The 115,343-nt window shown below is 58.3% G+C and carries 86 protein-coding genes, 1 tRNA gene and 2 pseudogenes (1 of these 89 only partly in view); 27 read left to right on the plus strand and 62 right to left on the minus strand.

The genetic code is table 11. The features are described 5' to 3' along the window. The 3 genes from clpB to rluD form a co-directional block, all read right to left on the minus strand. Positions 1 to 1,685, minus strand: the 5' portion of a protein-coding gene (gene clpB, locus BQ9846_RS05025; RefSeq protein ID WP_075879553.1) for an ATP-dependent chaperone ClpB. The gene continues 904 nt to the left of window position 1, outside the view; only the first 1,685 of its 2,589 coding nucleotides appear in the window; the start codon lies at positions 1,683 to 1,685; the stop codon falls past the left edge of the window. Between the two features lie 260 nt (positions 1,686 to 1,945). Continuing rightward, positions 1,946 to 2,701, minus strand: coding sequence for a peptidoglycan editing factor PgeF (gene pgeF, locus BQ9846_RS05030; RefSeq protein WP_075879554.1), 756 nt, complete (start codon positions 2,699 to 2,701; stop codon positions 1,946 to 1,948). Positions 2,702 to 2,720: 19 nt separating this feature from the next. Beyond that, on the minus strand, positions 2,721 to 3,680 hold the full coding sequence (gene rluD / locus BQ9846_RS05035) for a 23S rRNA pseudouridine(1911/1915/1917) synthase RluD (protein ID WP_075879555.1): 960 nt from the start codon (positions 3,678 to 3,680) through the stop codon (positions 2,721 to 2,723). 177 nt (positions 3,681 to 3,857) lie between these two features. Here rluD and BQ9846_RS05040 point away from each other — a divergent pair, with 177 nt between their 5' ends. The 3 genes from BQ9846_RS05040 (at position 3,858) to BQ9846_RS05050 (ending at position 8,810) form a co-directional block, all read left to right on the plus strand. Then, positions 3,858 to 4,664, plus strand: a complete 807-nt coding sequence (locus tag BQ9846_RS05040; protein WP_075879556.1) for an outer membrane protein assembly factor BamD — start codon at positions 3,858 to 3,860, stop codon at positions 4,662 to 4,664. 250 nt (positions 4,665 to 4,914) lie between these two features. Then, positions 4,915 to 6,615 carry a methyl-accepting chemotaxis protein gene (locus BQ9846_RS05045; protein WP_075879557.1) on the plus strand — a complete coding sequence of 567 codons (1,701 nt, stop codon included), beginning with the start codon at positions 4,915 to 4,917 and terminating at the stop codon, positions 6,613 to 6,615. A gap of 35 nt (positions 6,616 to 6,650) precedes the next feature. Further along, positions 6,651 to 8,810 carry a putative bifunctional diguanylate cyclase/phosphodiesterase gene (locus tag BQ9846_RS05050; protein WP_235818918.1) on the plus strand — a complete coding sequence of 720 codons (2,160 nt, stop codon included), beginning with the start codon at positions 6,651 to 6,653 and terminating at the stop codon, positions 8,808 to 8,810. 13 nt (positions 8,811 to 8,823) lie between these two features. On the opposite strand, the gene BQ9846_RS05055 is transcribed toward BQ9846_RS05050, so the two are convergent. Then, the gene (locus tag BQ9846_RS05055; RefSeq protein WP_075879559.1) at positions 8,824 to 10,458 is read right to left on the minus strand and encodes an NAD+ synthase; all 1,635 of its coding nucleotides are present in this window, start codon (positions 10,456 to 10,458) and stop codon (positions 8,824 to 8,826) included. 119 nt (positions 10,459 to 10,577) lie between these two features. Between BQ9846_RS05055 and BQ9846_RS05060 the strand changes: the two genes are divergently transcribed. After that, entirely contained in the window at positions 10,578 to 10,880 is a 303-nt protein-coding gene (locus BQ9846_RS05060; protein ID WP_075879560.1) for a PP0621 family protein, read from the plus strand. 11 nt (positions 10,881 to 10,891) lie between these two features. Here BQ9846_RS05060 and thiO read toward each other — a convergent pair whose 3' ends face one another. After that, positions 10,892 to 11,983 carry a glycine oxidase ThiO gene (gene thiO / locus BQ9846_RS05065; RefSeq protein WP_075879561.1) on the minus strand — a complete coding sequence of 364 codons (1,092 nt, stop codon included), beginning with the start codon at positions 11,981 to 11,983 and terminating at the stop codon, positions 10,892 to 10,894. A gap of 191 nt (positions 11,984 to 12,174) precedes the next feature. Between thiO and BQ9846_RS05070 the strand changes: the two genes are divergently transcribed. Continuing rightward, the gene (locus BQ9846_RS05070) at positions 12,175 to 12,687 is read left to right on the plus strand and encodes a GspH/FimT family pseudopilin (RefSeq protein WP_075879562.1); all 513 of its coding nucleotides are present in this window, start codon (positions 12,175 to 12,177) and stop codon (positions 12,685 to 12,687) included. Between the two features lie 9 nt (positions 12,688 to 12,696). Here BQ9846_RS05070 and trxB read toward each other — a convergent pair whose 3' ends face one another. After that, the gene (gene trxB / locus BQ9846_RS05075) at positions 12,697 to 13,647 is read right to left on the minus strand and encodes a thioredoxin-disulfide reductase (RefSeq protein WP_075879563.1); all 951 of its coding nucleotides are present in this window, start codon (positions 13,645 to 13,647) and stop codon (positions 12,697 to 12,699) included. A 314-nt stretch (positions 13,648 to 13,961) separates the two neighbouring features. On the opposite strand from trxB, the gene acnA reads away from it, so the two are divergent. Next, on the plus strand, positions 13,962 to 16,715 hold the full coding sequence (acnA, locus tag BQ9846_RS05080) for an aconitate hydratase AcnA (protein ID WP_075879564.1): 2,754 nt from the start codon (positions 13,962 to 13,964) through the stop codon (positions 16,713 to 16,715). A gap of 75 nt (positions 16,716 to 16,790) precedes the next feature. Here acnA and BQ9846_RS05085 read toward each other — a convergent pair whose 3' ends face one another. Further along, positions 16,791 to 18,467, minus strand: a complete 1,677-nt coding sequence (locus BQ9846_RS05085; protein WP_075879565.1) for an NAD-dependent malic enzyme — start codon at positions 18,465 to 18,467, stop codon at positions 16,791 to 16,793. A 206-nt stretch (positions 18,468 to 18,673) separates the two neighbouring features. On the opposite strand from BQ9846_RS05085, the gene BQ9846_RS05090 reads away from it, so the two are divergent. The 5 genes from BQ9846_RS05090 (at position 18,674) to BQ9846_RS16460 (ending at position 26,060) form a co-directional block, all read left to right on the plus strand. Beyond that, positions 18,674 to 19,309, plus strand: coding sequence for a Crp/Fnr family transcriptional regulator (locus BQ9846_RS05090; protein WP_075879566.1), 636 nt, complete (start codon positions 18,674 to 18,676; stop codon positions 19,307 to 19,309). Positions 19,310 to 19,416: 107 nt separating this feature from the next. Beyond that, entirely contained in the window at positions 19,417 to 21,048 is a 1,632-nt protein-coding gene (locus BQ9846_RS17145) for an HD domain-containing phosphohydrolase (RefSeq protein WP_075879567.1), read from the plus strand. 40 nt (positions 21,049 to 21,088) lie between these two features. Continuing rightward, a complete protein-coding gene (locus tag BQ9846_RS05100; protein ID WP_075881647.1) occupies positions 21,089 to 21,862 on the plus strand; it encodes a 3',5'-cyclic-nucleotide phosphodiesterase in 774 nt (257 codons plus the stop codon). After that, a complete protein-coding gene (locus BQ9846_RS05105) occupies positions 21,859 to 23,280 on the plus strand; it encodes a hypothetical protein (protein ID WP_144049379.1) in 1,422 nt (473 codons plus the stop codon). The genes BQ9846_RS05100 and BQ9846_RS05105 overlap by 4 nt, the downstream gene beginning before the upstream one ends. An 11-nt stretch (positions 23,281 to 23,291) precedes the next feature. Further along, positions 23,292 to 26,060 carry a FecR family protein gene (locus BQ9846_RS16460; protein WP_144049380.1) on the plus strand — a complete coding sequence of 923 codons (2,769 nt, stop codon included), beginning with the start codon at positions 23,292 to 23,294 and terminating at the stop codon, positions 26,058 to 26,060. A gap of 7 nt (positions 26,061 to 26,067) precedes the next feature. Here BQ9846_RS16460 and BQ9846_RS05125 read toward each other — a convergent pair whose 3' ends face one another. The 18 genes from BQ9846_RS05125 to BQ9846_RS05210 form a co-directional block, all read right to left on the minus strand. Beyond that, positions 26,068 to 28,299: a CHASE2 domain-containing protein gene (locus BQ9846_RS05125; RefSeq protein WP_235818919.1), complete on the minus strand. Its 2,232-nt coding sequence runs from the start codon at positions 28,297 to 28,299 to the stop codon at positions 26,068 to 26,070. Between the two features lie 107 nt (positions 28,300 to 28,406). Then, positions 28,407 to 29,627, minus strand: a complete 1,221-nt coding sequence (locus BQ9846_RS05130; protein ID WP_075879572.1) for a YeeE/YedE family protein — start codon at positions 29,625 to 29,627, stop codon at positions 28,407 to 28,409. 221 nt (positions 29,628 to 29,848) lie between these two features. Further along, positions 29,849 to 30,868, minus strand: coding sequence for a tryptophan--tRNA ligase (locus BQ9846_RS05135; protein ID WP_075879573.1), 1,020 nt, complete (start codon positions 30,866 to 30,868; stop codon positions 29,849 to 29,851). A gap of 72 nt (positions 30,869 to 30,940) precedes the next feature. Continuing rightward, positions 30,941 to 32,068, minus strand: a complete 1,128-nt coding sequence (locus tag BQ9846_RS05140) for a pilus assembly PilX family protein (protein ID WP_075879574.1) — start codon at positions 32,066 to 32,068, stop codon at positions 30,941 to 30,943. 12 nt (positions 32,069 to 32,080) lie between these two features. Beyond that, on the minus strand, positions 32,081 to 32,719 hold the full coding sequence (locus BQ9846_RS05145) for a PilW family protein (protein WP_159437906.1): 639 nt from the start codon (positions 32,717 to 32,719) through the stop codon (positions 32,081 to 32,083). Further along, on the minus strand, positions 32,682 to 33,143 hold the full coding sequence (gene pilV, locus BQ9846_RS05150; RefSeq protein ID WP_075879576.1) for a type IV pilus modification protein PilV: 462 nt from the start codon (positions 33,141 to 33,143) through the stop codon (positions 32,682 to 32,684). The genes BQ9846_RS05145 and pilV overlap by 38 nt, the downstream gene beginning before the upstream one ends. 8 nt (positions 33,144 to 33,151) lie before the next feature. Continuing rightward, complete coding sequence (locus tag BQ9846_RS05155; protein ID WP_075879577.1) at positions 33,152 to 33,595, minus strand: GspH/FimT family pseudopilin; 444 nt, start codon at positions 33,593 to 33,595, stop codon at positions 33,152 to 33,154. 3 nt (positions 33,596 to 33,598) lie between these two features. Next, complete coding sequence (locus BQ9846_RS05160) at positions 33,599 to 34,015, minus strand: type IV pilin protein (protein ID WP_075879578.1); 417 nt, start codon at positions 34,013 to 34,015, stop codon at positions 33,599 to 33,601. 64 nt (positions 34,016 to 34,079) lie between these two features. Next, entirely contained in the window at positions 34,080 to 35,087 is a 1,008-nt protein-coding gene (ispH, locus tag BQ9846_RS05165; RefSeq protein WP_075881649.1) for a 4-hydroxy-3-methylbut-2-enyl diphosphate reductase, read from the minus strand. Positions 35,088 to 35,156: 69 nt separating this feature from the next. Then, the gene (fkpB, locus tag BQ9846_RS05170) at positions 35,157 to 35,603 is read right to left on the minus strand and encodes an FKBP-type peptidyl-prolyl cis-trans isomerase (protein WP_075879579.1); all 447 of its coding nucleotides are present in this window, start codon (positions 35,601 to 35,603) and stop codon (positions 35,157 to 35,159) included. A 21-nt stretch (positions 35,604 to 35,624) separates the two neighbouring features. Beyond that, positions 35,625 to 36,566 carry an Rpn family recombination-promoting nuclease/putative transposase gene (locus BQ9846_RS05175; protein WP_075879580.1) on the minus strand — a complete coding sequence of 314 codons (942 nt, stop codon included), beginning with the start codon at positions 36,564 to 36,566 and terminating at the stop codon, positions 35,625 to 35,627. Further along, positions 36,559 to 37,098, minus strand: a complete 540-nt coding sequence (gene lspA, locus BQ9846_RS05180; protein ID WP_075879581.1) for a signal peptidase II — start codon at positions 37,096 to 37,098, stop codon at positions 36,559 to 36,561. The genes BQ9846_RS05175 and lspA overlap by 8 nt, the downstream gene beginning before the upstream one ends. Next, a complete protein-coding gene (ileS, locus tag BQ9846_RS05185; RefSeq protein ID WP_075879582.1) occupies positions 37,091 to 39,922 on the minus strand; it encodes an isoleucine--tRNA ligase in 2,832 nt (943 codons plus the stop codon). Before ileS ends, lspA begins: the two co-directional genes overlap by 8 nt. 7 nt (positions 39,923 to 39,929) lie before the next feature. Further along, a complete protein-coding gene (ribF, locus tag BQ9846_RS05190) occupies positions 39,930 to 40,994 on the minus strand; it encodes a bifunctional riboflavin kinase/FAD synthetase (RefSeq protein ID WP_075879583.1) in 1,065 nt (354 codons plus the stop codon). A gap of 70 nt (positions 40,995 to 41,064) precedes the next feature. Continuing rightward, positions 41,065 to 42,642 (minus strand): murein biosynthesis integral membrane protein MurJ, encoded by a 1,578-nt coding sequence (gene murJ, locus BQ9846_RS05195; RefSeq protein ID WP_075881650.1) that lies wholly within the window; start codon positions 42,640 to 42,642, stop codon positions 41,065 to 41,067. 48 nt (positions 42,643 to 42,690) lie between these two features. Next, positions 42,691 to 42,957, minus strand: coding sequence for a 30S ribosomal protein S20 (gene rpsT, locus BQ9846_RS05200; RefSeq protein WP_075879584.1), 267 nt, complete (start codon positions 42,955 to 42,957; stop codon positions 42,691 to 42,693). Positions 42,958 to 43,256: 299 nt separating this feature from the next. Then, positions 43,257 to 43,928, minus strand: a complete 672-nt coding sequence (locus BQ9846_RS05205; RefSeq protein WP_075879585.1) for a glutathione S-transferase — start codon at positions 43,926 to 43,928, stop codon at positions 43,257 to 43,259. Between the two features lie 43 nt (positions 43,929 to 43,971). Next, positions 43,972 to 44,193, minus strand: a complete 222-nt coding sequence (locus BQ9846_RS05210) for a DUF2835 domain-containing protein (RefSeq protein WP_075879586.1) — start codon at positions 44,191 to 44,193, stop codon at positions 43,972 to 43,974. A 90-nt stretch (positions 44,194 to 44,283) separates the two neighbouring features. Here BQ9846_RS05210 and BQ9846_RS05215 point away from each other — a divergent pair, with 90 nt between their 5' ends. Next, positions 44,284 to 45,177 carry a putative metalloprotease CJM1_0395 family protein gene (locus BQ9846_RS05215; protein ID WP_083651591.1) on the plus strand — a complete coding sequence of 298 codons (894 nt, stop codon included), beginning with the start codon at positions 44,284 to 44,286 and terminating at the stop codon, positions 45,175 to 45,177. Between the two features lie 86 nt (positions 45,178 to 45,263). Here the strand turns inward: BQ9846_RS05215 and BQ9846_RS17080 are convergent, their stop codons facing one another. From BQ9846_RS17080 to BQ9846_RS05245, 7 genes are all read right to left on the minus strand, one after another. Then, a complete protein-coding gene (locus BQ9846_RS17080) occupies positions 45,264 to 45,662 on the minus strand; it encodes an EAL domain-containing protein (protein ID WP_268874666.1) in 399 nt (132 codons plus the stop codon). Next, a complete protein-coding gene (locus BQ9846_RS05220) occupies positions 45,589 to 46,989 on the minus strand; it encodes a putative bifunctional diguanylate cyclase/phosphodiesterase (protein ID WP_268874667.1) in 1,401 nt (466 codons plus the stop codon). Before BQ9846_RS05220 ends, BQ9846_RS17080 begins: the two co-directional genes overlap by 74 nt. Positions 46,990 to 47,024: 35 nt before the next feature. Beyond that, the gene (locus tag BQ9846_RS05225) at positions 47,025 to 48,356 is read right to left on the minus strand and encodes a sensor domain-containing diguanylate cyclase (RefSeq protein ID WP_083651477.1); all 1,332 of its coding nucleotides are present in this window, start codon (positions 48,354 to 48,356) and stop codon (positions 47,025 to 47,027) included. A 229-nt stretch (positions 48,357 to 48,585) separates the two neighbouring features. Then, a complete protein-coding gene (locus tag BQ9846_RS05230; RefSeq protein WP_075879587.1) occupies positions 48,586 to 50,529 on the minus strand; it encodes a methyl-accepting chemotaxis protein in 1,944 nt (647 codons plus the stop codon). A 132-nt stretch (positions 50,530 to 50,661) separates the two neighbouring features. Next, positions 50,662 to 52,446 (minus strand): bifunctional diguanylate cyclase/phosphodiesterase, encoded by a 1,785-nt coding sequence (locus BQ9846_RS05235; protein WP_144049381.1) that lies wholly within the window; start codon positions 52,444 to 52,446, stop codon positions 50,662 to 50,664. Positions 52,447 to 52,579: 133 nt separating this feature from the next. Continuing rightward, positions 52,580 to 54,622 carry a protein-L-isoaspartate(D-aspartate) O-methyltransferase gene (locus tag BQ9846_RS05240; protein ID WP_075879589.1) on the minus strand — a complete coding sequence of 681 codons (2,043 nt, stop codon included), beginning with the start codon at positions 54,620 to 54,622 and terminating at the stop codon, positions 52,580 to 52,582. Positions 54,623 to 54,721: 99 nt separating this feature from the next. Then, a complete protein-coding gene (locus BQ9846_RS05245; RefSeq protein WP_075879590.1) occupies positions 54,722 to 56,689 on the minus strand; it encodes a metallophosphoesterase family protein in 1,968 nt (655 codons plus the stop codon). Positions 56,690 to 56,846: 157 nt separating this feature from the next. Here BQ9846_RS05245 and BQ9846_RS05250 point away from each other — a divergent pair, with 157 nt between their 5' ends. Continuing rightward, positions 56,847 to 57,848, plus strand: a complete 1,002-nt coding sequence (locus tag BQ9846_RS05250; protein WP_235818920.1) for a DUF1853 family protein — start codon at positions 56,847 to 56,849, stop codon at positions 57,846 to 57,848. A 16-nt stretch (positions 57,849 to 57,864) separates the two neighbouring features. Here the strand turns inward: BQ9846_RS05250 and proB are convergent, their stop codons facing one another. The 4 genes from proB to rplU all read right to left on the minus strand — a co-directional run bounded on the left by proB (position 57,865) and on the right by rplU (position 60,862). Beyond that, positions 57,865 to 58,923: a glutamate 5-kinase gene (gene proB / locus BQ9846_RS05255; RefSeq protein WP_075879591.1), complete on the minus strand. Its 1,059-nt coding sequence runs from the start codon at positions 58,921 to 58,923 to the stop codon at positions 57,865 to 57,867. Next, a complete protein-coding gene (cgtA, locus tag BQ9846_RS05260) occupies positions 58,920 to 60,107 on the minus strand; it encodes an Obg family GTPase CgtA (RefSeq protein ID WP_075879592.1) in 1,188 nt (395 codons plus the stop codon). The genes proB and cgtA overlap by 4 nt, the downstream gene beginning before the upstream one ends. 154 nt (positions 60,108 to 60,261) lie before the next feature. Continuing rightward, complete coding sequence (rpmA, locus tag BQ9846_RS05265; RefSeq protein ID WP_075879593.1) at positions 60,262 to 60,519, minus strand: 50S ribosomal protein L27; 258 nt, start codon at positions 60,517 to 60,519, stop codon at positions 60,262 to 60,264. A 31-nt stretch (positions 60,520 to 60,550) separates the two neighbouring features. Beyond that, the gene (rplU, locus tag BQ9846_RS05270; RefSeq protein ID WP_075879594.1) at positions 60,551 to 60,862 is read right to left on the minus strand and encodes a 50S ribosomal protein L21; all 312 of its coding nucleotides are present in this window, start codon (positions 60,860 to 60,862) and stop codon (positions 60,551 to 60,553) included. A gap of 594 nt (positions 60,863 to 61,456) precedes the next feature. Between rplU and iscB the strand changes: the two genes are divergently transcribed. From iscB to BQ9846_RS05285, 3 genes are all read left to right on the plus strand, one after another. Further along, positions 61,457 to 62,611 carry an RNA-guided endonuclease IscB gene (gene iscB, locus BQ9846_RS05275; protein WP_075879595.1) on the plus strand — a complete coding sequence of 385 codons (1,155 nt, stop codon included), beginning with the start codon at positions 61,457 to 61,459 and terminating at the stop codon, positions 62,609 to 62,611. 43 nt (positions 62,612 to 62,654) lie between these two features. Then, positions 62,655 to 63,659 carry an octaprenyl diphosphate synthase gene (gene ispB / locus BQ9846_RS05280; RefSeq protein ID WP_075879596.1) on the plus strand — a complete coding sequence of 335 codons (1,005 nt, stop codon included), beginning with the start codon at positions 62,655 to 62,657 and terminating at the stop codon, positions 63,657 to 63,659. 107 nt (positions 63,660 to 63,766) lie between these two features. Continuing rightward, positions 63,767 to 63,843 (plus strand) — tRNA-Pro (locus BQ9846_RS05285). Between the two features lie 164 nt (positions 63,844 to 64,007). Here the strand turns inward: BQ9846_RS05285 and BQ9846_RS05290 are convergent. Both BQ9846_RS05290 and BQ9846_RS05295 read right to left on the minus strand, forming a co-directional pair. Next, positions 64,008 to 64,313, minus strand: a complete 306-nt coding sequence (locus BQ9846_RS05290; RefSeq protein ID WP_075879597.1) for a hypothetical protein — start codon at positions 64,311 to 64,313, stop codon at positions 64,008 to 64,010. Between the two features lie 374 nt (positions 64,314 to 64,687). Next, a complete protein-coding gene (locus tag BQ9846_RS05295) occupies positions 64,688 to 64,987 on the minus strand; it encodes a hypothetical protein (protein ID WP_075879598.1) in 300 nt (99 codons plus the stop codon). A 260-nt stretch (positions 64,988 to 65,247) separates the two neighbouring features. On the opposite strand from BQ9846_RS05295, the gene BQ9846_RS05300 reads away from it, so the two are divergent. The 5 genes and pseudogenes from BQ9846_RS05300 (at position 65,248) to BQ9846_RS16935 (ending at position 68,402) form a co-directional block, all read left to right on the plus strand. After that, positions 65,248 to 65,490, plus strand: coding sequence for a helix-turn-helix domain-containing protein (locus tag BQ9846_RS05300; protein ID WP_075879599.1), 243 nt, complete (start codon positions 65,248 to 65,250; stop codon positions 65,488 to 65,490). Between the two features lie 938 nt (positions 65,491 to 66,428). After that, a complete protein-coding gene (locus tag BQ9846_RS05305) occupies positions 66,429 to 66,848 on the plus strand; it encodes a MobC family plasmid mobilization relaxosome protein (RefSeq protein ID WP_075879600.1) in 420 nt (139 codons plus the stop codon). Positions 66,849 to 66,862: 14 nt separating this feature from the next. Next, positions 66,863 to 67,207 (plus strand): annotated as a pseudogene (locus BQ9846_RS17210) (relaxase/mobilization nuclease domain-containing protein); the annotation flags it as partial. Between the two features lie 340 nt (positions 67,208 to 67,547). Then, complete coding sequence (locus tag BQ9846_RS16930) at positions 67,548 to 68,138, plus strand: hypothetical protein (RefSeq protein ID WP_235818921.1); 591 nt, start codon at positions 67,548 to 67,550, stop codon at positions 68,136 to 68,138. Between the two features lie 6 nt (positions 68,139 to 68,144). Next, the gene (locus BQ9846_RS16935) at positions 68,145 to 68,402 is read left to right on the plus strand and encodes a hypothetical protein (RefSeq protein ID WP_235818922.1); all 258 of its coding nucleotides are present in this window, start codon (positions 68,145 to 68,147) and stop codon (positions 68,400 to 68,402) included. Between the two features lie 275 nt (positions 68,403 to 68,677). Here BQ9846_RS16935 and BQ9846_RS05315 read toward each other — a convergent pair whose 3' ends face one another. Together BQ9846_RS05315 and BQ9846_RS05320 are read right to left on the minus strand one after the other, a co-directional pair. Next, positions 68,678 to 69,370 carry an outer membrane beta-barrel protein gene (locus tag BQ9846_RS05315; protein WP_075879602.1) on the minus strand — a complete coding sequence of 231 codons (693 nt, stop codon included), beginning with the start codon at positions 69,368 to 69,370 and terminating at the stop codon, positions 68,678 to 68,680. 23 nt (positions 69,371 to 69,393) lie between these two features. Further along, positions 69,394 to 73,233, minus strand: a complete 3,840-nt coding sequence (locus BQ9846_RS05320; RefSeq protein WP_083651479.1) for a choice-of-anchor U domain-containing protein — start codon at positions 73,231 to 73,233, stop codon at positions 69,394 to 69,396. A gap of 224 nt (positions 73,234 to 73,457) precedes the next feature. Here BQ9846_RS05320 and BQ9846_RS05325 point away from each other — a divergent pair, with 224 nt between their 5' ends. Both BQ9846_RS05325 and BQ9846_RS05330 read left to right on the plus strand, forming a co-directional pair. Then, positions 73,458 to 74,156 (plus strand): response regulator transcription factor, encoded by a 699-nt coding sequence (locus BQ9846_RS05325; RefSeq protein WP_075879604.1) that lies wholly within the window; start codon positions 73,458 to 73,460, stop codon positions 74,154 to 74,156. An 11-nt stretch (positions 74,157 to 74,167) separates the two neighbouring features. Next, positions 74,168 to 76,162, plus strand: coding sequence for a sensor histidine kinase (locus BQ9846_RS05330; protein WP_083651480.1), 1,995 nt, complete (start codon positions 74,168 to 74,170; stop codon positions 76,160 to 76,162). Positions 76,163 to 76,350: 188 nt separating this feature from the next. On the opposite strand, the gene BQ9846_RS05335 is transcribed toward BQ9846_RS05330, so the two are convergent. The 7 genes and pseudogenes from BQ9846_RS05335 to BQ9846_RS05365 form a co-directional block, all read right to left on the minus strand. Beyond that, on the minus strand, positions 76,351 to 77,043 hold the full coding sequence (locus tag BQ9846_RS05335) for a porin family protein (RefSeq protein WP_075879606.1): 693 nt from the start codon (positions 77,041 to 77,043) through the stop codon (positions 76,351 to 76,353). 23 nt (positions 77,044 to 77,066) lie between these two features. Further along, positions 77,067 to 81,854, minus strand: coding sequence for a beta strand repeat-containing protein (locus BQ9846_RS05340; protein ID WP_075879607.1), 4,788 nt, complete (start codon positions 81,852 to 81,854; stop codon positions 77,067 to 77,069). A 108-nt stretch (positions 81,855 to 81,962) separates the two neighbouring features. Further along, positions 81,963 to 82,925: pseudogene (locus BQ9846_RS05345) on the minus strand (IS256 family transposase); the annotation flags it as partial. A gap of 598 nt (positions 82,926 to 83,523) precedes the next feature. Beyond that, positions 83,524 to 85,329, minus strand: coding sequence for an acyl-CoA dehydrogenase C-terminal domain-containing protein (locus BQ9846_RS05350; protein ID WP_075879608.1), 1,806 nt, complete (start codon positions 85,327 to 85,329; stop codon positions 83,524 to 83,526). Between the two features lie 218 nt (positions 85,330 to 85,547). Next, positions 85,548 to 86,315, minus strand: coding sequence for an SDR family NAD(P)-dependent oxidoreductase (locus BQ9846_RS05355; protein ID WP_075879609.1), 768 nt, complete (start codon positions 86,313 to 86,315; stop codon positions 85,548 to 85,550). Between the two features lie 22 nt (positions 86,316 to 86,337). Then, positions 86,338 to 88,002, minus strand: coding sequence for an AMP-binding protein (locus BQ9846_RS05360; protein WP_075879610.1), 1,665 nt, complete (start codon positions 88,000 to 88,002; stop codon positions 86,338 to 86,340). Positions 88,003 to 88,212: 210 nt separating this feature from the next. Further along, positions 88,213 to 88,794, minus strand: a complete 582-nt coding sequence (locus BQ9846_RS05365; RefSeq protein WP_075879611.1) for a TetR/AcrR family transcriptional regulator — start codon at positions 88,792 to 88,794, stop codon at positions 88,213 to 88,215. Between the two features lie 124 nt (positions 88,795 to 88,918). Here BQ9846_RS05365 and BQ9846_RS05370 point away from each other — a divergent pair, with 124 nt between their 5' ends. Together BQ9846_RS05370 and BQ9846_RS05375 are read left to right on the plus strand one after the other, a co-directional pair. Then, the gene (locus tag BQ9846_RS05370; protein ID WP_075879612.1) at positions 88,919 to 90,103 is read left to right on the plus strand and encodes an acetyl-CoA C-acyltransferase; all 1,185 of its coding nucleotides are present in this window, start codon (positions 88,919 to 88,921) and stop codon (positions 90,101 to 90,103) included. Positions 90,104 to 90,169: 66 nt separating this feature from the next. Then, positions 90,170 to 90,985: a universal stress protein gene (locus BQ9846_RS05375; protein ID WP_075879613.1), complete on the plus strand. Its 816-nt coding sequence runs from the start codon at positions 90,170 to 90,172 to the stop codon at positions 90,983 to 90,985. Here BQ9846_RS05375 and BQ9846_RS05380 read toward each other — a convergent pair. Further along, positions 90,982 to 92,715, minus strand: a complete 1,734-nt coding sequence (locus BQ9846_RS05380; RefSeq protein ID WP_075879614.1) for a methyl-accepting chemotaxis protein — start codon at positions 92,713 to 92,715, stop codon at positions 90,982 to 90,984. The two genes, BQ9846_RS05375 and BQ9846_RS05380, sit on opposite strands and share 4 nt — an antisense overlap. A 149-nt stretch (positions 92,716 to 92,864) precedes the next feature. On the opposite strand from BQ9846_RS05380, the gene arsB reads away from it, so the two are divergent. After that, positions 92,865 to 93,938 carry an ACR3 family arsenite efflux transporter gene (gene arsB / locus BQ9846_RS05385; protein ID WP_075879615.1) on the plus strand — a complete coding sequence of 358 codons (1,074 nt, stop codon included), beginning with the start codon at positions 92,865 to 92,867 and terminating at the stop codon, positions 93,936 to 93,938. A gap of 2 nt (positions 93,939 to 93,940) precedes the next feature. Here the strand turns inward: arsB and BQ9846_RS05390 are convergent, their stop codons facing one another. The 8 genes from BQ9846_RS05390 to BQ9846_RS05425 all read right to left on the minus strand — a co-directional run bounded on the left by BQ9846_RS05390 (position 93,941) and on the right by BQ9846_RS05425 (position 104,441). Beyond that, a complete protein-coding gene (locus BQ9846_RS05390; protein WP_075879616.1) occupies positions 93,941 to 96,154 on the minus strand; it encodes a sensor domain-containing protein in 2,214 nt (737 codons plus the stop codon). Between the two features lie 126 nt (positions 96,155 to 96,280). Continuing rightward, the gene (gene arsJ, locus BQ9846_RS05395) at positions 96,281 to 97,489 is read right to left on the minus strand and encodes an organoarsenical effux MFS transporter ArsJ (protein ID WP_075881653.1); all 1,209 of its coding nucleotides are present in this window, start codon (positions 97,487 to 97,489) and stop codon (positions 96,281 to 96,283) included. 4 nt (positions 97,490 to 97,493) lie between these two features. Continuing rightward, on the minus strand, positions 97,494 to 98,510 hold the full coding sequence (locus tag BQ9846_RS05400; RefSeq protein ID WP_075879617.1) for an ArsJ-associated glyceraldehyde-3-phosphate dehydrogenase: 1,017 nt from the start codon (positions 98,508 to 98,510) through the stop codon (positions 97,494 to 97,496). 143 nt (positions 98,511 to 98,653) lie between these two features. Beyond that, complete coding sequence (gene pstB / locus BQ9846_RS05405) at positions 98,654 to 99,493, minus strand: phosphate ABC transporter ATP-binding protein PstB (protein WP_075879618.1); 840 nt, start codon at positions 99,491 to 99,493, stop codon at positions 98,654 to 98,656. 25 nt (positions 99,494 to 99,518) lie between these two features. Next, positions 99,519 to 100,685 carry a phosphate ABC transporter permease PstA gene (pstA, locus tag BQ9846_RS05410; protein WP_075879619.1) on the minus strand — a complete coding sequence of 389 codons (1,167 nt, stop codon included), beginning with the start codon at positions 100,683 to 100,685 and terminating at the stop codon, positions 99,519 to 99,521. A 15-nt stretch (positions 100,686 to 100,700) separates the two neighbouring features. Beyond that, on the minus strand, positions 100,701 to 101,951 hold the full coding sequence (gene pstC, locus BQ9846_RS05415; protein ID WP_075879620.1) for a phosphate ABC transporter permease subunit PstC: 1,251 nt from the start codon (positions 101,949 to 101,951) through the stop codon (positions 100,701 to 100,703). A 169-nt stretch (positions 101,952 to 102,120) separates the two neighbouring features. Continuing rightward, positions 102,121 to 103,134, minus strand: a complete 1,014-nt coding sequence (locus BQ9846_RS05420; RefSeq protein WP_075879621.1) for a substrate-binding domain-containing protein — start codon at positions 103,132 to 103,134, stop codon at positions 102,121 to 102,123. Positions 103,135 to 103,265: 131 nt separating this feature from the next. After that, positions 103,266 to 104,441, minus strand: coding sequence for a Bcr/CflA family multidrug efflux MFS transporter (locus BQ9846_RS05425; RefSeq protein ID WP_075879622.1), 1,176 nt, complete (start codon positions 104,439 to 104,441; stop codon positions 103,266 to 103,268). Between the two features lie 129 nt (positions 104,442 to 104,570). On the opposite strand from BQ9846_RS05425, the gene tal reads away from it, so the two are divergent. After that, entirely contained in the window at positions 104,571 to 105,518 is a 948-nt protein-coding gene (gene tal, locus BQ9846_RS05430) for a transaldolase (protein WP_075879623.1), read from the plus strand. A 59-nt stretch (positions 105,519 to 105,577) separates the two neighbouring features. Here the strand turns inward: tal and BQ9846_RS05435 are convergent, their stop codons facing one another. From BQ9846_RS05435 to BQ9846_RS05460, 6 genes are all read right to left on the minus strand, one after another. Beyond that, positions 105,578 to 106,090, minus strand: coding sequence for an STAS domain-containing protein (locus tag BQ9846_RS05435; protein WP_075879624.1), 513 nt, complete (start codon positions 106,088 to 106,090; stop codon positions 105,578 to 105,580). Next, the gene (locus BQ9846_RS05440; RefSeq protein ID WP_075879625.1) at positions 106,080 to 107,276 is read right to left on the minus strand and encodes a PP2C family protein-serine/threonine phosphatase; all 1,197 of its coding nucleotides are present in this window, start codon (positions 107,274 to 107,276) and stop codon (positions 106,080 to 106,082) included. Before BQ9846_RS05440 ends, BQ9846_RS05435 begins: the two co-directional genes overlap by 11 nt. An 8-nt stretch (positions 107,277 to 107,284) precedes the next feature. Next, a complete protein-coding gene (locus tag BQ9846_RS05445; protein ID WP_075879626.1) occupies positions 107,285 to 108,091 on the minus strand; it encodes an MlaA family lipoprotein in 807 nt (268 codons plus the stop codon). Between the two features lie 34 nt (positions 108,092 to 108,125). Then, positions 108,126 to 109,256: a beta-ketoacyl-ACP synthase III gene (locus BQ9846_RS05450; RefSeq protein WP_075879627.1), complete on the minus strand. Its 1,131-nt coding sequence runs from the start codon at positions 109,254 to 109,256 to the stop codon at positions 108,126 to 108,128. 139 nt (positions 109,257 to 109,395) lie between these two features. After that, positions 109,396 to 113,382 (minus strand): ATP-dependent RNA helicase HrpA, encoded by a 3,987-nt coding sequence (gene hrpA, locus BQ9846_RS05455; protein WP_075879628.1) that lies wholly within the window; start codon positions 113,380 to 113,382, stop codon positions 109,396 to 109,398. A 176-nt stretch (positions 113,383 to 113,558) separates the two neighbouring features. Continuing rightward, positions 113,559 to 115,238 carry an AMP-binding protein gene (locus tag BQ9846_RS05460; protein WP_075879629.1) on the minus strand — a complete coding sequence of 560 codons (1,680 nt, stop codon included), beginning with the start codon at positions 115,236 to 115,238 and terminating at the stop codon, positions 113,559 to 113,561. Positions 115,239 to 115,343 lie beyond the last annotated feature (105 nt).

Consider the following 115,343-nt stretch of genomic DNA (forward strand, 5'->3'; position numbering starts at 1 on the left):
TTATCGCGCTCGCCCTCAAGCATCTTGGAGACGGGAATGCCAGTCCAGCGCGACACCACCTCGGCGATCTCCTCTTCCGTGACGTTCGAGCGCAGTAGGGTGTGCTTGGCGGTATCGGTGTCGGCCTCGTGCTCATTGCTCTCGGCGATCTTGCGCTCAAGCTCGGGAATCACCCCGTACTGCAGCTCCGACATGCGGCCGAGATCGCCCTGGCGGCGGGCCTGCTCAAGATCAACGCGGGCCCGGTCGAGCTCGTCCTTGAACTGGGCCGCACCCTGGATGCTGGCCTTCTCGGCCTTCCAGATCTCGTCAAGATCCGCGTACTCGCGCTCCAGGTCATTGATCTGCGCCTCAAGCGTCTCAAGGCGCTTTTTGGCGGCCTCGTCGGTCTCTTTCTTTAAGTGCTCGCGCTCCATCTTGAGCTGGATCAAGCGCCGCTCAAGACGGTCCATCTCCTCGGGCTTGGAGTCGAGCTCCATGCGGATGCGCGAGGAGGCCTCGTCGATCAGGTCGATGGCCTTGTCGGGCAGCTGACGGTCGGTGATGTAGCGAGTGGAGAGCTTCGCCGCGGCGATAATGGCACCATCGGTGATATCCACGCCGTGGTGTACCTCGTAGCGCTCCTTCAAGCCGCGCAGGATGGCCACCGTATCCTCCTCGGAGGGCTCATCCACCTGCACTTTCTGGAAGCGGCGCTCAAGCGCGGCGTCCTTCTCGATGTACTTGCGGTACTCATCCAGGGTGGTGGCACCGACGCAGTGCAGCTCGCCGCGGGCAAGTGCCGGCTTCAACATGTTGCCCGCGTCCATGGCGCCCTCGGCCTTGCCGGCGCCGACCATGGTGTGCAGCTCATCGATAAACAGGATCACCCGGCCCTCCTCCTGGGCCAGCTCCTTGAGCACCGCCTTCAGGCGCTCCTCAAACTCGCCGCGAAACTTGGCCCCGGCCAGCAGCGCGCCCATGTCGAGCGACAGCACGCGCTTGTTCTTGAGCCCTTCCGGCACTTCGCCATCGACGATGCGCTGGGCGAGCCCCTCGACGATGGCGGTCTTGCCCACGCCGGGCTCACCGATCAGCACCGGGTTGTTCTTTGTCCGGCGCTGCAGCACCTGAATAGCCCGGCGGATCTCGTCGTCGCGCCCGATCACCGGGTCGATCTTGCCGCTGGCGGCGCGCTCGTTGAGATCCAGGGTGTACTTATCCAGGGCCTCGCGCTGCTCTTCGGCGTTGGGGTCGTCCACGCTGGCCCCGCCGCGCACGCTGACGATGGCGTCATCCAGCGCCTTGCGCGTCACCCCGGCCTGCTTGAGCAGTTTGGTCACCGCGTGGCCCGCCTCCAGGGCAGCCAGGAGCACAAGCTCGCTGGCGATGTACTGATCGCCGCGGCTTTGGGCCTCGCGGTCGGTGAGGTTGAAAAGCTTGATCAGATCCCGCGAGGGCTGCACCTCGCCGGTAAACTCGGAGACCTTGGGCAAATCTTCCACGTGGGCCACCAGGCCATCGCGCAGCTTGGCGGGGTCACCGCCGGCCTTCTGTAAAAGTGCCTTGATGCCGGTGTCACGGGCATCGAGCAGCGCCAGCAGCAGGTGGCCGGGCTCAAGCTGATTGTGGCCGTGACCCACCGCCAGGGACTGGGCATCGGCCACGGCATTTTGCAACTTGGCGGTAAATTTATCGAATCGCATAAAACTCTCCTTTTGGGCTGACGGCGCGTTCGGACGCGCCGTTTGGCCCTGTCTCTTGCATCAAATATGGTGCTTGACAGAGAAGATGGTACCGGTTCCATCCACTTTCAAGAGGAGACGTTAAAGAAGGGTGGGCTATCGGCATTAGCGACTCAACGGCACGACACACGATCATCCTGAGCCTATCGAAGGATTCAGAGTGTTGCGCCAATGCTGGCATGCCCTTCGACAAGCTCAGGACGAACGGAAGCCGCGAGAGGCTATTTAAGCCAGATCACACTCGCCATGCGCCCGGTGCGGCCATTATCGCGGCGGTAGGAGTAAAAGCGCGGCTCGCAGGCGGTGCAAAAGTGGCCGCCGCTGACATGGTGAATGCCCAGCGCTTCCAGGCGCAGCCGCGCCAACCGGTAGAGGTCGGCCATCTGATGGCCTAACCGATAAGGGCTGTGGTCGAACGCCTCTTTCGCCTCGGGGTTCATGGCGACAAACGCATCGTACACCTCGGCGCCCACTTCAAACTGCGCGTTGGAGATCGCCGGGCCTAGCCATACCAGCACATCGTCCGGGGGGGTATTGAGCGCCGCGACCGTGGCCTCCAGCACCCCACCCGCCAACCCCCGCCAGCCGGCGTGGGCTACCGCCACTCGGGTGCCGGCACGGTCGCAAAACAGCACCGGCAGGCAGTCGGCCGTCAGTACCACACAGGCGTAGTCACGGCTATCCGCTAGCGCGGCGTCGGCCTCGGGCGGTGTTTTCTGGTAGCGCTGCTGCACGCGAGCACCATGGGTCTGGTTGAGCCATAGCAGAGGGCGTTCGTCGCTTAACTCCTTGTGCAGCTGGCGTCGGCACAAATCGACGTGATCGGGGTTATCGCCCACGTGGTGCGCCGGGTTAAAGGCCGCAAAAGCGCCCTGGCTGGGGCCGGTTTCCCGCGTGGTGACGAAAGCGCCCACGTTGGCCGGAGCGGGCCAGTCAGGCGTGATCAGCGTGGGTCGAAGGTCAATAGCGTCGCTCATAGCAACTCCTTCAGGCGCCTTAGCGCATGGTGGCGTGGTCTTCGCGCAGGTAATCCAGCAGCATCAAGAGATCATCCGGCAGCGGCGCGCGAAACGTCAGGGTTTGCTCGGTTTGCGGATGAATAAAGGAGAGCTTGCGCGCGTGCAGCGCCTGACGCGGGAACTCACGCAGTATCTCTTTTAGCGGCTCGGCCGCCCCGGGCGGCAGTTTCGGCCGCCCACCATAGAGCGGATCGCCAATCAGCGGATAGCGCGCATGCGCCATGTGGACGCGAATCTGGTGAGTGCGGCCGGTTTCCAACTGACAGCGCACGTGGGTGTGGGCGCGAAAACGCTCCACCACGCGAAAATGCGTTACCGCGGGTTTGCCCGAGGCATTCACGGCCTGGCGCTTGCGATCCTTGGGGTGGCGGCCAATCGGCGCATCCACCGTGCCACCCGCCACCGGCGTACCTATCACCACGGCATCATACTGGCGCGACACCGTGCGCGCCTGCAGCTGTTCAACCAGCGCCGTCTGCGCCGGTAGCGTTTTGGCTACCATCATCAGGCCCGTGGTGTCTTTGTCCAAACGGTGGACAATCCCCGCCCGAGGCAGCTGCGCCAGGGCCGGATGGTGGTGCAACAGCGCGTTAAGCAGCGTGCCATCGGGATTGCCCGCGGCAGGGTGAACGACCATGCCGGCGGGCTTGTTGACCACCATGACGGCGTCATCCTCAAACACCACGTCAAGCGGGATCGCCTGCGCTTCAAAGCGCTCCTCTTCTTCAAGCGTGGCGCGAAGGGCCAGCGTCTCGTCGCCGTGGAGCTTGGTTTTAGGTTTCACCCGGGCGCCGTCGACGGTGAGTTCGCCAGCGTTGATCCATGCTTTCAAACGCTCTCGCGAATAGTCGCTGAACAACTCAGCCGCCGCTTGATCTAGGCGGGCACCGGCAAGCACGGCCGGTACCCGCTGCGTGGCTTCAACAGTGCGGGGCATAAAGGTTCCTTTCACATTCTCAGTTTTCGTCGCAGCTTTGGCCCCGCCAGTGTTTAACAACGAGCGCTTTACGCCTGCGTTTTGCGCTGAGGTGATTTATAGTGGGCCAACGACGACTCATTCTAACATGGCCGCTATCGCTTTTCGGCGATTGGCTGGATTGTCACGAGGATCACCATGCGCGTTTTTTCTGCTGCGACCCGTTTTGGCGCACTTGCCTTAAGTTTGGCCCTATTGGCCGGCTGCGCCAGCAACGGTTCAACCGACTCCGCTGATGATAGCGAATACGCCGGTATCGAAGAAAGGGAGCTGTATGAAAGCGCCCGCGCTGCGCTGGACAGCAACCTTTACACGACCGCCATCGAGCGCCTGGAAGCGCTAGATACCCGCTTCCCCTTCGGCCCTCACGCCGAACAAGCCCAGTTGGAGCTGATTTACGCCTACTACGAAAACGACGAGTGGGAAGAGGCCCGCGCCGCGGCCAGCCGTTTTATTCGCCTACACCCGGACCACCCGCAGGTTGATTACGCCTACTATCTGCGCGGCCTCGCCGCTTGGCAAGCAGGGCGCTTTAGCCTTGAACGGCTGCGCTTGATCGATATCTCCAAGCGCGATTTGGGCGCGACCCGCGACGCTTACAACGACTTCCGTGAACTCATCCAGCGCTACCCTAATAGCGAATACGCCGCCGATGCCCAGCAGCGGATTATCTACTTACGTGAGATTCTCGCCCGCCACGAGCTTCACGTCGCCGATTACTACCTGCGCCGCGGCGCTTTTGTTGCCGCCGTGGAGCGCGGGCGCTGGGTGATCGAGAACTACCCGGAATCCAACGCCACTCACGATGCCCTTGCCACCATGGTGGAGGGCTATATGGGCCTAGGCATGGAGGACCGCGTGCAGGAAGTGCTTGCGGTATTGCGCGAAAACGCGCCCAACCACGAGCAGTTAAGTGGCCGCGAGTTTCAGCCTAAATACCTTTAAACAACCCTACATCCCTGTACAACCCTATTGCTGTACAACCAAGGCCATTACTTAACACCACGCGTCGGCGTGGTGTTTTTTTATTTTGCAAAATAATGCCTTAACTGCCTGATACCCGCCTATTTAAGGAATTTGATTATAAGCATAGGTAAAACTAAAAATCTCGATAGTTGTACAAAACTAATACCCCGGGCTAGTATCTGAAGGACACTCATGATCAAGCACCTGCACGGTGCCTTAAGGAGAAAGTATGTCTTCGCTGTATGCTCGCCTCGCTCAGAGCCGCATCGGAACCCGCCTCACTATAGGGTTTGCCACGCTTCTGGCCCTACTCGTGGTGCTAACAGGCGCCGGCATCTACCAAGTCAACCAGATCGATCGTGACTTAAACCAAATCAATGATGTGAATGGACTGAAACAGAGCTTCGCCGTCGACTGGCGCGGTAGCGTCCATGATCGCGCCATCGCCCTGCGCGATATCGTGCTCACCGACGACGAAAGCATGGTCAACTCACAAAAAAGCCTGATGCAGCGCCTGCGCGACAATTACGCCGAGGCAACAAGCGGTATGCAGGAAGTTCTCTCCGAGCACGCCAGCAATGAAGAGGAGCAGCGCCTCCTTGACCGTATCGACGCGCAGCAGCAAACCACGCTTGAGCTTACCCAGCAGGTTATCAACGCGCGCGATGCGGGCAACCTACCGCGCGCCGAGACGCTGCTGCTTGACCAAGCGGGCCCGGCCTATGCCGAGTGGCTCGACCGCATCAACGCCTACATCGACCTGCAAGAACAGATAAACAACGCCACGACCAATCACGCACGCGATACGGCCTCGGGCTTTCAGATGCAAATGTTCGGCCTGACGCTCTTCGCTCTCCTTTTCGGCGCCGCGATTGCCTGGTTTCTCTCGCGCCAGCTCCTGCGCGAACTTGGCGCTGAACCTTATGAAGTCAAAGCCTTCGCCGAAGCCATCGGCCGCGGCGAACTAGCCACCCAAGGCCAGCTCAAAAAAGGCGACACGCGCAGCATCATGGCCGCCCAGGTGGAAATGGCGCGTCAACTGCAGAGTATCGTCGCCAAAGTACGCGCCTCCGCTGACGCCGTGGCGAGCAACAGCGAACAGATCGCCGAAGGCAATAACGATCTCTCCTCGCGCACCGAACAGCAGGCCAGCGCCTTGGCCGAAACCGCGTCCGCCATGGAGGAGCTCAACAGCACCGTCAAACAGAACGCTGATAACTCCGCCCAGGCAAGCGATGAAGCCGCCAGCGCCTCCACCACCGCATCACAGGGCGGGGAAGCCGTGCATCAGGTGGTGACCACCATGAATGAGCTGAACCAGAGCTCGCAGGAGATCGCCGGCATTATCTCCACCATCGACTCCATCGCCTTCCAGACCAACATATTGGCGCTCAACGCCTCGGTGGAAGCCGCTCGGGCAGGCGAGCACGGACGTGGCTTTGCCGTGGTCGCGGAAGAGGTGCGCAAGCTCGCTCAGCGCAGCGCCGATGCAGCGCGTGAAATCAATGAACTCATCTCCAGTAACCTAGAGCGCGTCAACCACGGCAACGCGCGCGCCGAGGAAGCGAGTAAATCCACCGAAGAGATCGTCGCGGCCATTTCGCGCGTGACCGACATCATGCAAGAGATCAGCAACGCCAGCGCCGAGCAGAGCGCAGGGGTTCAGGAAGTCGGCCAGGCAGTCACCGAGATGGATCAGGTCACCCAGCAAAACGCGAGCCTCGTCCATGAGAGCGCCAAGTCCGCCGACAATCTGCGCCATAACGCGCACCGCTTAATCGATGCCATGTCGCAGTTCAAGCTGCCCAATACGGCCCCTAACGACACCGGCACCCAGACGGCGAGCCTTCCAGCCGCCCCGCGTCGCACCGAGCGTGCAGAGCGTGCCGCCCCCGCCAGCCAAGCAACCGACGAGTGGGAAAGCTTCTAACCGCCGCCTATAGCCCTTAGCTGATAAGTGAGGCGATGATGAAACCCACACAGAGCCTGCTGATGGTGTTTTTACTGCCCATGCTGATCATCATAGTGCCCACGGCGGCACTGGGGCTTGCCGCCCTGCATGGGTTTAAACACCAATCAGCACAAAACCACGCGATGCAGCGCGCTGACCTGCAAACCCTTACGCAGATGGCCACCTTCGAGCGTGAACTCAGCGAGCTGCATCAACGTGTCAGCAGCGTGCTCAATGAGGCCAATCAAGAAGGGCTAAACAGCAGGGAACGCTATGTCGAGTACGGCACGATCACCAAGCAGCTCTCCACGCTCGGTGATCGCGTCGATACCCTGACCCAGTCGCCGCTTATTACCGACTTAGCCCCGCAGAACGCCGCCGCGCTGCAGGCGGCGTTTCAGGAGTACCAGCGCTTTATTGCCATGGCCAATGAAGCCGCCACGCTCAACCAAGAAGAGGTGATGGTCTATTGGCGCGAAGCGCAGAGCAACTTCAACCGCTTCGTGATGCTCACACAGCATGTCTTAACCGGGCTTACCCAGCGCGCCAGCGAGCGAAACGATCTGGCGTTTGGCAATCTGGGCCGCTCGCTCTCTACCAGCGTTTTTTCCAGTATTGGCATCTTGCTGTTGCTTATCATCGCCGCCGTGTTTGCCGCATGGCGTATGAACAAACGCCTGATGCTCGTGGGCGATGCGATTTTAGAGCTCTCTAACCCGCGCCAAACCCTGCCGGCGCTAAGTGCCATCGAGCGCATAAGCCACCGCCAAAGTGGGCCCCTCAAACGGCTGGCTGATGCGCTTTTGATCTTTCGCGATAACGAGCGCCAACGCCGCGACGCCGAGCACAAGGTGCATCAGCTTGCCTACTACGACACTCTGACCGACTTGCCCAACTGGCGTCTGCTGCGCGAACACCTGCAACACTCCATCGAAACCAACCACCAAACGCAAACCGTTGGCGCGCTGATCTATATCGATGTCGATATGTTTAAGCGCATCAACGACAGCAGCGGCCACAGCGCTGGCGATAGCATTTTGCGCCAGATTGCCGAGCGTTTAACTCAGCTCGCAAAAGAGCGTTTTACCCTGGGGCGCTTAGGCGGCGATGAGTTCGCGGTGATTATCGACGGCTTGGCCGACGAGCATGTGCAAGCGGCGGAGCAAGCCGAGCAGCTCGCCGAGCAAATCCGCCAAGCGCTATGCGAGCCATTTCGGCTGGAGGATAACGTCGAATTTATCAGTGCAAGCCAAGGGGTGGCCCTGTTTCACCGCGGCGATGAGGATATCAACGCGCTGTTTCAGTACGCCAACGCCGCCGCTCACGTGGCCAAGAAAAGCGGCCCTGGCAGCATTCGCTTTTACAACCCGGCGATCCAAGCCGAAATCGAGGAGCGCACCGTACTTGAGCGCGACTTACGCTTGGCGATTGCGCGCGAAGAGTTTGTGCTGGTGTATCAAATGCAGGTTGATAACCACGGCCGCGCTATCGGGGCCGAAGCGCTGATTCGCTGGCAGCACCCGCGTAACGGCTTTGTCTCACCGGGTAAATTCATCCCCCTAGCGGAAGAGAGCGGCATGATTATCCCCATCGGTAGCTGGGTGCTTAAAGCCGCTTGCGAACAGCTGGTCATTTGGCAGGCAAACGACCACACCGCCGACTTGGTGCTGGCGGTGAACGTCAGCGCAAAGCAGTTTCAACAGCGGGGATTCGTCGAGGAGGTCGCCACGGTGCTGGAGCAAACCGGGGCGCCGGCGCACAAGCTCAAACTGGAGCTCACCGAAAGCACCGTGTTGGGGAAAGTCGAAGAGACCATCGCGCGCATGCATGAACTCAAAGCCCTCGGCGTCAGCTTCGCGATGGACGATTTCGGTACCGGCTACTCTTCGTTGCAGTACTTAAAACGTTTGCCGCTTGATCAACTCAAGATTGATCAATCCTTCGTGCGCGATGTGCATCAAGACCCGGAGGATATGGCGATTGTGCAGACCATTATTGCCATGGGGCGGGCGCTACGACTCAACATTATCGCTGAAGGGGTCGAAACCCAGGCGCACTGGCGCTATTTAAGCGAACACCAGTGCCACGCCTATCAGGGCTACTACTTTTGCAAACCCGTCAGCGCCGCTGAAATGGCCCAGACGTGTCTGGCGCCGCCGCCCGCGTTAGCGTGACGGCGGTGTCGGATTACTCGCCCGGCTGCCAGCCGTTAACGATCGGATAGCGGCGATCGCGTCCGAAGCCGCGCGGCGTGACACGCACGCCGACCGGCGCTTGACGACGCTTGTACTCGCTGCGGTCGACGAGCTTAACGACCTGATACACGTCCTCGCGCTTAAAGCCGGCGTCGATAATCGCCTCCGCGCTCATATCCCCCTCGATGTAGCGCACCAAAATGGCGTCGAGGGTATCGTAGCCGGGCAGCGAGTCGCTATCTTGCTGGTCGGGGGCAAGCTCGGCACTCGGCGGGCGCTCGATCACCCGCTCGGGCACCGCGGGTGACTGCGTGTTGCGCCAGCGCGCCAGGCGATACACCCAGGTCTTGTAGACATCTTTTAACGCGTTGTAGCCCCCCACCATATCGCCATAGAGCGTGGCGTAGCCCACCGCCATCTCGCTCTTGTTGCCGGTGGTGAGCACCATCAGCCCTTTTTTGTTGGAGATCGCCATCAGCAGCACCCCGCGACAGCGCGACTGCAAATTCTCCTCGGTGGTATCGCGCTCGGTGCCGGCGAAGGTGTTGGCCAGCGCCAGCATGAAGGCATCCACCAGCGGCTCGATGGTCATGATCTCATACTCGACCCCTAGCATCTTGGCTTGCTCGGCGGCGTCTTGCTTGGAGATATCGGCGGTGTAGTGGTAGGGCATCATCACCGCCTTCACCCGCTTCGGACCCAGCGCATCCACGGCGATCGCCAGTGACAGCGCCGAGTCGATCCCCCCGGAGAGGCCGAGCACCACGCCTTTAAAGCCGCTTTTATTGACGTAATCCCGAAGCCCGGCCACCAGCGCGCAGTAAAGGCTCTCTTCGGGTTCGACATCCGGCTCGATCTCGCCCGGTTGTGGCACCCAAGCCACGGCACTCTGCTGCAGCAGCTCCACCGGCATCAGTCCCGCCTGCCAGTAGGGCGCCAGCACTTTCAGCTCGCCTTCGCCGTCCACGCAGCAGGAGCCACCGTCAAACACCAATTCGTCCTGGCCGCCAATGGTGTTGACGTAGACAATCGGCTTGCCGGCATCGCGGGCGCGCTGCTCTAACAGGCGCAGCCGCTCGGCGGGCTTATCGTGATGATACGGCGAGGCGTTAAGGCTGATCAAAAGCTCAGCGCCCGCATCGCAGACCGCCTTGACCGGCGCGCCGTCCCAGAGATCCTCGCAGATCAAAAGCCCGAGCTTCGCCCCTTTGTGCTCGTACACCAGCGGCTCGCTACCGGGGGCAAAATAGCGCTGCTCATCGAAGACTTGATAGTTCGGCAGCGCCTGTTTGGCGTACTCCGCCTCCCACCGGCCGTTATACAAAACACCGGCGAGGTTGTAACGCTGCCCTTCGCGCACCCCGGGGTAGCCGATAATCACCAGCACATCGCGGGCGACTTTTTCCGCCATCGTCGCGCGCGCCTCGCGCAAACGCGTCTCCATCGACGGGCGAAGGAGGAGATCTTCGGGCGGATAGCCGGAAAGATAGAGCTCGGGGAAGACCACGATATCGGCGCCGTGCTCGATGCGCGCCTCGCGCACCGCTTCAATCGCACGGGCGGCGTTGCCGGGAATATCCCCCACCAGAGGGTCGAGTTGGGCCATGACCAGCGTTAAGTCTTGCATGGGCGTCAAAATCTCTTGAGAATCGTGAAATCGCAATGCTGCGCTATTTGCCCCATTGTCCCGCAAGGGACCGCGACTGGCAAAGGTCGCGCTGACACCCCCATGGGAGCTTGAAAAGGATGAACCTGTTGATCATTCGTTTAATTATTTTCGCTGTGCTATTTTTTGCCGGCCTCAAGCTTTACGGTATGTACCGTGAGTGGAAGCTCGACCGCGAAGCGCTGGAACAGAAACCCGAACGCCGCGATAGCGGCCAAATGGTGCGCTGCCAATGGTGCGACGTCCACGTGCCGGAAGAGGAGGCCCTGCGCGAGCAGCAGCAGTGGTTCTGCTCAAGCGCCCACCGTGACCGCTTTCTCCAGGAGCAGCGCGAGGAAACACCTGCTCAGGATAAACACGACGACGCCGACAAGCGCGACTAGACCACATACGACTAGGCCAAGCGCCCTTCCAGCCGGTACGGCGCGGGGTCGATCACCGGTTTTCGCCCTAATAGTTGATCCACCAGCAGATGGGTCGAAGCCGGCGCTAGCACCAAGCCATTGCGGAAATGCCCGGCGTTGACGTAAAGCCCCTGATAACCCGGCACCGCGCCGATAAACGGTGTGCCATCCGGTGAGCCGGGGCGCAAGCCCGCCCAGTGATGCGCGATGGGGTGCGCCGCCAAGGCGGGCACGATGGCCTCCGCGCTCTGTTTGAGCAACGCCAGCGCTTGTGCGTCGGTGGTTTTGTCAAAGCCCGCCTCCTCCAGCGTTGAGCCCGCCAACACCAGCCCATCGGCGCGGGGAATGACATAGCGCCCCGCCTTGAGCATCACGCGCTTAATCAGCCCCGGCGGCGTTTGAAAGGCGATCATCTGCCCTTTAACAGGGCGCACCGGCAGCGCTATCTCCAGCGTTGCCAATAATTCCGCCGCCCAAGCGCCGCCACAGACAATCACGTGCTCGCCGTAGTGTGGCCCTTGAGAGGTCTCAACGCCAATGACCGCGCCCGCTTGGCGGATAAAGCCCTTAACCTCGCAGCCTTCATGCAGCGTGACCTCGGGCATGGCGCTTAAACGCGCCATGAGCGCCTGCGCCAGACGCGGGTTGCGAATACTGCCCAGTGTCGGCATCCATAGGGCGCGCTCGCTCGCGGCCGCTTGCGGCTCTTTTTGTGCGACGAAGCGACTATCAACGCGCTTAAGCGGCTTGCCCATCTCACGCGCCCACTCCAGAGCACGGCTTTCATCATCGACGTCGAGGTACAAAAGCCCCTTCTGGCGATATTCAGGGTCAATGCCCGTCTCTTCCAAAAGGCGCAGCGCCAGTGTGGGGTAAGCGCCCTCTGACCAGCGCGACAGCTGCGAAATGGCCGTGGGGTAACGCCAAGGGTAGAGCGGCGACACAATACCTCCGCCCGCCCAGGTAGACTCCTGCCCGCACTCGCTGCGCTCCACCAAGGTGACCTGCTGGCCGGCATCCGCCAACTGCAGCGCGGTCATCATGCCGATGACCCCGCCGCCAATAATTAAGAAATTGCTCACACGTTTTGTCCGTTTTGGCTTACATCGCTTTGGCCAGCAGCGTCTAGCTTGATGGGTGAAGCACCTCCGTCTGACCGCCGACCTTGAGCATAACCGCGCAGCCCTGCGGGTCAAGCGGCGTTATCACTCGAGTTGACCGCGACATGGGTTAACCACGGCATGGATTAACCGCGACAAAGGGAGATTGACGTGTGAAACAGCCATCACAGGGGTTTACCCTACTGGAACTGCTGGTGGTGATGCTGCTGATAGGCATCATGGCAACGCTCGCCACGCCCAGCTTTCTCGCCTTTGGCGAGCGCAACGCCCGCAGCGCGGCAGTCAACCAGCTGCAAAGCACGCTGGCGTTTGCGCGCAATACAGCGATCACGCAGCGAATGGACATTACGGTCTGCCCAACAGATGACGCGCGGGAAAACTGTATCAATGAATGGAGCGGCCCGATTCTTGTTGTCGCTGGAGATCAGCAAGATGGCTTCACGGCCAGCGACATCGTGCGGTTTTTTCCGCCAGCTCAGCGCACGGGAATTGAATACAGCCGCAACTGGCGGCGTATAAAGTTCACGCCACTAGGACACAGTAGCGGCTACAACGGGCGTTTTTGGGTTTGCCCCAGCGGCGCGATGGAGGGTCGCGAACTGGTATTGAGTCAGCTCGGCCGACTACGAATAGCGGAGCAGCCCTACGACTGCTCCGCCACGTAAAACGCGGGGTTAGGTGAGGCCATCGAGGTAACGCTCGGCATCGAGCGCGGCCATGCAGCCGCTGCCGGCCGAGGTGATGGCTTGGCGGTAGACGTGGTCCATCACATCACCAGCGGCAAACACACCTGGCACGCTGGTGGCGGTGGCATTACCGGCCAGCCCCGATTTCACCTTGATGTAGCCGCCACTCATTTCCAACTGACCTTCAAACATGCCCGTGTTGGGAGTGTGCCCGATCGCGACAAATAGCCCGGGCGCTTGCAGCTCCTTGGTCGTGCCATCCAGCGTGGATTTTAGCCGCACGCCGGTCACGCCGGTGTTATCGCCTAGCACCTCGTCCACTTCCTTGAACCACTCTAGCTCAATCACGCCTGCCCTGACCTTTTCGGCAAGCTTGTCTTGCAGGATCTTCTCCGCGCGTAGCGTGTCGCGGCGGTGCACCAGCGTCACCTTGGAGGCGATATTGGCAAGGTAGAGCGCCTCTTCCACGGCGGTATTGCCGCCGCCGACCACCACCACGTCTTGCTTACGGTAGAAAAAGCCATCGCAGGTGGCGCAGGCGGAGACGCCTTGCCCCATGAATTTCTGTTCGGACTCAAGGCCTAGGTAGCGCGCGCTGGCACCGGTGGCGATGATCAGCGCATCGCAGGTATAGATGCCGTTATCGCCTTTTAGGGTGAAAGGCTTTTCACCCAGGGTCACCTCGTGGATATGGTCGAACAGCACTTCGGTGTTGAAACGCTCGGCGTGCTTTTTCATGCGCTCCATGAGCTCAGGGCCCTGCACGCCTTCGGCATCCCCCGGCCAGTTATCCACGTCGGTGGTGGTGGTCAGCTGGCCACCCGCCTGCATGCCGGTGATCAGCAGCGGTTTTAGATTGGCCCGCGAGGCGTAAACGGCGGCGGTGTAACCGGCGGGGCCGGAGCCGAGAATGATTAAGCGTTCGTGACGTGTTTCCATGCAAGCACCTTAATGAAATGCAGTGTTGACCGTTCACCCTGAGCCTGTCGAAGGGAGCCTGTCGAAAGCTACCCAGGCTCTGATGACCGAGGAGGATTTTCGGGGGGTGAATGATACCAGCTCAGCGTGATTGCAAGGGGCTATCTTGGCGATTAGGCGAATATGACCTTGAAACCATTTATCCACACACCCATGTGCTATTACTGTATTGAGGCATTGTCGAAGAGGAATAACGCAGAACACCGATTGCCGCGCTGCAAAACGGCCGCGGAGCTGAACCGTTGATAAGCTGATGAGCTGAAAAGGAGAAGGATATGAGTAAGAGTTCCGAGTCGCTACAAGCCGATTCGCTACAACGTCTCGAAGCAGGTAGCCAGACCTATCACTACTACAGCCTTCCTCACGCCGCTAGCGCGCTAGGCAATATCGACCGACTCCCCAAAACCCTCAAAATTCTACTTGAAAACCAACTGCGTTTCGCCGATGACGAAAGCGTCGCCACCGAGGACATGCAAGCGCTGGTCGACTGGCAGAAAGAGGGCAAATCGAGCCGTGAAATCGGCTACCGCCCAGCGCGGGTGCTGATGCAGGACTTTACCGGCGTGCCCGGCGTGGTGGATCTCGCTTCCATGCGCGCCGCCGTGGAAAAACTCGGCGAGGATCCGGCGCGCATCAACCCGCTCTCGCCGGTGGATCTGGTCATTGACCACTCGGTGATGGTGGACGAATTCGGCAATGCGTCGGCGTTTCAGGACAACGTCGATATCGAGATGAAGCGTAACCGCGAGCGCTACGAATTTCTGCGCTGGGGCCAGGAGGCGTTCGATAATTTCCGCGTGGTACCGCCCGGTACCGGCATTTGCCACCAGGTCAACCTGGAGTACCTCGGCCAAACCGTATGGTCGAAAGAGGAGAACGGCAAGACGTTCGCCTTCCCCGACACCCTGGTGGGTACCGACTCCCACACCACCATGATCAACGGCCTGGGCGTGCTCGGCTGGGGCGTTGGCGGCATCGAAGCGGAAGCGGCGATGCTGGGTCAGCCGGTCTCGATGCTGATCCCAGAAGTGGTAGGCTTTAAGCTCACCGGCAAGCTGCGCGAAGGCATCACCGCCACCGACCTTGTGCTGACGGTAACCGAGATGCTGCGCAAAAAAGGCGTGGTGGGTAAATTCGTTGAGTTCTACGGCGACGGCCTCAAAGACCTGCCGCTGGCCGACCGTGCCACCATTGCCAACATGGCCCCGGAGTACGGCGCCACCTGCGGTTTCTTCCCGGTCGATGAGGAAACCCTCCACTACCTGCGCTTAACCGGCCGCGATGATGACCAGGTCGCGCTGGTGGAAGCCTACAGCAAGACTCAAGGGCTATGGCGCGAGCCGGGCGATGAACCGATTTTCAGCGACACGCTAGCACTAGACATGAACGAGGTGGAAGCCAGCCTCGCCGGCCCCAAACGCCCGCAGGATCGCGTTGAGCTGAAAAACATGCCCGCCGCGTTTGCCAAGGTCATGCAGGAAGAAGACAAAACCTCAGAGTCACAGCAGCCCAGCCGGCTCTCCTCCGAAGGCGGCCAAACGGCCGTGGGCGTTGAGCGCAGCTTCGACCACGCCGACAGCCAGGATGTCAGCTTCAAAGGCCAAGACTTCAAGCTCGACCCGGGGGCCGTGGTGATCGCGGCGATCACCTCTTGCACCAACACCTCCAACCCCAGCGTGATGATGGCGGCCGGTTTGTTGGCGCGCAATGCGCACAAGAGAGGCTTAACCACCAAGCCGTGGGTCAAAACATCGCTTGCGCCCGGCTCCAAGGTAGTCACCGACTACCTTAAAGCCGCCGACCTAACCGACGACTTAAACGCGCTCGGCTTCAACCTCGTCGGCTACGGCTGCACCACCTGTATCGGTAACTCCGGCCCGCTGCCCGAGGAGATCGAGAAAGCCGTCACCGACGGGGACTTAACCGTTGCCTCGGTGCTTTCGGGTAACCGCAACTTTGAAGGCCGCGTCCATCCGCTGGTCAAAACCAACTGGCTCGCCTCGCCCCCCTTGGTCGTCGCCTATGCGCTCGCCGGCAACGTGCAGTGCGACCTCACCCAGGACGCGCTAGGCACCGATCAAGACGGTAACCCCGTCTACCTGAAAGACATTTGGCCGTCGCAGGCGGAGATCGCCGAGGCCGTGGAGCAAGTGAATACCGAGATGTTCCGCAAGGAGTACGGCGAGGTATTCGAGGGCGACGACACCTGGAAATCCATCGACGTGCCCCAGAGCAAGGTCTACCAGTGGCCGGAGTCGACCTACATTCAGCACCCGCCCTTCTTTGAAGGCATGGGCCGCGAACCCGAGGCCATTGAAGACGTCAAGAACGCGCGCGTGCTGGCGATGCTCGGTGACTCGGTGACCACCGACCACATCTCCCCCGCAGGCGCGATCAAGCCCGATAGCCCCGCAGGTCGCTACCTGCAGGAGCACGGCGTTAAGCCGGTCGACTTCAACTCCTACGGCTCGCGCCGCGGTAACCACGAAGTGATGATGCGCGGTACCTTCGCCAACGTGCGGATCCAAAACGAGATGCTCGACGGCGTTGTGGGTGGTGAGACCCGCCACGTGCCCAGCGGCGAGCAGATGGCGATTTATGACGCTGCCATGAAGTACAAGGAAGAAGGCTCGCCGCTAGTGGTGATTGCCGGCAAGGAGTACGGCACCGGCTCCTCGCGTGACTGGGCGGCCAAAGGCACGCGCCTTCTCGGCGTACGCGCGGTGCTCGCCGAGTCGTTTGAGCGTATTCACCGCTCCAATCTGATCGGCATGGGCGTGGTCCCGCTACAATTCCCCGAAGGGGAAAGCCGCAAAACACTGGGCTTGACCGGCAATGAAGAGGTCTCCATCGCGGGGCTTTCCGAGCTAAGCCCGGGCGGAAGCGCCAAGGTCAGGATCACCAAGGAGGACGGTGAAGTGCACGAGCTCGACGCTAAGTGCCGCATTGATACCGCCAATGAGCTGGCGTACTACCGTCATGGTGGTATCCTTCACTATGTGCTGCGTAAAATGATTGGCGCAGCCTAATCGGGCAACCGATTGAGCCAATGCTTGCAGCCCCCACTTCGGTGGGGGCTTTTTTTCGTCTCTACGAAAACAGTATTAAAACGCGCGGCGGCGGTAAGCGCGGTACTCCGGCGACCAGCAGTTGCGCTCAATGGCCTCACGCAGCTTGGTGCCGCCCGTTTTCAGCGCGACGCTGTTTTGCTGCGCTTGCGCGGCGACCTCAAAGGCGATGGATTTACTGATCTCGCTAATCCGTGACAGCGGCGGCAATAGCGCCCCCTTGCCCTCTTTGACCAGCGGCGCCTCGCGGGCCAGCGCGCGGGAGGCGCTCATCAGCATCTCATCGGTCACCCGCGTGGCCCGCGCGGCCAGTACACCCAGCCCGATACCCGGGAAGATGTAGGCGTTATTGCACTGCGCAATAGGGTAGGTTCGGCCGTTATACACCACCGGCGCGAAGGGGCTGCCGGTGGCCACCAGCGCTTTGCCGTCGGTCCAACGAATCACATCCTCGGGCACCGCCTCGGCGCGCGAGGTAGGGTTAGAGAGCGGCATGATCACCGGGTTCTCGCAGCCGGCGTGCATCGTGCGGATCACCTCTTCGGTGAAAATCCCCTGCTGCCCGCACACGCCAATCAGCACGGAGGGTTTCACCCGGGCAATGGTCTCCTCCAGCGCCTGGCCGTTCCAATCCTCCACCAGGGTTACGTCGTGGGCCAAGCGGCGCTGAAAATCGCGATGCCACGCCTGGTCCGAGGTCATTAGCCCTTCACGGTCGACCATGAAAATACGCGCGCGGGCATCCGCTTCGCTCAAGCCTTCCGCCATCATCGACACCACCACTTGCTCGGCGATGCCACAGCCCGCCGAGCCGCCGCCGACAAACACCACACGCTGATCGGCGATGGTCTCTTCACGGGCCTGGCAAGCGGCCATGAGCGTGCCCACCACCACCGAGGCGGTACCCTGTACATCATCGTTGAAGCAGCACAGCTCTTCGCGATAGCGCTCCAACAGCGGGACCGCATTGGCTTGGGCGAAATCCTCGAACTGCAGCAGCACGTTTGGCCAACGGCGTTTAACCGCCGCGATAAAGTCGTCCATGAAGGCGTCGTACTCCTCCTGACTCACGCGCTCATGGCGCCAACCCATGTACATCGGGTCATCCAGCAGCGACTGATTATTGGTGCCGACGTCCAGCATGATCGGCAGCGTATACGCCGGACTAATACCACCGCAGGCGGTATAGAGCGCCAGCTTGCCGATAGGGATACCCATACCCCCGATGCCTTGGTCCCCCAGCCCCAAAATGCGCTCTCCATCGGTCACCACGATCACTTTGACATTATCTTTGGTGGCGCTGCGCAGGATATCGTCCATGTAGTCGCGATCCGGGTAACTAATAAAGAGCCCCCGGTGGTTGCGGTAAATATTAGAGAACTCCTGACACGCCTTTCCCACGGTTGGCGTATAAATAATCGGCAGCATCTCTTCTAAGTGCTCGGATACCAAACGGAAGTAGAGCGTCTCATTGTCGTCTTGAATGGCGCGCAGATGGATATGGCGCTCAAGGTCGCTATGGCACTGCTGATACTGGCGATACGCGCGCTCTAGCTGGTCCTCGATGGTCTCGACCTTTTGCGGCAAGAGCCCAATCAAATTAAACGCCAGTCGCTCCTGTTGGGAGAAAGCGCTGCCTTTGTTCAAAAGCGGCATCTCCAAAAGCGATGGGCCAGCATAGGGAATATACAAAGGGCGTTTTTCTTGGGTCATGGGCACTCTCCGCTTTTTGTCTCCAATGGCTGCTGCAGTGCAATAAAACCAGGCACTTACGCATGCTTAGCCATAATGTAGCACGGCCCAGAGACAAACTCTTTACCCGTTGGAGAAGACTTTGCCAAGCTCTTCTGTAACACTAGTTTACTCATACTCAGCATTTTGGATCACTTGCCTAAGCGTCGTGGCGTAATGGGGGTCATGTGCTTACTGTAGCGCTGTTTTTCTTTGCCAATATCCTGTTTTGCCTGGCGTATATGGTGCGCGATATGGCTTACCTGCGCGCGATTACGATTCTCGCCGCGAGCAGCACGCTACCCTATTTTTATTTTCAAGCCACGCCTCTCTACTCGGCGATGGTGTGGCAGGTCGCCTTTATCGTCATCAATGCCTTCAACCTAACCGTTCTGCTGCTGCAGCGTCGCCCAGTAAAGCTCAGCGACGAGGAGCAATGGCTTAAGCACACCACCTTGCGTTTGCTCAAGCCGCGCAAGATTCGGCGCCTGATGCAGCGGGCTGAGAGGTATGAGGTGCCCTCTGGCGAGCACCTTATCCATCAAGGACACGAACTGAATGCCCTGCTGCTACTGCTCTCCGGCGAAGCCAGCGTCAAGGCCGATGGACAGCGACGGGCGATGCTACAGCCGGGCGATTTCGCCGGTGAAATGAGCTTTATCAGCGGTAAGCTCACCAGCGCCGATGTCGTCGCCGAAGCCCCGGTGCGCTATATCGCCTGGCCGACATCCACTCTAGAGCGGCTTTATCAGCGCGACCCCGAGCTGAAAGACGCCCTGCAGGGGACGATAGGCATGGACATGGCCAACAAGCTGACGCGCTAACCGTACCAAGGCGCTTTGCACTGAGGAAATATTGTTGCCCATCCTATTAGGCATTAACACGAATAAGCCTATATGCTGAGTGCAGACAAGCGTAATTAGGATGCTTTATGGACAAGACCGCTTGTGACGGTGACATTACCCGGATTCGTCAACTCAACGAAATCGGCATTGCGCTCTCCTCCGAGCGTAACCATAACGCCTTGCTTGAGCGCATTCTTACCAGCGCGCGCGAATTAACCGGGGCGGACGCCGGCACGCTCTACACCGTCAATGCCGAAAAGCAGCAACTCTCGTTCGCGATCGTGCAGAACGACACGCTAAATATTCACCTCGGAGGGCTTAGCGATCCGGTAGGCGATCAATTCCCCACGATTTCGTTGCACCAAGCCGATGGCTCGCCCAATGAGCATCTCGTCGTCGCCTATACCGTCTTAAACGACTGCACCGTCAACATTGAAGACGCTTACGCAGCGGAAGGGTTCGATTTCTCGGGCACCCGGCAATTTGACCAGGCCACGGGGTACCGTTCGCGCGCCTTTCTCACCGTGCCCATGCATAACCACGAAGGCGATACTGTGGCGGTACTGCAGCTACTCAACAAACGCACCGACGCAGGAATTGACGGTGTGTTTAGCCAAGCGGATCAGCATATCGCCGAATCTCTCGCCTCCCAAGCGGCGGTCGCCATCACCAACCAACGCTTGATAGCGGAAATGCAGGCGCTGTTTGACAGTTTTACCCGCGTGATCGCCACGGCGATTGATGCCAAATCCGCGCACACCGGCGCCCACTGCCGGCGCGTGCCAGAAGCCACCCTGCTGCTGGCGGAAGCCACGCACCGCTCAACGCGCCCTGAAGTCGTTGACTTTCATCTCAATGACGGGGACCGCTACGAACTCAAAACCGCTGCCTGGCTGCATGATTGCGGCAAGGTCGTCACGCCCCACCACGTGATGGAGAAGTCGACCAAGCTTGAGGGGCTATTCAGCCGCCTGCCCATGATCGAGGCGCGCTTCGCCGCGAAACAGCAGGCACTTGACGCGGCGCAGCTACGCGCTGAACTCGACGCTTATCGCAGCGGTGAGCCCTTTAAAGACGCCCAACGCACGCCCTTTACCGCCCAACAGCAACAACTTATCGAGGATTTAGCGTTCATTCGCCAGGCCAATACCGGCGGCGAATTTATGCGCGACGAGGACATTGAGCGGCTGCACGCCATTGCCCGCGAGACCTGGCAAGACGCCGAGGGCCATCAGCAGCCGCTGCTGACCGCCGATGAGCTGGATAACCTCTGCATTCGCCGCGGAACGCTTAACGCGGACGAGCGCAAGATTATCGAAGGACACATGACCGCCACCCTCGACATGCTCGGTGAGCTTCCCTTCCCCAAACATCTACAGCGCGTGCCCGAGTACGCCGGGGGGCACCATGAACGCATGGACGGGACCGGTTATCCCAAGGGGCTAACACGCGAGCAGCTCTCCCTACCCGCCCGGATGATGGGTATTGCCGATGTATTTGAGGCTCTCACCGCCCCGGATAGGCCCTACAAGGCACCGATGAAGCTATCACAGGCACTGACCATCATGGGCCGCATGGTGGAGGAGAGCCACTTGGACCCGGACCTTTTTGCCGTTTTTATCGAAGAGAAAGTCTACTTGGAGTACGCGCGCCAGCATCTTGCCGAGGAGCAGATCGACACAGTGGATGAGGCCGCGCTCCCTGGGCTGCGGCGCTGACGCCTCGACTCCCGAGCCACAAAAAAAGACGAATAACGCTATGCAACTACTCACACTTGGCGCAAGCGGCGGCCTAGAATCGCAACAAGGCACTATCGCTTTTTACCTGCCGTCGCATACGCTGATTGATGCAGGCACGGGGGTATCCCGCCTCAGTGACACGGCGCTTTCATCATTGAGCAACGTACTGCTGACACATGCGCACCTTGATCACATCGCAAGCCTGCCGCTTCTCATCGATACGCAGTTTGAAACGCTTGTCGAACAGGAGCGCGCCCTAAGCGTCTATGCGCTGCCGGAAGTACTCGAAACACTCAAGACGCATATTTTCAACGGCCAGATTTGGCCCGATTTCACCCGCCTTCCCTCTGCAAAGGCGCCTGTTCTTCGCTTTGTGCCTATCACCTTGTGGCAGCCGTTTACGTTACCCGGAGACGCCCATGTAGCGCTTCAGGTGACACCGTTTCCCGTTTCTCATGGGGTTCCCACCTGCGGCTACTGCATTAGCGATGGCACCACCCAGATGGCGATCAGCGGCGATACCGGCCTTAGCGACACAACGATCGCCTCGCTTAACCGCCTAGGCGCTCTCGACCGTTTGGTTATCGAATGCGCCTTTAGCAATCATCTGGACGCACTGGCAGACATCGCCCACCACCTGACGCCGCAGCGACTCGCCACCCTGCTCGATGGCCTGCATACGCTGCCCGAAACACTATCGATTACTCACCTTAAACCCAAACAGCGTGACACCATCATCATGGAGCTGCGCCAAGAGCTCCCCTCTACGCTGCACTGGGAGTTGCCCTTATGAGGAACGCCATGCCGCTCAACGTCTCTCGACGCCCATACCACTGCGTTATTGGTGCATTTTTGAGCGTGACGCTAGCCTCCTCCGCCTGGGGATACCAAATCGAACTCGAAAGGGCCCAACAAGCGCTTGCTCAAGACGAAAATCAAGAAGCCTACTCGCTGCTCCAAGCCGAAGAACTTGAGCACAGCGGCACGCCTGAGTTCGATTATTGGCTGGGCGTTGCCGCGCTGCGTGCGGGCGAGCCCAGTCACGCGCTGATGGCGTTGGACCGGGCAATTTTACGCCAGCCAAGCCACGCCGGCGCCCGCATGGAGCGGGTTGCCGCGCTGCTACAGCTCGACCAGCGCCGTGCTGCCGAGCGTGAAATCGAACAACTGCAAGCGCTTTCTCCACCGCCCGAGGCACAAGCCGCCATTGCCCGGTTTCAAGCGGTGATCAAGCAGCGCCGTCAAGCGGAAAGCAGCCCGCAACACCAAGCCCGTTTAGGGGTGGACCTTGGTTACGATAGCAATCCACAGCGATTCCCTAACGAAATTGCGATCGACCCGCTGCAGCCCGATTTGCGTCGGGTGGTAGACGACCTCATCGAGGCGGGGTTGGAGCCAGACGGCGACCCCTCGCAGTTCGACGAGCGGGTATTCAGCCGCGACGCCAGTACCTATCAACGCCTACAAGGCAGCTACCAGGGCGTTTTTCCTATCGATGAGCAGTCCCGCTGGCGAGTCAGTACCACCGGCCAAGCGCAGCGCTATACCGAAGAAGCCGCGCAAGATTATGACCTCACGCTGGCTCAAGCCCAGGTCGGTTATCAGCGCGACTTAGCCGCACAGCACGTGCTGACGTTGCGCGGCTCGGCGCTACAAGGCTGGAGCGGGCGCAGCCAAAGCCGCTTGCTCACCCGCTGGGGTACCGCGGCCGATCTACGCCAGCCCATCGGCTTAGACAGCGAACTCACCTGGCAGCTCGGCGCGCAACATAACCGCTTTAGCGCTTCCAACAATAATTACGATGCCGGCCGTATGGGTATTCAATGGGCGACCAACCACGCTGATTTCCGCACGCGTTTAAGCGCGCAATTTGAGCACGAGTGGGCCGATAGCGACCGCGACGGCGGGGACCTTCTCCAAGTGCGGCTTGGCGCCGGCATGGACTACCCCATTAATGACCAACATCTGATTCGCGCCGATCTCAACCACCGAATCCGCACCTATCAGGATGACGGCTTCGCGCCCTATAACGACTTTGCGCCCACTGAGCGCCGCGACCGCATTTGGCAAGCACGGCTAGCTTGGCTTTACCAGCTCAATAGCGACTGGCTGCTGGAAGCCAGCGCCGATGCTGAGCGGCGCAACTCATCCATTGAGTTCTTTGACACGCGCCGCTACCAAACACAGCTAGGGCTTCGCTACCTTTTTTAACGGGGATTGTTATGGTCTGTTTTCATAAGCGCCCACTGGCGCGTTTCACCTCGCTAAGCCTAGGTAGCCTGGCGCTGCTACCCTTCCCTTCCTTTGCCGACACACCGGCTGGGCGAGTGATGTTTGTTCACGGCAATGCCACCATCGAGCGTGACGGTGAACGCTTGCCCGCCGAGCGCGGCGCCGACTTCTTCGCCGGCGATACCTTTCACACCGAGGCCGCCAGCACGCTTCAGCTACGTTATAGCGACGGCGGCACCAAAGCCATTCGTCCTGAAAGCTCTTACACTCTTGAGCGCTACGAACTCGACGAAGACTCACCGGAAGACTCGGAACAAAGTGGTGAGCTGCTGCGTGGAGGGTTGCGTGCGATTACCGGCGCCATCGGCCGCAACGCCCCGGAAAACGTCACGCATAGCACCCCCGTTGCCACCATGGGCATCCGCGGCACCAGCTTTCAAATTCTGCACATACCCGAAGGCGGAAGCGACGCCCTGCCCGGCGTCAACCCAGGCAGCTACCTTTACGTCGAAAGCGGCATGCTGGCCATGTCGACGGATGCCGGCGAAACCTTGATTCGCCCCGGGCAAGTCTTCTTCTCACCATCGCGCGATGCTGCGCCACAGCTAGTGCCTGGCGGAGTCAACATCTTTGAGCAGCTTGATAACAACATGCCGCAAGGCAGCGAAAACGAGAGTGAGGAAACACCTTCAACAGATGCCGCCCAAGGCACCGAACCACCAGCAAGTGACACCAGCCCTACGACAACAACCTCCACGGAAGGCACGTTTTTTGACAACGCCGAGCTAACCTCCGTCGACACAAACGAGTTGCAGGAGACCCAAAGCGAAACCGAAATTGACGTGTCACTGGCAGAAACAGAACAAGATGCAGAAGAGATTATCGACGATTCAGACGAGACTGATGACACCGGTGACTCGGATGAGACCGACGACACCGACGACTCGGATGAAACCGACGACACCGACGACTCGGATGAAACCGACGACACCGACGACTCGGATGAAACCGACGACACCGACGACTCGGATGAGACCGACGACACCGACGACTCGGATGAGACCGACGATACTGGTGGAACTGGTGGAACTGGTGGAACTGGTGGAACTGGTGGAACTGGTGGAACTGGTGGAACTGGTGGTAATGATGAATCAAGCGAAGAACCAGAACTCAATCAGCTTATCCAAACAGAACTTGTCTTCGATAGCCTTAATGCACTGCGTAACCGAGATACACCGGGTAGTGACTTTATAGGAAGTGATCCTGACACCAGCTTTGTTACCGTCGCGTTTGATCGCAAAGACAACAACCTCTCAGGTATCTCCGCTAACGCCACGCGCTGGCGGGAAGACGGTGGCGCCCTTACCGGCATTAACCGCTCGCAATCACAGTCGATTCATAGCATCTCGAATGCTACACCGGTCATAGCGGATACTTTGCCACTTGCGGAAGATACGTCTTTATATTGGGGCCGCTGGGCGGCAAGCGACCTACGCCTTGTGGATGAGGAAAACGGGACGTTAAGCCCGCTTGAGGGCGATCTTCATTACATGGCAAGCAACGCGGTATTAAGTGCCATCAGTGAAGAGGACTTATCGACTCTATTCACTTCACCAAGCGACCTGCAAGGCTCCACAATTCCTTTTAGTGTTGCAGCCAGTACCGGGCTTAGCACTAATGGGAAAACGCTGCATTTAGATGAGCAAGACTCACAGCTCACCATTAGTTCAGACGGTACCGACCTCTTTATCGCAGCCGATTTTTATCTCGATGCTACAGAAGATGAGCAGAGATACCACGCCAGCGGACAACTCGCATTAACTAACTTCGCAGTAGCTGTCGAAGGCACACGCAAAACGATCACGCTATCTGGTACCGATATTGAAAACGGCAATTTCAGCGGACGCTTCCTGGGTCACGAGACCGCTATCGGTGCAATGGGTAACTTATACGTTGAAATTGATACCGGTGATGACGATACAATCACCGCCTACGGCAGCCTCGGCTTTGAGCGTAAGCTGAAAACCGCTCCCTGGATAGACTTCAAGCCAGACCAAACCAATGCACTTTATCGCTCTGGCGACGAAGCAGATATACACGCGCTTTATCAGCGTAATATCGCTCCTGATGCTGGTAATTTTGGCACCTACCCAATTGGTGAAGGTGAAGGTGAAGGTGAAGGTGGAGGAGAAATCGTTTGGGGATACTGGGAGCGGGATACAGAAGTGCCCCATTATGTAGACAAAACAGGCGCACTTTCCGCTCCCATCGCCTTTATCGCCGCTTCCGATGAAATTTCGATTTCCGACTCCCTGAGCATGTCACTTAGTGAGTCAGCCATTAGCAACACCCAAACAAGGGTGATATTCAGCTGGGTCGACGGCACTGGCTTAGTACCCAATGATGGTGGTGAGATTGTCTCCATATCAACCAACAGCTTTGTCGAGCTTTCCAGTGACGGCCCTCTAGTTGAGATTCACTTGGAAGATTATGGAGTACTGCATGGGTATGGCTCGCTCGAAAACGGAACCTACCCCCTTAATAATATCTCACTGGAAAATTTATCCTGTGGCGATAGTGGCTGCTTTGACAGTGGCGAATTCAACGGCAAGTATATCGGTGAACAAGCCGAAGCGATTATGAGCTTGATTGAAGCTTGGAATTCCGGTGATGAAGGAAAAACCAACGAGCATGTCGGCACCGGCGTGTTTGAGCGCTTTGACGGCCTAGAGATCGACGATCCTGATATTGGAGGTTAATAAGCACTTACTTCTCCGTATGCGTCCAGACGCCGTCCCAGTCTGCCGGGGGCGGCTCATTTTTAAAGTGTTCGATCCGCTCCAGATACATCCGCGTGGGGGCGTCGTCCTGATCGGATAGCGCCTTGAAAGCACGCTCGGCGGATGCAAAATCCGCTGCTTGATAAAGATCCATCGCCTGCTCGAAGGCCGCGTGCCAATCTCGCTGAGCGCCAGTAAGCGAGTCCCAGCGGCTAATCGGTTCTAAAATCCATAGCGGGGTGCTGCGCCCCTTTACGCGGACTTTATCGAGGCGGCGATAGCACCAGCCGGGCGCCTGCTCGGCGGTGGTGTCGCTGACGATCACGCTTACGCCATACGCCTTGGTCAACCCTTCCAAGCGCGAGCCGAGATTGACGTTATCGCCCATCACCGTATACGCCATGCGAAAGCTGGAACCCATGTTGCCCACACTCATCGGGCCGGTGTTGAGGCCCACGCCCATTGCCAGTGCGGGTTTGCCCTCGGCGGTAAACTCACGATTGATGTCTTCCAGGGCTTCTAGCATCGCAAAAGCACCCTCAAGCGCGTGATCCGCGTGTTGCTCGTCGTGCAACGGCGCGCCCCAGAACGCCATAATGGCGTCACCCATGTACTTGTCGATGGTGCCGTTGTGCTGATGAATCGCGCCGGTTAATGGTGTCAGCAGCCGGTTCATCACCTCGGTCAGCTCTGCGGGGGGAATGGACTCAGAAAACGCGGTAAAGCCGCGCACATCGGAGAACAGTACAGTGAGCTCGCGCTCCTCGCCCTCTAGGCCAAAGCTTTCGCCACTATCCACCATGTCCTCCACCAGCTCGGGAGGAATGTACTGGCCAAAGCGGTCAGCGACCCAGCGTTTTTGCTGTGTTTCACGTAGAAAGTTCATCGCCAAATGCCATAGCATCTGCGCCACCAGCAGCACCAGCAGGCCCGCGATAGGCAGTGCAAGCCCTTGATACCACGCCCACAGGTTACCGCCTACCGCGGTGGCCAGCAGCACGCCACTCAACAGCAACAACAACGGCGCATTTAAGCGTGGATACAGCAGCACCATGATAAGCCCCAGCACACTCAGGCTAACCAGCTCAAAGCCAAGCACCCAGGGCGGCTGCGCCTTGAAGCTCTGGTGCAGCATGCCGGCCAGCAGGCTCAAGTTAATCTCCGGCCCGGGGAAGACCGCCCCGACCGGCGTGGAGCGCAGATCCATCAGCCCCGGCGCGGAGGCACCGAGTATCAACGTTTTTCCCGCCAGCGCTCCCGGCTCAAGCCGGCCTTCCAGCACATCCATCGCCGAGATGTAGTCGAAGTGCCCGCGCGGGCCGTACCACGGCACCAGCGCCGCCCCCCGCGCATCCACGGGGATTTCAAAGCCACCCACGTCCAGCGCTTCCAGCTGAGCGACTCCCGCGCCTTCGCCAATCATGGGGGTAATGGTGGGCTGACCCAGCATCGCGAGTAGCATCGCCAGCGGTAAATTGGGGTATAGCTCTCCCTCCCAACGCTGCAGCATCGGGACACGACGAAAGACCCCGTCATCATCCACGCGCGGGTTATCGAAAAAGCCCGCGCCGAGGGCGCTCTGCTGCAGCATGGGCAGGTTGGCGGTGTAGCGCTCAGGCGTGGGGAACGGCAGCGGCGAAGAGGCCTCCACGGTAGCCGGCAGCGGTAGCTGCCCCACGGAGGGCGGGTCACTCGGTTGACGCGAGGCCTGAAAATAGTAACCCAGCACCACCGGATAATCGGCCAGCGTGCTGGCCAGCTGCTCATCCCCGTCCGCAGGCGGCGACACATCGCGCAGTTCCGGGTAGTCGCGCGTCAGCGCTTTCCAGTGCTCCCGCCACAGCGAGGCCTCAGGCTCGGCAAACACCACATCAATGCCTAAAAGTCCCGCGTCGTACTCGTTAAACAGCGTCTCGATCAACTCGGCGAGCGTGGCGCGCGACCACGGCCACTGCCCCACTTCAAACAGGCTGCGCTCATCGATATCGATAATGGCCAGCGATGGATCTTTCTGCCCGGAGAGCGTGCCACGCACCTTAAGGTCATACGCCTGCCACTCTAGGCGCTCCAGCATAGGCAAGGGCATCCACCCCACTCTTTCCGCCAGCAGCAAGACAACAATCAGCGCACCGCCAAGGTATTGTAGCCAACGCCAATAGCGGCTCTTGATGGAAGGGTGTTGTTGAGAAGAGCGCTGTTGAAAAGAATCTGTCGACACGCCAAGGACCTCGCTGCCAATGTAATGACAACCTAGCACGCTGGGCGCGTTAAAACGCAAACGCCTCGACCAAAGGCCGAGGCGTATTAGGTCACTGCACTAAACCGTTAACTCATCTTGGCGACGGGCTTTTTCGCCGCTTCGCCGGTGAAGAAAAACGGCCGCAGCTTCACGCCGAGCATATTCCCCGCGAACGCCGCGACCAGCCATACCCAGCCATGGAGACTACCGGAGGCGATGCCGCTGAAGTAAGCGCCGATGTTGCAGCCAAAGGCCAGACGCGCGCCATAACCGAGCATCAAGCCACCGACGACAGCGGCGATCACCGAGCGTAGCGGAATATTGAAGTTGGGGGCGAAGCGGCCCGCCAAGCTTGCGGCCATCAACGCGCCGAGGATGATACCCACGTTCATCACCGTGGTGATATCGCTCCACACGCTGGCTTCAAGCGCGGCGGCGTTCCAGGAGGATTGCCAATAGCCCCACTGGCTCACGTCACCGCCCACTAGGGTGTACGCCTTGGCGCCCCAAAGCGCAAAGGCTGAAGTAATCCCCCACGGGCGCCCCGCCAGCGCCAGGGTGGCAAAGTTCAAAAGTGCAAGCCCCACGGCGCCGGCCACCAACGGCCAAGGGCCGTTAAGCCAGCGCGCCATGCCCGGCTTGTTCACTGCAGGCGCCTGCTCTAGCTGGCCGTGACGACGTTTTTCCATCACCACGGTAAAGACAGCAATGGCCGCGAACAGCGCCAGGCTGATGGCGATACCACCTCCCGTACCGGCTACCTTCACCAACGACACCGGCTGAAACGCGGGCAAGCTCTGCCACCAGGCAAAGTGCGCTGAGCCGATCACCGAGCCAACGATAAAGAACAGCAAGGTAATCATCATCCGCGCATTGCCGCCACCGGCGGTGAAGAGCGTGCCGGAAGCACAACCACCACCAAGCTGCATGCCCAGCCCGAAGATAAACGCGCCGACGATCACGGAGACGCCGATGGGGGCAACAAAGCCGTACACGGAGGTGCCAAATAACGACCCGGCCCCGAGTGCCGGAAAAAACAGCACCACGGCCAGCGCCAGCATCACCATCTGCGCACGTAAGCCACGGCCTTTACGCTCGGTAATAAACACTCGCCAGGCCGAGGTAAAACCAAAGGCGGCGTGGTAGAGCACCATGCCCAGCAGGCCACCCACGATCATCAGCAGGCCCGTATTGGCCTCGAACACGATGCCGATCAACAAAGCGCCCAGCACAATCAGCGCGCCCGCCGTCAACGGCAGGCGATAGCGCGGCAACGTCGTGGCGACAGCAGCGGAAGCGGTAGACATAACAATCACCTTGGGTTGAAAAAACGCCTGCTGAGGAGCAGGCGCTTTTAAGAAATGGTTGTCAGAATAACGCTAGAACTAAATAACGTAAAATGCTTTATCGTAGCTCTTTTATTCCATTTAGAAATATATAGGTATAGAGCCAATCAACACGGCCCAGTCGAAGGGAGAGGTGAAACCCCTGCATGCCCTTCGACAGGCTCAAGGCGAACGGGGTTGCGTTAAATAAACCGCCCAAGACCTACGGCATCGCGGAGTTTTTCCATGGTAACCGTCGCTTCTTCGCGGGCGCGCTCGGCGCCTTTTTGCAGCACGGCTTCGATGTGGCCGGGGTCTTCCATCAGGGCGTTGTAGCGCTCTCGCGGCTCGGCCAGGTGGGCATTGAGGTACTCAAACACCTGGTTTTTCGCCTCGCCCCAGCCAATGCCCTCGGCGTACTGGGCGCGCATGGCATCGGTTTCCTCCGCCGATGCAAAAGCAGAGTAGATCTGGAACAGCGTGCAGGTATCCGGGTCTTTCGGCTCGCCGGGCTCCAGCGAGTTGGTTTTGATCTTGCGCACCAGCTTTTGCAGTTTCTTCTCGGAGACGAACAGCGGAATCGTATTTTGGTAGCTTTTGGACATCTTGCGCCCGTCCAAACCGCGCAGCACTTCAACCTTCTCGTCTACCACCGCCTCGGGCAGGGTAAAGTACTGCCCCTTATAGAGGTGGTTGAAGCGCCCGGCGATATCCCGCGCCATCTCGATGTGCTGAATCTGATCGCGGCCGACCGGCACTTTGTTAGCGTTGAACATCAGAATATCGGCGGCCATCAGCACCGGGTAGCCAAAGAGCCCCATGGTGATGCCTTTATCCGGGTCCTGGTTGCCCGCTTCTTCGTTCTCGGCAACGGCGGCCTTGTAAGCGTGGGCGCGGTTCATCAGCCCCTTGGCGCAAACGCAGGAGAGCATCCAGGTGAGTTCGGGGATTTCGCGGATATCCGACTGGCGGTAGAAGATGGCGTTGTCGGTATCCAGCCCCAGCGCCAGCCAGGTCGCGGCGATCTCCAGGCGGGACTGCTGCACCAGTTTAGGGTCTTGGCATTTGATCAGCGCGTGGTAGTCGGCCATGAAGTAGAACGACTGCACGCTGGGGTCCTGGCTTGCTTCAATCGCCGGCTTGATCGCCCCGACGTAGTTGCCAAGGTGCGGGGTGCCGGTGGTGGTAATGCCGGTAAGAACGCGGGTTTTGGATTGGGTCATGGCTATGGCTCTTGGTCAAATGGCGCCATGATAACGTGCCGCCACAAGCAAGGCGAATGGGCAAGGGCGAAGTTAGAGAGGGATCCAGACGTAACCACCGCCAAGACCTGTTAATGCACTTGCATTATATCTAGCTCCCCCGTTGGGAGTTGCTGAGTTGACAGTTATATTACTCAACCCATCAAAAGAAACTAACGATCCATAAAGGCTATAATTTTTCCCTAATGTAACCTGCCCTGCTTCTTTATAGCCCTCTTCCCCCTCAACACCCCTACTACTCTCAACAATAATCAAACCTTCATGACTACCAGTACCTCCGGCATTAAAGACGCCACCACTACGCACCACTATAATACCCGATGTATTTATATTCCCACTAGATTTAACTTCATCTCCAGTTATTTCAATTACATTGGATTTATTGGAAATATCTTTTTCAACTGATCCAGATGAAAGTTTATCACCTCTCAACCCTTCAACAAACTTCTTCCAATCCTCAATTTTTTTCTCACCTTCTTCACGTGAATAAATATTTTTATAAAAATTTTCATTCGGCCTCTCTTGCTCACCCACCCTATCTCCTGAACCTGGCCGACAACCAGCACCCTTACAATCAAAGTCGTTGGGAAGATTGGCTTCACCGAAAAAATAATCATCAAAAGAGTGACTGCCCGGACATCCGGCACCAACACAAAGCAACGTAGCGTCGATATTAGTAGGGTAATCATAAGGATCTTTAGTACCAGGATTTTGAGCAACAGCTATAATGTGCTCTGCCACTTTCTTACCCTCTGTCCTTTCCAGCACATACCCCCGAGCAAGAAAAAAAGGAAATCGCAAGTTATTCCCTGTTTCTTCTTTATAAAAATCTATTGCCTGTTGACACTTTTCTTCTGTATTACCTGCTACACATTTAACATACTCTTGATCTAACAAAACATCAGGATTTTTCAAAAGAACAAAACCGTTTGAGTCAGGCTCGCCCCAATTTTCATTATCTTCCTTTTTAAGTGCGACATAGTTCGTGCGGATATACCCAGCCACGTCTTCAGCCGCCATCTGCGCCAGAGCTGCCGCGCGATAATTCCCCGCCAGCCGCTCATCGATCAGCGCGGAGTTCATACCGGAAATGCCGATCATTAGCGAGCCAGCCAGTAGCGCTAGAACAATAACGAGGGCGGCGCCTTGTTGTTGATGCATATTTTTCCTCAATCAATTACAGCTATTCCCAGGACAATTGGGAGGGCCACCGCCAGGAGAACCACCGCCAGCGCCAGCGCCAGCGCCAGCGCCAGCGCCAGCGCCAAAGTATTCATCAGTCACTTCTTTACGGGAAGCAACCTTAAACTCTATTGACTTACCACTTATTTCAATAGGCAGCGAAATAGTGTGAAGGTACTTACCTTCATTTGGCTCTACACCAATATCGTCTTTATTACTTTCATTGCACTGTTCTTCACGAGATGGCACATCGTCATCTTGACCAGGCTCTTTTAATGGCTTAACAACAGTAAGCAAAGGTTGGTCATCATTTTTTTTATCGTAGATAGTACATTCACAGATATCGTCAAATTTACATTCAAGACTATAATTACTTTCTCCATCTCGACGTATACGATTCACAACGGAACTAGCAGCAAAAACTACAGATTCCTGCTTACGACTTATCTCTTTAACATTCTGAAAGGTCTGAAAGGTAGTGAGGAATAGCTGTCCAGCACCCAGAATAATGATGGTGCCAATAACCATGGCGACCATCAGTTCAACGAGAGTAAAACCCGATTGCTGGCGCTTCAACATAGCGACGCTACCTTTAAGGAAGACGAAATTTATAAACGAATTCATCGCCATCGATATCACCAGGGCCATCGCCAAGCGCTATTGTAATGGTAAATTCACAATCACTGCCTGTGATTGAACTTGCAACCCAATCGACGTTTCGTAACGGATTTGAGGCGACATCATCATTCCACCCATCTTTCCACTTTTGCTCGATGCTTCTGGTCTCAGGTGGAACCACATTTTGAAGATAAGCAGTATCAATAACGGTGCAATCATCAGCGGGATTTAATTGCGCCAACTCCGCCCACAACCTTTCCTGCGCATCCACAGCAGCAAGGGTAGCCACGGAGCGCTGGTAGCCAGCAGTGGCGCTCTGCAGTGCCTTCAGTTGCATGGCGGCGACTCCCATTAGGCCCATGGAGAGTATCACCAGGGCGATAAGCGCTTCGATTAAGCTGAATCCCTTCTGACTCTTCGAGAATCTAATGTTCATGGCACACCTCAGCGGACACTTCCAAGAGAATTTACCACGATGGTATCGTTATCTATGTTCTCGCGGTCGTGTTCAACCGTGATAGTGCATGTGTTGGAGCAATCAGATCGACCCAGCCTGTCGAAAGTTATATCAATTGGATTAATATCTATATGTAAACTTTCACCTTGCCGGCGACGCAAAAGCTCATCATCTCCATTATCAATTACTTCATATACTTCATATCCCCAAACTTCATCAGTGCCTTGCTTCAACTGGAAGATCACATCCTCTCGCAGAGTGATTGCCTTGCTTCGGGCAAAATTCAGCCCGGAAAGAATCTCGTTGGTGTCACTAGCAAGCTGCTGGCGGGCAAGAAAGGTATTAAACGCGGGAACGGCCACCGTGGCGAGAATTGCCGCGATGGCCAGGGTAATCAGTAGCTCGATTAACGTGAAGCCGCGTTGGTTCATGGGTTACCAGCAATCCTCGGGTTCACGATCACCTTTTGCGTTAAGGGTAATGTCACTGCTGCAGCCATCACTTCTACTGTCATTCTTAAGCTTTGCAGTCACGGTATAACCACCATCATCACCATCGGTTTCATGCGTCACGTTGAGGTTATAGTATTCTTCGGGTGATTCATCAGTAACTTCACAGCTGTCATCTGTATAAGAATAAGTACGGGTATAGCAACGTTCCAATTCAGAAGCAGCTTGTGCAAGACCTGCGTGCGCGTCAGTACGTATCGAGCGCTCCACATAGCGCGTGTAGCTGGGGTAGGCGACGGAGGCGATGATGCCGATGATCACGACGACGATCATCAGCTCAATCAGGGTGAAGCCACACTGGCGGCGCGGTTGGCCGCCGGGTAAACAAAAGGATGAGGGCACGGCGGTGCTCCTGTTATCGGCGTTTCATACGTTTTCAGTATGTCGCAAGCCGATACACTTTGCATCAGCCGCTGGCGATCACACGTTGACGCAGCTCACGTGGCATGGAAAAAGTGATGGTTTCTTCGCGGCCGGCAAGCTCCGCCGGGGCGGCGGCGCCGAGTGACTGCAACCGCTCGATCACGCCTTTCACCAGCACCTCCGGGGCGCTGGCACCGGCGGTGACGCCGATACGCTGCACGTTCTCAAGCCATTTGGCGTCGATCTGCTCGGCGTTGTCGATGAGGTACGCGGGCGTGCCCATGCGCTCGGAAAGCTCGCGCAGGCGATTGGAGTTAGAGCTATTGGGGCTGCCCACCACCAACACCAGGTCGCTCTCGGCGGCCAGCTCGCGCACCGCATCTTGGCGGTTTTGCGTGGCGTAGCAGATATCGTCCTTGCGCGGGCCTTGAATCTCGGGGAATTTCTCCCGCAGCGCGTCGATGACCTTGGCGGTGTCGTCCATTGAAAGCGTGGTTTGCGTCACAAACGCCAGCTGGCTCGGGTCTTGCACCTCTAGGCTCGCGGCATCCTGCTCATCCTCGACCAGATAGATATGCCCCCCATGCGAGATGTCGTAGCGCCCCATGGTGCCCTCTACTTCGGGATGGCCTTCGTGACCGATCAGGATGCACTCCTGGCCCCTTTTGGCGTAGCGCAAGACTTCCATGTGGACCTTGGTGACCAGCGGGCAGGTGGCGTCGAAAACTTTCAGCCCGCGCCGCTCGGCATCCTGCTGCACCGCGCGGGATACGCCGTGGGCGGAGAAGATCACGATGACATCGTCCGGCACCTCATGGAGCTCTTCGACAAATACCGCGCCGCGCTCGCGTAGTGTCTCCACCACGAAGCGGTTGTGGACCACTTCGTGACGCACGTAGATCGGCGGGCCAAACACGTCAAGCGCGCGGTTGACGATATCGATCGCGCGGTCGACGCCGGCGCAAAAGCCGCGCGGGTTGGCCAGCTTGATCTGTACGGGTTGGGTGCTTGCCGCTGCGGGAAGCGTCTCGGAAACTGTCTCAGCAGCCATGTTCTCAGAAACCATGTTCACGCCTTGATGCGGGGCATCGCTGGAAAGTGGAGCGACAAAGGGGCGCCGTTAGTGGGTCGTCGCGGGCTTAACGTCCAGGACCTCGACCTCAAAGGTCAGGGTACGCCCTGCCAGCGGGTGATTAAAGTCCACCTCGACCCGATCACCGTCGATACGTTTGACCACGCCTGGCAATTCCGTTCCTGCTTTGTCGGCAAACGAGAGCACCATCCCGACTTCCGGCGTTTCGTCGCCAAAGTCGTCGCGCTTCAACGTCTGAATATTTTGCGGGTTATGCTGGCCAAAGGCGTGCTCCGGCGTGATGGTAAAGGTGTCGCTCTGGCCGGGGCTCATGCCCTTGATCGGGTTCTCGAACCCAGGAGGCAAGTTGCCATCGCCGAACTGAAACGTCGCCGGGGCTTTCTCCTTGGTGGAGTCCACCACGGTGCCATCTTCTAATTTCAGGGTGAAGTGCAGGGTAATCTCCATGCCTTCGTCAATCTGGTAGTCGTTCATGGGGACTCTATATCGATGGTATCAGGTGAATACGTCTTCAGGGGTTTCAGCGGCCAACACCCGGTCAAGCCATTGCTCGAGCTGTTGTGTATTGGCAGCGGCTAGACGCTGATCCGCCCATGCCGGCAATTCGCCAAATTTCATTGTCAGTAGCTTACGCAAGAGTTTACGCGAACCCTGCTCCATGCCCCGCTCCATGCCGCGTTCCATGCCGCGTTCCTCAGCGATGCGTTCAAATGATGTGACATAAGCCATATTTTGCTCCTCTTCAAGGCGCGCCACCTCGGTTTCAAGCTGGCGCTCCAGTTCGGGCGGTAGCGCTAGCATCCAGTCGACCAGCCGCAGAAGCTCCAAGACGTCCTGACGCGGATAGCCGGTCAGCAGCAGGTATTTAATCAGCTCAAACTTTGACAGTAGCCGCGCCTGCTGGTTTCGCCGTGTTTGGTGCGCCTCACGCTGCGCCTGCGCAATGACCGCAAAGGGGTTACGGCTCGCCAATAGCGTACTGCGTGCGGGTAACGCCGTTAGCGTGATCACAGGAAAATCAAAACACAGCTGGGTCCCCCACAGCGTTTGGGTATAACGCCCTAGAGCGGTATGCGCGCCTGGTTCGGTCAATACGGCCACACTTGCAATGCGACGCTTCGGGTACTTATCTTGTAACCGGTAGTAGTAGCGGTACATACGGAAATTGAAGTGTTTATCCGCTCTGCCCTGCACTTCCACATGGACCAACACCCAAGTTTCACTGCCGTCGCGCAGAAATACCTTAACCAGCTTATCGGCATGGCGCCGCCTTGCCTCGCTATCGCGCACCACCTGCTGAAGTTCTTTATCCAGGAACTCATGCGGGCGTGACCAATCGATATCAGCGTACATCGCCGGCAACAACAGCTCGACAAATTGCGGAAAGTAAAATGCCAGTGCCTCTTTCCACGGCGAGTCAAAATCGGCCTTATCCATCGCCTTTCCTGCGCCGGCGCTCACCGAAGATCGACTCCCAAATCAGCCCGGCGGCGCCCAGGGTAATGCCGATATCAGCGATGTTGAACGCCGGGTAGTACCACCCAGCCACGTGGAAGGAGAGAAAATCCACCACGTAGCCGTGTACCAGGCGGTCGTACAGGTTGCCCAACGCCCCGCCGATGATCAGCGGTAGCGAGATCGCGAGCAGCTTCTCATCCGCTTTCAGGCGGGAGAGCCAAACCGTCAACGCGATGCTTGCGCCGATCGCCACCAGCGCGAAGAACCAGCGCTGCCAGCCGGGGTGGCCGGCGAGAAAGCTGAACGCCGCGCCGGTGTTGTGCAAAAGCGTCAGGTTAAAAAACGGCAGCACCTCCACCGGCTCGGCGTAGTTTAGCCACGCGCTGGCGGCGTATTTGGTCGCCAGATCCAGCACGATCACCGCCAGCGCCAGCCATAGCCAGCGCAGCGGCCGGTGCATAGGCGGCGCGGTCTGCGTGTCGGACGCCGCCTTAGCCGACGTGTTAGGCATAGTGACGCGTCTCGCCGGGGCCATCCGGCAGATTGGTGATGCAGCGCCCGCACAGGTCGGGGTGCCCTTCGTGGCTGCCCACGTCTTCGCGGTGGTGCCAGCAGCGCTCGCACTTGGTGTGCTCGCTCGCCGCCACGGCGACTTTCAGGCCGTCAAGCTCGGTGGCGTCGGCGTCTTGGGCGTCACTCAGCGGCTTGAGCGTGACCTCGCTGGTGAGCATCACAAAGCGCAGCTCGTCGCCGAGCTTGGAAAGCGTGGCATTGAGCGCATCATCCACAAAGAGCGTCACTTCGGCGGCGAGGCTGCCTTTGATGACCTTGGCGTTGCGCGCCTCTTCCAGGCGTTTATTGACCGCATTTTTGACCTCTAGCACCTGCTCCCAGAAGGCTCGGCCCATCTCAGCGCCCTCGTCCAGGGTGTCAAGGCCGGTGTAGTACTCCTCCAGCAGCACGCTGTCACCCCGGGTGCCCGGAATGTGCTCAAAGATCTCTTCCGCGGTGAAGGAGAGAATCGGCGCCACCCAGCGGCTAAGGGCTTCCACCACATGGTAGAGCGCGGTTTGCGCGCTGCGCCGGGCGAGCGAGTCGGCTTGTGTGGTGTACTGGCGATCCTTGATCACATCCAGGTAGAAGCCACCCAGTTCGCGGGCGCAGAAGCCGTGAACCTGCTGGTAAACATCGAGGAAGCGGTACTCCTCATACGCGGTGTCGATGCGGCCTTGCAGCTGCGCGGCGCGGTCGACTACCCACTGATCCAGCGCCAGCATGTCGCCAAACGCAACCTGATCGCGGGCCGGGTCGAAGCCGTTCAGGTTGGAGAGCAGAAAGCGCGCGGTGTTGCGAATACGGCGGTAAACGTCAGCGGTGCGCTTTAGGATTTCATCCGACACCGCCATCTCACCGGAGTAATCGGTGGAGGCGACCCACAGGCGCAGAATGTCGGCGCCGAGCTTATCCATCACCTCTTGCGGCGCGACCACGTTGCCCATGGACTTGGACATTTTGCGGCCCTGGGCATCGACGGTGAAACCGTGGGTCAACAGCTGGCGATACGGCGGGTGGCCGTCGATGGCGCAGCCGGTCAACAGCGACGAGTGGAACCAGCCGCGGTGCTGGTCGGAGCCCTCCAGGTACAGATCCGCTCGCGGGCCGCTTTCATGGCCATGGGGGTGCGAGCCACGCAGCACATGGCGATGGGTGGTGCCGGAATCGAACCACACGTCCAGCGTGTCGGTGACCTTGTCATACTCGGCCGCTTCCGCGCCCAAAAGCTCGGCAGGGTCGAGGCGGAACCAGGCATCGATACCGCCCAACTCCACGCGCTTGGCGGCCTCTTCCATCAATTCGACGGTGCGCGGGTGCAGCTCGCCGCTGGTTTTGTGCAAAAAGAACGGAATCGGCACGCCCCAGTTGCGCTGGCGCGAGATACACCAATCCGGGCGATTGGCGATCATCGCGTGCAGCCGCGCCTGCCCCCAAGCCGGGGTAAACTGCGTCGCTTCGATGCCCTCAAGGGCGCGCTCGCGCAATGTCTTGCCGTCTTTACCGGCCACGTCCATGCCCACGAACCACTGCGCGGTGGCGCGGTAGATCACCGGCGTCTTGTGGCGCCAGCAGTGCATGTAGCTGTGCTCGTAGCGCTTGTGGTTCATCAGCGCGCCGACTTCACGCAACTTCTCGACGATCTGCGGGTTGGCCTTCCAGATCATCTGGCCGCCGAAGAAGGGCAGATCATCGGCATAAACGCCGTTGCCTTGCACGGGGTTGAGCATGTCGTCGAAGCTCATGCCGTATTCGCGGCAGGTGTTGAAGTCGTCCACGCCATAGGAGGGCGATGAGTGGACGATACCGGTGCTGCCCACTTCCGACTCGACGTAATCCGCCAGGTAAACCGGCGAGAGGCGATCGTAGAACGGATGGCGGAAATTGATCTGGTCGAGCTTCTCGCCCTTGGTGGTGGCGATCACCTCGCCTTGCAGCGCGAAGCGCTCTAAGCAGCTCTCGACCAGCTCCTCGGCCAGCACCAAAAGCCGCTCGCCGATGTCGACCAGGGCGTAGGTGAACTCCGGGTGGACGTTAAGCGCCTGGTTGGCCGGGATGGTCCAGGGCGTGGTGGTCCAGATCACGATGGCGGTGGGCTTGGAAAGCGTGGAGAGGCCAAAGGCAGCGGCAAGTTTATCGGCGTCTTCCACCGGGAAAGCAACGTCGATGGCGTCCGAGGTTTTATCGGCGTACTCCACTTCGGCCTCGGCGAGCGCCGAGCCGCAGTCAAAGCACCAGTTGACCGGCTTCAAGCCCTTAAAAACGTAGCCCGCGTCAACCATATCGGCCAGCGCGCGCATCTCGCCCGCCTCGTTGGCGTAATCCATCGAGCGGTAGGGCTTGTCCCAGTCGCCGATAACGCCCAGACGCACAAAGTCGACCAGCTGGGTTTCGATCTGCGCGCCAGCGTACTCGCGGCACAGGCCGCGCGCTTTTTCAGGCGCCAGGTGCTTGCCGTGGGTGGTCTCCACCTTGTGTTCGATCGGCAGGCCGTGGCAGTCCCAGCCCGGCACGTAGGGGGCATCAAAGCCCGCCAGGTTCTTCGACTTGACGATGATGTCTTTTAAAATCTTGTTGACGGCGTGACCGATATGAATGCTGCCGTTGGCGTAGGGAGGGCCATCGTGGAGCACGAACAGAGGCTTACCCGCGCGGGTTTCGCGCAGGCGCTCGTACAGGTTCATGTCTTGCCACTGGGACACCCGGCCCGGCTCCTGCTTGGGCAGCATGCCGCGCATGGGGAAGTCGGTTTCAGGCAAGTTTAGCGTGTGCTTATAATCCATAGTCCGGTCAGCCGTCGTTAGCGTCGGCGGGCTTGCCCGACGACGTGGAGTCAAAAGAGTTAGCGTCAAAAGCAGTGGTGCTAGAAATAGCGGCCTTGCGCCCAAGCGGGGCCGAGGCCAGCGGCAGCGCGTTGTCTGCCACGTTAAACCCTTCCAGATAGCGACGCGCGCGGGCCTGGTCGCGCTTGATCTGCGCTTTTAGCGCGTCAAAATCGTCAAATTTCATCTCCCCGCGCAGCCGCGCGCAGGGGTAGACAGTGCAGCGCTTAGCGTAAAGGTCGCCGTCAAAGTCGAATAAATGCACTTCCAGGGTGGGGCGATCCGCCCCGACCGTGGGGCGAAAGCCCACGTTGGCCACACCGGGGTGGCGTGACCCGTCGTCAAGCTCGGCGACCACGGCAAACACCCCGCGTAGCGTCAGCGGCTGGGGCAAAAGCGGCAGGTTGGCGGTGGGCACGCCAATAGTGCGCCCAAGCTGCTGGTCGCGCACTACCCGCCCACTGAGCGAATAGGCGCGCCCCAGAAGCTCTGCCGCCGCGCGAAAGTTGCCGCTTGCCAGCATCGTGCGTACTCGGGTGCTGGAGACGCGCTCGCCATCCACGGTAAAGGTGCGGGTATGCTCAACGCCAAAGCCGCGCTCGCGCCCTACCGCTTCCAGAAGGGTGAAATCTCCCCGGCGATCGCAGCCAAAGCGGAAGTCATCGCCTACTACCAGGTGCTTCACGTCCAAGCCGTCGATTAACACTTGCTCGACAAATTCGCGACCGGTGAGGCTTCGCAACGCCTCGTTAAACGGCAGACACAGCACGCGCTCTGCGCCGTGCGCCATTAGCAGGCGCACTTTCTCGCGCAGGCGGGTTAGGCGCGGCGGCGCCTGCTCGCCGGCGAAGAATTCGCGCGGCTGCGGCTCGAACACGACCACCACCAGCGGCACCTTAAGGCGTGACGCGTGCTCGCGGCACTGCTGCAGAATCGCCTGATGGCCGCGATGCACCCCATCGAAATTACCGATAGTGGCCACGCAGCCGCGATCCGCCGGCGTTAAGTTGTGCAGTCCTCGAATGACGCGCATGGCACCTCAGCTGTTAAAAGCCTTGACGAAAATTCGCCATTATAACCAACCCACTGGCGGCAATGTATGCCTAGCCGTGCATTTTCAGATGGCGCAGGCGCAGGCCAAACGCCGCCAGCCAGGCGAAGTACGCACCCGCCCCCAGCACCACCAGGGCCGCCACCCAGCTCACGCGCTGCCACAGCCCGAAGTCGAGCCACGCCTGCCAGTCCGGCGCGAGCAGGTAGAGCCCTCCACTCATCACCGCACTGCCGCCCATCAGCTGCCAGGCAAAGCGCCACCAGCCGGGCTGGAAGATCAAGACGCCCTGCTTACGCAGCAGATATCCTAAAAGCCCCGCGTTCATAAACGCCGACAGCGCCGTCGCCAAGGCTAACCCCGCGTGGGCCAGCGGCCAAATCAGCAGCAGATTAAACCCCATATTGGCGACCATGGCGATAATGCCCACTTTCACTGGGGTCACGGTATCTTGGCGGGCAAAAAACCCCGGTGCCAGCACTTTGATGAGCATAAACGCCAAGAGGCCAAAGGCGTAAGCCCGCAGGCTCATGGCGGCCATCTGAATATCGTGGCCGGTCATCGCGCCGTAATGAAACAGCGTGATCAAAAGCGGCTCAGCGAGCACCGCCAGCGCCAGCGCCGCGGGCAGCCCGAGCAGCAGCACCATACGGATCGCCCAGTCGAGCATGGCGGCAAAGTGCGCGCTCGACTGCTCGGCGTGGCGCTTGGAGAGTGCGGGCAGAATCACCGTGCCGATCGCCACGCCAAACACGCCGAGCGGCAGCTCCACCAGGCGGTCGGAGTAGTAGAGCCAAGAGACGCTGCCCGCCGCCAGCAGCGAGGCCAAAACGGTATCAAGCAGCAGGTTGATCTGCGAGACCGAGACGCCAAACAGCGCCGGTGCCATGAGTTTGAGGATACGTTTAACGCCCGCGTGGGCGAACTGTGGCCACGGCGTGGGCAAAAGCCCCAGGCGCAGCAAAAACGGCACCTGAAACGCTAGCTGCGCGACCCCGGCAATCAACACCCCCCACGCCAGCGCCATCGCGGGTTGGTCGAACAGCGGCATCAGCAACAGCGCCGCGCCGATCAGCGACAGGTTCAGCAGCACCGGCGTGAAGGCGGGGACGGCGAAACGGTTCCAGGTATTGAGCACGCTGCCCGAAAAGGCGGTCAACGAAATGAGCAGCAGGTACGGAAACGTAAGCCGCAGCATATCGGCGGTGAGCGCCAACTTCTCCGGGTCGCGGCCAAACCCGGGGGCAAACACCCACACCAGCCACGGCGCACCAAGCATCGCCAGCGCCGTGATCAGCGCCAGCACCGCCGTCAAGCTACCCGCCGTGGCGTTTAAAAGCTCGCGAATCTCTTGGCGTGTGCGACTTGTCGAGTACTCCGAGAGCACCGGCACGAAGGCCTGGTTAAACGCGCCTTCGGCGAACAGCCGGCGCAGAAAGTTGGGGATTTTGAAGGCAACAAAAAAGGCATCCGCGCCGTTGCCCGCACCCAACAGCGCGGCAATGACCACGTCGCGTGCCAGCCCCATCACCCGCGAGATCATGGTCATGGCACTGACGATCACCCCAGAGCCCATTAGGCCACGGCGCGCGGGAGTGATGTTGGGATTTGCCGGTGTTTGTTCGCTCATAGGCACAAAAAAACCGGCCGCAGCCGGTTTTTTAGGGCGCCTGCCGGCTTACGCCGCCAGTGCCTTAATGCGCTTGTTCAAGCGGCTTTTCAGACGCGCGGCTTTCTTTTTAGAAAGCACGTCTTTGTCCGCAATGCGGTCGATGACCGGCTGCGCTGCCTTGAACTCTTCCATCGCTTTCGCGTGGTCGCCGGTGCCGATGGCCTTAATCACACGCTTGATGTAGGTGCGGACCATGCTGCGCTGGCTGGATTTCAGGACGCGACGCTTCTCGGCCTGGCGGGCGCGCTTGCGAGCTTGCTTGCTGTTCGCCACAGGATATCTCCTTGGAGAAAAAAGGTTGCCTATTGGGGCAACGGATTAACTAGTTGTCGCCGCCTGGGTCGTGACCTCAGTGCGACGCTTCCTTAACGTTGTTCAAACCGACGTTGGTTAATACCGGTTTGATTTGGCAGGCTTTTTACCTAGCCAAAATGTGCGACTGGCAGCCTATTTCGCTGCCCGTCCACGGGTCTTGTCTGAGAGGATGGCGTAGTCTATCACGCAGCCTACCCCCTGGCTAGCGCTTAACGCCCAGGTGTCGAGGACTCCCACAGCACTTCTTGGAGCGAAAACTACTGCCCGGGCAGCGTCAGCGGGCCGGCCCGCTCCACCACCCGCTGCCAGCCGAAATCGGCGTCGATCCGCGCAACAAAGGCCGCAATCGCTGGGTAGTCCTCCAGCGACTGCGACATCGACAGCGCCTGAAGGGGGAAGCTCATCTGCACATCGGCACCGCTTGGCCAGGCGCTAGAGAACTGCCGACGCGTGGCCAGGTGATTTTCTATCATGTTCAGGTGCTCGGTTAACTGCGGCGCGATAAAGCTCGAATTCACCTTCGCGTTAATCCCCTTGGCGATGGGCTTGATCAGCCACGGCGACTGCTTGGGCAGCTGAGCGAAGACCAAGCGCATGACCAGAAGCGGCATCAATGAGCCTTCCGCGTAGTGCAGCCAGTAGCGGTAATTGACCCACTCGACGGTATCGTCCGCGCTTGGCTGGCAGCGGCCTTCCCCGTAACGACTCAGCAGGTAGTCGATAATCGCCCCCGACTCCGCCACGGTGATGTCCCCATCGGTGATGACCGGCGACTTGCCCAGCGGATGCACGCGCTTTAGCGCCTCGGGGGCGAGCTGCGTCTCACTATCGCGCTGGTAGGGGATAATTTCATACTCAAGCGCTAGCGTTTCCAACAGCCAGAGAACCCGGTGCGAGCGCGACTTTTCCAGGTGGTGAACGCGAATCATAGAAGCTCCAGTAACAGGGTCTCAGCGCGAAAGCGTCAGGCGATCAGCGCAGCGGCTTGATGCTGACGAACTTGCCTTCGTCAGTGAACGTTAGGCGATAAATACCGTGGACGCCATCGTGGGTCACGACGCGGCGAATGGCCTCACCGGGAAAAATCACCCAGCGACCGTCGACACTGCGCGTGCGCACATTGGCAATACGTCCCTCGTAGTGGGCCAAACACTCATCGAAGGAGAGGTTGAGGCCGATATCAATACTGTGCATGGCGGCAAAGCACTCGCTTACATCTTGCAGTCTGACCCAGGGTCATCGATACTCAATTTTATCCTATCGTTTTGCTTACCGGTACGGCTTATGCAAATCTCACCCGTTAGTACACCGTCGACTTACTGGTCTGTCACCGCGACCGAAAACGCGCGGATCAATGCCGCGCCGCGTTCGGGGGAAGCGACACTATCCCAGGCCGACCAGCGCCCGGGAGCTGCGGGCAATACCCAGTCGCGGGTTGCCACTCAAAGCGCCACCGCCACCGAGGAGAGTGCCGGCAGCCGCCGAGCGACCGAGCGTGCTGATGACGGACGCCAGGGCGTTACGGATGAGCAGCGCGGCGAAGAGGAGAAGCGCGACGCGGCCACCACCGCCGGCCCCACGCGCCCCGATGGTACGCCATTGGATGATCAGGAAATTCGTCAGCTAGATCAGCTCAAGCGTACCGACCAGGAAGTTCGCCAGCATGAGCGCGCCCACGAGGTCGCCGGTGGGCCGTATACCGGTAGCGCCAGCTATGAGTATGAGACCGGCCCCGATGGACAAAAGTACGCGGTGGCCGGCGAAGTGCCGATTGATTACGGCCCGGTTCCCGGCGACCCCAAAGCCACCATTGATAAAATGCAGACGGTGATTTCCGCCGCGATGGCGCCAGCGGAGCCCTCTTCAAAGGATCGCCAGGTCGCCGCTCAAGCACGCCAGTACATGCTTGAAGCCAAGCTCGAAGCCGCCATGCAGCAAAGCGAGATGAATAACGCTCGCGCCGGCGCCGAGTCAAGCCAACGCGATAACGTCGACGCTGCCGGTGCGACTGGCGATAGTGCCAGTGCCAGTAAAAGCGCCGAAGGCATAGCGATCATGGCACCCGACCCGGCGAGCGCCGCCGCGGCACGCGGCAGCTTAGCGGCTGCCTCGGTGGCACAGCCGCCTAACGCCGTTGACCCTACCGCGAACCCTGACCCCAACGCGCGCGCGGCTTAGGGTGAGTACACAAAAACGGGGGCGGCACACAGTGCCGCCCCCGTTTTTTTATCCCTTTTTTTCTCTCTAATACGTTGAGACTCTCCTTAATGCGTTAAGGCGCTCCAGTCTTCCCGCGTTGGCCAGTGGGAGAGCCATTTGGGCAGGGCTTCCGCCGGCATCGGTTTGGCAATGCCATAGCCTTGCGCCAGCTCGCACCCCAGCGCGAGCAGCGCCTTGGCATGGGCGAGCGTCTCAACGCCCTCTGCCAGCATGGGGTGTCTAAACCGGTTGGCCATGTAAATAACGCTCTCCACGATGGCCATGTCGTCCTGGTCGCTCAACATATCGCGCACGAAGCTCTTATCGATCTTGATCAAATTCACCGGCAGCTGGCGCAAATGGGTTAGCGAGGAGAAACCGGTGCCAAAATCATCGATGGCAAAATTCACGCCGAGACGCTGACACTCCGCCATGGTTTCCAGCGCCGCTTGAATATCGTGCATCGCCGCGCTTTCGAGCACTTCCAGTTTCAGCATACCCGGGGGGGACATCGGGATGGCGCGCCAAGAGCGCCGCTAAGCGCTGGCTAAAGTCGCTGACCAGCAAGTGGCTCGGGCTGATATTGACGTTAATCGGCAGCGCAATACCGTTTTGCGCCCACAGCGACAGCTGGCGCATGGCGGTTTCCAATACCCACTCGCCCAAGTCTATTTCCAGCGAGGTGGCATCGATCACCGGCAGAAAATCTGCTGGTGGAAGCAGCCCCTGCTCGGGGTGCTGCCAACGAATCAGCGCTTCCACCCCCACCACTTCGCCGCTGCGCATATCCACCTGGGGCTGATAGTGCAGGCGCAACTCGTCGTTTTGCAGCGCTTGAATAAAGCGCTGGCGCTGCTCGTGGCGAACTTGCAGCAGGCGGTCGTGCTCAGGGTCAAAAAGGTGGAAGGTATCGCGACCGCGCTGCTTGGCGCGATACATCGCTTGGTGGGCATGACGCAGTAGCACATCGCCCTGAACGGCATCCTGCGGATAAAGCGTCACCCCCAGGCTTGCGGTTAAATGCACGCTCTGCCCCGCGATCATCAGCGGCTTGCGAATGGAGGCTAAAAGTCGGTCGAAAAAGGCCTCATCCACCCCGTGATGCAGGAGCAAAACAAACTCATCGCCGCCGACGCGCGCGAGTACATCATCCCCAAAGAGCAAATGGCTAATCCGCTGGGAGAACGTCGCAAGCAGTTCGTCGCCCACTTGGGAGCCGAGCCGGTCGTTTACCTTTTTGAAGAAGTCGATATCCAGCGAGCAGACCGCCAGCGTGTTTTGGCCCTTCTCCGCGTGCTGCATCGACTCCTGAATCAGCTGCGTTAACAGCTGTAGGTTAGGCAGGCCGGTCAAGGCATCAAAGTAGACTTCACGGCTTAGATGGCGCGCGTGGGAGGGAATGGCAGAAAGATCGGCCAGCACGATCACATGGTGGCTCACCTCCCCGACGATATCGCGCACTCGGTTGATCGACATCATCCCCGGATAGAACTGGCCGTCGTGGCCTTTATAGCTCACTTGGCTTTTACTGCGATCGCGCAGCGAAAGCTCTTCGCGCATCAGACGGTTAGTGCGACTGTCATCCAGGGGGAGAATGCTAAAGGCTTCCGGCGTTTTGCCTGCCACGTCTTGCAGGCGAAACCCCGTGAGTTCGCTAAACGCCGGATTGACCTGGATAACCCGGTTCTCAGCATCGGTAATGATAATCGCCTCGTTGGCGTGGCGAAAAACCGCTTCCGTTAAAGCGTCCGTATCGTGTGCATGGGGGCTCGGCGGTGTTAATGGGCACATCCGTGTCGGCTCCTTTGTTGAGTTAACATCTCCGATCACCCTATGTCCTCTTCTACGTTTTCGGCACTCACCTGCGGGCTGACCACCACGGTGTCGCGGCCTTGATGCTTGGCGGCATAAAGCGCTTGGTCCACGCGGTTAACGAGCGCGTCTTGCGCCTCGCCCACTGAGTACTGGGCCACGCCAATACTGATAGTAATCGTGTGGCCTGAAAACAGGCGGCTGCGCACACGCTGACCAATGCGCTGGGCAAAGGTTTCGCCTCCCGCTTGCTGGGTGTTGCGCAGCAAAATGGCAAACTCCTCGCCACCCCAGCGCGCCAGAATATCGCTGTCGCGCAAGCAGCCTTTGATACACACCGCCAGTTGCTGCAGTATCTCATCGCCACGATCATGGCCGTAGTTGTCGTTGACCCGCTTAAAGTGGTCAATATCAAACATCAGCAGCACGAACGGCTGATGGGCATGCACGGCATCGCTCATGCACTGGCTTAACGCCGTATCAAAGGCGCGGCGATTGTAGGCACCGGTCAAATGGTCGCGCGTGGCTTGATTCTCCAGCTCGTGCTCCATGCGTTTGCGCTCGGCGATATCATGGAAGACCGACACGAAGTGGCGCACCTCGCCATCGGCGTCGGGCACGGCGGTAATCGACTGCCAAAGCGGGTAGATATCGCCCCATTTATTGCGGTTCCATATTTCGCCCTGCCAGTGGCCGGTTTCGTGCAGCGCTTGCCACATTCTTTGATAAAACGCCTTATCGTGGCGCCCGGACTTAAAAAGTTTCGGCGTTTGGCCGACCACTTCATGGCTTTCATAGCCGGTGATATCGGTAAACGCCTGATTCACCCGCTCAATGACCATATCCCCATTGGTGATGACGGTGGCCTGCCCGGTTTCAAACGCGGCGGCCATCAAGCGCAACTCGTTCTCTTGCTGACGACGGTGGGTAATGTCCTCTTTTACGGCGACAAAGTTAATAATCTCGCCGTCGGTACTTTTTACCGGCGTGATGGTTTGCGCTTCCCAGTAAAGCTCACCGTTTTTGCGCCGGTTTAAAATCTCCCCTCGCCAAACCTCACCGGCGCGTAGCGTTGTCCACATATCATCGTAAACGCGGTTAGGCGTCATGCCCGACTGAATCAGCGCCGGTGTTTTGCCCAGTAGTTCGCTGCGGGAGTAGCCGGTAATGTCCAGAAACCGCTGATTAACGAACTCAATAGCGCCCGCGGCATCGGTAATCGCCGTTGCCACGGGACTCTGCTCAACGGCGATATAAAACTGCTCAAAGCGCAGACTCATAAAGCCCGCATCCGTGGGCTTATGCGTGGGATCGCTGTGATGATTATGCTGAGAGGGGGCATTCATTGCGGTGACTCCTAAAACGCGTCAGCCATCGTCCCGTTTCGCGTCGTGTAAAAAGCCATCATAGCGAACCCCCTATAAAAATAGGGGCGGCTACGACGTTTTGACCGCGCTGTCTTACAAAAATTTGATATACGTCAACGATTGAATGTACAAGCTCTGTATCACTAAAAAGCAAGCAGGGCGCCATTTGACGCCCTGCATATTCTACCCTTTCGTTTACCATAAAGCGCTACGAGGCGCCTAGCCGCGGTTGACCGCTCACCTCCCCGACTTTGTATTTGCCAATCATTTCGGCCATGTCCTCGGCCTGCTCATCGAGCGAGCGGCTCGCCGCGGCGACCTGCTCGACCAGGGCGGCATTTTGCTGGGTGACTTCCTCTAGCTGCGTCATGGCGCGGTTTATCTCCTCGATGCCGGAAGACTGCTCGGTGGTCGCCGAGGCCATCTCGTCAACCAAACCTGCCACTTTCTGTACGCGCTGCGAAATCGTCTCCAGCGTGTCGCTCGTTGAGTTGACCAGCGACTCCCCTTCGCTGATTTTCGCCACATTATTGTCGATCAGCTTACGAATTTGATCCGCCTCTTGGGCGCTGCGACTCGCGAGCTTGCGCACCTCATCCGCCACCACGGCAAAGCCACGGCCGTGCTCGCCGGCGCGGGCCGCCTCGACCGAGGCGTTGAGCGCCAACAGGTTGGTTTGGAAAGCGATATTATCGATCGCGGCAATAATCGTGGTGACCTGATCATTGGCTTCGTGAATCTGCTGCATCGCCTGCTGCGCACGCGAAGCAACGCTTGCGGCGTCTTGCGCCTCGTGGGCCACGTCGTTGGTCATGCGCTGCGCTTGGTGAGCATTATCGGCGGTCTGGCGCACGGTGGCCGTGATCTCTTCCATGCTTGAGGCCGTCTGCACAAGAGAGGCCGACTGCTCTTCGGTACGCTGCGCCAAGTCTTGGTTGCCCTGGGCGATTTCACCGCTGGCCACCTCGACCGACTGGGCGTTCCGCTTGACCTCGGCCGCGAGCCGCTCGGTATCAGCAGAGGCGTCGTTAAAGGCACGGTATAGCTTGGACAATTCGTCAGTGCCGGGCACCTCTAAGCGCTGGGTCAAATCGTTACCGCGCGTGGCGATACTGTTCAGCGCACGCTTAAGCGGCCCGGTTATCGTGCGTACCATGAGTACCGCGACAATCACCGCCACCGCACTTGAGAGAATCGCCACGGCGAGGTAGACCCAAAGCGCTTGGCGCGCCTCGCTACGTAGCGCCGCCGTGGTGGTGATCACGTTTTCCGCGACGTTATCTTCGAGTGCTTTCAAGCGGCCAATCTTGACCGTCTGCCACTCAAACCACTGCTCGGGGTCGACATTGTAGCCGCCGGTGTCGTATTGGCTAATCGCCAGCTCACGGCGCTCGATCAAACGCTCGATCTCAGGTCCGCTCAAGGCTTGATCTAATGCGTCACGCACTTCAGGACGGGAAAGCGCACGAAACGCGGTCAGAAACGCCTTTTCTTCGCCCAATAGCGACAAAAAGTTACGCAGCGCTTGCGGCGTCATCCCGTCGGCGGCGAAAGCATTGGCCAGCATCGCGCGCTCAATACCGGCGAGGTCTTTGGCTTCCAGCAGATTGAAATAGGCGGCGAGCTGACGACTGATCTCACCCTCCCGGGTGAGCTGGGACAGCTCGCCGACGAGGGTCATTAATTGCTGATTGATGCCGGTATAGTGGCCAAGCACCTCGCGGGTCGCAATATCGAGGTTATCGACGTCACCGCGAATCCGCCCGGTGCGCTCCCACTGCCGGTTAAGCTGGGTTAAATCGTCGCGCGCGGCCTCGCTCAGCACGCCTTCGGCCAAGGCATCGCGCTGCTCGCGAAAGGCGGCCGCGGCGTCATCAACATTTCGGCGCTGCTGAATCAGCTGCTCGCTGAAGGACTCGCCTTCACTTCCCAAAAACCCGGCGGTCATCCCCCTTTCCAGCTGTATCTGATGCACCCAGTCGCCGGCGCTTTGGGCAAGCTCCGTCATCGCGTAGAGTCGGTCGAGCTCACGCACCGCGGCCTGGCGCTCCAGCACACCGTTGATGGCGAACCACGCCAGCGCCAGCAGTGGCAGCGCCAGCACCAGCGCGAACTTGGCTCGCATGGGTGTTCGATTTAGATAATTTTTCATCCCTTCCCCCTTCTTACGCGCGTGAATCAGCGTCTCGCTGACCCCAGTGTGGCAGACAGGATAAGGATTTTTGAACCGGTTGCGTTGACCAGCATCACACTTTAGTTGTAGGAATTGCCGTAAAGAGTGATATCAGCGCTCCATCGCCGCTGCGGCGTTCCCGCGATGCTGTGGCGCGATGCAACAACCGCGCCGCTCGACAAAAAGGCTGTTGCCAGCGATCTTCTTGGCCTGATGTTTCAGCTCGGATAGGTCGCTTGAAATATCCAGGGCTTCACAGCACGCATGGGCGGCGACCGGCTTGACCGCGATGGAGACGCTGAAAAAGGGAAAAAAGCTCACCACGCCTTGGCGGTTTTCGATCCGGATGCCGCCCTGTGCGCGGTCGGCCGCTTCGTAAAAGCCGGGCGCGATGGCTTCAACATGCGCCAGTATCTGCCGGACCGTCTTCTCCCAATGGGCCAGGGGTAGGAGCAGCATAAAATCGTCACCGCCAATATGGCCGGTAAAGCCGCCGACGCTCTCGACCTGCGCCTGCAGCAATCGCGCCACCGAAATGATCACGTGGTCGCCGTGGGCGTAGCCGTAGACATCGTTAAAGGCTTTAAAGTTATCCAGATCCACATAGGCCGCGGCAAAGGCCTCCCCCGAATGGAGGTAGTCGCTTAAGGTTTCATTGATCAAAATGTTGCCGGGCAGCCCGGTCAAGGGGTTGGCGTGGCGCGCTTGGCGCACTTGAATGGCGGTGATTTCGCGCAGCAAATCGACGATATTGCCCATGCCCAAATACTCGCCGCTGGCGTTCACCACCACAAAGTCCTCCTGCTCGATATCGTGGCTATCGGTTAAACGCTGGCTGAGCGCCTCCAACGGCATCTCGGCCTCGGCCACTAGCATGCGATGATCCGCGACTTCTAGCACCCGCGTTTTAGCGTACAGGGCGTGGCTAAAGGGGTTGGTAAACAGCGCTAAAAAGTGACTGCGGCGGATAACGGCAAGGGGCTTGCCCGCCTGCACCACGGCCACGCAGCGCAGCTCAGGGTGGCGACGAAAACGCTCGGCCAGCTTGGGTACCGAACACTCAGGCGCGACCTCAGGCACCTGGCGGCAAATCGTGCGTGCATTACGCCCGGCGATGGCTTTCAGCGGCGCGGTTCCTGGTAGCGGCATCGCCAGTGTAAGCGGCGGCTTGGCGTTGGGGCGGGCAAAGTAGTAGCCCTGCAACAGCGCAAGCCCGCGGTCGAGCTCCCACAGGCACAAATGCTCGCCGGCGGTTTCGACGCCTTCGGCAATCAACTTGCAATCAAGACTACGCGCGACCCCGATGATCGAGCGCAGAAACTCGCGCTTGGCGGGTTCCTGATCGACCCCGGAGATGAAGTGGCGATCGAGCTTGACGAAATCGGGCCGTAGCTCTGACCAGTGGCGCAGACTCGAATGGCCGGCGCCTAGGTCGTCGAGGGCCACGCGAAAGCCCATGTCGCGGTAGTGATCCACCGCTTGACGCATCAGCGCATAGTCGTGAATGGGCACGTGCTCGGTAAGCTCGATCACCACCCGTTCGGCGGGAATACCCGCATCGCGGATAAAGCCCAGCGTCAGGCCTTCACGAAAATCGCGCTCGACAATCGTCAGCGGCATGACGTTGAGAAACAGAAAGCCAGGCAGATCCAGCGCCGCGAAGCGGTGAATCGCCAAACGGCGGCAGAGGATGTCCAGCTCCACCAGCTTCCCCGCCTGGGTGGCGACCTCAAAGAGTCGCAGCGGGGAGTGCAATGGCGAGGCCGCTGGCCCGCGCACCAGCGCCTCGTAGCCATAAATCACCTGCTGGCCGGTATCCACGATGGGCTGGAAAAGTACCTCAAGCGCTTCATCGGCAATAATACGCGTTAGCCACTGTGCTTCTTGAGCGGTCATGCCTGCCCCCATCTTGTATCGCCAAATGCTAAAGCGTGCGCGATTAAGGTGACAAGCGCATGACAACGCCTCTCAGAGACCGTCTCAAAGAGCCTCTCAAAGACTCTCTGTAAAGACCTTCTTAAAGACCTTTTTAAAGACCGAAGGGGTACGTTTCCGGCACGCCCTCAAGGGTTTTACTGCTTAGCGGCGTCACCGCGCGGGTTTGGTCGATCCAGACATACTCGTCGAACTGATCCGCCAGGCGCGCCTTGAAGTAGTGGCTGGCCCGCTCGGTTTCCGGGCGGTAAATCACCCCGATGGCCCGCTCCAGATAGATCCCGTGCAGACGCTTATCGAGTTCGGGTAACGGCACATGGCGCAGCGGCAGCGTAAAAGCGGGGATACCCGTCTCGTGGAAAATCCGCTCCCAACTGCCCTCCAGCGAGGGCCGGACTTGCTTGACCTCCATGGGGTCATCCCAATCGGTGGCCGCCGCGACGGTGCCGCTATGGGTACCGAAACCGATCAGGTAGGCGTCGTCGCCATAGGCCTCGCGGCACAGCTGACCCACGTTATGCTGTCCCCGGGCGAGCATGTCGGTGGCGCTGGCATCGCCGATGTGGGAGTTGTGCTCCCAGACCACCGCCTTGGTGCCCTGGCCGCCATGGGACAGCAAGGATTCGAGGGTATCGAACATGTGCTGGTCGCGCAGGTTCCAGGAGTCGCTGTAGCCGCTGTACATGCTGCGGTAGTAGCGCTCGGCATTGGCGATCAGGCGGGCATTCTGCACCGCGTCCAGAAAGCGCTCGCCATCCTGATCGGTATACGTCATGCGTTTGTTGAGCAGCTCCACCAGCATGGCCACCGCGTCATCCTCGCACTCGCGATAACGCCCGGAAACCGCGGCGCGGCCATAGGTCATGGGGTCGGCCTGCCAAGGAGTGAGACAGCCGTAGCGCTCTCGCGCCGTCATCGCCGCCTCGGGGTCCACTTCGTCGAGGTAATCGAGCACCGCATCGATGGAGGTGAACAGGCTGTAGAGGTCCAGGCCATGAAAACCTACGCGCTTATCGGCGTCATCAATGCCGGCGTTGTATTCGCGCAGCCAATCGACAAAGTCGCGCACCTCCTCGTTGCGCCACATCCAAGTGGGAAAGCGAGAGAAAGCCGTCCACTCGGACGGTGGAGTCTGCCGGTGGCGCACGTAGTGATCGACGCGGCTGGCGTCGGGCCAGTCGGCCTCCACGGCGACAAAATTAAAGCCTTTTTTCTCGATCAGCGCGCGGGTGATGCGGGCGCGAAAGCGATAGAACTCCGAGGTGCCGTGCGAGGCTTCGCCGATCAGCACCACGCGGGAATCGCCGATCCGCTCGAGCATTTTGTCGATCTCGCCCTCATCGATATCGTCGATGGGCTCGGCCGCTTGGGCCACAAGCTCACTCGTCGTGGCGTCGTTCGATTCTTGGGCCGCGTGACTCGGCGCCGCCCTAGCGACTGGGGCGCGCTTATTGGGATGGTTGCCGCGACGATCCTCCCACCCGGCGTCCCCGACCAAAGGGACAAAGCGCACCTCGGTCAGGTGCTCTTCGCGAAACTCACTCTCCGAGACCCGCGTCACGCGAACCAGCGCCTGCTCGGTTTGCGCGGGCCCCACGGGGATCACGAGGCGCCCGCCGATCGCCAACTGCTGCTTGAGCGATTCGGGTACCTCGGGGCCACCGGCGGCGACCACGATGGCGTCATAGGGCGCCTTCTCAGACCAGCCCAGGGTGCCATCGGTGTAGATCACCTCGACGTTGTCGTAGCCGAGCGAATCGAGCACGCCCCGGGCGCTATCGGCCAGGGACTGGTAGCGCTCAAGCGTCACCACGCGATCGCCGATTTCACCCAGCACGGCGGCGGCGTAGCCCGACCCGGTGCCGACTTCGAGAATACGCCCGCCTCCCGTGAGCTGCAGCGCATCCACCATGTAGGCCACGATGTAGGGCTGGGAAATGGTCTGCTCTTCATTGATGGGCAGGGGGGAATCCTCGTAGGCGAATTCGCGCATAGAGGGCGGAAGAAAGGCTTCCCGAGGCACGCTGCCCATGGCATCGAGCACCACCGATGACGTGATGCCGCGTCCGGCAATCTGACGCTCTACCATTGCTTGACGGCGGCGTGCGTAAACTTGTTGATCGCTCTCCTCTGCCATGTCGATCTCCTCGGCTCCGGTTGGCTGGAAAAACGTAGTAAAGAGTCACTCTTTTCCAGCGTAGTACACCCGCACCGGAGCCCCCCAAATCAAATCACGTTAAGGTTTCTGCCGCCCTTTCGGCGGAGGAAAGATCACGTCGCCGCCACGGGCATCGAGCTGGCGAATATCGGTCGGCTGACCCTGTTCGTCCAGCGTGACCAACCCCATGCCGCTGGCATTCCACAGTCGCTCCCCGGCCTTGGCACGATCGGGGTCACGCGGGTAGATAGCCAGCTTGCGCCGCTTGGTGAACCAGTTAAGCGGTGAGAAAGGCGCATAGAGCCAGCGGTTCAGCCGGTCGAATACATCCAACAAGGTATCGGGGAAGGTGTTTTTGACCCCGCTGGAGGTGATTTGCCACAGCCTGGGGGCGCCCTGACGGTGGCGGACGATAATGTCGTAGGCAAACGAGTAGTGCACATCGCCTGAGAGAATCACGTAGTTGCCCGGCGTTTTGGAGTGACACCAAATATGCAGCAGGACGCTCGCCGCGCCCCGGTGCGCCATCCAGTTCTCCGCGTCCACCACTAGCGGCTTGCCGATCCAGGTAAAGAGCTTCTGCACGCCTTCGATCAGTTTCACCCCAAACATCGGCGCCGGGGAGACAATGACCGCACTGGGCGCGCCCAAAAGCGTCTGCTGCATTTCGATCAACGCTTCCCAATCCATCAACCCCGAAGGGCGGTTGAGGTTTCTCTCGCTACGCCAGCGGCGGGTGCGCGTATCCAGCACCACGATCGCCGGCTCGCCGGGAAGGTAAAACTCCCAGCCCTGAAAGCGCAGTGTCCGCTCAATCAGCGCATCCTGATCGTGCGCGGGCAGCGTGTTCTCGTTATCCTTGGCCGCCTCGTCGAGCAGGCAGTGTGCTTGGGTCACCAGCGGATTGAGCTTTTCCGGCGCGTTGCCCCAGCCCTGGCACAGCAAGTACGCCAGCAGCGCGTTACCGATAATGCGCTTGGAGAATGGATGCCCATAGGCCGCGCGTTCCCAGTCCGCCGTGAGGTTCCAGTCGTCGGTTACGTCGTGATCGTCAAAAATCATCAGGCTAGGCAGGTGCGCCATCACCCGGGCGCACTGCGGCAACCCTGCGACAAAGGCATCGATAATGGCCTGTTCCTGGCGATACAGCGCCGCGTCCTTCTCCGCTAATGCCGGCATTTCGGGAGCGATTAACCGCCACGGGGTCGGCGACCAGACCAAACAGTACATCGCCAACATTTCCGCGAAGGTCATGAGGTGGTTATGCGCGTTGGCGGAGGTAAACACCGGCTTTTTCACCCCGCCGAAAAAGCGCTCGCGCAGCGCGGCGTTGCTGGTGATATCGGGCAGCAGCGCCTCACGCTGGTAGTAGGTATAAGAGGAGCGGTAAAGCGCCTGGCTGTCCGCGACCGTGGCCCCCTCCAACTGCTCATCCACCAGCCCTAAGCGGTCAATCAATGTGTGAATGGCGCGCAGCATCGGTCCCGCCACGTCGTCCACGTACACTTGATCGCCGGTCATCAATAGCCACGCCGGGCGTTCGGTCGCCGCCGCGCCGCCCTTTTCCGCCAGCCAGGCATCCGCGCGCACCAAGCCATCGGCGCTGTCGTGGTGAGGTTTACGGCAGGAGCCGTGCATCAGCTGATGATGGCGCGAGGCAATCACCACGCTCGGCGACGTCGCGCCGTCGTAACAGAGCCACGGTGCCCACTCGGCCATGCCTTTTTCCACCCCCTCTTCTTGCGTGAGCAGCACGTCGTACGCAATCGGCGTATCCACGGGCAGCGGCCGCGACAGCGGTAGATCGATCAGATAGAGGTAGGCGTGTTTACCCAGCGGCAGGCACTGAGCCACGTCACTTTGTGCAGTGAGCGGATAGCGCTGCGTCTCGCCTTCTGGCGGGGTTAGCGCCAGCGTGAGCGAAAGCCGGCGCGAGGCCACAAGCCACATCACCCAGCGGCCAGAGGTAACGCGCCGCAGCAATGGGCCAACGAGAATATCCGGCAGCGAGGCGACATCGGGTGAGGCGGTGGCGATGGAGGCCATGGTACTCCTTCTGCTCGGAAAACGGTCTGAGGCCATTGGACCACGAATCCGCTAGGCGGTTGAAAGCAGGGCGTTAACGCTTTCAAACGATAGTCGGCGTGTTACCTTGACCGTAAATGAAGACGCCGCCTAGCGCCATGGGACAGAAGGAGCCTTTTTGAAAACCGAGATTGCGCCACGGCCGTCGCATGGCCACTCGGCCCGCTTGGAGGGCGTGGCCGCGGAGATACAGCACCCTGCCCTGCGCGATATCGCTTGGCTGCTCCACACGCCCGATATCGTCACGCTGCCCGGCACTCCCGGCCGGCCCTGCTTAAAAGCCCTTGGATGGCCGAATGACGAGGCGCTTACCCACTGGCTAGCGCACCAGCGCCCAGCCGTTGAGGCTCTCCCATGGCGCACGCTGCGCCAATCGCGGATGGGGCATTACCATGAGCGGCTATGGCACTACGTACTCGATCATGCGCCCCATACTCACTTGCTGGCGCGTAACGTGCGCGTTTTTCAGCGGCGCAACACCCTAGGCGAGCTAGATATCCTCTACCGCAGCCGCTTTGACCCCGCGCCGATTCACTTGGAAGTGGCGATCAAGTTTTATCTGGGGCTAGCCGACGGGCCAGGGGGAGAAGCAAGTTTAAGCCGCTGGATCGGGCCGGGTGGATTGGATAGCTTGGCGCTTAAATGCCATCACACTGCCCGTCACCAGCTTCCCATCGCCCGCACACCGCCGGCGCGTGAGGCGCTGAGACACTGGCTGGCACCGCGTGACAGCGGTGAGGCATTGGCGCCGCTTCGCTCGCAGTTTGCGCTGCCCGGCGTGCTTTTTTACCCCTGGAACACAAGGCTTACGCCGCCCAACGGGGCCACGGCTACGCACCGGCGCGGCCTGTGGTGCTATCGAGACGATTGGCCGTCCCTCGCCGCCAGTATGCCGCCCGATACGCTCGCGGCATGGCTGGAGAAGCCGTGCTGGCTGGCACCGCCGCCGCTGGCGCGCTTTCGGCCGTTACGCGACGCCGTCACGGCGGCTCTCGATCGCGTTATCGCCGATAACACGCCGCAACAGGTGATGCTGCACTTCCCTAACCACGACCCAACCCAGCGCGTTTTTATCGTGCCCAATGGGTGGCCGCGCCAAATTCCCTTGCCGCCGCGTTAGCCGCCGCAACGCGCCTTCAAACGACGACCAGGTTATCGCGATGGATCAATTCAGGCGCTTCCATATAGCCCAGAATAGCTTCGATGTGGTGGCTTGGCTGACCTGCAAGCTGGCGCGCTTCTTCGGCGCCGTAGTTCACCAGCCCTTTCGCCACCAGGGCACCTTGATCATCCACGCAAGCGACCATATCGCCCCGGCGGAAGCTACCCTGCACCTCGCGAACGCCCACGGCCAAAAGGCTTGAGCCTTTATCGCGCAGCACTTTGACCGCACCGGGGTCGAGGGTGAGCGTGCCACGCACCTGCAGCTGACCGGCGAGCCAACGTTTGCGCGCGGCGATCGGTGCTTGATCGGGCCGCAAGAGGGTCCCCAGCCGCTCGCCCGCCATGAGCCGGGTAAGGACGTCGGGCTGGCGGCCGCCGAGCGCCCCGCCACTGCCGGCCACGGCAGCCAGGCGCGGGTCGTCAGCGCGCCCTTCGGCAATTAGCTTCGCCTCCGGGTTGTGGCGCGGGTCCGCGTCGAACAGGCCCTCCTGGTCAGTGAGCAGAAACAGCGCATCGGCTTCGAGCAGGTTAGCGACCAGCGCGCCAAGGGTATCGTTATCGCCAAAGCGAATCTCGTCGGTGACCACGGTGTCGTTTTCGTTGATCACTGGCACCACGCGCAGCGCCACGAGCGTGCGCAGCGCCGAGAGCGCGTTAAGGTAGCGCTTGCGGTTGGAGAGGTCGTCGTGGGTCAGCAGAATCTGAGCGGTGAGCATGCCGTGGCGGGCAAAATGCTGCTCGTAGCACTGGGTCAGCCCGTTCTGGCCCACGGCGGCGGCGGCTTGCAGCTCATGCACGGCGCTGGGACGAATCTGCCAGCCCAGCCGTACCATGCCCGCGGCCACCGCGCCGGAGGAGACCAGGACAACCTCCACGCCACGCTGGTGTAGCGCGGCGATTTGATCGACCCAGCGACCTATCGCGGCGTCGTCCAACCCACGCCCGTCGTTGGTCAACAGGGCGCTGCCGATTTTGACCACCACGCGTCGCGCGTCACTCAGCGCTTCGCGGCCCAACGCCTGCTCACTCACGGCGCGTACTCCACCTCGACATCGTAATCATCGTCATCAAAGTCGTCGTCATCCTCATCGCGGGGCTTGCGTTTACGCCCCAGCCGCGCCTCGGTGCGCGCCACCGACTCCTCTTCCATACGCCGGCGCATCTCCTGCTCGTGGGCGTACGCCTCTTCGTCTTCGTTCTCCAGGCGCTGCTGCTCAATCAGCCAGCGGTGAGCTGCTTGCACCAGGGCATCGGTGCCCTCGCCGCTGATCGCCGAAATACGGAATACCGGCCCTTCCCAGTTCAGCGCCTCAATAATCCTTTGCGCGCGTGCTTCGCGCTCTTCCTCGGGGAGCAGGTCGAACTTATTCAGCACCAGCCAGCGCGGACGCTCGGCGAGCGCAGGCGAAAACTCGCCCAGCTCGTGAACGATCGCTTGGGCGGCGGCCACTGGGTCGGACTCGTCAAAGGGTGCCACATCAATCACGTGAAGCAGCAAGCGCGTGCGGGTCAAATGCTTCAAAAAGCGCAGGCCCAATCCCGCGCCGTCAGAGGCACCCTCGATCAACCCCGGCACATCGGCCATGACGAAGTGTTCATGCAAACCAAGCTTCACCACACCCAGGTTGGGCACCAGGGTGGTGAACGGGTAGTTGGCCACCTTGGGTTTGGCGGCCGACACCGAGCGAATCAGCGTTGACTTGCCGGCGTTCGGCATCCCCAACAGGCCAACGTCCGCCATCACCTTCATCTCCAGGCGTAGATTACGGCGATCGCCCTCGGTGCCCGGCGTGGTACGCCGTGGCGCTCGGTTAGTCGACGATTTAAAGTGAATATTGCCCAAACCGCGGCGTCCGCCCTCGGCGACGAGCACGACCTGGCCGATATCGGTCACATCGGCGATGACTTCGAGGGTGTCCTCGTCGATCACCGTGGTACCTACCGGCACTTTGATGTGCAGGTCTTCACCGGCTTTGCCGCTCATCTGTCGACCCATGCCGCCCTGGCCGTTTTCGGCCTTATAAAAACGCTGATACTTGAAATCGATCAGCGTATTGAGCGCATCGTCACCGATTAAGTAAACGCTGCCGCCGTGCCCGCCATCGCCGCCATCCGGGCCGCCTTTGGGGACATATTTTTCGCGGCGAAAGCTTAAACAGCCGTTGCCGCCTTTTCCGGCTTCAACGATGATGGACGCTTCATCGACAAACTGCATGGCATCTTCTCCTGGCCGCTTCCGCCGCCGATAACAACACAACGTCTCTATGGGCGTTAAACGTAGATGGCGTTAAGACGCTGTACGCTAAAACACGCCATACAGACAAAAAAGCCCCGCCGTGGCGGGGCTTTTATCGCTCGCAGCAGGTCTCTTAGGCAGAAACGATGCTGACGAACTTACGGTTTTTCGGGCCTTTGGTTTCAAACTTCACGACACCTTCGTCAAGCGCGAAGAGCGTGTGGTCTTTACCAATGCCAACGCCAGTGCCCGCGTGGAACTTGGTGCCGCGCTGACGCACGATAATGTTGCCCGGTGTGACCGCTTGGCCACCGAACAGTTTCACACCAAGGCGTTTGGATTCGCTGTCGCGACCGTTACGCGTGGAGCCGGCTGCCTTTTTATGTGCCATTGCAAAATCCTCCTACTGGGGAATCAACCGCTTAAGCGGAAATTCCGGTAATTTTGACTTCGGTGAACCACTGACGGTGGCCCTGACGCTTCATGCTGTGCTTACGACGACGGAACTTGATGATCGTCACTTTATCACCACGACCGTGATTGACGATTTCCGCCGATACTTTAGCGCCTTCGACAAGCGGAGCGCCAACGGTGACGTCATCGTCGTTACCCACCAACAGCACTTCGTCAAACTCGATCGTTTCGCCGGTAGCGACTTCGATTTTTTCAAGCTTGAGCGTCTGACCTTCTTGCACGCGGTACTGCTTACCACCGCTTTTGATTACTGCGAACATGTCTCTCTCCAGGACGGATCACTTTGCCGTACTACCGCGTTAACGGCAATAACAGCGCTCATCGGCTTGGCTCTTGGTCGACCTGCGGCGAGTGGCGCCCCTTTCGGCAGCCATCTGACAGGGAGCATGATGAGCGGGTCGCGGATTATAGCGAGTTTGGGTTGTCACCACAACTCCTTCGATATCGACCATCGCGCCTCTACCATCTACCTTGACGCCCAACAGGCGGCCCCATAGCATGAGACCCACTTTATCAGGCGGCTGTGCCGCCTCCACCTGCCGCGATGAACGGATTAGTCAACTACCTTCGGCTGAAGCCGGAGGCTTGTGAAAGCAAGCCCGGTTGACCAGGGAAAGCGGACGCCAATCCGCTACGTTGATAACAGGTCGCCAAGACTTACCCCACCGTGCTTCCTCAGCGGTGGGCACTGAAAGGTTAAGATCATGCTGGCGCAAGGCAAAACGCCGAAGGTCTTGATCGCTGCCGATAGCAGTATCGTTGGCAGGAGCCGGTTATCGACATTCCCGAGGGGAGACGGGGCACAAGCCCCGCGATACCAGACCCGTAAGGGTGCTATTTAAGGTGGAGATCGCATGGCGGTTTTCGTATTGGACAAAGGAAAGCAGCCGTTGATGCCGTGCCGCGAAAAGCGCGCGCGGTTGCTGCTAGAGCGCGGTCGTGCCGTGGTGCATAAGCAGCGACGTGCATTTCGTCGTCGGCGCCGCAGCAAGAACCTGCGCTACCGAGCGCCACGTTTTGACAACCGAACGCGCAAAGCCGGTTGGTTGCCACCGTCATTGCAGCATCGGGTGGATACGGCGATGGCGTGGTTGGAGCGGCTAAGCAAGCTGGCGCCGATAACCGCCACCAGTCAGGAATTGGTGCGGTTTGACACCCAGCAACTCGACAACCCCGAGATTAGCGGCGTCGAGTACCAGCAAGGCACCCTGCTCGGCTACGAAGTCCGCGAGCACCTGCTGGAAAAGTGGGGCCGTGAGTGCGCCTACTGTGGCACCGGCGACACACCACTGGAAATCGAGCATGTGGTGCCGCGCTCGCGGGGTGGCTCGAACCGCGTTAGCAATTTGACGCTAAGCTGCCACGACTGCAACCAAGCCAAGGATGCGTTGCTGCTGGCGGACTTTTTCGCCACCGACAAAGGCCTGAAAAAGCGCCTCAAGGCCAACGGCCTGTCGGCGAGCGCACGTCTTGAGCGCGTGCAGCATGAACTCAAGCATCCGCTACGCGATGCCAGTGCCGTGAATGCGACCCGCTGGGCACTGCTCACCGCGCTCAAAGCCACCGGCTTACCTGTCACGGTCGGCACGGGCGGACGCACCAAATACAACCGCCAGCGGCTCGACATTCCCAAGACTCATGCCCTGGATGCAGCCTGTGTTGGTGTGTTCGGCAGCCTGCATACTTGGGCGGTGCCGACGCTGACGATTAAAGCCACCGGGCGCGGCAGCTACCAGCGCACCCGTTTGACAAAGCATGGCTTTCCGCGCGGTGTGTTGATGCGGCAAAAGCAGGTACACGGCTTTCAAACCGGCGATATGGTGTGCGCCTGCGTGCCCACTGGAAAGAAAGCTGGCACCCACACGGGCCGTGTCGCGGTGCGCAAGACAGGCAGCTTCAACATCCAGACCGAGCAAGGTGCTGTGCAGGGCATTTCGCACCAACACTGCACTCTCATCCAGCGAGGCGATGGCTACGGCTATCACCTCACGGCATCCATTAACCTGTAAGGAGAAGCGGGACAAACGGTGGCGCCATCCCGCGCAAAATCTAATGACTGCTAACGCCTCTTCAACCCCACCTGCCAGCACTTCACCTTCACCGCTGCATGCCGTGGTGGCGGATGACTTTAACGCCGTTAACCGCACCATTGTCGAGCAACTCAGCTCCAAAGTGCCGCTGGTCGAAACCATCAGCCAGTACATCATCGAAAGTGGCGGCAAACGCCTACGCCCCCTCCTTGTGCTGCTAGCGGCCCGCTCGCTCGGCTATGAAGAGGACAAACACGTTACCTTGGCTACGCTGATCGAGTTCATGCATACCTCAACGCTGCTACACGACGATGTGGTGGATGAGTCGCACCTGCGTCGCGGCAGACAAACCGCCAACGATAACTGGGGTAATGCGCCTTCGGTGCTGGTGGGTGATTTTCTCTACTCGCGCTCTTTCCAGATGATGGTCGATGTGGGCTCCATGCGCATCATGGCCATTCTGTCGGCCGCCACCTGCGTTATCGCCGAAGGCGAGGTGCAACAGCTGACCAACATCGGCAACCCGGATATCACCGAAGCAGACTACTTCGAGACCATTCAGGGCAAAACGGCGATGCTTTTCGAGGCTTCCTCCCACAGCGGCGCCGTGCTGGCCGAAGCCACCCCTGAACAGGAGCGCGCCTTGCAGTATTATGGGCGCTATTTAGGCCTTGCTTTTCAGCTGATCGACGACCTGCTCGACTACCAAGGCGACGCCAACGCCATGGGCAAAAACGTCGGCGACGACTTGGCCGAGGGCAAACCGACGTTGCCACTGATTCACGCCATGGCGCAAGGCACTCCTGAGCAGGCCAAGCTGATCCGCCAAGCCATCCGTAAAGGGGGGCTTTCGCAGCTTGATGCGGTATTGGATATCGTTAACGCCACCGGCGCCTTAAGCTATACCCGCGCCCGCGCCGAAGAGATGGCCGATAAAGCCCTCGCCGAGCTCAACGCCTTGCCGCCAAGCCCCTACCGCGACACGATGGCCAAACTGGCACGACTCGCGGTGGAGCGCGATACCTAGCGTTACCGCGGTGTGGATAAGCCACGGGGATTTTGCAAATATCCCTTGAAAAGCATTCAGCGGGTGCGTATCATCCGCACTCGTTGAATGGCAAAGCCTTCAACCCTCGGAATATAGCTCAGCTTGGTAGAGCGCTGCCTTCGGGAGGCAGAGGTCGTAGGTTCGAATCCTGCTATTCCGACCAAAAAATTCAGTAAAAACGGCCACTTAGCTAACATAGCAAGTGGCCGTTTTTCGTAGTGGCTTGTGCTAGGTGACACATAGGTGACACTTAGCAGCAACAACGCGCCCTACGGATCTACAAGTAAGTGCCTTCTGCCCTCGGCAATGAGGACACCACTGCCATTCTCAATCAGCAACGCCATGACGAACATGCGCTTCTGCCGTATTGCTGTAATTGTCCGCTTTCTCGATCCACTGCAATACGGCACTCAAACGATAACGCACCGTGCGTCCGCGCTTGACATACGTGGGCGCGGGAAGCCCCAGCAACATACCGGTGCTCCGGCTTTTTCGCGCCGTCGCCGGCGCTGCCGAGATCAGATGCGGAAACACAGCCTGCTCCGGCAACTCAATCAGTTCGGGATCGAATCCCGATTTGTATTTCATCAAAGCGTTATCCAAGATATTCATGAACTTATGCGGCTCTCGCATCGGCAGTCCTTCCGATAAATGAACAAACATAGCGTGTCGGATTTGAACGCAACATCGGTCAGCCGAACAACACACCGACCGGTTGGCGCTCAACACAAAGATGACACATGCTGACGCGAGGCCATGGGCTGATAAGTTGACGAAAGTAATGCTTTTATCGGGTGCGACCTTCTAAACGCCAATAAAGGACCAAAAACGGCGCTATTTCATCGCGTGGGGATTCATCGCCTCATGAAGTAGGCGCCCTTCTACGCCCTACCTTCATGCCGCTACACAGATCAACGGATATTACCCCTGGCTAACAGTCACCGAGCTTTGAGGCACACGCTCGCCCCTCGGCGACGTTGAAGAGACGGGCGATATTGTCTCCCTTACTATGCCTCCCCCTGCTGCAGTTGAATAAGCTGCGCTTCCAGGGCTTTTATCAGCGTCGGCAACGCCTCGCGCGTCGGTAGCAAGTCTTTCTCATTTAGCGTCTGTCGCACCCAAGTTTGCAGCGCCTCATAGTTTGTGCGCTCATGACCGCTTCCCAGCGCCATGACCAACTGACTGCCTGTTGCCGAAATATTGAGGGCTACCCCGAGGGATTCGGCCAGCTTACGGACATTACGATGGGTCACTTGTCGTGTCAGCATATCTTGCAGCGTTGCGACGTTATGTAATTTAGCGGTCATCGTTCACTTCCTCTTTGTTTTCAACAGAGCAACGCAGCATGTCGTCTTTCAGGCTTTGGCAGATAGGGCGCGCGTCGGATTGAATGCATTCAACATGCATGCTCTGTCTTTGTTAAACGGACATGACTTATGGATGCGTATATATTTCACATGATATACAAACGCTTCACATAAAATAAATATAGCCAAAAAACCATGAAGTGCAAGCATTTTATGATGCGCCTACGTATCATATGACTCTCTTACACAGGGTAATGGTTATGCTGCGCTTCAAAATCAAAGAGATGATCGCGAAAAAAGAGTTTGCTGAAAATCGGCGTATAACGATTAGCGAGCTGGCTGAAGCAACGGATATTCACCGCATGACGCTGTCAAAGATGATCAACCACCGCGGCTACAACACTGGCACAGAAAATGTCGATCGGTTATGCGCGTATTTCGACTGCAATGTCGAAGACATCATTGAATATGTGCCTATGCCCGATAGCCCAGAACGCTCTTAGCCACCTTCCTGACATCTACGAACAGCCGCTAAGGCGCTTTCTTGGACAAGCGCCTTTGTTCTTGCGGGAAACATGAAAAAAGTTGGTGTAGAGATGGTCCAATATCGGCCTGCACCTGGTGCCTCACTGGGCCAATCTCGGTTTTACTGATCTGGAAATGGCTGCCGGCTTGCTCACGAAAAGGGGAACAAGTTGGTGTAAGGGTGGTGCAATACCGGAGCGCACTTAGAGCCGTGTTGGGCCAATATGAGGGTTTTCTTACCTGAACCTGGCCTGTGCCATCCTGGCAAACGGCTGTGCCTGCGGCTCAATAAGTTGGTGACACCGTGGACTGATGGATCGCCTACCGCCCTTGATCAAAACCCTTCAATAAAAACAGTCTTTTATCGAACACCTGAACGTTCGATCACCGAGTGGGTTTCGATCAATCCTGCTGAATCACCTGGCCATTGAGCCCCCCTCCCCTAAGCAGTCTGACTGATTGGCATGGATGCTTCTCAGGATTCCAGTGAACGCAATTTAGTAAAATGAATAAATAAATATCGGGCATCACCCCTAAACCATGCAGGAGGGTTGATATTTGCTTCATTCATTGCTTACAGCTGCTCATATTGTGGGAGCAATAGACTCCGTTATCACAGGGCGATGGCGCGAAAGCCGTGGTGGGTGGAGCCCAGGTGTTTTGCGTCACTGGCAGTGTTTCGACTCATCGCCCTTTCGTGACTCAGCGAGACTGTTAGCCACCGAAGCCAGCCTACCCTGTCTGACATATGCGATAAATCGCATATTCTCGCTGGCGCTCGCAGACAGGGGCTGGCGGGTGGCTCCGCCCCCTCGACCCCCAAAACCCCCAAAACCCCCAAACCCCCCAAAACCCCCAAAACCCCCAAAACCCCCAAAACCCCCAAAACCCCCAACCCTGCTTCGGAGGGCAAGCCATGCCTAATCGCCCTCCCAAGCAACCGCTGCTGTCTCAACGAGTGACGCTTCGACTGCCCGCAAACACTGCGGTCAAATGGCGGCAGCTCGCGCAAGACACCGACCTATCGCTGAGCGACTGGTTGCGCCGACGTGTTGATGGTGGCCATGCCGTGCCTGCTGCGAAACCGAGGCGGCAGCGGCGTCTCCGTACCCTGACCGCCGATCCTGCCCTCCTCCGCCAGCTAGCCGCTATCGGCAGCAACGTGAATCAGATTGCCCGTGTGCTGAACAGCACAAGACTGGCCCCCAGTGACCAGGTGCAGTGGCTCACCGAGTTAGCCGCCATTCAGCGTGAGCTACATCGGCTTGCGGAATTGCCTTGGTATGCGAAAGACGATGACGGCGCAGAGGGGGCGACATGCACATCAAGTTCTTGAAACATGGGCAAGGAATGGCGAGTAGCGCCGTGCGCTATCTGCTCCAGGAGCACGATCATAACGGTGAAAAACGTGCCGAAGTCGCCGTAATTCGCGGCGACCCGCACCTCGTCGCTCAGGTGGCGGATAGCAGCCGGCATCGGTGGCGTTATACAAGTGGAGTGATCGCTTGGGCGCCCACTGACAAACCCTCCCCTTCCGAGATCCAGGCCGTCATCGAGGAGTGGGAGGCCACCGCATTCGCGGGCCTGGAGCCCGACCAGTACGCAACTTGTGCCGTGCTGCACCGCGATGACGACGGTACGCCACACGTTCATACACTCACTGCTCGTGTCGAGCTGGCATCTGGGCGGGCGCTGAATATTGCTCCACCTGGACACCATCGTCTTTTCGACCCGCTGCGTGATGCTTGGAATTATGCTCAGGGCTGGTCAAGGCCTGACGACCCCGACCGTGCTCGGCATTCGCAGCTTGGCAACGAGGCCCAAAGACAGAGCCGCTCTGATCGACAGCCTCGAAATAGAGCCGAGATCACAACCCATATCGAGGCCCTGGTTGCAGAGGGGTTTGTGACGAATGCCGCTGACGTTCGCAAGGCACTGGCCGAAGTCGGAGAAATAACCCGTGCCAGCCATGCCTTTGTCAGCGTACGACCGCACGGTGAAAAGTCGGCAATCCGGCTAAGAGGAGATCTATTTCGTGACAACTGGCGTATCGAACAAACCCTTGAGCGAGAAGCTCGCAGAGCGGCGCAAGAAGCAGCTGGCCGAGCTGGACGACGTGACCCAGCAGCAGCTGCACGAGCACGTGAGCGTCTTGCAGCAGCAACTGAGCGACGTGCGGCGTACCACCGAGACCGCTATCCGCAAGCAGAGCGAGAAAACGACTTCGGCGTTGAACGAGTTCAGACAACAACATCAGCAGCAGATCAAAGATATCGAGCAGCACTTGGCACAAGCGGCGAATCAGGCCGAGCGCTTGAGTCGGGCAGGAAGTCTTCAGAGCTGGATACGCCCACTATCGATTACCTTATCCGTGATGTTGACCGTAGGGGCGATAACGTCAGGAGGCTTGCTACTGACCGACCGGCTCATCGACAACCGTTTGGATCGACTAGCGATATTACGGAAAGAGATTCGGCGCGCCGAGCAGATACCAAGGCTGCCGGAGGGCATCCAGATCCGCGCGTTCCAGGGTGCGACTTATTTACTCGGAGTCGACCCGGATACCATGTGGACCGGAACAATCAACGACGGCCAGACTCCAGTAATTCGATTGACCAGGGAGTAACGGCAAATGACAGAACTGGAAACCCTGCTGTTGCGGCAGTTAGCGCAGCAGCAGAGCGAATCAGAGCAGCTGGTGACCGGGTTGTCCGAACAGCTCGACAGGCTGCAAACTGCGCTGAGCAAGCAGCAGGCAGACAGCCAAGCCCTACACCGAGAGATGGAACGGAGCGACTACAAGAACGCCGTAGTGATCGAGCAACTGACAGAGCGCGTCGAGCACTTGTCAGCGCTGCTGAGCAGTTGGACGAAGAAATTCAGCGAGTAACTACTGCATATCAAGCCTGGATGGCACGGCAAGCCGAACGTGATCGCCAGGATCGCGAAAAAGCCGCCCGGGACTACCATCAGGATGCATCTTTCGCCTCACAAGCCACCTTCAATGATGAAGCCGCCAATAGGCCAAGAATGCACAGGCATCAACCTTATCGAAGTAACTGGAGCCCCGGCAGCGATATTCCGGGGCTGTAGCAAGGTCATGCAGGCAGGCGTCTGGCCGAGAATCAAACGCCTCGAGTGTGATCATCCAAAAATGGCAGCCGGCTACCAAGCCCAAGCCAGGCCGACACTCAGGACATCCAGGTCAAAGGCAGGTAAGTTGTCGGTTTCCCCTGCATCGAAGTAGCGTGTGTAGCGTCCGCGCAGGTCAAGCTGTTCGTTCAACTGGAAGGAAACACCGAGCCCCAGCGTCGGCACCCACTCGTGGCTGTCGTCGCTCTGACTGCCGGACTGGCCGGGGGCATTGAAGTTACTGACCTCTGCCCGGTATTCACGTTCGTTCTCGAGGTAGGAGACGCCCGCGGTGCCCAGCAGCGAGAACCGCTCGTTCAACGGCCATTGGCCGACAAGCTGCGCACCAACGCCGGAGAGCTCCACCGTCTCGGTGGCATCGAGCGTGGCACTGGCGCCCTGTGGGCTGGTGCCCTCCAGCGTCATACTGCCCGAGTATTCTCCCAGGTCCTCGTAGAACAGCTCGATTGCCCAGTGCTCATTCAGGGCATAGCCGGCACCCAGGCGCCAGAAGGTGTCGCTGTCGTCGTCACCGACGCGAGCACCGGTGGCCGTTGGTGTGGTGAGCCAGGTCGTGGCGGCCTCATCGAACCCTTCCGTGGACAGGTCAACGTAGCCGGTGCCGCCCTCAAGCCACACATAGCCGCCGGCAAGTGCCTGGCTGGCGGCGAGCATGCCCGTGGCCGCCCCCAGGGCGGCACGGTAACCATATTTTTTCATCATCATGTCGAATCCTTTTTGTATTGAAATCATCCCAGTGATTGCCAGATCCAGCTGAAGTCTTCTAGGCCCGGCGTCTGCGGGTTGAAAGGTGCATCAGGCGCGGGCTCGGGCATCGGCTCCGGCTCTGGCGTTGGTTCCGGCGTGGGCTCTGCCACCTCGCGAAAACCGATGGCCCCCGGGTCGGTGATCACGCCGTCGGCAACGCCATCGGCATCGAACTCGCCGCCATCTTCCAGTTGGAAATCCAGGCGCAGCTTGCTGCCCTCGCGGGTGAGACTGCCTCCGAAGTCGGCACTGGCCAGGTTAACCCAGTCGCCCGTGGCATCTTGTTTCCAGTAGCCGTTGGCATTGATGTCACCATCGACGAAAAGGGTGAACTCACGGGATCCACCCGCAGTATCCGTATCGGCTTCAAAGGCGATGAGCCCAAGCGGCATGTCCATATCATCCGGGCGCTCTTCAGGGGCATCCAGCTGGCGAATATTACGCAGTGCCGGGGCACTGTCATCTCCAGCGCCATCGCCGCCCCGGGAAGCCAAGGTCACGAAGACCGCTGGGGCATCGCCGGGATTGGATTCGGCGGTGTTGGTATTCAAGAAGGGGACGGAGCTAACGTTGTCCTGCTCCACATCGGCAATGCCGTCGCCATTGCCGTCACCCGTGCTATTGCCGTCCAGTGAAGGCACCTGCTGCTCGACATCATCAGCGACACCGTCATTGTCGTTATCAGGCGTTGGCTCCGGTGTTGGCTCGGGCGTGGGTTCCGGCTTAGGTGTTGGCGGTGGTGTGGGCGTTGGAGTTGGTGTAACAGGCGCAACCCAGGTGATGTCGCTATACTCATCCTCATTAGTCACTGTAAAGCTGCCGCCGGACAGTCCTTGTAAGGTTACGGCGATATCGGAACCCATCTGGGTATCGTCAAAATTACCATCCATGTTGGCGTCGATGGTCAGCACACCTTTTTCAAAGCGCAAATGCTTTGCAGCTAACTGTTCCGGCTGAGGCTCAGGATCTGAATTTTGTTCGGAAGTGGAGAGCGCATTGATCGCCGTTTTGGGTTCCTCGGGTTCCATTTGATCAATACGAATGATGTCACCCTGGCCAAAGTCGGTAATGGTGTCGCCATTCACATCCATGAAGATATCGTTGCCGGCGCCGCCGGTAAGGGTGTCGCCCTGGTTGGCAGCGATGCCTGAAGTCGACATCGTGCGCACCTGCATGCCCATATCGTTGGTAAAAGTATCGGCCCCGGCACCACCAACGAAAGTTTCGCTGCGACCTTCAAGCCCGGTGAAATCGGTGCCGTCGGTGTAGGTGGTGGTGATGGTGCTGATGAATTCAAGTTGCGTGCTCGACAGATCCAACTTTTTTTGCGTTGTACGCAAGGTGTTGGTGTGGCCTTCGCGAGCCGCAAAGCCATCCACCCCGAAGTTGACCCCAACGGTAATTGTGGCATCACCGTCGTAGTCGGACCGGACGCGAGCGAACCCCACTACACTTAGATCTGACAGATCGAAGTGTTCTTCCTCTGAAATGAGATCCCTTTGGCCGGGTTGGCCAGGTTGGCCCGCAACGGAGGAGAGCTGATCAAGAACAGCTGAATCCACGGTCAACTTATTGGCGCTGTTATAAGCGGCTAGCCCGTCGATGTTGGTGAAGATTTTGTCCCTAACATCGACATCCTTGTCGGACATAATGACCAAATTATCGGGGCCCTCGGCATCGGCATGCTTGATTGTATCGAGAGACGCGAGCGACTCTCCCGAAACAATCGTACTTGCCATACCGGTTTGGGTGTTCTCCAGCGTGTCCCAGTTAGTCAGCGTCGCATTGGCAAGGTAGAGGTTATCACTTTCAGACCGGAAAACATCGGTGCCCTCGGTGTCGGCAGTGGTAAAGGTGCTGCCCTTGATGGATTCGGCCTTGACGGCCAGGGTCGTATCACCCGCGCTGGTCAGGTTGAGTGAGTCGACTCCGTACAGCGATATATTGGACGCATCCACCGTAGCGCCGTCAATATTCAGCGTTAGGCCCTGAGTGCCGATGAAACCAAGATTAGGCGCCTCAGCCAAACTACCCTGAGCCCCATCGATGGAGGCGTTATTGACCATGGCCACCTGCTCGGCGGACAGCTTCATGGTGGCGTTGTTTACACTGGCCGCCAGGCCGTTGAAGCCCGAGAGGGTCTTGTTGGTAAAGTCCAGGGTTGTGCCGTCTACCCGTAGTAATGTCTTGCCGTTGCCTTTCAGGGTGGTGAAATCATTCCAGCCCTTCTCCTCGCTCAGGTTCACGATAAAAGCATCCGAACCTGCGACCTCAAGGGTGCTAACATTCTGTACAACCGTCTTTGAGCCGTTGAAACCCGCCGTACCGCTACCCGCAAGCACAACCGTGTTATTGCCACCGACCCCATCAAGGGTCGAGCCGTTCAAGTGGCCGTGATCGGTAATAAAGATAGTGTTATCTACTTCATCCTGAGCACTTTGGGCGCCGTCGATATTGGTGCCATTCGTCGTATCAAAATGGCTGTTATTGGTATAAAGCGCATCCGGGTCCACGGTGGTAAATTCATAAGCCTCATCGCCCACGGCGCTAAGGGCATTGCCGGCGGTATCGGTCAGGGCACCGGCGCTGATGTCGACGCGATAGTGCGTCTTGCCGTCGAGGTTTTCATGCGGGCTGATGGTCAGGGTGTCACCAGTGATCGTGGCGGTGCTGCCGTCGCCGAGGGTTACCGCGCCTTGATCCAAAGTGGAAACAGGGAAAGTCAGAGCGGCGGCATTCGTGCTCTCGTTGTAGAGCGTTACCGCGCTAGTCGAACCGAATGCGATGTTTTCGCTGAATTTGATGGCAATATCGGCATCCACCGCTACCCGCTCGGCGTTGTTCGCGGGCGTGGAAGCATTGGCGTTCAGGGTTGGTGCGGTGGTGTCGATGGTCACGGCCAGCACATCGGAGGCTGACGAGGTTTCGCCTTCCTCATCCGTCTGTACGGCATAAATGCTGTAGTTGCCACCATTCAGAGCGCTATCGGCGGTGATAGAGTAATTTGTTGAACCGCTCAGCGCCTGAGTACCGATCAGGGTGTCGGTGCCCGCATCATAGGTCTGATTATTATCGGTATCGGCGAAGACGGTGACCGTGTGGCCGTCGCTACCCGTGCCAGTAAAGGTGGGCGTGGTGTTGCTGGTGTTGTTATCGCTGTCGCTGGAACCGCTGTCGCTCGCACTGGCGAGGTCGGGTTGGCTGGGGGCAGGTATGGGAGGCGGCAAAGTAATCTCAGTGTCACCATCCACGTAATTCGTGGAAATACTACCGGCAACCCCTTTTAGTGTTAACTGGGAGCTGTCGAACTCAAGAACGCCGTTGGTTGTTAAGGTGGCGTGCGAGAAATTTCCGCCGGTGATCCTAATTGTGTCGCCAGCGGAAAAGTCGATAATGGTGTCGCCATTCAGCTCTTCAGAGGTTCCAAAAAACACATCATCACCGTCGCCTCCAGTGAGAATATCCTTCCCCTCCCTGCCATTCAGTCTGTCATCGCCGATTCCACCTTTTAAGATATCCCCTAAGGCCCCTCCCTCGAAAACAACCGGGGACGACTGACCGCTCCAATCGGCCTTAATTGCATAATTTTCGGTGGTTATATAATAAGAATGAGAAGAGTTAGTGAATATTAGCTCATTAGAGAGGGGAACTGTTGCTATAAACCTTTCATTCGACGACGAGGTGATCTCTATGGTTGCATTTTGCCATTCTGCCCAATTAGCCAACGGGGAGGTCATGATACTGTCGGACCAATACACGGTGCTTCCGCTGTCACCATCCTCAAAACTAACGTCTTTTTTATACTCAAAAACACCCGCCATGATTGACCCCGATTCTGTTGATCTTGTTATGCCCTACCCAGAGTGAGGGCAGGACGTTTCTATCACTTGGCTTACCACGCCAACGTCTGAGGAAGGCGGTACCTTCCTACTTTTTAATAAATCATAATGAAAAAAAACATACGTTAGCTGACAAAACCTGACATTCCTGATTTTTTCTTTGTGTTCTGGTAGGTTTTGGCTTTTATCCGGCTGATTTTCTGATCATGCATCTCTTGTTAATCGAAGATGAAACCGAAACCCTGGATGCGCTGGCCAGCTACCTGCGCTTGCATGGCTGGGTGGTTTACGAGGCGGCAACCCTGCAAGAAGCCGATCATTTCCTGCAGCGCGCACCGGTGGAAATGGTTGTGCTCGACATTGAGTTACCGGATGGCTGTGGCTTGAACTGGCTACAGCAGAATTCAGCCACCATAAAAACGGCGGGGTTGATTATTGTCTCGGCGCACCACCAGGAAAGCACACGCTTAAAGGGGCTTTCGTTAGGGGCGGATGTGTTTTTGCGTAAGCCGCTGGCAGCCAGGGAGCTGGCTCTGCAGTTGGAAAACTTGCACGCACGACTAAGCCACTGGAAAGTGGCTGACCATGAGGCCACCCGCTGGTCGTTAGAGCCGTCTCAATGGCAGCTCACCTGTCCGGAAGGGCGCCGCGTTTCCCTCACGCTCTCTGAAATTCGCTTGCTAAAAACAGTGGCCCACTGGGCCGGGCAGCCCGTGGCCCGGCCGGAGATTATCAAGGGCCTGGAAGCTGACCCCGTGCATTATGATGAACGGCGGCTGGAAACCCTGGTACGCCGCTTACGGCAAAAAGTCCGTGAGGTAACGGACGGTCAACCCCTGCCGTTGATCACGGTACGCGGTGTCGGCTATGCCTTTAAAGCGGAGATACAGGTGGTGAATGACTAAGCGGGTTGTGAATGAATAGACAGGCAGTGAAACTCTGTTGGCTGCTGTCACTGATGGGGCTTTGGCTGTGCTGGGTGGCGCCGGTGTCGGCGGAGCCCTTGCGCCTGAAAGAGGGCGACAAGGTGTATTCACTCAATGCCCACCTGTCCTATGGCTTGATGCCAAACGACACCACCGTCGCTGAGGTAGTGGAGCAGCGACAAGCGTTTCAACCGCATACAGACGCCAGCGTATTGAACCTAGGCTATAGCGCCCAGGCCCTCTGGCTGCACTTTTCTATTCACAACCCCGGCGCTTTTGCTGAATGGATTCTTGAATACGGTTACTACCCGCCGAAAACCTTTGAGCTCTACCTGAAAGGGGATGCAGGCGACTACCAACGCGTGGATCTCGCCGATAACCAATGGCCCAGCCGCTATCTGGCGTATGACTTGCCTTTGCAACCCGGAGTAAACGACTTTCTGCTGAAAATTCAGACCAGCGCCTCCCTGACGGTGCCCTTAACCCTCAGCTCGCAAAAAACCTTTGCCGCCAACAAGCAGGGCTTTTACTTTACCCAGGCGCTGTACTTTGGCTGGGTCGCTAGCTTGATTTTGTACAACCTTTTTTTATGTCTCTCTTTGCGCGACCGACGCTTTGGCTACTACGTGCTCTTTGCCAGCTCGCTAGCGTCGGCCTTGGCCTTTTATTACGGCTTTCCTCAGCAATGGCTGGGGCTGAAGTACGGCGACACCACCACCATTCTGGGCACGGTGTTATTCAATCTGGCGTCTTTGTTTGCCATCATTTTTGCCCGCCGGTTCTTAAACACTCCCGCGCATGCCCCTTTTGGCGACAGGGTGTTACGGCTGATCTCCTTGATCTTTTTAACCTCCATCGTGACCGTGTTGATCTGGCCGGAATCCACCGTTCCCTCCTGGCTGTTGAGCCTGGGTGCCCCGGTCGGGGCCATTATTGCCATGATCATCGCGTTTCTCTGCCTGATTCGCGGTTACAAGCAGGCCCGTTTTTTTCTGATCGCCTGGTCAGCGCTGTTGTTGGCCAGTGTCGTGGCGTCTCTGCGTAATTTTGGTTGGGTCGACACTACCCCCCTGACGTCTTACAGCATTCAAATTGGCTCGGCGATTGAGATGCTGTTTCTGGCCATTGCCCTGGCTGACTCCATGCGCATTGAGCGCATGGAGCGTGAGCGTCTCCAGCAAGCGTCGCTGCAAGATAGCTTGGCAAATCAAAAAGTGCTGACCAGCCACCAATCGGTACTGGAGCAAAAGGTGTTTAAACGCACCCAGAACATTCAGGCATCGCTGTTCAAGGCGCAAAGCGCGTTCAAAACCTACATGCGCTTTGGCGCGATGATTTCACACGAATTCAAAAACCCGTTGAACGCAATGCTCAATCAGATTGAAACGCTGAATCTGGAACGTCAGCATGGCATTGACCAATCAGAAAAGCGGCTGACCTCCATTGAAGGCCAGGCCAAGCGCCTGAAAACCCTGTTTGAACACTGGCTGTCCACCGACCAGCTTATCAGCGGCCAACTGTCGACCGATTTTAAGACGATCACGTTGCAGCCCTGGCTAGAAGAAACAAGAGACTTAATCGAAAGCATTCATACCGATCATGCGTTTGCGTTTCATCTGGCGGTTAATCCGGTCACCGAGGCTGTGATGGATGCCACCTTGGTGCAAATTGCCCTGTTCAATCTGGTGGATAACGCCTGCCGCTATTCACCGGAAGACGCCAGCATCCGTATGCTGGCTCAAGAGTCAGGCCAGACGCTGTTGCTTGAAGTCGTCAATATCCCCCGCCACCCCATGACGGAAGAGCAGCTTAATGAAAGCTTGGGTGCCTACTGCACGTTCTCAAACAAACAACAGGACAGCACGGGGTTAGGCCTATCACTGGTCGGCTTGATTGCCGAAACTCACGAAGGCTCCTTGGATGCCGACTTACTGGATGAAGGTCAGGTGCGCTTTGTCATGTGTTTACCGGTGGTAACCAAATAGCCCTATCGTAAATTGATGATGGCTCACCTTCGTTAAACTTCTGTCTGCTCGGCCATTTCCAGCGCGTTTCGGGTCTTCTCTGTGATTTCAAATTGCACAGGGCTGTGCGTTATGCGCTGCATGACAATCGCTCTGGAGGACACGCTATCTAAATCCTCGGCGAATGCGATATACGCCGAGGGTCGGTGCTACCAGCGCCAGGTGATGCCAACGCTGAGGATATCAAGGTCAAAGCTGGGTATGTTATCCGTTTCTCCTGCATCAAAGTAGCGCGTGTAGCGCCCGCGCACATCGAGCTGTTCGGTCAGCTGAAAGGATGCGCCGAGCCCCAGGGTCGGCACCCACTCGTGACTGTCGTCGCTCTGACTGCCAGACTGGCCGGGGGCATTGAAGTTACTGACCTCTGCCCGGTATTCACGTTCGTTCTCGAGGTAGGAAAGACCAGCGGTGCCCAGCAGCGAGAAGCGCTCGTTCAACGGCCATTGGCCGACAAGCTGCGCAACAACGCCCGAGAGGTCCACCGTCTCGGTGGCATCGAGCGTGGCACTGGCCCCTTGGGGGTTGGTTCCTTCTAGCGTCATGCTGCCTGAATACTCACCAAGATCCTCGTAGAAGAGTTCGACTGCCCAGTGCTCATTCAGGGCATAGCCGGCGCCCAGGCGCCAGAGCGTATCGCTGTCGTCGTCACCGACGCGAGCACCGGTGGCCGTTGGTGTGGTGAGCCAGGTCGCGGCGGCCTGGTCGAACCCTTCCGTGGAGAGATCCGCGTAGCCGGCGCCACCCTCAAGCCACACATAGCCGCCGGCAAGTGCCTGGCTGGCGGCGAGCATGCCCGTGGCCGCCACCAGGGCGGCACGGTAACCATATTTTTTCATCATCATGTCGAATCCTTTTTGTGTTGAAATCATCCCAGTGATTGCCAAATCCAGCTGAAGTCTTCCAGGCCCGGCGTCTGCGGGTTGAAAGGTGCATCAGGCGCGGGCTCGGGTATCGGCTCCGGCTCTGGCGTCGGTTCCGGCGTGGGCTCTGCCACCTCGCGAAAACCGATGGCCCCCGGGTCGGTGATCACGCCGTCGGCAACGCCATCGGCATCGAACTCGCCGCCATCTTCCAGCTGAAAGTCCAGGCGTAGCTTGTTGCCTTCCCGCGTGATACTGCCGCCGAAGTCGGCACTGGCCAAGTTAACCCAGTCACCCGTGGAATCTTGTTTCCAGTAGCCGTTGGCATTGATGTCACCATCGACGAAAAGGGTGAACTCACGGGTTCCACCCGCGGTATCCGTATCGGCTTCAAAGGCGATGAGCCCAAGCGGCATATCCATATCATCCGGGCGCTCTTCAGGGGCATCCATCTGGCGAATATTGCGCAGTGTCGGGGTGCTGCCATCGCCACTGCCCTCGCCACTACCTTCTTCGCCGCCCTGGGAAGCCAAGGTCACGAAGACCGCCGGGGCATCGCCGGGATTGGATTCGGCGGTGTCGGTATTCAGGAAAGGCACGGAGCTGACATTGTCCTGCTCCACGTCGGCAATGCCGTCGCCGTTGCCATCCCCCGTGCTGTTGCCGTCCAGTGAAGGCACCTGCTGCTCGACATGATCAGCGACACCGTCATTATCGTTATCAGGCGTAGGCGTCGGTTCCGGTGTCGGCTCAGGCGTGGGTGCCGGTGTCGGTGTCGGTGTCGGTGTCGGCGTAGGGGTTGGAGGCGGTGCGGTAACATTCAATGAGACGGTGTCTCTCACGCTGTCGGCCCCATTTTCACCGCCATCGGCGAGGGTGATATCAAAACTGGCGGTGCCGGTCGTGCCGCCGGCGGTAAAGGCTAGCAGACCATCATCGATATCCTGCTGGGTGAAAGTGTCGCCTGCTGCCAAAGTGGAACCATTCAACCGCAATGTGCCGGACGTAGGCAGTGTATCCAGTTTATAGGTGAGTTCGGCTCCATCATCATCCGGGTCACCTTCATCAAGATGGCTGGTGGTGAGGGTGACGGTATTGCCTGTGCGCACACTCGGACCACTGTTGGTGGCGATGACCGGCGCATCGTTGACCGGCGTCACGTCCAGGGTGACGGTGCCGGCAAGAGCTGTCGCCGTGCCGTCGCTGATCGAGACGCTGGCCGTGATATCCGTATCCAAATTGGCGACCGGCGTGAACGCCAGGGCGTTCATGGCCGTCTCTACGGTGGCGGCATCGCCACTCATGGTCCAGGTGCCGGAGGCCGCATCAAAGCTGCCGCCGCCACTGCTGGCCAGGGCGCCAGCCGCACTGTCACTGAGGGTGACCGTGGCGGTGAGCGTGTCGCCATCCACATCTTCCAGCGCGACCGACGTGCCGAACAGAGAGACCGCACTGCTCGGATCCTCGGTATAGGCCGCAGTCTGGGTCAGGTTGGTGGCCGTAGGCGAGTCGTTCACCGGCTCTACGGGCAGGCTGAGCGTGGCCGTGGCGCCGGGGTTGCCGTTCACGTCCTGGCCCTGCACCGTGATACTCCGTTCGGTGGTTTCGGGGCTGTTGCTGGTGTTCTCGTACTGTAGCTCGCGCAGCAGCGTCTGATAGTCGGCCGCCGTGGCGCTGCCGGTCAGAGAGATCTGTGTCGAACTGTCGTAGTTGATGGTGATCGTGCCGACCGTGTCGCCCGTTTTACGCCCGCTCAGCTGTAGGCTCTCGGAGGCGCCGTCCTGTGGATTGGTCAGCGTGATGACCAGCTGATTGAGGTTGTCGCCATCAGGCTCGGTGATGGTGGCACCGGTGGCAATGAGCTTGCCGCCGTCGCCCTCGCGATAGCTACCCGACAGATCGCCCGAGCCACCGTCACCACCCAGGTCCACCACGGGCGCGGTGACGATGCTCAGGGTACTGGTGGCAGTGGTGGAGTCGCTCTCGCCATCATTGACCACCACGTCGACAGTGCGGTCGCTGATGGTGATGTCGATGGCGGCGTCGGTGTTGTCGTACTGGATGCCGCGCAGGAGCGTCTGATAGGTGCTCGCGCTTGCCGCCCCGGTCACCGAGAGCACACCGGTGGTCGCGTTGTAGTCCATCGCCAAGCCGGCGGCGGTGGCGGCGTTTGACGCGGTGCTGTTCAGCGACAGGCTCTCTACACCGTCGCCGTCGGGACGGGTGGTCAGAGTAGCGGTCAGGCTTTCGATCTGGTCGCCGCTGTCGACGTCGTTCAAGGTGGCGTCGGCCGTGGCGACTTCGACTGGGTCGCCGCCACCGGCGAATGTCGCGGTGTTGTCGGTGCTCACCGTGCCGCCGTTGAGGTCGACCGTGGGCGCGTCGTTGACGGGTTCAATACCTACAAAAACCTGGGATACGGCACTGCGCATGCCGCTGCTGTCGGTGACGCTGACGTCAATCGTGCGCGTTGCATCCTGTGGGGCATCGCTGCTGTTGGTATAGCCGAACGCCTGCAGCAGGTCCTCGACATTGGCAATAGTCGCATTGGCGTTGAAGTTCACCACCAGGTCGTTGCCGGCGGCAATATCATTGGCCAGCGTGCCAATGGAGGTGCTACCGACCAAGACCGTCGAGCCCGCCACGTCGCCGCTGCGAGCCACATTACTGCCAGTTTGCAAGGTGAGGATGTCCTCACTTGCCACTGCATTAGCGGATACGGAGGCCGTTAGACTGCCGCCTTGCAGAGAGGCCGCGTCTGGGTCGGTCAGGGTCAGATTGCCTCCCTGGTCCAGCAGCACCAGGGGGGCTCCCTCGGTGAAGGAGACAGTGTCGCCGTCCAGGTTGGCCAGCACCGGCGGGTTGCCCAGAACCATGGTGAAATTGGCTGTGGCCTTCTCGTCTCCCCCATTAGCAGTGCCATCGGCATCGTTCAGGGTCAGGGTAAAGTTTTGCTCCCCAGTGCCGGCAGGCGCTTCCCAAGTCAGGTTTCGCAGTAGTGTCTGAACTCGAGCGTTGTCAGCATCACCGTTGAAAGCAATTTTCAGGCTGTTACCAACCTGACCATTGTTGGTCGCGTCTACGGTGCCGACCGAGACGCCACCCACGGCGATGGTCTCGCCGGCAGCAATCGTTGCGTCACCACCGGCGGTGACGTTGGTGCCGTCGACAGCGAAATTGCCGTTCGCCGTGTTGTTGCTGCCATTATCAACGATCGTCACAAAGCCGCCGTTGTAATTGGCCGAATCCACGTTGCTGACGGTGACATCGCCATCCGCATCGATTTTCACTGCATTCCCGCCGCTCTGGACTGCATTGTTGTCGCCGGCGAGATTGCCGATCACCGGCGCATCATTCACGGCCGTCAGGCTCACCGTGCTTGTCAGGTTGGGAGTGGCGTTATCCATGCCGCCATTGGCAGTGCCGCCGTCATCCTGAACTTCAGTGATAGTGACTATCCGGTTGCTGCCGGTGGTGGGGTTAACCGAGGCATTGCGATAGGCAAGGCTGTCTACCAGCGTCTGCATCTGGGCTTCAGTGAGACTGGCCCCGGCAAAGCCGACCGTGGCGGTTGAGCCGCTGACGGATACCGTGACAGTCAGGTTGTTCGTTGCCGTATTGACGCTGTTACCGTCAGTCAGCGCAATATCCGAGCCGTCGATGCGCAGTATTTCATTCGCTCCATCGGAAACATTTGCCACCGTCACGGTCATCCCGGAGAAGCGGTCGGTAGTGTTGCTGCTCTCGACCGTATTAGCCGCTACCCCGCTGTACAGGTCAGCGGCCGCACCACCTTCAACGTAGACCGGGTCATGACCCGTAGCAGTCAGGCTCGGGGCGTCGTTGACGTTGGTTACGGCCACCTGGGTAGTACCATTGCCATTGGTAACACCTTCGTTGAACGTCCAACCAAGATCAACGGTGCTGGCCGGATCGTTGGAGTCGTTGGCATAGGTAATGGCTTGCACGACCTCGTTGACCAAGGCCGTGGTGGCGGCCGTGCCGCTGCTGGTGAAATTGATGGTCAGGGTGCCGCCGGTGCTGGTGAACGTGGCGAAGATCTGGCCGCCCGACTGCAGGTCGCCGCCGGAGACAGCGAAGCTGGCAGCACTGGTATCGAAGGCGAACTGATCATTGGCGTTGGCGCCGCCGTTGCGTGCCAAGGTCAGGGTTGCCCCTGCGAAATTGCCATCGCCGGCATTGAGGGCGTCAAGCTCGGTATCGGTGACCGTGACGTTGCTGTCCAGTACCACCGGTGTGCCGCCTTCGGTAAAGGCGGGGGTACCATCCAGAGCAGTGAATACCGGGGCATCATTGACCGAATTAACGGCAATAGACGCGCTTTCGGTCGCTGTCGAGAAGGCGGTGGCATCTCCATTAGTGCTGGTATCGACCTTATTACCCGCCGTGCCACTGGTCTGATCCCAGCCGCGATAGGTCACAGTAGCGCTGCCGTTGTACTCGGCATTGGGAACAAAACGCAACTTATCGTCTGCCGCTAATAGCAAAGCACTGCTATCAGATACCGTACCCACATCCGACCAGTTGGTGCCATCTGTAGAGTACTGCCAGGTGCCATTGATGTTATCCACCGCCGTGACCGCGATACCTTCCGACGCGTCAGTATCCACATCCGTTAGGGTCGTCTCCAAAACCGTAGAGACTAAGGTGCCTACATTACTGGAAGGGTCTTCATCAATGGCAGTTAGGGTAGGATCACCGGAATTATCCAGCACAGGGGCGTCGTTAACAGGGGTGATATTGATGGTGACGGTATCAGCAGTGCCATCCACCGTGCCATCATTGGCACTAATAGTGATGGTGGCAACATCTTCGCCATGGATGTTGGTTGCACCTGTGTATTGAATATTGGAGTTATGGTCAAGTCTGGTGTACAGCGGTCAAGCGGCGTTGCTGTCTGATTGATCGGTTAAAGGCTCACCATCCTGGAACTTCACGTTATTCACGACGAGTTCCAGTTTGTTGAACCCGGCTATCCGCTTCCAGCGCTTCTGAGCGCTCTGAAGCAGCTTAAACACCATCGCCAAGGTCGTTGCCCTAGAACCGCAATTCCGGCTGCGTTTGCTCCGCAGGCGAACCGTAGCGAAGGTCGATTCGATCGGATTGGTTGTACGAATATGCAACCAGTGCTCTGCCGGATAGTCGTAGAACGCCAGCAGCGCCTCCCGATCCTTCACCAAGCACGCCATGGCGTTGGGGTACTTGGTGTCAAAGCGTTTCACGGTGCGATCAAACGCCTTGTGTGCTTTGTCGCGTGTCTCGGCCATCCATATCTCGTGCAGGTCAGCCTTGACCTTGCGCTGCACGGATTTCGGCAGTTTGTTCAGTACGTTAGCCGTCTTATGTACCCAGCAACGCTGGTGATCCGTTTCCGGGTAGAGCTTGCTCAACGCCGCCCAGAACCCCATGGCACCGTCGCCGATCGCAAGCTTGGGGGCATGGGTGAGTCCGCGTTCCCGTAGTCCCGTGAGCAGCTCTACCCAGCTGGCTTCCGACTCCCGTCGTCCATCTTCGACGGCAACCAGCTCTTTACGGCCATGCTCGGTCACACCGATGATCACCAGCAGGCACAGGCTGTCATCCATGCGCACCTTGCTGTAGATACCGTCGACCCACCAATAGACATAGCGCTGCTCTGATAGGTCGCGTTTCTGCCAGTCAGCATGCTCGTCCTCCCACTGCTTCTTAAGCCGGGACACGGTGTTCGCCGAAAGGCCTTTGGCCTGATCACCCAGCAGCGCGGCCAGTGCCTCTTGGTAGTCGCCGGTGGAGATTCCCTTCAGGTAGAGCCAGGGGATCAACTCCTCGATACTGCGGGTTCGCTTCAAATAGGGCGGTAGCAGGTGTGTTAGGCCTGCCGCCAGCGTTCAATCTGAGCCATGATCAAACTCTTCAGTTTAAAATCATACGGTTCTTGCCTGCCCGAAGGCAGAAGCGAACCAATCTTGGCTCAAGGTTTCAAACGAATTCATAAATCCTGTTCCTGAGAACAGGCTTGACGAGTCGCTTGCCTTGATAATAGGTGATTTGTCACCCTCATCGGCAAGCGCCCACATGAATTACCTGATCAAATTCTTAAAGAGCGTCTCGCTGTATCAGCGGCCAACCGCTGTACTGCTTGGCCTCAGCGAGGAAGGCGTATTCTACGCATCCCTGGGTGTTTGTCAAACGCTATTTTCAGTGACTGAAATCAGCGCCAGGTGAGCAGACAATCGCTCTAACCTACTGACAAACCGAAGGTTTTCACCTTCCTATACCGCTGGAAACGCTTGGCGTCCCCGGCAGCGGATGCGTACTTTACGGGCTCAACGCTGGGTTGGCAAGAGGCTGTGAGAAAAAATTAAAAAAACGGCAGAGAATCACTTCCCTGCCGCCAACTACCGATCAGAACGTCTGACCAGAGAGTGCTCCGTCACTACTCCATGAACGGGTAGGCCTCACTTAAATTTCAAACCCAAGGCCAAAATCTTCACTCGATAGAGCCATTAAACTGCTTGCACCTGCCTGAATCATTTGCGCATGTGCTTTTGTACGTGGCAAAAGCCGCTGGTAATAAAAACGCGCTGTATTGATTTTGGCGGCATAAAACGCACTGTCGTTACCTTCAAGTGAGTCTGACGCCTGCTTAGCCGCGTGTGCGAACAAATAAGCCAAGGTGACGTAACCCGCGTACATAAGGTAATCGACACTAGCCGCCCCCACTTCCTCACGGTCTTCCATTGCCTTCATGCCTACGCCCATCGTGAGCTCTCCCCACTGGGCGTTGAGCTTGGCCAGCGGCTCAATGAACTCTTTGAGCGCCGGATTATCCGCTTCGGCCTTACAGAAATGATGAATCTCTTTGGTGAAGACTTTGAGAGACTCGCCTTGGCTCATAAGTACTTTGCGACCGAGCAGGTCAAGCGCTTGAATTCCTGTGGTGCCTTCATAGAGACGCGTGATGCGCGCATCACGCACCAGTTGCTCCATCCCCCACTCTTGGATAAAACCGTGGCCACCGTAAATTTGCACGCCTTCATTAGTGCTTTCAAAACCCACTTCCGTGAGGAAAGCTTTGACAATAGGTGTCAAAAGACCCAGCAGGGTTTCAGCTCGCTCACGCTCTTCTCCCGGCTGACCATGCTCCACAACATCAAGCATTTGGGCGGTATACAGCACCAACATACGCCCACCCTCGGCAAAGGCTTTCTGCGTAAGCAGCATACGCCGCACATCGGGATGAACAATAATCGGGTCAGCCGGCTTTTCGGGTGCTTGCTTGCCGGATAGACCCCGCATCTGCAGCCGGTCGCGTGCATAGCTTAGTGAGTTTTGAAAGCTCGCTTCGATCAGCCCCAACCCCTGGATACCCACCCCTAAACGCGCAGCGTTCATCATGGTAAACATGCAAGCCAAGCCTTTATTGGGTGGCCCCACCAAATAACCTGTCGCACCGTCAAAATTCATCACACAGGTGGCGTTACCGTGAATCCCCATCTTGTGCTCAAGAGAACCGCACGCGACGCCGTTACGCTCGCCTGGGTTACCTTGAGCATCCGGTAAGAATTTAGGCACCACAAAAAGCGAAATACCTTTGGAGCCTTCGGGCGCGTCGGGCAGTTTTGCCAGTACCAAATGAACGATGTTTTCTGCCAGATTGTGCTCTCCGGCAGAGATAAAGATCTTGGTGCCGGTAATGGCATAAGCATCGCCATCGGTGGGCACAGCGCGCGTTTTGATCAAGCCAAGATCGGTACCACAATGCGGCTCGGTTAGACACATAGTGCCTGTCCAGATACCTTCTACCAGCTTGGTGAGATAGGTCGTTTTTTGCTCATTCGTGCCGTGATGCCTCAGTGCATCCGCCGCGCCGTGAGAAAGCCCGGGGTACATCCCCCAAGCCAAGTTCGTCGCGCAGATCATCTCGGACAACACCATGGAGAGCGAGTGGGGCAACCCTTGCCCGCCGTGCTCTGGGTCCGCAGCAAGGCTTGGCCACCCGCCCTCGACATACTGCTGGTACGCTTCTTTGAAGCCTTTTGGTGCTTTGACCTCGCCCCCCTCTAGCAAACACCCCTCTTGGTCGCCCGATTGGTTGAGCGGCAGCAAGACGTCGCGGGCAAAACGCGCGCCCTCTTCGAGAATAGCATTGACCACATCCGGTGATGCATCGTCACCAGAAGGCAGACGCGCATAGTGAGCCGGATAATCCAGCATCTCATCCATGACAAAACGGAAATCACGCAGCGGGGCTTGGTAGGTAGGCATAACACTTCTCCTGACGGCTAGTGAAAGTGCTCAGCGCAGCTTTCAAACGTATGTTTGAAAGTTAACTGCCTCCCCACACAGAGTCAAGCAAGCGTTTGATATTTACCCGATCACCAAATGAAACGTTAGTCCAAAAAAAAGCGGAGGTCGGCTTGAAAGCCAACCTCCGCAGTGAGTGTTACCTAACCATTTGCGGTAAGGAAAACTGGGCAGTCCGGTTACTGCATACGAATACCGCCATCCAAACGAATGACTTCACCGTTAAGCATCACATTGGTAATAATGTGCTCCGCCATTTTGGCAAATTCATCAGGCTTGCCTAAACGCTTGGGGAAAGGAACTGACGCAGCCAGTGCTTGCGCCGCCTCATCGGGAATTTCGCTCATCATGGGCGTTTCAAACACGCCGGGCGCAATCGCCATGACGCGAATACCATGCCGCGATAATTCACGCGCAGCTGGAAGGCTCATGCTCACCACGCCCGCTTTCGACGCACTGTAGGCACACTGCCCCACTTGACCGTCAAACGCCGCAATCGATGCCGTATTGATCAACACGCCGCGCTCACCCTCGTCACCGGGGCTATTTTTCGCCATCGCCGCCGCCGCAAGACGCATAATGTTGAAAGTACCCACCAAGTTGATATTGATCGTTTTGCTGTACGCCTCAAGGCTGGCTGGATTGCCCTCTCGGTCAACAAGCTTACCGATACTGACGACCCCGGCGCAGTGAATGACGCCCGCAAGCCCCAGCCCATCGCTGTGCTCAAGTGCAAGCGAAACCGCAGCCTGCATATCGGCTTCTGAGGTAATATCCCCAACGCTTGCTTGCGCCGATTCGCCCAGCGCGCTTGCCTGCTCCTTTACCCCCTCTTGCATATCGCAGAGGATGACTTTCCCTCCGCCGGCGACTAATCGCTCTGCGGTCGCCGCTCCCAACCCGGAGGCGGCACCTGTAATCAAAAACGTTCTGTCCTTCACCTGCATCGTTATTTCCTCTAAACGCGGCTTAACCGTTCGCCTTGGATTGCTCAGCCGCCTCGGCACGCAGTTTAAAACGCTGAATTTTGCCGCTCGGCGTTTTGGGAAGCTCAGTGACAAACTCAATCACCCGGGGAAACGCATGCGTCGAGAGGCGCTCACGCACCTGCTGACGAATTTCATCGGCAAGATCATCGCTGGCTTCAAACCCATCCCGAAGCACGATATATGACTTGATGATTTCACCGCGAATGTCATCGGGCTGCCCAACTGCCGCGGACTCGGCGACCGCCGGGTGCGTCATCACGCTGTTTTCGACATCGGTGGGCCCAACGCGATAGCCGGCGGTGGTGATGATATCGTCGTCGCGTCCGGCAAATTGGAAGGTGCCATCTTCGTTGCGAATCACCACATCGCCGGTTAAATAATACCCCTCGGCAAACGGGTGCTTCTCTTGCCAGGTATAGCCCTGAAAAAAGTGGGCCGGTGAGTTTTTGATATCGACAGCCAGCACACCCGGCTCCCCTGCGGGTAACTCATTATACTCCGCATCCAGAATTGCCAACCGGTACCCTGGCATCGGCACCCCCATTGCCCCCACATGTTTTGGATGGTCGAGGGCGTGGTGATTATTACACGTCATCCCGGTTTCGGTTTGACCATAGTGATCCATCACCGGACAACCCAGTGATTTTTCTACCCAGGTCACCACTTCCGTATTGAGCGGCTCACCCGCCGAGCTTGCCGCCCGAAGCTCAAGTGTTTGGTGCGCATCGTCAAAAAGGCCAGATGCCTTCATCAAGCGATATGCAGTAGGCGCTGCAGCAAAGTTAGTGATGCGGTGGCGCTTCATGAATGCAAGCGCCCCTTCAGCGCTGAACCCTGCCTCACAGAAGTGAGTGGTAACGCCCAGTAACAACGGCCCGGCGATGGCATAGTAGAGGCCATAGGCCCAACCGGGGTCGGCCATGTTCCAGAAACGATCCTCTTCACGAAGGTCGATCGCTAATTCCATGTAAAGCGCAAACGCGTTCATACCCGCAAGCGGAACAGCGACGCCCTTGGGTTTACCCACCGTACCCGAGGTAAACATCTGCAAAAACGGCTGGTCTGGTGTCAGCCGAGGCGGCTTTTCGGTGGAAGGAGCGTGTGTCGTCGCTCCCTGCCAATCCAAGTCGTGGGCATGTTCGCTCGTCGCCCCGCCGACGGCGAGTACCGGCGGGCACTGGCTAAGACCATCAAACTTATAGCGATTCGGGTGATCGGTAATAACAAGCTTGGTATCAGCGCGACCTAGGCGATAATCCACCGCATCGGGACCGAAAGCGGTAAAAAGCGGTTGATACACCGCACCGATACGCCAAGTGGCCACCACCGCCACCAAAAGCTCTGGGGTACGCGGAAGCATGCAAGCAATACGGTCGCCCACACCCAAGCCTTGAGAGTGAAACCAGCCGGCGAGCTTCGCACTCGCTTGATCAAGTTCCGCATACGTCAACTTATGCGTGTTGCCTTGAGTATCCTCCTGCACAAGCGCCAGCACATCGCCGCGCCCGTCGCGAACGTGGCGACCGCAGCTCGCCTCATAGGCATTAAAATGGCCATCTTGGTGGTCATCCAAGCGCGCGATAACATCATCAATGGAGAAGGCTTCAAGATACTCGCGGTAATCGGGAAGTGATGTCGCAGTCATGATCGCTCTCTTGTGTTGTGGTTGTGAGCATTATCGCCATGCAGGCTTATCGTCGATGCGCTAAAAACACCAGATGGTGGTTAGTCCGCCTGACGTGGCATGAGTCGCTATTTATCCGTTTACGTTAACGGAAACTTTCTTATACACCAACGCTAAAACCATTCGTTACCGAGAGCAAGCCTTACCCAGAGCAAGATGACTAGACAATGGTCAAAGACCGCCCTGACGCTTTAAAGGCATAATCATCGCCACCAACTCATCTGCCAGGTCGTCTGGCGTTCGTGGCCCTGCCGGGTCATACCAACGAACCGTCCAGTTGAGAGCACCAAGAACGAAGCGTGAAACAAGAAAACGATCACCATGAATGAGGCCAGCATCCAGCGCTTCGTCGATCACGTCGACCCAAAGCGCTTCATACGCATCGCGCAAATGGCTTAAGTGGGCTTTCGCATCGTCATCCAAGCGGCGCCACTCAAATAGCGCCACCACGTGGGCGTTACGATCGGTAAAGAGCGTTTCCAAATGTGCCCGCGCCATGGCTCTGAGACGCGCCTCGGGGTCTGGTGGGCTAGACTCCAATGTACGGCGCGCAATCGCCAGCGCGTTATGGGTTCCCTCTTCAATAACAGCCGCCAAGATTTCTTGCTTATCTTTAAAATGGTGAAATAGGCTGCCCGATTTAATCCCCATGGCCTGGGCGAGCATGCGTACCGTTGTTTTGTCGAACCCTTCTTGAACAAAAAGCTGCGCGGCGAGACGTGTTAGCTCCTTGCGGCGAGGTGATGCATTCATTACATTCATAGCTCTTACACTAGCGCTTGCTTGGTTACTCAGGAGAGAACCACAGCGCACGCAACGGGTCAACGCAACCGTGCCTTTTGACAACCACAACAATGCTAAGACTTGGAGATAAATGATGAGTAATAACGACGTTGTTTTTCTTGCCGCCACTCGTACCCCCATGGGCGGCATGATGGGCAGCCTTTCAAGCGTGACGGCACCCGAGTTAGCCGCTGTCGCGATCAAGGCCGCCATTGAACGCTCGGGCCTTAAGCCGGCCGATATCGAAGAAGGCATTATGGGCTGCGTGCTCCCCGCCGGCGTTAAGCAAGGCCCTGCACGACAAGCCATGCGCAAGGCCGGCATTCCCGACGCCAACGGGGCGACCACCATCAATAAGCTGTGCGGCTCCGGCATGAAGGCCACTATGCTGGTTCACGACATCATCAAGGCGGGAAGCGGCGATATCTTGCTCGCCGGCGGCATGGAGTCTATGTCCAACGCGCCCCACTTACTGCCCAAGGCGCGCACGGGCTACCGCCTGGGTCATGGCGAACTCAAGGATCATATGTTTCTAGACGGCCTTGAGGACGCCGAAACCGGCAAACTGATGGGTGGCTTCGCGCAAGAGGTCGCAAGCGATCGCGGCTACACGCGTGAACGTCTGGATGACTTTGCCATCGCATCGCTTGAACGCGCCATGGAAGCGACCAACGCAGGCCATCTCGATGCCGAAATGGCGCCCGTCACCGTTTCCAGTCGAAAGGGCGATACGCTTGTCGAGCACGATGAACAGCCCTTTCAAGCCAAGTTGGACAAGATTCGCGAGCTGCGCCCCGCCTTTGCCAAAGAAGGCACCATTACCGCCGCTAACTCAAGCTCTATCTCTGACGGGGCCTCGGCGCTGATTCTCGCGAGCCAAGCCGCGGCGGATAAACACGGGATCAAACCCTTGGCGCGCATGCTAGGGCATAGCACCCATTCACGCCATCCCAGTGAATTTACCATCGCCCCGGTCGGGGCCATCGAAAAGCTGATGAAAAAGCTTAACTGGGAAGTCAAAGATGTTGATCTGTTTGAAATCAATGAAGCCTTCGCCGTCGTCACCTTAATGGCAATGGATGACTTGGGTTTACCCCATGACAAGGTGAACGTTTACGGCGGCGCCTGCGCGCAAGGCCACCCTATCGGCTCAACGGGCTCGCGCATCATCGCGACACTGATTCATGCGCTACGCAACAAAGGCGGTAAGCGCGGCATCGCCAGCCTGTGTATCGGCGGTGGTGAAGCCACGGCCGTCGCGGTCGAACTTATCGACTAACCGTTCGGCTGGCGCTCTGCCTGGGTGCGAGCGCCAGCCATTTACTCAACAATCAGCGGAGCGGTTATGTTTGCCCATGTCCTGATTGCGGTCGATTTCTCCCGTGCCTGGCCTTTACTTCAGCAGCGGCTCATGCGGCTTCGCGCCAAAGGCGTTAAAAAGGTCACCTTGGCACATATCATCAGCCCCAAAGAAATTCCCCACCCCTCTCCCGACGATATTCAGCACTACCTAAAGCTTCTGGAAGAAGAGGCTGAGCCGCTTAAAGCCATTAGCCTTGATGTAACCTGCATGGTAGAGCCCGGCAAGCCGAGTGAGCGCTTGGCCAAACTGGCAGCGCAACATGCGCCGAATGTTATCCTGCTCGGCTGCCAAGGCCATGGCCTACTGCAAAATATGCTGCTGGGCAGCACGGCCCAACGGCTGGCCCATCTTAGCGAAACACCGCTTTGGTTAGAGCCAATGGATGAGTCAACGGCGCATGGTTACGCCTTCACGACACTTGTGCTCGCGACCGATGGCTCACCTGCCGCATTAGCGGCGGATCGAATGTTTCAAGCCCTATCGCATCACTTCCAAAACCGCGTGGCGATCATGGCCGAAGCGCTCCTTCTCGCCGATGGGCGCAGCATCGAAGATGCGCAGTTGCACCTCGCCGCAATGGAAGCGCGTGTACCCAAACTCGATACCGTGATCGTGTCAGGCGATGCACGCCATGCGCTCATCGAAGAAGCCAAGGCGTGGCAGGCCGATTTAGTCATCATCGGTCAGCAAGGCCACAGCCGATTAAAAGAGCGGCTACTGGGCAGCACCGCGCAAGCGTTGCTGGAAGGCGTCAACTGCCCGGTGTTGGTCGTGCCGGAAACATCACGTTTGCGTTAAGCCGCAGCTAAATCCCGCTCACCGTCGTACTGCTTTTGAGTGCGACGCGCCTTATCAGCAACCGCTAGTTGCCGCGACCAAGAAGCCTCTTCACCCTCAACGGTCTCCTGTCGTTCGTTGCCTTCCACCGCTTTAACTTCTCTATGATGAGATGCAAGTTCGTCAGCGTCATTTTGCAGCGTAAATTGATGCGCGTACTCACGCATATCATCGGCTTCACCAACAAGCGCGCTGGCGCAGCTAGAAGCGTGCTGGACAATCTGCACCGTATCCTGTGTGGTGCTTTCGATCTGTGACACCGCAATGTTGACTTCCTCAATGCCGCGGCGCTGCTCTTCGTATGCCTGCGTCATCTGCCCCATCAACTGATTCACTTGTTCCGCAGCGGTAATAATCGCATGAGTATGATCCCTCGCTTCTTTCGAAAGTCGGTTACCTCGCAGTACGCTCTCACGCGATGCCTGAAGGCGGTGCCGAATATCGTTCGCGGCACTAGCGCTGCGCGACGCCAGGCTTCGCACTTCACTGGCGACCACGGCAAAACCTCGCCCATGCTCCCCTGCTCGCGCTGCTTCAACCGAGGCGTTCAATGCCAATATGTTGGTTTGGAAGGCGATGCTATCGATCACCTCGATAATGCTCTGAATCGCCTCAGAGTCCTCGTTGATGGAAGCCATCGTATCGACAAACTGAGAAATCACTCGCTCCCCTGCCTGCGCTTTAGCCGCCGTCTCTGCGGTTGAACGATTAACATGCTCCGCGCTCTCGACGTTTTGCCCTACCGTCGCGGTTAACTGCTCGATGCTCGCCGCCATCTGCTGCAGCGCACTCGCTTGCTCGTCGGTATGAGAGGAGAGTGCGTGATGGTGCGCCGTCATATCGTGGCTGCTGCGATACACGCGTTCACTACTACGGTTCAGGCGCGCAACCGTGGTGGCTAGTGATACCTGCATATTGCTCAGTTCACTAAAGAGCGTGCCAATTTCATTGTGGTTGTTCGTGGCGCTCACAGGAGAGGAAAGATCCCCTCTAGCGATGCGTTTAAAGTGTTCTGTCATCTGCTTAAGCGGCTTGATCACGTTTTTACGCACGCCCCAGACCACAATCACAATCATCAAGGCTGAAATAACCAAAGCAGCCAGAACGCCTTGGAAAAGCCACGCGGAGACTTGCTCGAAGCGTCCCTGTAGCGCTTTGCCGTTGCGTTGAACACTATCGAAAAAAGCATCGGCGCTTTCCACAAATTGGCGGCTGCTATCGTCCACCCGCGACTCACCGGATAAAAAGCCGCGCACATCGCCCTCTTCCAGCATCATCATTTGCAGGCTTAAGTTATTGTTGACTAACGATTGAAAGTCGCTTTCTAGCTGCTCGACAAGGGCCTGTTGATTCGCGGTGATGGGGCTATTTTGAAAATCCGCGAACGCATTTTTCGCTTCTTGAAGTAACGTTTTTGCTTCGTCCATTAATGGACCAGGGCGATCAAAGGAAGGCGTGCGGATCAATTCCGCCGCACGATTCATCTGGATACGCGCCCGCATCAGCCGATTGTAAGCATCGTTTAGCTCACGTACTTGGGCCATATCGCGTTGGTTGATCGTACTAAAGGCATCACGGCCAAAGTGATTGGCAAAAATCCCCAGCGACCCTATTAACAAAATCAAGCCGCTAAAGGCGACGAGCACTAGAGTCCAGCTCGCCTTGATACTTAAACGATTGATGAGTTTCATCTTAGCTACGCTCCTTTGCCCGGTAACCAGGCCCAAAATACCCATTAATCGTGACGGCAATATTGCAACGCCTTACTCATATATGAAATATCGTATATAGTGTTAGGCAAGAGTTCTCGCGGAGATTGACGACTTATCAGGAGGGAGTTATGACATTAAATAAAAGCAGTGACGCACCCAGCACAAGCGAAGGCATGGGACTATTCGGGCGCTTTCTTTCGCTATGGGTGGCGTTGGCAATTATGGCGGGGATTGCGTTAGGCCAGTTTGCGCCGGCGATACCGGAGGCTCTTTCACGCTTTGAATACGCCCAGGTATCGATTCCCGTGGCGATACTGATTTGGGCAATGATCTTTCCGATGATGGCGCAAATCGACTTCACCGCCATTCTGGGTGTTCGCCGGCAACCCAAGGGGTTGATGATCACGACCACAGTCAACTGGCTAATCAAACCCTTCACCATGTTCGCCATTGCGTGGTTTTTCTTGACCGTGCTGTTTCGCCCTTTTATTGCCCCCGACATGGCCAATCAGTACCTGGCAGGCGCTATTCTGCTAGGCGCAGCCCCCTGCACCGCGATGGTGTTTGTGTGGAGTTATTTAACCCGTGGCGATGCTGCTTATACCCTGGTTCAGGTGTCGCTCAACGATGTCATTATGCTGTTTGCCTTCGCGCCGATCGTAGTCTTTCTCTTGGGTGTGTCCAATATTCAGGTACCTTGGAACACCGTCGCCCTTTCCGTTGTGCTGTATATCGTCATACCGCTGGCAGCGGGTTACCTCACACGTCAAACACTGAGCAAAAAACGCGGCAGCGAGTGGTACGACGACGTCTTTATGAAACGCATTGGGCCGATTACCCCTATCGGGCTGATTATTACGCTGGTGCTGCTATTTGCCTTTCAAGGCGAAGTGATTCTGCAAAACCCGCTGCATATCGTGCTGATCGCCATTCCGTTGATTGTGCAAACTTTTCTGATTTTCTTTCTAGCTTATGGCTGGGCCAAGGCGTGGCGAGTCCCGCATAGCGTCGCCGCCCCCGGGGCAATGATTGGCGCCAGTAACTTTTTTGAACTCGCCGTGGCCGCCGCCATTTCTATTTTTGGCTTGCAGTCGGGTGCGGCACTCGCCACCGTTGTCGGTGTTTTAGTCGAAGTGCCTTTAATGCTTGCCCTAGTGCGTATTGCCAACAATACGCGGCACCAGTTTCCGCAAGCCACATAACGTCAACTAAACGTTTTGGCAAAGAGCGCGGGCATGCTCTCGATAGGTCCCGGTCGAGCGAGCAGAAAGCCCTGCACACTGGCGCAGCGATGCTCGCCGAGAAAGGCTAATTGATCGTGGGTTTCCACCCCTTCGGCTACCACATGCAACTTTAGGGCGCGAGCCAAGGCAATCACCGCCTGCGTGATGGCAGCATCTTCAGAGTCCCGGACCAGATCACGAATAAAGGCGCGATCGATCTTCAAGGTATTGACCGGAAAACGCTTCAGGTAGCTAAGCGACGAGTAGCCGGTGCCAAAGTCATCAATGGCCAGTCGCACGCCAAGCGCCCGCAGGGCGTGCATGGTATCAATGGCGGCCTCGACATCATCCATCACCATGCTTTCGGTGATTTCAAGCTCCACCTTCTCGGGCGCAATGGCGCTCTCCCCAAGAGCGGTGCGTACGCTTTCGATCAACCCCGGCTGGCGGAACTGGCGAGCCGATAGATTGATCGCCACTCCCGGCACCTGCCCAAGACGTTCGCCGAGCTCAACCGCATCCAGGCAGGCACGGCGCAAAATCCAAGCCCCCAGCGGCACGATCAGCGTGGTCTCCTCGGCCAAAGGAATAAAGTCCGCCGGCGAGACCATGCCATCCGCATGGGGCCAGCGGATCAGCGCCTCCATGCTTGAGAAGCGGCCTGTTTCCAGATTCAGCTTGGGCTGATAATGCAGCACAAAGCTTTCCTCAGCCACGGCACGGCGCAGGTCGCTTTCCAGCCGCACGCGCGCGGCACTGTTTCGGTTCATGCTGTCGGAGAAGAAGCGAAACTCCCCACGCCCGACATCTTTGGCTTGTATCAAGGCTGTCTCGGCCACCCGCACAAGCTCGTCCACATCGGCGGCGTTATCAGGAAAAATGGCAATGCCGATACTCGCCTGAACAAATACCTCATCGCGCTGGCCCGACTCGCCTTCCACATTGAAAGGCGTATTCATGGCTTCAAGCATACGCTTGGCCACCACCGCCGCGTTCTCAGGCGCTTGGAGGTCGTTGAGAATAACCGCAAAGTCGTCACCCCCCACACGCGAGACAAGGTCGGGATCACGCTCGCGGCGGCTCTCCTGTCGCGCGACCAGGTCGGTACGGCGCACCGCGGTTTCCAGTCGTTCGGCGACTTCGACCAGCAGTTTATCGCCAGCGGCGAAGCCGAAGGTATCGTTGAACTGCTTGAAACGATCAAGGTTGAGCAGCATCACCCCAACGCGTGTTTTCTGCCGGCGAGAGACCTCGAACTCGTGCTGCAAGCGGTGGCGGAATAGCGACCGATTGGGCAGCGTGGTCAAAGAGTCGTAATACTGCAGCCGCTCAATCTCTTCCTCAGAGGCTTTCTGCTCGGTCAGGTCGTGGAACATGGCCACGTAGTTGCGTGTATTGCCTTCTTCGTCTACCAGCCGGTCGATGCTCAGAAACTTCGGGAACGCCTCACCATTCTCGCGACGGTCCCATATCTCGCCCTCCCAATGCAGGTCGCGATCAAGGGCGGCCCACATACGTCGATAGAAATCGGGTCCGTGGTGGCCGGATTTGGCCACGGTAGGCTTTTTGCCGATCACTTGGCTCAATTTAAAGCCGGTTAATTTTTCATAGGCCGGGTTAACGTAGAGGATACGATTGTCAGCGTCGGTGATGGCCACGGCGTGGGAGGCACGCTCCACCACTTTATTGACAAGCTCAAGCCGGTTGATGGTTTCCCGGTGTCGCTGCGCTTCCTCTTCGAGTTCCTGGGTACGCTCGCGCACTCGCTTCTCAAGTTCAGCATTGACCGCTGTCAGCATGCCCTCAAGGCGCTTGCGCTCACTGAGGTCATGCAAAATGGCGGCAAAGCGGGGCTCACCGTCCTCTTTGAAGAAGCTAACCGAGATAAGCAGCGCCACCCTGTCACCATGGCGATCAAGGCCTTCAACCTCTCGCGTTGCCCCCACCATATAGCGGGAACCCTGCTGAAAGTAATTGGCGACATAATCCGGGTGACGACAACGCTCAGGGTGGGGCATTAATTCGGTAATGGGGCGACCGACAAGCGCACCTGCGGCATACTGAAACATCCCTTCTGCGGCCTGGTTGGCCTGCAGAATGATGCCATTGATGTCGGTGATGATGATGCCGTTGGTTGCTGTTGCCAGTAAATCAGCGGCACCCTCTTTCCCAGGTGCTGTGGCGGCCTTTTCCATGACTCTCTCCGACTCTGTTCACGCCTTCATTCGACGAGGAGGACCAGAGTATATGGCGCACCCATCTTCAAACCTTGATTGAAAGCAAGAGAGCGTCTAAAAACATGTTGTTACGCTGGGAGTGTTTTAGGCCTCCTGGGGTAACGCCAATGCCATCAACGCACTCGACGCGACCAAGGCGGCCGCCATCCATAAGCAAGCACTTAAACCATAAGCCATATACAGCCAGCCGGAGAGCAGTGTGCCGATCAATCGCCCCAAGGCGTTGGCCATGTAGTAAAAGCCCACATCCATGGACACACCGTCGGCACGGGCATAGTGAACAATCAGGTAGCTATGCCAGCTAGAGTTGATGGCGAACAGTACGCCAAAGGCGAGAAGCCCTACCACCAACCAGCCCACTTCGGCCAAAGGTAAAAGCGCCAGCACAATCGCCAATGCGGCAAGAGTCGCGGCCCAGCCGCTGGTTAACCAGCGAGCATCCCCCCTGATCAGGCGAGATAACTTGGGCGCTTGCGTCTGCACACCGCCGTAACCGCTCACCCAGATAGCGAGTAAGCCCCCGACCGTCCAATGGCTCCACCCATGCTGGTCGTAGAGAAAGACCGGCAAGGCCACTACAAACCACACGTCGCGAGAAGCGAAAAGACACAGGCGCGCCGCGGAGAGCACGTTAATGGCGCGCGACTTGGAGAATATCTCGGTAAATTTCGGCTTACGCTTTTGCCGTCCGAGATCCGCTTTCAGCCGCCAAAGCGAAAGTGCCAATACGCCCACCAGCATCACCGCCATGGCCAAAACAGCGCCCTGAAAGCCGATCAGCGTTAGCAGTGCGCCGCCGACGAAAAACCCGAGCCCCTTGAGCGCATTTTTGGAGCCGGTGAGCATCGCCACCCAGCGGTAAAGCGCACTACTAGCATTCGCGCTATCCGTGGGGACGAGCACTTTCACCGCGCTTTTGGCGCTCATTTTATTAAGGTCCTTGGCGATCCCCGAGAGCGCTTGCGCGGCCATGACCCACGCCACGGTTAACATACTCGCTGGCACCAACAGCATGGAGAGCGCCACGATCTGGATACCCAGCCCCACGTTCATGGTGCGATTAAGCCCCAACCTCGCGCCGAGCCAGCCGCCTACCAGATTGGTCACCACGCCAAACGCTTCGTAAAACAGAAACAGCATGGCCACTTCAAGAGCCGAGTACCCCAGCTGGTGGAAATGCAAGACCACCAACATGCGTAGGGCGCCATCGGTGAGAGTGAATGCCCAGTAATTGCCCGTTATCAGCAAGTATTGGCGCACTTCAAACGGCAGTGCTTTTATCCGGGTCACCATGGATTCATTCACGACCCACCTTCAGCGCCAGTTCCGCGGTGCGATTGGCATAACCCCACTCGTTGTCGTACCAGGCGTAGAGCTTAAGCTGCGTGCCGTTGATCACCATGGTGGAGAGCGCATCGATAATGGAGCTGCGCGGATCGGTGCGGTAATCGATCGACACCAGCGGGAGCTCCTCATAGCCAAGAATTCCTGCAAGCTCACCTTCGGCGGCGGCTTTGAGCGCTGCGTTCACCTCTTCGGTGGTCACCTCACGCTCAAGCTCAAACACCATATCGGTGATGGACGCATTGGCCAGCGGTACCCGAATCGCATGGCCGTTAAGCTTTCCCTCTAATTCGGGGAAGATCGCCGTGATCGCTTTGGCCGAGCCAGTGGTGGTCGGGATCAGGCTCATACCGCAGGCACGCGCGCGGCGAAGATCCTTATGCGGCGCATCGAGAATCGTTTGGGTATTGGTGATGTCGTGAACGGTGGTCATCGAGCCGTGGCGAATGCCGTAGGTCTCTTGAATCACCTTGACCACGGGCGCTAGGCAGTTGGTGGTACAGCTTGCCGCCGTCACCACGCGATGCTTCTCGGGGTCATAAAGGTGATCATTAACCCCCATCACGACATTGAGCACCTCTGACTCTTTTACCGGGGCGCTAACCACGACGCGCTTAACCCCTTGATCCAAATAAGCGTTTAATTTGTCACGGGTCTTGTGCTTACCCGAACACTCGATCACCACATCACACGCCGACCAGTCGCTATCGGGAATGGCACTGTTAGCGCTAAAGGCAATGTCATGGCCGTCAATGTTGATAGCATCTTGAGTCGCTGAGATGCCCTCACCCGGAGCCCAGTGGCCATGCACCGAATCAAACGCCAGCAGGTGGGCAAATGTCGCTGCATCGCCACCGGGGTCATTGATACGCACAAGCGTCACGCTACCCGACGCTACCTGTTGCCATAGACTGCGCAGGGTCAAACGTCCCATGCGGCCAAAGCCGTTGATTCCGATCTTGAGTGTCATTCGGCGTCTCCTTAGATTGATGGCAGCTACCCTAGCAAACAACACATATATTTTTCCATATATAAGCAGGACTAAAAAAGGCGAGGCGCCAACGCAAAATACGCGCCTGCCTCGCCACGAGCACAGCTCATTACAAAAATTAGTTAGCCATAGCGGCCTGAAATGTAGTCTTCGGTCTTTTTCTTCGCCGGCGTCGAGAACATGACACGCGTGTCGTTATACTCGATGATTTCACCTAAGTGGAAAAACGCGGTGTAATCCGCCACGCGCGCCGCCTGCTGCATGTTGTGGGTCACGGTGACGATGGTGAACTTCTCTTTCAGACGGTCCATCAAGTCTTCAATCGTGGCCGTCGAGATCGGGTCCAGCGCCGACGTGGGCTCATCCATCAGGATCACATCCGGTTGCACCGCGATCGCCCGCGCAATGCATAGGCGCTGCTGCTGACCGCCGGATAGCGACGTGCCCGGATCCTGCAGCTTATCTTTGACCTCTTCCCAGAGCCCTGCATCACGCAGTGCTTTTTCCACCAGTTCGTCCTGATCCGCCTTGCGGCTGACCAGGTCGTGCATGCGCGGCGCGTAGGCGATGTTTTCGTAGATCGACTTGGGGAATGGGTTGGGTTTTTGAAACACCATACCCACACGGCGCCGTAGCGCCACTTCGTCCATTTTGACGGCATTGATATCTCTACCGTCCATCTCTACCAGGCCTTCCACCCGCACATTGGGTATTAGGTCATTCATGCGGTTTAAGCAGCGCAAAAACGTCGACTTACCGCAGCCCGAGGGGCCAATCAGGGCGGTGACATTTTTTTGAAAAAGGTCGATGTCGATCCCTTTTAGCGCCTGGTTCTTGCCGTACCACAGGTTCAGATCGCGTACGCGAATGCTTAAATCGTGGCACGCCTGCTCGTTGTGCGTGTAAGGCTGCCCTATCGCCGGGGCTTGCTGCTGGCTCATTTGGGGTGCTTGACTATTCATAATAATTTCCTCGAAAACGTAGGGCTTACCAGCGACGTTCAAACTTTTTACGCAGCACGACGGCTGAGGCATTTAATGAGATGAGAATGGTTAAAAGCACCAGAATACCGCCCGCCGTTTTTTCGACAAAGGCTTGTTCAGGCTCGCTTGCCCACGTAAATACCTGTGCCGGCAACACAGTCGCCGCGTTGGTGAAGGAGGCGCCCACGTCGGGAATAAAGGCCACCATGCCCACAATAATCAGCGGTGCGGTTTCCCCCATCGCCTGTGCCAAGCCGATGATGGAACCGGTCATAATCCCCGGCATGGCAAGCGGCAAGACGTGATCGCGCACCACCTGCCAGCGCGAACACCCGACCCCGAAAGCGGCATGGCGAATCGAATCCGGCACACTGCGAAGGGCCGTACGCGTGGAGATAATAATCACCGGCAGCGTCATCAGTGCCAGCGTCATACCACCGGCTAGCGGTGATGAACGCGGTACACCGAAGAAATTAATAAAGATCGCCAGGCCCAACAGACCAAACAGAATCGACGGAATGGCTGCGAGGTTATTGATGTTGATCTCGATCGCTTGGGTAAAGCGATTATCGGGCGCGAACTCCTCCAGATAAACCGCTGTCATGACCCCGATGGGGAACGCGATAGCCAGGGTGACGATCATGGTCATGATCGTACCCACGACAGCGGAGAGAATACCCGCGCTTTCCGCTATTTTAGAGTCACCTTGGGTAAAGAAGGTCGTGTTAAATTTAAGCGCCACCTGCCCCGACTCGACCAAGGCATCAACGGTTGCCACTTCACTTTCGCTAAGTTTATGGCGATGCCCTTTTAAGTACTGATCAACTTGGCTATTGGCGAGCAGCCAGCGCGTTTCACGGCTCCCGACCATTTCCGGGTTATTGCGCAGTTGCAGCGGAATCCCACGCACTTCGGTGCGACTGACAACCGGTACCAGCACATCATCTATGGCTTTACGCCCATCCTTTGACGCTTCTTCGGAGTAGTGCATTTCAGTTTGCACATAGGCTTGCTGGAACGCTGGCAGGCCCTTACTTAGCATGTCGCTAAAAAACCACAGCAAAAATAGGCCAGCTAACCCCAAAGCACCCATGGATATCCACTTCAAGCGGGCCGATTTACGATGGCGACGCTTGAGCTGCTGGCTAATGTCATCAAATGATTGGCTCATGGTAGATCCTAGGCGTTACAGATTATTGACGCGATATTTTTCACGGAAGCGACGAATCATCAGCACCGATACCAAATTGAGTGAAAGCGTGACCGCAAACAGCACCAAGCCCAGCGCAAAGGCGGAGAGCGTTTCGGCACTTTCAAACTCCTGATCCCCGGTGAGGGCCGCGACAATACGCACGGTCACGGTGGTCATGTCCTCTAACGGGTTAGCGGTCAGGTTGGGGCGCATACCCGCAGCCATCACCACGATCATGGTTTCCCCCAACGCCCGCGACATTCCCAAAAGCGAAGCGGAAATAATCCCCGGCAGCGCCGCGGGTATCACCACATCTCGAATGGTTTCGCCCTTGGTCATTCCCAACGCCAGTGAACCTTGGCGCATGCTATCGGGTACGGCGTTGATCACGTCATCGGAGAGCGAAGAAATAAACGGGATAATCATGATCCCCATCACCACACCTGGGGCGACCGCGTTGTTGTACGAGGCGTCCAGGCCCAAAAAGCCCGCGATATCGACAATAATCGGCGCCACCGTGATCGCGGCGAAAAACCCATAGACGACCGTTGGAATACCCGCGAGCACCTCAAGCACCGGCTTAGCAATGGTTCTCACCCGCCGTGGCGCGTACTCCGACATGTAGATCGCCGACGCCAGCCCCACTGGCACAGCCACCAGCATGGCGATCAATGTGATCATGAAGGTACCGGCAAAAAGCGGCACTGAACCAAACTCAGCACCCCCACCGTCCCCGCGGCCAGCTGACGCTAAAAAGCTAGCGCCTGGGTTCCATGTAGTGCCGGTGATGAAATCCCAGAAGCTGTGCATCTGAAAAAAGCGCAGCGCTTCACTAATAATCGAAAAAAGAATGCCGAACGTGGTGAAAATCGAAATCAGCGCCGCCCCGGCTAACGTCTTACGGATAACACGCTCGATAGCACGGCGCGCATGAAAGTGCGGTTTCACCTGCGCCACCCCTAAAGCTAAACCGGCGGCAGCGACCACAAGACTTGCGGACAACAAATACAGCGGCGGAATATCCGCGCCCAGTAGCAATAAGGCAAAAGAGCCCACCGCCCCCACGAGCACGGCAGGCCCCGCGGTTGAAAGCACCGCAAACCACGCATACTGATCCGGCTGTGCATACATCGCGATACCGGTCGCACGCACGCGGGAGGCTTTGGCTCGGCCCACAAAAAAGGCCACCAGCCCCAGCAGCAAGAGCACAGTACAAAAGAGTAAAAGTAGCTGGTTGGTTTGCATCGAATTTCTCTCGCGTTACCTAATGAAATCGTGTTGGCGCCTACTTTGCGGCAAAAACATGACAGCAATGTGACAAGTGCCATCAAAAAAGCCACCACAAAAGCCACCTCCAAAAGAAAGGGCCGGTAGCGCTTTGGCTACCGGCCCTCTCGCACGAACGCGGACTAACTTACTTTAAGTCTTCCAGTGCGAGCTCAGCGCGGTCGGCTACCTTCTGACGCCACGCTTCACGCTCTGCTTCCGGCAGCGGAATCAAGCCAATATCGACCAGATAACCACCTTCACCGATCATCTGCTCTTCCATGAACATGTTGGCGTATTCGTACAGCGGCGGCACCATATCGGCGTGCTGGTTCTTAACGTAGAACCACAGCGAGCGCGCCACCGGATAATCACCCGAGCTGATCGCGTCTGCTTCAGGCTCAACGCCGCCAATGCTTGCGCCCTGAATCATATTGGGGTTCTCCACCAGGAAGGAGTAACCAAAGATACCGAACGCATCGGTGTCTTCCGACAGACGCTGAATGATCAGGTTATCGTTTTCGCCCGCGTCGATATACATCCCATCGGCGCGAATCTCGGTGTAACCCTCATCGCCATAAACGCCCATCTCTTCGGAAACCGTCTCCATGACGAGCTCTTCAAAGGCATCACGGGTACCGGAGGTCGTGGGCGGACCGTAAATAGAGATTTCACGATCCGGCAGGGAGGCGTCGATGTCGCTCCAGTTCGTGTAGGGGTTATCGACCAGCTCACCGTCAACCGGCACCTGAGCGGCTACCGCCAAGAAAATCTGCTCGAGAGTGAAGTCCGCTGCGGGGTTGTCGGTTGACTGCCCCAGCACGATACCGTCGGAGCCAATTTTAGCTTCGGTGATATCGGTCACGCCGTTCTCTTCGCAGCGCTCGAATTCAGACGGCTTCATGCGGCGCGATGCGTTGGTGATATCCGGCGTGCCATCGCCAACGCCGTTACAGAACAGACGCAAGCCACCGCCTGAACCGGTAGACTCGATCACCGGCGTCGGGTAGTTGGTCAGCGCGCCAAACTCTTCGGTGACGTAGCTGGCAAACGGGTAAACGGTGCTGGAGCCGACGATACGAATCTGATCGCGCGCCTGAGCAACACCGGCAACGCTCATGACGGCAGCGGCGAGTACGGTGGTCTTGAGAATACGGTTCATGCGAATTACTCCTGTCTATGTAAGGGATCTGGCCTTCGCACGACATACCTTGCCCGCTTTCTGTGACAGCTTAATGACATAAAAGCGACGTTAACGTTGGGCAAAAAAGATAGCGCCTTCCGCAGCCGCCCTTATGGCTTAGACGTCAACAAACGCACGCCGATATTACCCAAAAGCGATGCCGCCAGCATTGTCAGCACCATGGGCCAAAGATGCTCCACTTCAAAAAGCCCCACCATGACACCGGCAACCGCCCCCGAGCCGAACTGAATACCGCCCAGCAGAGCGGTGGCCGTGGCACTGATATGACCGAAGTGATCGAGCAGCGAGGAAATGGCGTTGGGCGTAATCAACCCGATCATTCCAGTGAACATCATCACCAACACCACTACCAGCGGTAACGTCGTTAGCTCCGTCAGCGTCATCAATACCAAACCACTGGCGGCAAACAGCTGCACCCCAAGCCCTAAGCGCAGGTTTTGCTGCGGCGTGCGCTTTTTTAAAAGGTGAATATTGACGCGATTGGAGAGCGCAATCACCACGACATTGACGCCAAAAATAAACGGATAGTGCGCCGGCGACACCGAAAAATAGTCCAAATACAGAAAGGGCGAGGCGGTGACAAAAGCGAACAACCCAGCAAACGAAGCCGCGACCGCGCAGATATAGCCCATTCCCTCTCGATGGGACAGCACACTGGCGTAGTTGCGAAGCACCTGGCGAAAAGACGCAGTCGGTAGCGTTGTGTCGCGGGTTTCGGGCAAGCGTGTGCCTAGAAACCAGAACAAAAAGCCGGCGTAGGCGGCCAAAAACACAAAAATCAGCCACCAACCCGCCACATAGAGCAATAAGCTTCCCACCGCCGGCGCGACCAGGGGCGCTAGCATCATAATCATCGCCATCGTGGACATGACACGGGCCGCCTCGCGCCCTTGAAAGCAGTCGCGCACAATGGCGGCGGAGTTGACCACACAGGCGCCGCCGCCCAAGGCTTGAAGAAACCGCCACGCCAACAGCGAGGGCAAACTATCGACCTGAGTAATCATCAAGCTTGCCAGGGCAAACACCACCAAGCCGCCCAGCAATACCGGCTTGCGCCCGAGGCGATCCGAAAGCGGCCCAAAAAAGAGCTGCCCCAAGGCAAAGCCGAGTAAAAAAACGCTAATCGAGAGTTCGGTATGGTGAATGCTCGCCCCAATGCTCTCCGCCAGTACCGACATCGCCGGTAAGTAAGCATCGATGGCAAAGGGCGCAAGGGCTGTATTGGCAGCGACTAATAACGCCACGCGCCGTGGATTGAGTTGCATGAGCTTCCTTGTAGCGGCAAAAATTAGATAGTCAGCTAATTATATCCTTTTTTCCATCGCCATGCCGGCGTCTGTTCGCCGCGTGCGCACCTTGTTAGAGTAGCGCTAGTTACCCATAAGGAGCACGACATGGCGATGAGCCTTCTCTCTCAGTTAAAAACGATGACGACTGTGGTGGCCGATACCGGCGATCTTGACGCCATTCGCCGTTTTACCCCGCAGGATGCGACAACCAACCCTTCGCTGATTTTGCAGGCGGCGCAGCAGCAGGATCGCCGAGAGCGTCTGGCGCGGATCGCCAGCGAGAGTCGCGATATCGACGAGGCCGTTGATCGCGTCGCCGTGGATATCGGCACTGAAATCAGCGCCTTGGTGCCTGGCTATGTATCCACCGAAGTTAGCGCCCGTCTCTCCTTTGATCGCGCTGCCACGGTTAAGCGCGCGCACTCGCTGATTGCGCGCTATCAGCGCGAAGGCGTCGGGGCCGAGCGTATTTTGATTAAAATCGCCTCTACGTGGGAAGGGATTCAAGCCGCCCGCGAACTGGAACGCGACGGTATTCGCACTAACTTGACGCTACTTTTTGGATTTACCCAAGCGCAGGCCTGCGCCGATGCCGGGGCCACCCTGATCTCTCCGTTTGTGGGGCGCATCCTCGACTGGCATAAAGCGCGCCACCCCGAGGCTGACTTCAGCGGCGCCAACGACCCTGGGGTTCAGTCGGTCAAGCGCATTTATGAGCACTATAAAGCGCACGGCTACCCCACCATTGTGATGGGCGCAAGCTTTCGCAATGTCGGGGAAATTACCCAGCTTGCAGGCTGCGACCGGTTGACGATCTCGCCCAAACTGCTGGATGAGCTCGATCAACAGCAAGGCGATTTGACGCGAATGCTGCACCCGCAGAAAGCCAGCCACGAACCCACCGCTCCCTTGGACGAAGCCACCTTCCGCTGGGAAATGAACCAGGATGAAATGGCAAGCGACAAGCTCGCCGAAGGCATTCGCAAGTTTATGGCCGATCAGCGTGAGCTGGAAACGCTCCTCGGGGAGTTGCGTCAAAACGCCCAAGCGTGAGCCAAAATAGCGAAAGGCAGCACAGCCTGCCTTTCACATGAGCGCCTGAGGCCTGGCGTTTAGTGTGACGAGGGGGGTTCCTGCGACTCTAACATCTCAACGAGCGGCTGAAACTGCTCGCGATTGTGCTCGTTGATGTGCATTAAAATACGGTGCGCTTCTAGAATGCGCTCCCGCAGCCCCTCTTCATCGGCAGGGATTTGCGGCAAATCTTCCTCTGCGTCGGGCAGATGGACGAGCAAAGGCTCTTCCATCAGGGTAAAAAAGCGCGCGAACCCCATCACATCGAGCATCTGCCGCACGTCGGGGTTGTCCACGATGATCGTCGGCGACTGCTCAAGGCGCCCTTTTACCGCCATCGCGACTTTGGCCAGAAAGCCTAGTGCCGTGGAGTCCACATTCGTGGCCTCCCGCAGGTCAATCATCACGGCCTTAAGCCCAGGTGTTTGCGCTAAACGTTGCGCTTGGGTATCGAGCGTCGCGCAAAGCGTCAGACGCACGTCCCCGCAGAGTTTTAGCACAAAAACACCGGATTCGAACGCCGCTTTAATACGGCCCTCTTCAATCAGCATGACCAAATCCGCTCACCATCATGATTGTCAGATCGTCGGGTAGAGCATTGCGGTCGGGGCTATCTCTTTCATCTAACGCCTCCTCATTTGAGATATGGGCGCTAGTCAAAGCTAGCCGGTCGTGCAGCTGCTCAAGTGTGGCACTCTTACTGACTAAACACTCTAGTTCCTTGAGCCGCGAGTCGAGCGTATCGCCCGGCAAGCATTCCAGAACGCCATCTGAACATAGCCAGAGAGTAAATTGCGGCGGTAACTCGCAGCGAAGCGTGGGGTACTCAACACCGGGGAAAAGCCCAACCGGCATCCCCTCCCCTTCTAAGCGTATAAGCTGACCGTTAGCGTACAGCAACGGCATAGGTAGCTGCGCGCCGAGAGAATAGTGAAGCGTATGAGCCTCGTGGTCAATCACACCCACAAAAAGGGTGGCATGTTTGCCAATATCCGTCCCTTGAAGCTCGCGATTGAGCGCCGCCAACCAGTCAGCGGGCAAGCGCTCGGGGTGCTTTCCATTCCACTCATGCAGCCAGCGGTTGCATAGATACTTCAGCAATACGGTCACAAAGGCGGAAGACGCCCCGTGGCCGGAGACATCCGCGAAGTAAAAAGCGCTATAGCGTTCGTTATAGCGCTGGTAGTCGAGAAAATCCCCCGACAGATAGAGCGACGGCGCGAACCAGTAATCGAAATAGACACCGTTGATCACCTTCGGGTGCACCGGCAACAGCCGGCGCTGTATATGGCCACCGCTTTGCTGATCCATGCGCAAAAGCGCCAAATGCGTTTCCAAGCTCTCATTCAGCTCGGCCAAGCGCTCGCGATCACGATCGCGCTCAAGCGCCAGCGCATGAAGCTCAATGGCTTTACGAATCATGCGGCGCAATAGCTCGGCGTGGCGTAGTGGGTGGACGATGTAGTCCACCAGCCCCACATCGACCGCTTTGATCAGATCGGCATCCTGGCGCGAATCGCTGACCACCAGCGTCGGTAAGCGGCGCGTCAGGTTGGACCATTGCTGGCGCGGCACCGCACGCGCATGGGCCACGATCAGCGCGGTTTCCGCTGGCAAGTGGTCGATGTTCGCGGCCGCAAATACGCCCATATCCTTACAGGTGATCGCCTCGGCAAGGGCATCACGCTCTTCGCCAGGCTCGTCAATGACTGCAATCAGCTGCTTAGAACGCTGCATGAAAAGCCTCAGTCAGCGCCATTTTCTTCGAAGTCGGCGTCGTCGAAATCCGCGTCATCAAACCCAAAGTCGTCGGCAGCAAAAGGATCTTCACCTATCTCGCCATCGCTAATTTCAAACTGACGACGTTGCAGGAACGCATCCCGGATAAAGCGGTAGCGGTCGCCTTGGATCAACTCCTCTTGATCCAACAAGCCAGCCCGCGTATCCACTACGTCAAGAACCGTCAGGGCAATTTCTGTCGTCTCATCATCCAAGTACGTTAACGGGTCAGCGGCGCGATCGGCGGGCAAACCGGTGGTATCACGCAGTGTGCTTGGGCCTAATAGGGGCAGCACTAAGTAGCGTGACTCGTCCCATCCCCAAACCGCCAGCGTTTGACCGAAGTCCTCCTCATCGCCGGTAATGTCCATTCGGGACGCGACATCAAAGAGCCCGCCAACCCCCACGGTCGAGTTGATGATGAAACGCGACGTCGAAAGGCTGGCGTTTCTGCCCTTGCCTTGCAAAAGACTGTTAATGACCGTGCGCGCCTCGCCTAGGTTGGAAAAAAAGTTGCCCACGCTGGTCTCTACCGGGTCGGGCGTTACAAAGCGATATCCGCGAGCCACCGGCTTTAACGCATAGCGGTCGAGCACATCATTAAAGACAAAAACGCGCCGATTGAAGCCTTCCCAAGGGTCATCAGGGTGGCGCGTTTCAGCGGTTTGCGAACTAGCGCAGCCGGCTAAAAACACCGTCAGCCCCAGCGTAATAGGTAACCACGTAGCGCGTCGCAGGCATTCCGTTGCGCGCGAATGGGAAAACATCGACATGAGCATTTCTCTCTAAATCGTCCTTAGGCTTGACTCAAACAGATGACACGCGCTGCAGTACAACACTCCCGGCGCTGTATCCTGCACCGAACGAGCAAATCACGCCGATATCGCCGGGGGCGATCGCCTCACGATGGAGGTGAAACGCGATAATCGAGCCCGCCGAGCTGGTATTCGCATAGCGATCAAGAATAATCGGCGCCTGTTCCTCGCTGGGGTCGGCGCCTAGCACTTTGCGGGCAATCAAGTCATTCATATGGCGATTCGCTTGGTGCAACCACAGGCGTTTAAGGTCAGCACCGCTAAGCTCCAGCGACGCCAAGTGTTGGGTGATGAGTTTCGCCACCAGCGGGCAAACCTCTTTGAACACTCGCCGGCCCTCCTGCACAAAAAGCTTATCAGACGCCAACGGGTCACTGTCCGTTACCCGGTTCAAGAAGCCCGCATTGTTGCGAATGGCGTTGGAAAAGCGTGTGACCAGTTTAGTTCCTAAGACCTGATACTGCTCCGGGGCAATCGCCACGTCTTTACTTTCTAGTACCACAGCAGTACAAGCATCGCCGAAAATAAAGTGGCTGTCACGGTCTCGAAAGTTTAAATGTGCCGAGCAAATTTCGGGGTTGACCACCAGCGCCCGTTTCACGCTGCCGGAAGCGATCGCGTTGGTCGCTGTCTCGATCGCGAACGTGGCCGAACTACACGCCACATTCATATCAAATCCGTATCCCTGCGCGCCGAGTGCATCTTGCAACTCGACCGCCACGGCAGGATAGGCGCGCTCCAGATTGGAGCAACCCACGATGACTAACTCGATGTCTTGGGGCGTTACCTTAGCGTTTTGTAGCGCTTGTGTCGCGGCCGCAAGTGCCATGTCACACTGAATCGAGAGCTCGTCGTTACCGCGCTGGGGTAGCTTGGGGCGCATTCGCTCTGGGTCGAGAATACCTTTCGCATCCAGTACATAGCGGCTTTTGATCCCGGAGGCTTTCTCAATAAACTCGCTGCTTGAGTAGGCTAAGGGTTCGCGCTCGCCGGCCTCAATGGCCTTAGCATTGCGCGCATTCTCTTGCGCCACCCAAGTATTGAACGCCGCGACCAGCGCGTCGTTATCAATGGCGTGTTCCGGTGTGTAGAGGCCTGTACCGGTAATCACCACGTCTGTCATGCCTATCTCCTCTCGGCGGCGATCTGCCTTTCCCGCGTAAGCGGGCTTGTATTGCGCCATCGGCGGCGCCGATAACGTTACTGTGTGCTTTTCCGGCCGGTTTGACCAGTCCTTTACCGTAGGCCCTGCCAACTTTCGCTTACGTTTCGGTAATGGCCTGCCACTGTTTTTCCAGCCGTTTGACCGAGACGGGCATTTGCGTGCCCAGCTGCTGGGCAAAGAGTGACACGCGAAGCTCCTGCAGCCACCAGCCAAAGTCGACGAGCGCCGGATCTTCTACATCGCCTCGACGCTGCGACTCGCGTCGCGCCTCCCAGCGTGATTCTAGTGCCTGGATTTCGCTCATCATCATCTGATCGCGCCCGCGCTCGCGAGGGGCTTTCTCCAACCGAATGAGGGCCGCCTGCATATAGCGCGGATACTCCGACAGCCACGCACCGGCATCATTGATAAACCCTGGATACACCAAGCGCTGCATCTGGGTTTTAATATCGCTATAGGTCAACGCCAAGGCGAAGTTTAGCTGGCCTTTGAGCTGTTTGCTGACGGCTAAGTGCTCTTTCAATGCCGCTTCGGTCTGCGCCAGTAGTTGCTCAGCATGGGGAATCAGCGCCGCCTGGCAGGCTTCAAGGCGCTCAGACAGCTCGCCCGCGGCGCGCGGCAGCGGCTCGACCGCGACCACTTGGGTAAAGGTGGCACGCACCAAATCATCCACCAGTGCCTGTTTGCTGCCCACCTTGGCGAACAGCAGCGCGCAGGTTTCCACCCCGCGCAGGCGCTTAATGGTTTTCACCTGTTCGGGGCATTTCGCCATCGCCAAACGCGCCACGCCATCGCGGTGAGCAGCCTGCGCCTTGGCCGGGTGATCAAAGAGCGCGACATTGAACTGCCCGCCTTCGCTGACCAGCGCCGGATACGCCTCCACACGAATGCCGGCCTGCTCGGTCACATTGGACGCGGGCAGGGGCTCATCGGGCAGCTCCGTTACCGCCGGCGCGTCACTGACCTGTTTGGCCAAGGCTTGGGCACCGGCACTGGCGGCTTCCTCGAAGCGTTTTTCCAGCGCACGCACATCGCGCCCCTGTCCCAGCGTCTCGCCCGCGTGGTTGACCACCCGCACGTTCATGAACAGATGCGGCTCAAGCTGATCCAGGCGCCAATCATCGGGGTGCACCCGGGTGCCGGTTCGGCGGCGAATAAAGTCACCCAACGCTTCCGTCAGCGACCGTTCGTTAGGCACCAGCGTCTCCAGCGCCGCATCGACCCAGTCAGGGATCGGCACCACCTGGCGGCGAATCGCCTTAGGCAGCGATTTCATCAGCGCGATGCACTTTTCGCGCAGAAGCCCCGGCACCAGCCACTCCAGCGCCTGGACGGGTAGCTGGGGCAGCATCGCCGCCGGCACCGTGATGGTCACGCCATCGTCTTCCGCTCCAGGGGCGAAGTGGTAGCTCAAAGGGTAACTCACCCCACCAAGGGTGATGTGATCGGGGTACTGCGTCTTGGTCACTTCGCCGGCGTCGCGGGCCTTGAGCATGGCTAAATCGAGCTTAAGCGCCTCGGGGTCTTCGCGCTCGACCTGTTTGCGCCAGTGCTCAAAACCTTTACCGTTTACGATATCGGCCGGGATACGCTCATCATAAAACGCGAACAGCGTCTCTTCGTCGACCAGGATATCGCGCTTGCGCGCACGGTCTTCCAGATCGGTGACTTCTTCGATCAAGGCGCGATTGTGCGCGAAGAACTCGCCTCGGGTGCGAAACTCGCCCTCGACCAAGGCGCGACGGATAAACAGCTCGCGGGACTCCTCGGGGGCGATGGGGCCGTAGTGCACCCGGCGTCCGGTGACAATCGGCAAGCCAAACAGGGTCACCTGCTCTTTGGCCACCACCTGGGCACGCTTCATCTCCCAGTGCGGGTCCGCGTAGCTGCGTTTGACCAGGTGCTGAGCCTGGGGCTCAATCCACGTCGGGTCGATTTTGGCCACGGTGCGGGCGAAAAGCCGCGAGGTCTCGACCAGCTCAAACGCCATCACCCATTTGGGTGTTTTCTTGGCCAGCCCAGAGCCGGGGTGAATCATGAACTTGCGATTGCGCGCGCCGAGGTATTCGCGATTTTCGTTCAAAAGCCCTAGGTGCGATAAAAGCCCCGAGAGCAGCGCCTGGTGCAGCTTGCCTGAGGTTTTACGCCGCGCTTGGCGCGCTTGCTCTTCGCTCTGCTCGGGGTCGCGGGGCAGCGGCGCGGGCACCTCGATCTCCATATCGCGCAGCAGTTGGCGCAGCTGGCGGAAGGTATCGTGCCACTCGCGCACACGCAGGTAGTTAATGTAGTGCTCGCGGCACCAGCGCCGCAGTTGGTTGCCCGAGAGCGCCTCGCGGGCATTCTCCACGCCGTGCCAGAGGTTCAAAAGCGCGACGAAATCGGAGTCAGGGTCGTGCCAGCGCTGGTGCGCTTGATCCGCCGCCTGGCGTTTGTCCGCCGGGCGATCGCGAGGGTCCTGTATCGCCAGCGCCGAGACCACCACCAGCACGTCGCGCAGGCTGCCACGCTCGGCGCCCTCCAGCACCATGCGTGCCAGACGCGGGTCGATGGGGAGCCGCGCCAGCTTGCGCCCAAGCGGGGTCAACCGCTGCGCTTCGCTCACCGCGCCGAGCTCGAACAGCAAACGGAAACCATCTTTGATAAAGCGGCTATCCGGCGGGTCGACGAACGGGAAGGCCTCGATCTCGCCGAGCTTCAGCGCCAGCATCGAAAGAATCACCGAGGCCAAATTGGTGCGCTGAATTTCCGGGTCGGTAAACTCGGGCCGCGAGAGAAAATCCTCTTCGTCATAGAGACGAATGCATACCCCTTCCGCGATACGCCCGCAGCGGCCCTTGCGCTGGTTGGCGCTTGCTTGACTCACCGGTTCAACGGGCAGGCGCTGAATTTTGGAGCGGTAGCTGTAACGGCTGATGCGCACCAACCCCGGGTCGATCACGTAGCGAATACCGGGCACGGTGAGCGAGGTTTCCGCCACATTGGTCGCCAACACGATCCGCCGGCCTTTATGGGGCGCGAACACGCGGTTCTGCTCGGCGTTGGAGAGGCGTGCGTAGAGCGGCAGTATCTCGGTGCCTTTAAGGTCGGCGCGGCGCAGCGTATCGGCGGTTTCGCGAATTTCGCGCTCACCGGGAAGAAAGATCAACACATCGCGCGGGCCGTGCAGCCAGCCCTTTTCCCGCTCGATCTGCTCAATCTCCTCCACCGCGTGGAGAATCCCCTCCTGCAGCGTGCGGTCCTCTTCGTCTTCATCGTCGCGCACCAGTGGCCGGTAGCGCACCTCGACCGGATAGGTGCGACCGGTCACCTCCACCACCGGGGCGGGCGCTTCGACGCTGCCAAAGTGCGCGGCAAAGCGCTCAACGTCGATGGTCGCCGAGGTAATGATGACCTTGAGATCGGGTCGCTTGGGCAGCAACCGCTTAAGGTAGCCGAGCAGAAAATCGATATTGAGACTGCGCTCGTGCGCCTCGTCGATAATGATCGTGTCGTAGCGCAGCAGTAGCGGGTCGTGCTGGGTCTCGGCGAGCAGAATCCCGTCGGTCATCAGCTTGACCAGGGTGGTGTCGCGGCTCTGGTCGGTAAAACGTACCTGATAGCCCACTTGCTCACCCAGCGGCACCTCCATCTCTTCGGCAAGGCGCGTGGCCACGCTGCGCGCCGCGAGACGCCGCGGCTGGGTGTGGCCGATCAAACCACGCTGGCCACGCCCCAATTCCCAACAAATTTTGGGCAACTGCGTGGTTTTCCCCGAGCCGGTTTCCCCTGCCACGATGACGACTTGATGCTCGCTCAGGGCGCGAAGAATATCCTCGCGGCGCTCCACCACCGGAAGCTCCGCGGGATAATTGAGCGTGACAGGCTGGCTTTTACGCTGCTCAAGACGGCTTTCTGCCTGCGCCATTTCTTGTGCCACCTTGTTCAGCCCGCGGTCGATCGGCTTATTCTCGCGCAGGCGCCGCTTGAGCCCGGCCAAGCGCTTGTTCAGCGCCTCGGCATCGCGGTGCATCAAGGTGGGAATAGCCTGGAAGAGGCGCTCAAGGCGCTGCGCATCGCTCTGGGAGGAAGGGGTATCAGTGGTCACAATCGGCGTGGGTTCCTATTCGGTCACGTAAAACGGTCGCAAAACGCGTGTAAAACATTTTTTTTCACAACAGGTTTCAAAGCTGTTTTCAAAACTGTTTTGAAAACAAGGCAGCCCGCTCATCTGAGCGGGCCGGATAGTGTAACGCTTTCGTTTGGGTGGCGGCTAACCTAGCGTCACGCGCTCTCCTCATCGCGCAGTTGGCGGCGCAGCACTTTGCCCACGTTGGTTTTCGGCAGTTCATCGCGAAACTCGACGAATTTCGGGACTTTATACCCCGTCAGCTCTTTTTTGCACCACTCGCGTAGTGCTTGGCTATCGAGCTTATCGTTGCGGGCCACCACGAAGAGTTTAATCGCCTCACCGCTGGCCTCATCCTTGACACCCACGGCAGCGCTCTCCAGCACATCCGGGTGTGCCGCGACCACATCTTCCACTTCATTGGGATAGACGTTAAAGCCCGACACCAGAATCATGTCTTTTTTGCGATCGACGATGCGAATATAGCCATCCTCCTGCAGCACCGCGATGTCACCGGTATGGAACCAGCCATCGGCGTCAATCGAATGGCGGGTCTCATCTTCGCGCTGCCAGTAGCCTTTCATCACCTGCGGCCCCCGGACACAAAGCTCCCCCGCCTCATTGAGCGGCAAGTCGTTGCCATCAGCGTCGATGACCTTCACTTCGGTACCCGCGACCGGCTTACCAATGCTGCCAAGCTGGATCGCATCTTGGGGGTTGAAGCTCACAATCGGCGACGTTTCGGTCAGCCCGTACCCTTCAGCGACGGGGCAGCCGGTCACCTCCTCCCAGCGCTTGGCGGTGGTTTTGGTCAGCGCCATGCCGCCCGAAATGGTCAGGTGCAGCTTGGAGAAATCCAACTGCTTGAAATCGTCGCGGTTGCACAGCGCGTTGAACAGCGTGTTCAAGCCGATAAACCCAGTAAACGGCAGTCCCTTCAGCTCTTTAACGAAGCTATCCAAATCGCGCGGGTTGGTAATCAGCAGCGAGTGGTTGCCGGTTTCCATCAAAAACAGGCAGTTCACCGTAAAAGTGTAGATGTGGTAAACCGGCAGCGGCGCAATCATTAGCTCCTCGCCGTCGTTTAAGTTACCGCCAATCGCCGCGCGGGCCTGCAGCATGTTCGCCACCAGGTTACGGTGCGTCAGCATTGCGCCCTTGGGCATACCGGTGGTGCCCCCGGTGTACTGCAGCGCGGCGAGGTCCTCTTGATGGCGGTGGACATCCTGGTGCTCAAGCGATGCGCCTTTTTTAAGCGCCTCCCGAAATCCTAGCGCGCTGGCGATCGAGTACCCCGGCACCATTTTTTTAACGTGCTTGACCACGGCGTTAATCAGCCAGCGCTTGGGCGCGCCGTGTAGATCGGCAAGCTCGGTGACCAGCACGTGTTTAATATCGGTTTTATCCAGTACGCGCTCTAACTTATCGGCCATGTTGGCCAGGATCACAATCGCTTTGGCATTGGCGTCTTTGAACTGGTGGGCCATTTCCCGCTCGGTGTAGAGCGGGTTGGTGTTCACGACCACCAGTCCCGCGCGAAGCGCGCCAAACACGGCCACCGGAAACTGCAACACGTTAGGCAGCTGGATCGCGATACGATCCCCCGGCTTAAGGTCGGTTTCATGCTGAAGCCAAGCGGCAAAGTCCCCCGACAGGCGGTCAAGATCAGCAAAACTTAGCGTTTGCCCCATACAGGTGAAAGCGGGTTTGGAGGCGTATCGCTTCACCGCAGCGTGAAACACATCCGTCACCGAGTCGTAATCCGCTAGCCCTTTGAGTTCAGGCCCCTGAAGCACACCCGCCTGGTTAACGGGGGTATTGGCGTGTTCGCTCATCAGCAATCTCCGCTATGGGGGTCGGGGTTGGCACCGACCTTATTGTTTTTTAAAGCCGTTCCTGGAACCGCTTTTAGAACCGTTTAACCCGGCTTTAAACGATAT

This window comes from Vreelandella massiliensis, assembly GCF_900155385.1.
GTDB classification, from domain to species: Bacteria; Pseudomonadota; Gammaproteobacteria; order Pseudomonadales; family Halomonadaceae; genus Vreelandella; species Vreelandella massiliensis.

Coding starts and splice junctions, on each gene's coding strand:
- BQ9846_RS05295 (WP_075879598.1), bottom strand. CDS start 64,987: ATGACCGCTAAATTACATAACGTCGCAACGCTGCAAGATATGCTGACA.
- BQ9846_RS05040 (WP_075879556.1), top strand. CDS start 3,858: ATGCGCGTTTTTTCTGCTGCGACCCGTTTTGGCGCACTTGCCTTAAGT.
- BQ9846_RS05290 (WP_075879597.1), bottom strand. CDS start 64,313: ATGCGAGAGCCGCATAAGTTCATGAATATCTTGGATAACGCTTTGATG.
- BQ9846_RS05400 (WP_075879617.1), bottom strand. CDS start 98,510: ATGACACTCAAGATCGGAATCAACGGCTTTGGCCGCATGGGACGTTTG.
- BQ9846_RS05100 (WP_075881647.1), top strand. CDS start 21,089: ATGCAACTACTCACACTTGGCGCAAGCGGCGGCCTAGAATCGCAACAA.
- BQ9846_RS05220 (WP_268874667.1), bottom strand. CDS start 46,989: ATGTGCCCATTAACACCGCCGAGCCCCCATGCACACGATACGGACGCT.
- BQ9846_RS16935 (WP_235818922.1), top strand. CDS start 68,145: ATGACAGAACTGGAAACCCTGCTGTTGCGGCAGTTAGCGCAGCAGCAG.
- BQ9846_RS05135 (WP_075879573.1), bottom strand. CDS start 30,868: ATGACCCAATCCAAAACCCGCGTTCTTACCGGCATTACCACCACCGGC.
- tal (WP_075879623.1), top strand. CDS start 104,571: ATGGCGATGAGCCTTCTCTCTCAGTTAAAAACGATGACGACTGTGGTG.
- BQ9846_RS05420 (WP_075879621.1), bottom strand. CDS start 103,134: ATGAACCGTATTCTCAAGACCACCGTACTCGCCGCTGCCGTCATGAGC.
- BQ9846_RS05155 (WP_075879577.1), bottom strand. CDS start 33,595: ATGAACCAACGCGGCTTCACGTTAATCGAGCTACTGATTACCCTGGCC.
- BQ9846_RS05315 (WP_075879602.1), bottom strand. CDS start 69,370: ATGATGATGAAAAAATATGGTTACCGTGCCGCCCTGGGGGCGGCCACG.
- pstA (WP_075879619.1), bottom strand. CDS start 100,685: ATGAGCCAATCATTTGATGACATTAGCCAGCAGCTCAAGCGTCGCCAT.
- BQ9846_RS05230 (WP_075879587.1), bottom strand. CDS start 50,529: ATGAAAAATTATCTAAATCGAACACCCATGCGAGCCAAGTTCGCGCTG.
- BQ9846_RS05245 (WP_075879590.1), bottom strand. CDS start 56,689: ATGGCCTCCATCGCCACCGCCTCACCCGATGTCGCCTCGCTGCCGGAT.
- BQ9846_RS05305 (WP_075879600.1), top strand. CDS start 66,429: ATGCCTAATCGCCCTCCCAAGCAACCGCTGCTGTCTCAACGAGTGACG.
- BQ9846_RS05235 (WP_144049381.1), bottom strand. CDS start 52,446: ATGACCGCTCAAGAAGCACAGTGGCTAACGCGTATTATTGCCGATGAA.
- fkpB (WP_075879579.1), bottom strand. CDS start 35,603: ATGAACGACTACCAGATTGACGAAGGCATGGAGATTACCCTGCACTTC.
- BQ9846_RS17145 (WP_075879567.1), top strand. CDS start 19,417: ATGGACAAGACCGCTTGTGACGGTGACATTACCCGGATTCGTCAACTC.
- BQ9846_RS05225 (WP_083651477.1), bottom strand. CDS start 48,356: ATGAATGCCCCCTCTCAGCATAATCATCACAGCGATCCCACGCATAAG.
- lspA (WP_075879581.1), bottom strand. CDS start 37,098: ATGCCTAACACGTCGGCTAAGGCGGCGTCCGACACGCAGACCGCGCCG.
- BQ9846_RS05445 (WP_075879626.1), bottom strand. CDS start 108,091: ATGTCGATGTTTTCCCATTCGCGCGCAACGGAATGCCTGCGACGCGCT.
- ispB (WP_075879596.1), top strand. CDS start 62,655: ATGACTGCTAACGCCTCTTCAACCCCACCTGCCAGCACTTCACCTTCA.
- BQ9846_RS05380 (WP_075879614.1), bottom strand. CDS start 92,715: ATGAAACTCATCAATCGTTTAAGTATCAAGGCGAGCTGGACTCTAGTG.
- rpmA (WP_075879593.1), bottom strand. CDS start 60,519: ATGGCACATAAAAAGGCAGCCGGCTCCACGCGTAACGGTCGCGACAGC.
- pstB (WP_075879618.1), bottom strand. CDS start 99,493: ATGAATAGTCAAGCACCCCAAATGAGCCAGCAGCAAGCCCCGGCGATA.
- BQ9846_RS05145 (WP_159437906.1), bottom strand. CDS start 32,719: ATGGCGATGAATTCGTTTATAAATTTCGTCTTCCTTAAAGGTAGCGTC.
- BQ9846_RS17080 (WP_268874666.1), bottom strand. CDS start 45,662: ATGCACGATATTCAAGCGGCGCTGGAAACCATGGCGGAGTGTCAGCGT.
- BQ9846_RS05360 (WP_075879610.1), bottom strand. CDS start 88,002: ATGACTGCGACATCACTTCCCGATTACCGCGAGTATCTTGAAGCCTTC.
- rplU (WP_075879594.1), bottom strand. CDS start 60,862: ATGTTCGCAGTAATCAAAAGCGGTGGTAAGCAGTACCGCGTGCAAGAA.
- trxB (WP_075879563.1), bottom strand. CDS start 13,647: ATGGAAACACGTCACGAACGCTTAATCATTCTCGGCTCCGGCCCCGCC.
- ileS (WP_075879582.1), bottom strand. CDS start 39,922: ATGGATTATAAGCACACGCTAAACTTGCCTGAAACCGACTTCCCCATG.
- BQ9846_RS05450 (WP_075879627.1), bottom strand. CDS start 109,256: ATGACAGACGTGGTGATTACCGGTACAGGCCTCTACACACCGGAACAC.
- BQ9846_RS05330 (WP_083651480.1), top strand. CDS start 74,168: ATGAATAGACAGGCAGTGAAACTCTGTTGGCTGCTGTCACTGATGGGG.
- ispH (WP_075881649.1), bottom strand. CDS start 35,087: ATGGCTGCTGAGACAGTTTCCGAGACGCTTCCCGCAGCGGCAAGCACC.
- BQ9846_RS05140 (WP_075879574.1), bottom strand. CDS start 32,068: ATGCATCAACAACAAGGCGCCGCCCTCGTTATTGTTCTAGCGCTACTG.
- BQ9846_RS05375 (WP_075879613.1), top strand. CDS start 90,170: ATGTTTGCCCATGTCCTGATTGCGGTCGATTTCTCCCGTGCCTGGCCT.
- BQ9846_RS05300 (WP_075879599.1), top strand. CDS start 65,248: ATGCTGCGCTTCAAAATCAAAGAGATGATCGCGAAAAAAGAGTTTGCT.
- BQ9846_RS05460 (WP_075879629.1), bottom strand. CDS start 115,238: ATGAGCGAACACGCCAATACCCCCGTTAACCAGGCGGGTGTGCTTCAG.
- BQ9846_RS05390 (WP_075879616.1), bottom strand. CDS start 96,154: ATGGAAAAGGCCGCCACAGCACCTGGGAAAGAGGGTGCCGCTGATTTA.
- BQ9846_RS05060 (WP_075879560.1), top strand. CDS start 10,578: ATGAACCTGTTGATCATTCGTTTAATTATTTTCGCTGTGCTATTTTTT.
- BQ9846_RS16460 (WP_144049380.1), top strand. CDS start 23,292: ATGGTCTGTTTTCATAAGCGCCCACTGGCGCGTTTCACCTCGCTAAGC.
- pilV (WP_075879576.1), bottom strand. CDS start 33,143: ATGAACATTAGATTCTCGAAGAGTCAGAAGGGATTCAGCTTAATCGAA.
- pgeF (WP_075879554.1), bottom strand. CDS start 2,701: ATGAGCGACGCTATTGACCTTCGACCCACGCTGATCACGCCTGACTGG.
- BQ9846_RS05335 (WP_075879606.1), bottom strand. CDS start 77,043: ATGATGATGAAAAAATATGGTTACCGTGCCGCCCTGGTGGCGGCCACG.
- ribF (WP_075879583.1), bottom strand. CDS start 40,994: ATGCGCGTCATTCGAGGACTGCACAACTTAACGCCGGCGGATCGCGGC.
- BQ9846_RS05105 (WP_144049379.1), top strand. CDS start 21,859: ATGAGGAACGCCATGCCGCTCAACGTCTCTCGACGCCCATACCACTGC.
- BQ9846_RS05365 (WP_075879611.1), bottom strand. CDS start 88,794: ATGAATGCATCACCTCGCCGCAAGGAGCTAACACGTCTCGCCGCGCAG.
- BQ9846_RS05130 (WP_075879572.1), bottom strand. CDS start 29,627: ATGTCTACCGCTTCCGCTGCTGTCGCCACGACGTTGCCGCGCTATCGC.
- BQ9846_RS05210 (WP_075879586.1), bottom strand. CDS start 44,193: ATGCACAGTATTGATATCGGCCTCAACCTCTCCTTCGATGAGTGTTTG.
- rluD (WP_075879555.1), bottom strand. CDS start 3,680: ATGCCCCGCACTGTTGAAGCCACGCAGCGGGTACCGGCCGTGCTTGCC.
- BQ9846_RS05175 (WP_075879580.1), bottom strand. CDS start 36,566: ATGGATAAGGCCGATTTTGACTCGCCGTGGAAAGAGGCACTGGCATTT.
- BQ9846_RS05350 (WP_075879608.1), bottom strand. CDS start 85,329: ATGCCTACCTACCAAGCCCCGCTGCGTGATTTCCGTTTTGTCATGGAT.
- pstC (WP_075879620.1), bottom strand. CDS start 101,951: ATGCAAACCAACCAGCTACTTTTACTCTTTTGTACTGTGCTCTTGCTG.
- BQ9846_RS05215 (WP_083651591.1), top strand. CDS start 44,284: ATGCAAATCTCACCCGTTAGTACACCGTCGACTTACTGGTCTGTCACC.
- BQ9846_RS05045 (WP_075879557.1), top strand. CDS start 4,915: ATGTCTTCGCTGTATGCTCGCCTCGCTCAGAGCCGCATCGGAACCCGC.
- BQ9846_RS05085 (WP_075879565.1), bottom strand. CDS start 18,467: ATGACCCAAGAAAAACGCCCTTTGTATATTCCCTATGCTGGCCCATCG.
- acnA (WP_075879564.1), top strand. CDS start 13,962: ATGAGTAAGAGTTCCGAGTCGCTACAAGCCGATTCGCTACAACGTCTC.
- arsB (WP_075879615.1), top strand. CDS start 92,865: ATGACATTAAATAAAAGCAGTGACGCACCCAGCACAAGCGAAGGCATG.
- murJ (WP_075881650.1), bottom strand. CDS start 42,642: ATGAGCGAACAAACACCGGCAAATCCCAACATCACTCCCGCGCGCCGT.
- BQ9846_RS05440 (WP_075879625.1), bottom strand. CDS start 107,276: ATGCAGCGTTCTAAGCAGCTGATTGCAGTCATTGACGAGCCTGGCGAA.
- BQ9846_RS05205 (WP_075879585.1), bottom strand. CDS start 43,928: ATGATTCGCGTTCACCACCTGGAAAAGTCGCGCTCGCACCGGGTTCTC.
- cgtA (WP_075879592.1), bottom strand. CDS start 60,107: ATGCAGTTTGTCGATGAAGCGTCCATCATCGTTGAAGCCGGAAAAGGC.
- BQ9846_RS05355 (WP_075879609.1), bottom strand. CDS start 86,315: ATGCAGGTGAAGGACAGAACGTTTTTGATTACAGGTGCCGCCTCCGGG.
- BQ9846_RS05050 (WP_235818918.1), top strand. CDS start 6,651: ATGATGAAACCCACACAGAGCCTGCTGATGGTGTTTTTACTGCCCATG.
- iscB (WP_075879595.1), top strand. CDS start 61,457: ATGGCGGTTTTCGTATTGGACAAAGGAAAGCAGCCGTTGATGCCGTGC.
- BQ9846_RS05055 (WP_075879559.1), bottom strand. CDS start 10,458: ATGCAAGACTTAACGCTGGTCATGGCCCAACTCGACCCTCTGGTGGGG.
- arsJ (WP_075881653.1), bottom strand. CDS start 97,489: ATGGTGACCCGGATAAAAGCACTGCCGTTTGAAGTGCGCCAATACTTG.
- BQ9846_RS05435 (WP_075879624.1), bottom strand. CDS start 106,090: ATGCTGATTGAAGAGGGCCGTATTAAAGCGGCGTTCGAATCCGGTGTT.
- BQ9846_RS05320 (WP_083651479.1), bottom strand. CDS start 73,233: ATGGCGGGTGTTTTTGAGTATAAAAAAGACGTTAGTTTTGAGGATGGT.
- BQ9846_RS05325 (WP_075879604.1), top strand. CDS start 73,458: ATGCATCTCTTGTTAATCGAAGATGAAACCGAAACCCTGGATGCGCTG.
- BQ9846_RS05240 (WP_075879589.1), bottom strand. CDS start 54,622: ATGGCAGAGGAGAGCGATCAACAAGTTTACGCACGCCGCCGTCAAGCA.
- BQ9846_RS05370 (WP_075879612.1), top strand. CDS start 88,919: ATGAGTAATAACGACGTTGTTTTTCTTGCCGCCACTCGTACCCCCATG.
- BQ9846_RS05425 (WP_075879622.1), bottom strand. CDS start 104,441: ATGCAACTCAATCCACGGCGCGTGGCGTTATTAGTCGCTGCCAATACA.